General features: G+C 42.0%; 102 protein-coding genes, 7 tRNA genes, 1 rRNA gene and 1 riboswitch (1 of these 111 running past the window's edge). Of the genes, 42 read left to right on the forward strand and 68 right to left on the reverse strand.

Annotated features, from left to right (window positions below; all coding sequences use genetic code 11):
• Nucleotides 1-596, reverse strand: a 16S ribosomal RNA gene (locus FTT98_RS05000); the annotation flags it as partial.
• A gap of 523 nt (nucleotides 597-1,119) precedes the next feature.
• Here FTT98_RS05000 and FTT98_RS05005 point away from each other — a divergent pair.
• The 3 genes from FTT98_RS05005 to FTT98_RS05015 are packed head-to-tail and all read left to right on the forward strand — an operon-like array spanning nucleotide 1,120 to nucleotide 3,321.
• Nucleotides 1,120-1,620 (forward strand): YfiR family protein, encoded by a 501-nt coding sequence (locus FTT98_RS05005; protein WP_180022391.1) that lies wholly within the window; start codon nucleotides 1,120-1,122, stop codon nucleotides 1,618-1,620.
• A complete protein-coding gene (locus FTT98_RS05010; RefSeq protein WP_180040638.1) occupies nucleotides 1,617-2,861 on the forward strand; it encodes a diguanylate cyclase domain-containing protein in 1,245 nt (414 codons plus the stop codon). The genes FTT98_RS05005 and FTT98_RS05010 overlap by 4 nt, the downstream gene beginning before the upstream one ends.
• Entirely contained in the window at nucleotides 2,842-3,321 is a 480-nt protein-coding gene (locus tag FTT98_RS05015; protein ID WP_078191210.1) for an OmpA family protein, read from the forward strand. The genes FTT98_RS05010 and FTT98_RS05015 overlap by 20 nt, the downstream gene beginning before the upstream one ends.
• Before the next feature lie 114 nt (nucleotides 3,322-3,435).
• Here the strand turns inward: FTT98_RS05015 and FTT98_RS05020 are convergent.
• The 10 genes from FTT98_RS05020 to secA form a co-directional block, all read right to left on the reverse strand.
• A tRNA-Pro gene (locus FTT98_RS05020) sits at nucleotides 3,436-3,512 on the reverse strand.
• A gap of 17 nt (nucleotides 3,513-3,529) precedes the next feature.
• A tRNA-His gene (locus FTT98_RS05025) sits at nucleotides 3,530-3,605 on the reverse strand.
• 105 nt (nucleotides 3,606-3,710) lie between these two features.
• Nucleotides 3,711-3,787 (reverse strand) — tRNA-Pro (locus FTT98_RS05030).
• 3 nt (nucleotides 3,788-3,790) lie between these two features.
• Nucleotides 3,791-3,866 (reverse strand) — tRNA-His (locus FTT98_RS05035).
• Between the two features lie 44 nt (nucleotides 3,867-3,910).
• Nucleotides 3,911-3,987, reverse strand: a tRNA-Arg gene (locus FTT98_RS05040).
• Between the two features lie 45 nt (nucleotides 3,988-4,032).
• Nucleotides 4,033-4,109, reverse strand: a tRNA-Pro gene (locus FTT98_RS05045).
• A gap of 154 nt (nucleotides 4,110-4,263) precedes the next feature.
• Nucleotides 4,264-5,331: a quinolinate synthase NadA gene (gene nadA, locus FTT98_RS05050; RefSeq protein WP_180040639.1), complete on the reverse strand. Its 1,068-nt coding sequence runs from the start codon at nucleotides 5,329-5,331 to the stop codon at nucleotides 4,264-4,266.
• A 153-nt stretch (nucleotides 5,332-5,484) separates the two neighbouring features.
• Nucleotides 5,485-6,705 (reverse strand): bifunctional glutamate N-acetyltransferase/amino-acid acetyltransferase ArgJ, encoded by a 1,221-nt coding sequence (gene argJ, locus FTT98_RS05055; protein WP_180005408.1) that lies wholly within the window; start codon nucleotides 6,703-6,705, stop codon nucleotides 5,485-5,487.
• Nucleotides 6,706-6,865: 160 nt separating this feature from the next.
• Complete coding sequence (locus FTT98_RS05060) at nucleotides 6,866-7,222, reverse strand: hypothetical protein (RefSeq protein WP_078191213.1); 357 nt, start codon at nucleotides 7,220-7,222, stop codon at nucleotides 6,866-6,868.
• A gap of 144 nt (nucleotides 7,223-7,366) precedes the next feature.
• A complete protein-coding gene (gene secA, locus FTT98_RS05065) occupies nucleotides 7,367-10,090 on the reverse strand; it encodes a preprotein translocase subunit SecA (protein ID WP_180040641.1) in 2,724 nt (907 codons plus the stop codon).
• Nucleotides 10,091-10,427: 337 nt separating this feature from the next.
• Between secA and FTT98_RS05070 the strand changes: the two genes are divergently transcribed.
• The 3 genes from FTT98_RS05070 to FTT98_RS05080 all read left to right on the forward strand — a co-directional run bounded on the left by FTT98_RS05070 (nucleotide 10,428) and on the right by FTT98_RS05080 (nucleotide 12,767).
• Nucleotides 10,428-11,063 (forward strand): peroxiredoxin, encoded by a 636-nt coding sequence (locus tag FTT98_RS05070; protein WP_078194127.1) that lies wholly within the window; start codon nucleotides 10,428-10,430, stop codon nucleotides 11,061-11,063.
• 293 nt (nucleotides 11,064-11,356) lie between these two features.
• A complete protein-coding gene (locus FTT98_RS05075) occupies nucleotides 11,357-12,184 on the forward strand; it encodes an MBL fold metallo-hydrolase (RefSeq protein ID WP_180040643.1) in 828 nt (275 codons plus the stop codon).
• Nucleotides 12,174-12,767, forward strand: coding sequence for a dual specificity protein phosphatase family protein (locus FTT98_RS05080; protein ID WP_180040645.1), 594 nt, complete (start codon nucleotides 12,174-12,176; stop codon nucleotides 12,765-12,767). Before FTT98_RS05075 ends, FTT98_RS05080 begins: the two co-directional genes overlap by 11 nt.
• 20 nt (nucleotides 12,768-12,787) lie before the next feature.
• Here FTT98_RS05080 and FTT98_RS05085 read toward each other — a convergent pair whose 3' ends face one another.
• Genes FTT98_RS05085 through trpA form a run of 4 tightly spaced genes read right to left on the reverse strand, consistent with a single transcriptional unit; the run spans nucleotide 12,788 to nucleotide 16,774 of the window.
• Nucleotides 12,788-13,807, reverse strand: a complete 1,020-nt coding sequence (locus tag FTT98_RS05085; protein ID WP_373683938.1) for an SPOR domain-containing protein — start codon at nucleotides 13,805-13,807, stop codon at nucleotides 12,788-12,790.
• Nucleotides 13,798-15,081 carry a bifunctional tetrahydrofolate synthase/dihydrofolate synthase gene (gene folC, locus FTT98_RS05090; protein ID WP_180040647.1) on the reverse strand — a complete coding sequence of 428 codons (1,284 nt, stop codon included), beginning with the start codon at nucleotides 15,079-15,081 and terminating at the stop codon, nucleotides 13,798-13,800. Before folC ends, FTT98_RS05085 begins: the two co-directional genes overlap by 10 nt.
• On the reverse strand, nucleotides 15,078-15,974 hold the full coding sequence (gene accD / locus FTT98_RS05095; protein ID WP_180040648.1) for an acetyl-CoA carboxylase, carboxyltransferase subunit beta: 897 nt from the start codon (nucleotides 15,972-15,974) through the stop codon (nucleotides 15,078-15,080). Before accD ends, folC begins: the two co-directional genes overlap by 4 nt.
• Complete coding sequence (trpA, locus tag FTT98_RS05100) at nucleotides 15,971-16,774, reverse strand: tryptophan synthase subunit alpha (protein WP_078191221.1); 804 nt, start codon at nucleotides 16,772-16,774, stop codon at nucleotides 15,971-15,973. The genes accD and trpA overlap by 4 nt, the downstream gene beginning before the upstream one ends.
• A gap of 363 nt (nucleotides 16,775-17,137) precedes the next feature.
• Between trpA and FTT98_RS05105 the strand changes: the two genes are divergently transcribed.
• Entirely contained in the window at nucleotides 17,138-18,472 is a 1,335-nt protein-coding gene (locus FTT98_RS05105) for a Na+/H+ antiporter NhaC family protein (RefSeq protein WP_180177079.1), read from the forward strand.
• 84 nt (nucleotides 18,473-18,556) lie between these two features.
• On the opposite strand, the gene FTT98_RS05110 is transcribed toward FTT98_RS05105, so the two are convergent.
• Complete coding sequence (locus FTT98_RS05110; RefSeq protein WP_180177080.1) at nucleotides 18,557-19,585, reverse strand: AraC family transcriptional regulator; 1,029 nt, start codon at nucleotides 19,583-19,585, stop codon at nucleotides 18,557-18,559.
• 145 nt (nucleotides 19,586-19,730) lie between these two features.
• Here FTT98_RS05110 and FTT98_RS05115 point away from each other — a divergent pair, with 145 nt between their 5' ends.
• The gene (locus FTT98_RS05115) at nucleotides 19,731-20,606 is read left to right on the forward strand and encodes a metal-dependent hydrolase (protein ID WP_180177081.1); all 876 of its coding nucleotides are present in this window, start codon (nucleotides 19,731-19,733) and stop codon (nucleotides 20,604-20,606) included.
• Nucleotides 20,607-20,657: 51 nt separating this feature from the next.
• On the opposite strand, the gene FTT98_RS05120 is transcribed toward FTT98_RS05115, so the two are convergent.
• The 5 genes from FTT98_RS05120 to FTT98_RS05140 all read right to left on the reverse strand — a co-directional run bounded on the left by FTT98_RS05120 (nucleotide 20,658) and on the right by FTT98_RS05140 (nucleotide 25,121).
• Nucleotides 20,658-21,650 (reverse strand): DUF2804 domain-containing protein, encoded by a 993-nt coding sequence (locus FTT98_RS05120; RefSeq protein WP_180157566.1) that lies wholly within the window; start codon nucleotides 21,648-21,650, stop codon nucleotides 20,658-20,660.
• Nucleotides 21,651-21,789: 139 nt separating this feature from the next.
• Entirely contained in the window at nucleotides 21,790-22,314 is a 525-nt protein-coding gene (locus FTT98_RS05125; RefSeq protein WP_180177082.1) for a DUF1543 domain-containing protein, read from the reverse strand.
• 21 nt (nucleotides 22,315-22,335) lie between these two features.
• A complete protein-coding gene (locus tag FTT98_RS05130) occupies nucleotides 22,336-23,061 on the reverse strand; it encodes a CPBP family intramembrane glutamic endopeptidase (protein ID WP_180177083.1) in 726 nt (241 codons plus the stop codon).
• 208 nt (nucleotides 23,062-23,269) lie between these two features.
• Nucleotides 23,270-24,496, reverse strand: coding sequence for a tryptophan synthase subunit beta (trpB, locus tag FTT98_RS05135; RefSeq protein WP_180024528.1), 1,227 nt, complete (start codon nucleotides 24,494-24,496; stop codon nucleotides 23,270-23,272).
• Entirely contained in the window at nucleotides 24,480-25,121 is a 642-nt protein-coding gene (locus tag FTT98_RS05140) for a phosphoribosylanthranilate isomerase (RefSeq protein WP_180177084.1), read from the reverse strand. Before FTT98_RS05140 ends, trpB begins: the two co-directional genes overlap by 17 nt.
• 146 nt (nucleotides 25,122-25,267) lie before the next feature.
• Nucleotides 25,268-25,488: riboswitch (cobalamin riboswitch) on the forward strand.
• Between the two features lie 35 nt (nucleotides 25,489-25,523).
• On the opposite strand from FTT98_RS05140, the gene FTT98_RS05145 reads away from it, so the two are divergent.
• From FTT98_RS05145 to FTT98_RS05155, 3 genes are all read left to right on the forward strand, one after another.
• Complete coding sequence (locus FTT98_RS05145) at nucleotides 25,524-27,401, forward strand: TonB-dependent siderophore receptor (RefSeq protein ID WP_180163254.1); 1,878 nt, start codon at nucleotides 25,524-25,526, stop codon at nucleotides 27,399-27,401.
• Nucleotides 27,402-27,518: 117 nt separating this feature from the next.
• Nucleotides 27,519-28,103 carry a cob(I)yrinic acid a,c-diamide adenosyltransferase gene (locus FTT98_RS05150; RefSeq protein WP_180074270.1) on the forward strand — a complete coding sequence of 195 codons (585 nt, stop codon included), beginning with the start codon at nucleotides 27,519-27,521 and terminating at the stop codon, nucleotides 28,101-28,103.
• 185 nt (nucleotides 28,104-28,288) lie between these two features.
• Nucleotides 28,289-29,002, forward strand: coding sequence for a glycerophosphodiester phosphodiesterase (locus tag FTT98_RS05155; RefSeq protein ID WP_180177085.1), 714 nt, complete (start codon nucleotides 28,289-28,291; stop codon nucleotides 29,000-29,002).
• 66 nt (nucleotides 29,003-29,068) lie between these two features.
• On the opposite strand, the gene FTT98_RS05160 is transcribed toward FTT98_RS05155, so the two are convergent.
• Entirely contained in the window at nucleotides 29,069-29,602 is a 534-nt protein-coding gene (locus FTT98_RS05160) for an META domain-containing protein (protein ID WP_180177086.1), read from the reverse strand.
• A 190-nt stretch (nucleotides 29,603-29,792) separates the two neighbouring features.
• On the opposite strand from FTT98_RS05160, the gene FTT98_RS05165 reads away from it, so the two are divergent.
• The 5 genes from FTT98_RS05165 to FTT98_RS05185 all read left to right on the forward strand — a co-directional run bounded on the left by FTT98_RS05165 (nucleotide 29,793) and on the right by FTT98_RS05185 (nucleotide 34,532).
• The gene (locus FTT98_RS05165) at nucleotides 29,793-30,953 is read left to right on the forward strand and encodes an acyl-CoA desaturase (RefSeq protein WP_180109986.1); all 1,161 of its coding nucleotides are present in this window, start codon (nucleotides 29,793-29,795) and stop codon (nucleotides 30,951-30,953) included.
• 120 nt (nucleotides 30,954-31,073) lie between these two features.
• Nucleotides 31,074-32,519, forward strand: a complete 1,446-nt coding sequence (locus FTT98_RS05170; protein WP_180177087.1) for a YdiU family protein — start codon at nucleotides 31,074-31,076, stop codon at nucleotides 32,517-32,519.
• A gap of 111 nt (nucleotides 32,520-32,630) precedes the next feature.
• Entirely contained in the window at nucleotides 32,631-33,236 is a 606-nt protein-coding gene (locus FTT98_RS05175) for a murein L,D-transpeptidase family protein (protein WP_180177088.1), read from the forward strand.
• A gap of 36 nt (nucleotides 33,237-33,272) precedes the next feature.
• Entirely contained in the window at nucleotides 33,273-33,644 is a 372-nt protein-coding gene (locus FTT98_RS05180) for an MmcQ/YjbR family DNA-binding protein (protein ID WP_218954595.1), read from the forward strand.
• 132 nt (nucleotides 33,645-33,776) lie between these two features.
• Nucleotides 33,777-34,532, forward strand: coding sequence for a hypothetical protein (locus tag FTT98_RS05185; RefSeq protein ID WP_180177089.1), 756 nt, complete (start codon nucleotides 33,777-33,779; stop codon nucleotides 34,530-34,532).
• A 197-nt stretch (nucleotides 34,533-34,729) separates the two neighbouring features.
• Here FTT98_RS05185 and FTT98_RS05190 read toward each other — a convergent pair whose 3' ends face one another.
• From FTT98_RS05190 to baeS, 6 genes are all read right to left on the reverse strand, one after another.
• Complete coding sequence (locus FTT98_RS05190; protein ID WP_180177090.1) at nucleotides 34,730-36,085, reverse strand: amino acid permease; 1,356 nt, start codon at nucleotides 36,083-36,085, stop codon at nucleotides 34,730-34,732.
• A gap of 353 nt (nucleotides 36,086-36,438) precedes the next feature.
• Nucleotides 36,439-38,136, reverse strand: coding sequence for a carboxypeptidase regulatory-like domain-containing protein (locus FTT98_RS05195; protein WP_180177091.1), 1,698 nt, complete (start codon nucleotides 38,134-38,136; stop codon nucleotides 36,439-36,441).
• A 437-nt stretch (nucleotides 38,137-38,573) separates the two neighbouring features.
• Complete coding sequence (locus FTT98_RS05200; RefSeq protein ID WP_257230188.1) at nucleotides 38,574-39,665, reverse strand: hypothetical protein; 1,092 nt, start codon at nucleotides 39,663-39,665, stop codon at nucleotides 38,574-38,576.
• 26 nt (nucleotides 39,666-39,691) lie between these two features.
• Complete coding sequence (locus FTT98_RS05205) at nucleotides 39,692-41,098, reverse strand: hypothetical protein (RefSeq protein ID WP_218946169.1); 1,407 nt, start codon at nucleotides 41,096-41,098, stop codon at nucleotides 39,692-39,694.
• 86 nt (nucleotides 41,099-41,184) lie between these two features.
• Nucleotides 41,185-41,871, reverse strand: coding sequence for a response regulator (locus FTT98_RS05210; protein WP_111885370.1), 687 nt, complete (start codon nucleotides 41,869-41,871; stop codon nucleotides 41,185-41,187).
• 12 nt (nucleotides 41,872-41,883) lie between these two features.
• On the reverse strand, nucleotides 41,884-43,566 hold the full coding sequence (gene baeS / locus FTT98_RS05215) for a sensor histidine kinase efflux regulator BaeS (RefSeq protein ID WP_180177092.1): 1,683 nt from the start codon (nucleotides 43,564-43,566) through the stop codon (nucleotides 41,884-41,886).
• A 135-nt stretch (nucleotides 43,567-43,701) separates the two neighbouring features.
• On the opposite strand from baeS, the gene FTT98_RS05220 reads away from it, so the two are divergent.
• The 3 genes from FTT98_RS05220 to FTT98_RS05230 all read left to right on the forward strand — a co-directional run bounded on the left by FTT98_RS05220 (nucleotide 43,702) and on the right by FTT98_RS05230 (nucleotide 48,427).
• Nucleotides 43,702-44,331 (forward strand): hypothetical protein, encoded by a 630-nt coding sequence (locus FTT98_RS05220; protein ID WP_180177093.1) that lies wholly within the window; start codon nucleotides 43,702-43,704, stop codon nucleotides 44,329-44,331.
• A 318-nt stretch (nucleotides 44,332-44,649) separates the two neighbouring features.
• Nucleotides 44,650-46,452 carry an acyl-CoA dehydrogenase C-terminal domain-containing protein gene (locus tag FTT98_RS05225; protein ID WP_180022419.1) on the forward strand — a complete coding sequence of 601 codons (1,803 nt, stop codon included), beginning with the start codon at nucleotides 44,650-44,652 and terminating at the stop codon, nucleotides 46,450-46,452.
• A 193-nt stretch (nucleotides 46,453-46,645) separates the two neighbouring features.
• A complete protein-coding gene (locus FTT98_RS05230) occupies nucleotides 46,646-48,427 on the forward strand; it encodes an acyl-CoA dehydrogenase C-terminal domain-containing protein (protein WP_078194153.1) in 1,782 nt (593 codons plus the stop codon).
• A 44-nt stretch (nucleotides 48,428-48,471) separates the two neighbouring features.
• Here the strand turns inward: FTT98_RS05230 and FTT98_RS05235 are convergent, their stop codons facing one another.
• Complete coding sequence (locus FTT98_RS05235) at nucleotides 48,472-49,107, reverse strand: FMN-binding negative transcriptional regulator (RefSeq protein ID WP_180022436.1); 636 nt, start codon at nucleotides 49,105-49,107, stop codon at nucleotides 48,472-48,474.
• A gap of 170 nt (nucleotides 49,108-49,277) precedes the next feature.
• Between FTT98_RS05235 and FTT98_RS05240 the strand changes: the two genes are divergently transcribed.
• The gene (locus FTT98_RS05240; protein ID WP_180177094.1) at nucleotides 49,278-49,775 is read left to right on the forward strand and encodes a phosphate-starvation-inducible protein PsiE; all 498 of its coding nucleotides are present in this window, start codon (nucleotides 49,278-49,280) and stop codon (nucleotides 49,773-49,775) included.
• 47 nt (nucleotides 49,776-49,822) lie between these two features.
• On the opposite strand, the gene FTT98_RS05245 is transcribed toward FTT98_RS05240, so the two are convergent.
• The gene (locus tag FTT98_RS05245) at nucleotides 49,823-50,287 is read right to left on the reverse strand and encodes an RcnB family protein (RefSeq protein ID WP_373685127.1); all 465 of its coding nucleotides are present in this window, start codon (nucleotides 50,285-50,287) and stop codon (nucleotides 49,823-49,825) included.
• A gap of 183 nt (nucleotides 50,288-50,470) precedes the next feature.
• Between FTT98_RS05245 and FTT98_RS05250 the strand changes: the two genes are divergently transcribed.
• Nucleotides 50,471-50,929 carry a hypothetical protein gene (locus FTT98_RS05250; protein ID WP_180005494.1) on the forward strand — a complete coding sequence of 153 codons (459 nt, stop codon included), beginning with the start codon at nucleotides 50,471-50,473 and terminating at the stop codon, nucleotides 50,927-50,929.
• 89 nt (nucleotides 50,930-51,018) lie between these two features.
• Here FTT98_RS05250 and FTT98_RS05255 read toward each other — a convergent pair whose 3' ends face one another.
• Together FTT98_RS05255 and znuD are read right to left on the reverse strand one after the other, a co-directional pair.
• Nucleotides 51,019-52,485 (reverse strand): phospholipase D family protein, encoded by a 1,467-nt coding sequence (locus FTT98_RS05255; RefSeq protein ID WP_180177095.1) that lies wholly within the window; start codon nucleotides 52,483-52,485, stop codon nucleotides 51,019-51,021.
• Between the two features lie 109 nt (nucleotides 52,486-52,594).
• On the reverse strand, nucleotides 52,595-54,679 hold the full coding sequence (gene znuD / locus FTT98_RS05260) for a zinc piracy TonB-dependent receptor ZnuD (protein WP_180177096.1): 2,085 nt from the start codon (nucleotides 54,677-54,679) through the stop codon (nucleotides 52,595-52,597).
• Between the two features lie 147 nt (nucleotides 54,680-54,826).
• Between znuD and FTT98_RS05265 the strand changes: the two genes are divergently transcribed.
• The 4 genes from FTT98_RS05265 (at nucleotide 54,827) to FTT98_RS05280 (ending at nucleotide 59,083) form a co-directional block, all read left to right on the forward strand.
• Entirely contained in the window at nucleotides 54,827-55,606 is a 780-nt protein-coding gene (locus tag FTT98_RS05265) for a DUF4184 family protein (RefSeq protein ID WP_180177097.1), read from the forward strand.
• A gap of 160 nt (nucleotides 55,607-55,766) precedes the next feature.
• A complete protein-coding gene (aspS, locus tag FTT98_RS05270; RefSeq protein WP_180078748.1) occupies nucleotides 55,767-57,551 on the forward strand; it encodes an aspartate--tRNA ligase in 1,785 nt (594 codons plus the stop codon).
• Between the two features lie 315 nt (nucleotides 57,552-57,866).
• On the forward strand, nucleotides 57,867-58,733 hold the full coding sequence (locus tag FTT98_RS05275; RefSeq protein ID WP_180177098.1) for a lysophospholipid acyltransferase family protein: 867 nt from the start codon (nucleotides 57,867-57,869) through the stop codon (nucleotides 58,731-58,733).
• Between the two features lie 125 nt (nucleotides 58,734-58,858).
• Nucleotides 58,859-59,083: a hypothetical protein gene (locus FTT98_RS05280; protein WP_067767767.1), complete on the forward strand. Its 225-nt coding sequence runs from the start codon at nucleotides 58,859-58,861 to the stop codon at nucleotides 59,081-59,083.
• Here the strand turns inward: FTT98_RS05280 and FTT98_RS05285 are convergent.
• Nucleotides 59,080-60,042, reverse strand: a complete 963-nt coding sequence (locus tag FTT98_RS05285; RefSeq protein WP_180177099.1) for a hypothetical protein — start codon at nucleotides 60,040-60,042, stop codon at nucleotides 59,080-59,082. The two genes, FTT98_RS05280 and FTT98_RS05285, sit on opposite strands and share 4 nt — an antisense overlap.
• A 124-nt stretch (nucleotides 60,043-60,166) precedes the next feature.
• Here FTT98_RS05285 and FTT98_RS05290 point away from each other — a divergent pair, with 124 nt between their 5' ends.
• Complete coding sequence (locus FTT98_RS05290; RefSeq protein ID WP_180039884.1) at nucleotides 60,167-61,210, forward strand: polysaccharide pyruvyl transferase family protein; 1,044 nt, start codon at nucleotides 60,167-60,169, stop codon at nucleotides 61,208-61,210.
• Between the two features lie 30 nt (nucleotides 61,211-61,240).
• Here FTT98_RS05290 and FTT98_RS05295 read toward each other — a convergent pair whose 3' ends face one another.
• Complete coding sequence (locus tag FTT98_RS05295) at nucleotides 61,241-61,909, reverse strand: GDSL-type esterase/lipase family protein (RefSeq protein WP_180039882.1); 669 nt, start codon at nucleotides 61,907-61,909, stop codon at nucleotides 61,241-61,243.
• A gap of 102 nt (nucleotides 61,910-62,011) precedes the next feature.
• On the opposite strand from FTT98_RS05295, the gene FTT98_RS05300 reads away from it, so the two are divergent.
• Nucleotides 62,012-62,683, forward strand: a complete 672-nt coding sequence (locus FTT98_RS05300) for a hypothetical protein (RefSeq protein ID WP_180039880.1) — start codon at nucleotides 62,012-62,014, stop codon at nucleotides 62,681-62,683.
• Here the strand turns inward: FTT98_RS05300 and FTT98_RS05305 are convergent.
• The 7 genes from FTT98_RS05305 to FTT98_RS05335 form a co-directional block, all read right to left on the reverse strand.
• Nucleotides 62,680-63,672, reverse strand: a complete 993-nt coding sequence (locus tag FTT98_RS05305; protein ID WP_180039878.1) for a glycosyltransferase — start codon at nucleotides 63,670-63,672, stop codon at nucleotides 62,680-62,682. The genes FTT98_RS05300 and FTT98_RS05305 overlap by 4 nt on opposite strands.
• Before the next feature lie 2 nt (nucleotides 63,673-63,674).
• Nucleotides 63,675-64,484 (reverse strand): polysaccharide deacetylase family protein, encoded by an 810-nt coding sequence (locus FTT98_RS05310; RefSeq protein ID WP_078194168.1) that lies wholly within the window; start codon nucleotides 64,482-64,484, stop codon nucleotides 63,675-63,677.
• A gap of 138 nt (nucleotides 64,485-64,622) precedes the next feature.
• The gene (locus FTT98_RS05315) at nucleotides 64,623-66,092 is read right to left on the reverse strand and encodes a phosphoethanolamine transferase (protein WP_180177100.1); all 1,470 of its coding nucleotides are present in this window, start codon (nucleotides 66,090-66,092) and stop codon (nucleotides 64,623-64,625) included.
• Nucleotides 66,093-66,180: 88 nt separating this feature from the next.
• Complete coding sequence (locus FTT98_RS05320) at nucleotides 66,181-67,074, reverse strand: mitochondrial fission ELM1 family protein (protein WP_180177101.1); 894 nt, start codon at nucleotides 67,072-67,074, stop codon at nucleotides 66,181-66,183.
• Nucleotides 67,075-67,158: 84 nt separating this feature from the next.
• Nucleotides 67,159-68,085, reverse strand: coding sequence for a branched-chain amino acid transaminase (locus tag FTT98_RS05325; RefSeq protein WP_078191262.1), 927 nt, complete (start codon nucleotides 68,083-68,085; stop codon nucleotides 67,159-67,161).
• A gap of 18 nt (nucleotides 68,086-68,103) precedes the next feature.
• Nucleotides 68,104-70,863, reverse strand: coding sequence for a bifunctional [glutamate--ammonia ligase]-adenylyl-L-tyrosine phosphorylase/[glutamate--ammonia-ligase] adenylyltransferase (gene glnE, locus FTT98_RS05330; RefSeq protein WP_180177102.1), 2,760 nt, complete (start codon nucleotides 70,861-70,863; stop codon nucleotides 68,104-68,106).
• Between the two features lie 92 nt (nucleotides 70,864-70,955).
• A complete protein-coding gene (locus tag FTT98_RS05335) occupies nucleotides 70,956-72,257 on the reverse strand; it encodes a sensor histidine kinase KdpD (protein ID WP_180177103.1) in 1,302 nt (433 codons plus the stop codon).
• A 1,122-nt stretch (nucleotides 72,258-73,379) separates the two neighbouring features.
• On the opposite strand from FTT98_RS05335, the gene FTT98_RS05340 reads away from it, so the two are divergent.
• The gene (locus FTT98_RS05340; RefSeq protein ID WP_180004594.1) at nucleotides 73,380-75,614 is read left to right on the forward strand and encodes an NADP-dependent isocitrate dehydrogenase; all 2,235 of its coding nucleotides are present in this window, start codon (nucleotides 73,380-73,382) and stop codon (nucleotides 75,612-75,614) included.
• A gap of 191 nt (nucleotides 75,615-75,805) precedes the next feature.
• Complete coding sequence (locus FTT98_RS05345) at nucleotides 75,806-76,105, forward strand: HNH endonuclease (RefSeq protein ID WP_180164886.1); 300 nt, start codon at nucleotides 75,806-75,808, stop codon at nucleotides 76,103-76,105.
• 258 nt (nucleotides 76,106-76,363) lie between these two features.
• On the opposite strand, the gene FTT98_RS05350 is transcribed toward FTT98_RS05345, so the two are convergent.
• A tRNA-Leu gene (locus tag FTT98_RS05350) sits at nucleotides 76,364-76,450 on the reverse strand.
• A gap of 178 nt (nucleotides 76,451-76,628) precedes the next feature.
• On the opposite strand from FTT98_RS05350, the gene queA reads away from it, so the two are divergent.
• The 8 genes from queA (at nucleotide 76,629) to secF (ending at nucleotide 84,890) form a co-directional block, all read left to right on the forward strand.
• The gene (queA, locus tag FTT98_RS05355; RefSeq protein ID WP_180173448.1) at nucleotides 76,629-77,669 is read left to right on the forward strand and encodes a tRNA preQ1(34) S-adenosylmethionine ribosyltransferase-isomerase QueA; all 1,041 of its coding nucleotides are present in this window, start codon (nucleotides 76,629-76,631) and stop codon (nucleotides 77,667-77,669) included.
• A 21-nt stretch (nucleotides 77,670-77,690) separates the two neighbouring features.
• Nucleotides 77,691-78,719, forward strand: coding sequence for a hypothetical protein (locus FTT98_RS05360; RefSeq protein ID WP_180177104.1), 1,029 nt, complete (start codon nucleotides 77,691-77,693; stop codon nucleotides 78,717-78,719).
• A 54-nt stretch (nucleotides 78,720-78,773) separates the two neighbouring features.
• The gene (locus FTT98_RS05365) at nucleotides 78,774-79,340 is read left to right on the forward strand and encodes a LemA family protein (protein ID WP_078191268.1); all 567 of its coding nucleotides are present in this window, start codon (nucleotides 78,774-78,776) and stop codon (nucleotides 79,338-79,340) included.
• Between the two features lie 81 nt (nucleotides 79,341-79,421).
• Nucleotides 79,422-80,294 (forward strand): DUF4303 domain-containing protein, encoded by an 873-nt coding sequence (locus FTT98_RS05370; protein ID WP_180177105.1) that lies wholly within the window; start codon nucleotides 79,422-79,424, stop codon nucleotides 80,292-80,294.
• A gap of 103 nt (nucleotides 80,295-80,397) precedes the next feature.
• Complete coding sequence (gene tgt / locus FTT98_RS05375) at nucleotides 80,398-81,528, forward strand: tRNA guanosine(34) transglycosylase Tgt (protein WP_078194179.1); 1,131 nt, start codon at nucleotides 80,398-80,400, stop codon at nucleotides 81,526-81,528.
• 106 nt (nucleotides 81,529-81,634) lie between these two features.
• Entirely contained in the window at nucleotides 81,635-81,964 is a 330-nt protein-coding gene (gene yajC, locus FTT98_RS05380; protein WP_078191271.1) for a preprotein translocase subunit YajC, read from the forward strand.
• 54 nt (nucleotides 81,965-82,018) lie between these two features.
• Nucleotides 82,019-83,917 (forward strand): protein translocase subunit SecD, encoded by a 1,899-nt coding sequence (secD, locus tag FTT98_RS05385; RefSeq protein WP_111885819.1) that lies wholly within the window; start codon nucleotides 82,019-82,021, stop codon nucleotides 83,915-83,917.
• 10 nt (nucleotides 83,918-83,927) lie between these two features.
• Nucleotides 83,928-84,890, forward strand: a complete 963-nt coding sequence (gene secF, locus FTT98_RS05390; RefSeq protein ID WP_180177106.1) for a protein translocase subunit SecF — start codon at nucleotides 83,928-83,930, stop codon at nucleotides 84,888-84,890.
• A 425-nt stretch (nucleotides 84,891-85,315) separates the two neighbouring features.
• On the opposite strand, the gene FTT98_RS18085 is transcribed toward secF, so the two are convergent.
• From FTT98_RS18085 to cysM, 24 genes are all read right to left on the reverse strand, one after another.
• Nucleotides 85,316-85,495: a hypothetical protein gene (locus FTT98_RS18085; protein ID WP_233944990.1), complete on the reverse strand. Its 180-nt coding sequence runs from the start codon at nucleotides 85,493-85,495 to the stop codon at nucleotides 85,316-85,318.
• Nucleotides 85,496-85,700: 205 nt separating this feature from the next.
• Nucleotides 85,701-86,135 (reverse strand): excinuclease, encoded by a 435-nt coding sequence (locus FTT98_RS05400; RefSeq protein ID WP_180177107.1) that lies wholly within the window; start codon nucleotides 86,133-86,135, stop codon nucleotides 85,701-85,703.
• Between the two features lie 21 nt (nucleotides 86,136-86,156).
• Nucleotides 86,157-87,377: a beta-ketoacyl-ACP synthase gene (locus FTT98_RS05405; protein ID WP_180177108.1), complete on the reverse strand. Its 1,221-nt coding sequence runs from the start codon at nucleotides 87,375-87,377 to the stop codon at nucleotides 86,157-86,159.
• Complete coding sequence (locus FTT98_RS05410; RefSeq protein ID WP_180177109.1) at nucleotides 87,377-88,102, reverse strand: 3-ketoacyl-ACP reductase FabG2; 726 nt, start codon at nucleotides 88,100-88,102, stop codon at nucleotides 87,377-87,379. The genes FTT98_RS05405 and FTT98_RS05410 overlap by 1 nt, the downstream gene beginning before the upstream one ends.
• A 2-nt stretch (nucleotides 88,103-88,104) precedes the next feature.
• Complete coding sequence (locus tag FTT98_RS05415) at nucleotides 88,105-88,536, reverse strand: 3-hydroxylacyl-ACP dehydratase (RefSeq protein ID WP_180177110.1); 432 nt, start codon at nucleotides 88,534-88,536, stop codon at nucleotides 88,105-88,107.
• Nucleotides 88,533-89,714, reverse strand: a complete 1,182-nt coding sequence (locus FTT98_RS05420; protein ID WP_373685128.1) for a beta-ketoacyl-[acyl-carrier-protein] synthase family protein — start codon at nucleotides 89,712-89,714, stop codon at nucleotides 88,533-88,535. The genes FTT98_RS05415 and FTT98_RS05420 overlap by 4 nt, the downstream gene beginning before the upstream one ends.
• A 7-nt stretch (nucleotides 89,715-89,721) precedes the next feature.
• Nucleotides 89,722-90,291 (reverse strand): DUF3261 domain-containing protein, encoded by a 570-nt coding sequence (locus FTT98_RS05425; RefSeq protein WP_180177112.1) that lies wholly within the window; start codon nucleotides 90,289-90,291, stop codon nucleotides 89,722-89,724.
• Complete coding sequence (locus tag FTT98_RS05430; RefSeq protein ID WP_180177113.1) at nucleotides 90,281-91,579, reverse strand: NAD(P)/FAD-dependent oxidoreductase; 1,299 nt, start codon at nucleotides 91,577-91,579, stop codon at nucleotides 90,281-90,283. The genes FTT98_RS05425 and FTT98_RS05430 overlap by 11 nt, the downstream gene beginning before the upstream one ends.
• Nucleotides 91,576-93,921, reverse strand: a complete 2,346-nt coding sequence (locus FTT98_RS05435) for an MMPL family transporter (protein ID WP_180177114.1) — start codon at nucleotides 93,919-93,921, stop codon at nucleotides 91,576-91,578. Before FTT98_RS05435 ends, FTT98_RS05430 begins: the two co-directional genes overlap by 4 nt.
• Complete coding sequence (locus FTT98_RS05440) at nucleotides 93,896-94,474, reverse strand: outer membrane lipoprotein carrier protein LolA (RefSeq protein ID WP_233945415.1); 579 nt, start codon at nucleotides 94,472-94,474, stop codon at nucleotides 93,896-93,898. The genes FTT98_RS05435 and FTT98_RS05440 overlap by 26 nt, the downstream gene beginning before the upstream one ends.
• Before the next feature lie 70 nt (nucleotides 94,475-94,544).
• Nucleotides 94,545-94,964 (reverse strand): thioesterase family protein, encoded by a 420-nt coding sequence (locus FTT98_RS05445; RefSeq protein ID WP_180134499.1) that lies wholly within the window; start codon nucleotides 94,962-94,964, stop codon nucleotides 94,545-94,547.
• 15 nt (nucleotides 94,965-94,979) lie between these two features.
• The gene (gene hutH, locus FTT98_RS05450) at nucleotides 94,980-96,503 is read right to left on the reverse strand and encodes a histidine ammonia-lyase (protein WP_180177116.1); all 1,524 of its coding nucleotides are present in this window, start codon (nucleotides 96,501-96,503) and stop codon (nucleotides 94,980-94,982) included.
• A 5-nt stretch (nucleotides 96,504-96,508) separates the two neighbouring features.
• Nucleotides 96,509-97,387, reverse strand: a complete 879-nt coding sequence (locus tag FTT98_RS05455; RefSeq protein WP_218954599.1) for an acyltransferase — start codon at nucleotides 97,385-97,387, stop codon at nucleotides 96,509-96,511.
• A gap of 68 nt (nucleotides 97,388-97,455) precedes the next feature.
• The gene (locus FTT98_RS05460; protein ID WP_180177118.1) at nucleotides 97,456-98,190 is read right to left on the reverse strand and encodes a glycosyltransferase family 2 protein; all 735 of its coding nucleotides are present in this window, start codon (nucleotides 98,188-98,190) and stop codon (nucleotides 97,456-97,458) included.
• A gap of 15 nt (nucleotides 98,191-98,205) precedes the next feature.
• On the reverse strand, nucleotides 98,206-99,873 hold the full coding sequence (locus FTT98_RS05465; protein WP_180177119.1) for an AMP-binding protein: 1,668 nt from the start codon (nucleotides 99,871-99,873) through the stop codon (nucleotides 98,206-98,208).
• Nucleotides 99,874-99,927: 54 nt separating this feature from the next.
• On the reverse strand, nucleotides 99,928-100,482 hold the full coding sequence (locus FTT98_RS05470) for a septation protein IspZ (RefSeq protein ID WP_180177120.1): 555 nt from the start codon (nucleotides 100,480-100,482) through the stop codon (nucleotides 99,928-99,930).
• Nucleotides 100,479-100,727, reverse strand: coding sequence for an acyl carrier protein (locus tag FTT98_RS05475; RefSeq protein WP_111885456.1), 249 nt, complete (start codon nucleotides 100,725-100,727; stop codon nucleotides 100,479-100,481). The genes FTT98_RS05470 and FTT98_RS05475 overlap by 4 nt, the downstream gene beginning before the upstream one ends.
• Nucleotides 100,728-100,736: 9 nt before the next feature.
• Entirely contained in the window at nucleotides 100,737-100,997 is a 261-nt protein-coding gene (locus tag FTT98_RS05480) for a phosphopantetheine-binding protein (RefSeq protein ID WP_086178413.1), read from the reverse strand.
• Nucleotides 100,981-101,793 (reverse strand): 1-acyl-sn-glycerol-3-phosphate acyltransferase, encoded by an 813-nt coding sequence (locus FTT98_RS05485; protein WP_180177121.1) that lies wholly within the window; start codon nucleotides 101,791-101,793, stop codon nucleotides 100,981-100,983. The genes FTT98_RS05480 and FTT98_RS05485 overlap by 17 nt, the downstream gene beginning before the upstream one ends.
• Nucleotides 101,787-102,410: a beta-ketoacyl synthase chain length factor gene (locus tag FTT98_RS05490; protein ID WP_111885454.1), complete on the reverse strand. Its 624-nt coding sequence runs from the start codon at nucleotides 102,408-102,410 to the stop codon at nucleotides 101,787-101,789. The genes FTT98_RS05485 and FTT98_RS05490 overlap by 7 nt, the downstream gene beginning before the upstream one ends.
• A 194-nt stretch (nucleotides 102,411-102,604) precedes the next feature.
• Nucleotides 102,605-104,911: a bifunctional (p)ppGpp synthetase/guanosine-3',5'-bis(diphosphate) 3'-pyrophosphohydrolase gene (locus FTT98_RS05495; RefSeq protein ID WP_078194183.1), complete on the reverse strand. Its 2,307-nt coding sequence runs from the start codon at nucleotides 104,909-104,911 to the stop codon at nucleotides 102,605-102,607.
• 24 nt (nucleotides 104,912-104,935) lie between these two features.
• On the reverse strand, nucleotides 104,936-106,333 hold the full coding sequence (gene rlmD / locus FTT98_RS05500) for a 23S rRNA (uracil(1939)-C(5))-methyltransferase RlmD (RefSeq protein WP_180177122.1): 1,398 nt from the start codon (nucleotides 106,331-106,333) through the stop codon (nucleotides 104,936-104,938).
• A 6-nt stretch (nucleotides 106,334-106,339) separates the two neighbouring features.
• Entirely contained in the window at nucleotides 106,340-107,158 is an 819-nt protein-coding gene (locus FTT98_RS05505; RefSeq protein WP_180177123.1) for a 3'-5' exonuclease, read from the reverse strand.
• A 32-nt stretch (nucleotides 107,159-107,190) separates the two neighbouring features.
• Nucleotides 107,191-108,111 (reverse strand): cysteine synthase CysM, encoded by a 921-nt coding sequence (gene cysM, locus FTT98_RS05510; protein ID WP_180177124.1) that lies wholly within the window; start codon nucleotides 108,109-108,111, stop codon nucleotides 107,191-107,193.
• Nucleotides 108,112-108,264: 153 nt separating this feature from the next.
• Between cysM and FTT98_RS05515 the strand changes: the two genes are divergently transcribed.
• From FTT98_RS05515 to rsfS, 5 genes are all read left to right on the forward strand, one after another.
• Nucleotides 108,265-111,072, forward strand: coding sequence for an ATP-binding protein (locus tag FTT98_RS05515; RefSeq protein ID WP_180177125.1), 2,808 nt, complete (start codon nucleotides 108,265-108,267; stop codon nucleotides 111,070-111,072).
• 111 nt (nucleotides 111,073-111,183) lie between these two features.
• Nucleotides 111,184-111,972 (forward strand): crotonase/enoyl-CoA hydratase family protein, encoded by a 789-nt coding sequence (locus tag FTT98_RS05520; RefSeq protein ID WP_168378725.1) that lies wholly within the window; start codon nucleotides 111,184-111,186, stop codon nucleotides 111,970-111,972.
• 32 nt (nucleotides 111,973-112,004) lie between these two features.
• Nucleotides 112,005-112,874: an NAD(P)-dependent oxidoreductase gene (locus FTT98_RS05525; protein WP_180177126.1), complete on the forward strand. Its 870-nt coding sequence runs from the start codon at nucleotides 112,005-112,007 to the stop codon at nucleotides 112,872-112,874.
• A gap of 42 nt (nucleotides 112,875-112,916) precedes the next feature.
• Nucleotides 112,917-113,714, forward strand: a complete 798-nt coding sequence (locus FTT98_RS05530) for a hydroxypyruvate isomerase family protein (RefSeq protein ID WP_078191282.1) — start codon at nucleotides 112,917-112,919, stop codon at nucleotides 113,712-113,714.
• 73 nt (nucleotides 113,715-113,787) lie between these two features.
• Nucleotides 113,788-114,189 carry a ribosome silencing factor gene (gene rsfS / locus FTT98_RS05535; RefSeq protein ID WP_078191283.1) on the forward strand — a complete coding sequence of 134 codons (402 nt, stop codon included), beginning with the start codon at nucleotides 113,788-113,790 and terminating at the stop codon, nucleotides 114,187-114,189.
• A gap of 94 nt (nucleotides 114,190-114,283) precedes the next feature.
• Here the strand turns inward: rsfS and FTT98_RS05540 are convergent, their stop codons facing one another.
• Both FTT98_RS05540 and FTT98_RS05545 read right to left on the reverse strand, forming a co-directional pair.
• Nucleotides 114,284-114,901 (reverse strand): hypothetical protein, encoded by a 618-nt coding sequence (locus FTT98_RS05540; RefSeq protein ID WP_180177127.1) that lies wholly within the window; start codon nucleotides 114,899-114,901, stop codon nucleotides 114,284-114,286.
• A gap of 13 nt (nucleotides 114,902-114,914) precedes the next feature.
• On the reverse strand, nucleotides 114,915-115,343 hold the 3' end of the coding sequence (locus FTT98_RS05545) for an ammonium transporter (protein WP_180163292.1). The gene runs 903 nt beyond the window's last position; only the last 429 of its 1,332 coding nucleotides appear in the window; the start codon falls outside the window, past its right edge — the gene reads right to left on this strand; its stop codon occupies nucleotides 114,915-114,917.

Below are 115,343 nucleotides of genomic sequence, written 5' to 3' on the forward strand. Positions count from 1 at the left end.
CGACTTAAAAAGCCGCCTACGCACGCTTTACGCCCAGTAAATCCGATTAACGCTCGCACCCTCTGTATTACCGCGGCTGCTGGCACAGAGTTAGCCGGTGCTTATTCTGCGAGTAACGTCCACTATCTTTAGGTATTAACCAAAGTAGCCTCCTCCTCGCTTAAAGTGCTTTACAACCAAAAGGCCTTCTTCACACACGCGGCATGGCTGGATCAGGGTTCCCCCCATTGTCCAATATTCCCCACTGCTGCCTCCCGTAGGAGTCTGGGCCGTGTCTCAGTCCCAGTGTGGCGGATCATCCTCTCAGACCCGCTACAGATCGTCGCCTTGGTAGGCCTTTACCCCACCAACTAGCTAATCCGACTTAGGCTCATCTATTAGCGCAAGGTCCGAAGATCCCCTGCTTTCTCCCGTAGGACGTATGCGGTATTAGCATCCCTTTCGAAATGTTGTCCCCCACTAATAGGCAGATTCCTAAGCATTACTCACCCGTCCGCCGCTAGAAATCGGTAGCAAGCTACCTATTCCCGCTCGACTTGCATGTGTTAAGCCTGCCGCCAGCGTTCAATCTGAGCCATGATCAAACTCTTCAGTTTAAAATCAATAGTACATATAGTGTACCAATCTTGGCTCATCAATTACTGACAAAAATTTGCTCAAATAAACTTCGAGTAATTTCTACCATCAATCAATGAAAATAATTTCGATCAATCAATCAGTAAAAATCCACACAAGTTGTTCTTCATAATCTCTTAATGATCTTCTTGCTGGTTCGTCACCAACAAGCTAGGTCGGCTATATTACTCTTTATTTCTAAAGAGTCAACCGGTAATTCAAATTATTTTTAAACTTTTTTTCTAAAACCCAACTTAATCAATTCAACCAAGTCATTGTTTTATCAGAAGTTTTAATCTTCATCACCGCCGATGGATGTGCATTCTACAGCATTTCACATTCGTTGCAACACCCTTTTTATGATTTATTTTACGCATGTCGCTTTTTTAAACACATAAACATTCTTTTGTATTATTATTGGGCTATATACGCCCTATTTCATATAATAAAACGTATATGCACCCAATTTTCATTCCATTTAATTTAAGACATTTTTGATTTCGTATGGTTGTTTTTAAAAAAACTGCCTATTTAATAATGGCGTGCTCCATTTCACCCTTATTATATGCAGCTCCCACAGCAAATATTTTCACAACCACTTTCTCTATTTTGAGTTATGCCAAGTGGGAAACCACTTCACCAAAATTTTGCGTGATTAATAATTCAAGTTTAGTCAATGATTTTAAAAAACTTGCGCCAACCCACAGCACTTATAAAATTACAGCCATCAATGTGAATGACATCAAATCCAGTCATTGCCAAGTTTTATTTTTTTCCAACCTAACAGCAAAAGAAGAACAAAACATTTTAAACAGCCATGTCAATTTCCCCGCCCTCTCTCTAAGCAGTAACAATAGTGAGTGTGAGTCCGGCAGTGCATTCTGTTTGTATAAAAAAAATCAGAGTTATTCGTTTAAAATTAATATGGAAAGTCTAACGCAGTCACAAATACATATTGATCCACGCGTTTTATTACTGGCGAAGTCATCGGAGTCAGCTGAATGAAACAACTCTATAACCCAATTACATTACACCAATTATTTACACGTTCGCAGCTCACCATCTTTGCTTTAACTTTTACGATTTGTTCTGCGATTTTTTTGGTGATTTCCACCTATACCATGCATACATATGCAAAAAACAGCTTAACGATTTTATCGAACGCGATAAACGAACGCGTTCAACCTGCTGTGGTCTTTAATGACCAAACAACGATGCGTCAAATTTTAAATGAATACACCCAACTGTATCCTATTCGCTCTATTGAAATTACAAACCATCAAAATGCATCGCTTGCTCATGCCGAGCAACAAGAAATTTCAACATTTTCCAGCCAAGCGATTTTGGATTATTTCTTTTTTAGCCAACCGATTCGTTTAGATATCCATCATGATCAGAAAAGTTATGGCGAACTGATCGTATATGGAAACTCTTCAGATTTAGTTAGTTTCTTCCATAAAATTTTGCTGGGTTTATTTTTAGGTTTTATTCTTTTATTGGCTACTGTGTTTTGGTCGGTGAACTCTGTTTATCAATACTTAATGCAATCCGTTCGCTCTATTGTTGAATCAGCTCAAACCATTAGTATTAAGAAAGATTATAAAATGCGGGTTTCAAACTCTGATATTCAAGAATTACACGCACTCAGTACCGCCTTTAATGGTTTACTTAGTGAAATTGAACAGTCAAATAAAAACTTAATTTCAGAAAATGACAAGCTAATTCATCTAGCACGTCATGATGCATTAACCCAATTACCAAATCGCAATTATTTTTATGAAAAGCTGTTTGAGCTATTTGACTTACAAGCGAACGCTGCTGTGTTCTTTGTCGATATTGAAAACTTTAAACATGTGAATGACCAATATGGTCACTTAGCTGGGGATGCAGTACTGCGTGCCTCATCATATTGTTTAAAACAAGCACTGCCAGATAATGCTTTCGTTGCGCGACTCGGTGGTGATGAATTTGCAATTATTATCAATCGTTTAAATTTCCTGACAGAACTCGAAGTCTTTTGTCACAAAATACATGAATGCTATGGTTCCACATTTGTTTATGAGCAACATAATATTGCATTACAAGCTAATATTGGTGTGGCACTGATCCAAAATGCGAAATCGCCAGAAGATCTAATCGCAGATGCGGATCGCGCCATGTATGATGCTAAACTTTCGAATAATCATTGGTGCATTGCACCACAACGCCCAACTCATAGGATTTGCTATGTTAAAGAACGCATTTAAAGTTTTATTTATACTTGCATTCACGGCCACTATGACAGCCTGCATGAGTTTAGGTAACTTAAGCTATAAACAAGCACGTATGCTTAAAAAAGAAGGTTTTGTCTTGACCAATGATGGTTGGACACTTGCCCTACCAGAACGACTTTTATTTGGTTTTGATGATTATCAAATACAACCTCACCAACAAGGCAAGTTAAATACACTCGCCACTCAACTGATTAAATATGACCTAAATAAAATTAAGTTTATTGGTCATACGGATAATGTTGGACAAGCCAATTACAACCAACAACTGTCAGAAAAACGTGCGCAAAGCGTCGCAAACGTCTTTTTAAAGCAAGGTTATAACAGTTCAAATATTCAAATTATTGGCCGTGGTGCTGAACAGCCGATGGTTTCCAATGACACCGAAACAAATCGTGCCATCAACCGTCGTGTAAATGTCACCATCATCCCCTAAATAGCGGAATTTGGAAAAGCCACCTTCAGGTGGCTTTTTTATTTTTTATAAATTTCAGGCATAAAAAAACCGCTAAATGCGGCATCTTTTTCATAGTATTGCTTTTGAGATAAATGGTCGGAGCAGTAGGATTCGAACCTACGACCCCCTGGTCCCAAACCAGGTGCACTACCAGGCTGTGCTATGCTCCGCTTTCAACTTTAAAAGTTGGGGTGAATGATGGGATTCGAACCCACGACAACCGGAATCACAATCCGGGGCTCTACCAACTGAGCTACATCCACCATCATGTTCTTGCTTGTGAATAACCAATATAACGCATTTTAAATTACAGGCATAAAAAAACCGCTGTATGCGGTATCTTTTATCGACCGTTTTCTTTGAGAAAATGGTCGGAGCAGTAGGATTCGAACCTACGACCCCCTGGTCCCAAACCAGGTGCACTACCAGGCTGTGCTATGCTCCGAATTGGGGTGAATGATGGGATTCGAACCCACGACAACCGGAATCACAATCCGGGGCTCTACCAACTGAGCTACATCCACCATCACAACAAGTTTCAGATTCTAGTATCAGAACACCATTATAATGGCGCGCCTGACAGGATTCGAACCTGTGACCATCCGCTTAGAAGGCGGATGCTCTATCCAACTGAGCTACAGGCGCATTACCGATGACATAGACTATCACGCGATTTTTGCCTTGAGAAATTGGTCGGAGCAGTAGGATTCGAACCTACGACCCCCTGGTCCCAAACCAGGTGCACTACCAGGCTGTGCTATGCTCCGTTTCATCTCAGCTTTCGCTGTATCGCATATCGTGCGGTACGGTGTGCATTCTAGGCGTGACGTTGATTAACGTCAACACCTATCTTCAAAAAAACATAAAAAATCATTTCAAGCGATTATTTATCAAGCACTTTAATCATTTTTCAAGCAAAAATTAACGTTTTAAACTGGCACTGAAATTCAACATCCGATCTAAAGGCAATTTAGCACGCTCAGCCAATGCCGGATCTACAAAAATTTCCTGATCGCCTTTTTGTAAAACTTCCAGAATGCCATCCAATTCATTCATCGCCATCCAAGGGCAATGCGCACATGAACGACAAGTCGCTCCCTCACCTGCCGTCGGTGCTTCGATGAGAATTTTATTTGGTACAGCTTGCTGCATTTTATAAAAAATACCACGATCTGTTGCCACGATTAAACGTTCGTGTGGCAAGGTTTGTGCAGCCTTGATCAATTGCGAGGTGCTACCGACGGCATCTGCAATATCCACCACAGATTCTGGTGACTCTGGATGCACCAAAACTGCTGCATCAGGATACAACGCTTTCATATTGGCAATACCACGCGCACGGAATTCTTCATGAACAATACATGCCCCATCCCATAGCAACATGTCTGCACCGGTTTTCTTTTGAATATAACGACCGAGATGCTGATCGGGTGCCCAAATAATTTTTTCACCTAAACTATCTAAATGCTCAACAATTTCAACTGCACAGCTCGAGGTGACCACCCAATCTGCACGCGCTTTCACTGCTGCCGAGGTATTGGCATATACTACAACTGTATAATCCGGATGTGCATCGCAAAATTTAGTAAATTCATCGACCGGACAGCCCAAATCAAGTGAGCATGTTGCCTCTAGAGTAGGCATCAGTACGGTTTTTTCAGGAGATAAAATCTTCGAGGTCTCCCCCATGAATTTCACCCCTGCAACCACCAACGTCGTTGCTTCATGATCCCGACCAAAACGTGCCATTTCAAGTGAATCCGAAACGCACCCACCTGTCAGTTCTGCTAGTTCCTGCACTTCAGGATCACAGTAATAGTGTGCAACAAGGACAGCGTTACGTTTTTTGAGTTCCGCTTTAATTAATTCAAACTTTTCAAGCTTTGCAGCTTCCGTTAAGTGATGCTCTTTAACATCGCCCAAACGATCCAAATGCGCTTGTACAATTGATTTTGCTTCATTTGCAATTAAGTTGTTTGCATTATTCATCACAACGTCTTCTCTACCCTTAATGCCTGCTACTACACAGGTGCTTCACAACTGACCCATAAATATGGCACTTGGCTATTTTTTACCGGTCATTAAAAAGTTCCACTTATAAAAAAGCCTCACAACGGAGGCTTTTCAAAAACATCAAATATCTTATGAACGATAATCTGCATTAATCTTGACATAGTCATACGACAGATCACAGGTATACACAGTATCTTGAGCACTGCCACGCCCTAAATCTACACGGATCGTGATTTCAGATTTTTCCATCTCCGCAGCCCCTGCTGCTTCGGTATAATCTGCTGCTGCGCCACCATCTTTACAGATTTGAACATCACCCAACCAGACCTGAATTTTTTCAACATCTAAGTTTGGCACACCGGCATAACCAATTGCTGCCAAAATACGACCCCAGTTTGGATCTGATGCGAAGATTGCAGTTTTAACCAACGGTGAATGTGCAATGCTATAAGCAATATCACAACATTCTTGAGTATCTGCACCGCCTTCTACCGCCACAGTAATAAACTTCGTCGCACCTTCACCATCACGAACAATGAGCTGTGCAAGACGTTTCATCACACGTGTTAACACGTCTAAAACAGCAGCATAACGTGAATCTGTTTCTGAAGTAATTTCTACGCCACCAGCTTGACCCGTTGCAATCAAAATACATGAGTCATTCGTTGAGGTATCACCATCCACCGTAATACGGTTAAACGACAGGTTAACTGTGGTTTTCAAAAGTTGTTGCACTAACTCACGACTAATGGGTGCATCAGTTGCTACATAACTCAACATGGTCGCCATATTTGGACGAATCATGCCTGCACCTTTAGAAATACCAGTCATGGTATACAGAACCCCATCTAGCTCAAACTGCTCAGATGCACCTTTAGGTGTGGTATCTGTGGTCATAATGCCTGTTGCCGCATCCAACCAAGCATCTTCTTGTAAACTATCTAATGCGGGTTGCAAGCCTTGAACCAAACGATCAATAGGTAATTGCTCGCCAATTACACCCGTTGAAAAAGGAAGGACTTCTGTATTTTGAACACCTGCCAGTTCCGCCAGTTTCGCACATGTCGCTTCAGCATTTGCCATACCGATTTTGCCAGTACCTGCATTGGCATTTCCGGTGTTAATCACTAAATAACGTGGATTACCTGCTAATAAGTGCGCTTTCGAAATATGAACCGGCGCTGCACAAAATGCATTTTGAGTAAAAACGCCTGCAACATTAGAACCTTCAGCAAATTCAAAAATGACAAGGTCACGTCGGTTCTGATAGCGCACATACGCTTCAGCCGAACCGATTTTTACACCTTTCACCACATGCATCTGTGGCATAGATACGTCACCAACTGCCATTTTTCAACGTCCAACTATATGAGTTATAAAAAATACAGCTTAGTGCAAAAACTATAAAAAATCGAGCAGAAGCACGGTTTTGCTGTAATTTTATTGTGGATTTCTTTTGCACATAAAAAAACCAGTCTTCCGACTGGTCTTTACCACTGTTCGTCGTAAATTAGTTACGCGCCAGCTGAGTTGCTTCATCAAGAAGCACTTGTTTCGCTTTTTGTTGACTCGCAGCAGAAAGTGCTGGGTTTTCAGCCACAATACGGTCAGCATTCGCCGCATTGGCTGCTGCAATTTTCGCAGTTTGCAATACGATCGGACGATTTGGATTGGCAAAGGTATAGCGAATACCCGTACGCGGGCTTGCTACAGTCACTTGACCGTCAGTACCAACCTGTACTTGAGTTGTTGTTGGACCAACTGCTTGTTGAACTTTCTCGACAGAAGTCGTCTGAGGAGCGTTTGCAAAGGCAAAAGTTGGCAAAGCCAAAGCAGCAATCATGAACGGTTTTAGTACTTTTTTCATTGTCTTTTCCGTCTTACGGTTATTGATAGAAACTAAATAACATTTAATCTGCTGAACTGCAAATACTATTCAGGTCAGATCAGCAGTGTAAATTAAAAATCAGAGCGCGAAGGCTCTGATTTATTTGAAATTAAGCAATGTCGTTTAGATTTTACCGTGACACTGTTTATATTTCAGACCTGAACCACATGGGCACGGTGAGTTACGGCTTTCCGGTGGCACAATCACTTGCTCTGCAGGTGTATATTGCGCATCGATAATGTCATCACCATTAGCTTCAGCCAATAAATTATCAAAGTCATTGTGTGACAATTGAAGATTCATTGATTCTGCTTGAGCCTGTTTTTGAGCTTCCATTTCTGCAAGTTCTTCGGCTGTTGGTACATGAATACGAGATAAATCTGTCACGACATCTGACTTAATCACCGCAAGCATGTTTACAAATAAGTTAAAGGCTTCTTTTTTGTATTCTTGCTCAGGATTTTTCTGCGCATAACCACGTAAATGAATCCCTTGACGTAAGTAATCCATCGCTGCCAAATGCTCTTTCCAATGGCGGTCCAATGAATTCAGCATAAAGTGACGTTCTAGCATTGCAGCTGTTTCGTCACCCATTTGCGTACGACGTGAGCGGTAGTGCTGAAGAACTTCATCAGTAATACGTTCAACCAAAGCTTCTTCATCTAAACGACGATCTTGCTCTAGCCACTGTGAAATTGGCAGTTCAATCGATAGATCTTCACGAAGTGCTTTTTCAAGACCTTCAATATCCCACTGATCGTGAATAGACTCGGGTGGAATATATACTTCGATCATGCCTTTAGTCACATCGTGAATCATCGTTTCGATGTAATCTTGCAATGATGCTTCTTCAAGAATTTCATCACGTTGAGAGTAAATAATCTTACGTTGTTCGTTGTTTACGTCATCGTATTTCAATAGATTTTTACGAATATCGAAGTTACGTGCTTCAACTTTACGTTGTGCATTTTCAATCGAGCGTGACACCATTTTATGCTCAATGGCTTCATCTTCTTTCAGACCCATGGCACGCATCATTGCAACTACGCGATCACCCGCGAAGATACGCATCAAGTCATCTTCAAGCGACAAGTAGAAACGTGATACACCTGGGTCACCTTGACGGCCCGCACGACCACGTAACTGGTTATCGATACGACGAGATTCATGACGTTCTGAACCAATGATGTGTAAACCACCAGAGTTCAGCACCATTTCATGATTTTGTTCCCACTCTGCTTTCAAACGTGCTTCATCTGCTTCAGTCGGCTCTTCAATCTTCGCCAGCAACGCTTTCCAGTTACCACCTAACAGAATATCAGTACCACGACCAGCCATGTTAGTCGCAATGGTTACTGCACGAGGTGAACCCGCTTGCGCAATAATATCCGCTTCACGCTCATGTTGTTTCGCATTGAGTACTTCATGTTGAATACCAGCTTCTTTCAGCTTATCTGATAAAATTTCAGAGGCTTCAATGGTTGCTGTACCAATCAGGATCGGTGCAACACCCGCTTCATGAACACGTTGAATTTCTTGAATGATGGCGTTGTATTTACCTTCACGATTTAAATAAATTAAATCGTTTTGGTCATTACGAATCATCGGGCGATGGGTTGGAATAAGTACAACATCCAAGCCATAAATTTCTTTCATCTCTGCAGCTTCAGTATCTGCAGTACCCGTCATCCCTGATAATTTTTTGTATAGACGGAAATAGTTCTGGAATGTTGTAGTTGCTAAAGTTTGGTTTTCAGGTTGAATTTCCAAACCTTCTTTTGCTTCCACTGCTTGATGCAAACCTTCTGACCAACGGCGACCCGGCATGGTACGACCAGTGTTTTCATCGACAATGATCACTTCACCTTCGTGGATGATGTAATGCACGTTGCGTTGGTATAGGTAATGCGCACGAATGGCCGCAGAAACATGGTGTACCAAGTTTAAATTAGCAGATGAATATAAACTTTCACCTTCAGCAAGCAAGCCCATTTGAATCAATTCAGCTTCAACAGTTTCATAACCGACTTCGGTCATTTCTACAGAGCGCTGTTTTTCGTCAATCCAGAAGTGACCACCATCTGGTACCTTCTCTTCTTTTTGTGCATGAAGTTTTGGTGGGATGCTGTTAATTGCAGCATACAACTGAGATGAGTCTTCTGATTGACCAGAAATGATCAACGGTGTACGCGCTTCATCAATCAGGATCGAATCGACCTCATCGATGATGGCATAGGTTAAGCTGCGCTGTTTTTTCTCAGCAGCAGAAAACACCATGTTGTCACGCAAGTAATCGAAACCGAATTCGTTGTTGGTACCGTAAGTAATGTCAGCTCGATACGCTTGAGCTTTTTCAGTTGGGTCTTGCATTGAGTAAATAATCCCAATGCTTAAACCTAAAAATTCGAATAATGGACGGTTTAATTCAGCATCACGCTGTGCGAGATAGTCGTTCACCGTAATCACGTGAACACCTTCACCACTAATCGCATTGAGGTAACAAGCAAGCGTTCCCATGAGGGTTTTACCTTCACCGGTACGCATCTCTGCGATCTTACCTTCATGTAAAGTAATACCACCAATCAGCTGTACGTCATAATGACGCATGCCCATGACACGCTTTGCAGCTTCACGACAAACAGCAAACGCTTCAGGTAATAATTTATCAAGGCTGTCGCCTTTTTTATAACGTTCTTTGAATTCTTCAGTTTTTGCAGATAAGTCTGCATCGCTTAGAACAGATATCGTCGGCTCGAGCGCATTTATCTTCTCTACGATTTTACGCATGCGTTTGAGTTCGCGCTCATTTTTGGTACCGAAGATTCCTCCGATCAGACTTGCCAACATGAATAGACTCTCTAAATCTTGCTTGTCAAATGAATATATTTTCTTAGTCGTTATTATGGTGCTAGAAATTCGAAGTACAAGGGTTTTGCACAAAAATCCCCTTAAATATTCTGCGCTCGGGTTCTAGCCCCGGAGACTTAAGGCAAGCTAATGTAACAAATTTTCTGCAGACAACATAGTGACTCTGTCGTGAGATATTTCGCATTTATCCCCCAATAAAACTGTTTTATATGAAATATATTCATAAAGAAATGAAAAAACACTATTTTTAATCATAAAAAAAATCCTTCATATTTATTTTTGAGTTAAACAAATTCAATAAATACGGGGATATTCCATGACGATTCGTTTAGGTGATACTGCACCAGACTTTACTCAAGACTCAAGCGAAGGCAGCATTCATTTTTATGACTTTTTAGGTGACAGTTGGGGCATTTTATTTTCGCATCCAGCCGATTACACCCCAGTCTGCACCACAGAACTTGGATTTACCGCAAAACTAAAAGATGAATTTAGCAAACGTGGTGTCAAGGCCATTGCCCTGTCTGTTGATGATGTTGAGTCGCATCATGGTTGGATTAATGACATTAATAATACTCAAAATACCACGGTGAACTTCCCGATCATTGCAGACAAAGACCGTAAAGTGTCCACCCTCTATGATTTCATTCACCCCAATGCCAGCGAAACATTAACTGTTCGCTCTTTGGTGATCATCGATCCAAATAAAAAAGTCCGTTTAATCATTACTTATCCTGCATCTACAGGGCGTAACTTCCATGAAATTTTACGTGTCATTGATTCTTTGCAACTGACAGACAACCATAAAGTTGCAACACCGGCCAACTGGCAACAAGGTGAAGATGTGGTGATTGTGCCGTCATTAAAAGATGAAGAGGAAATCAAACAACGCTTTCCTCAAGGATATAACGCAGTTACGCCTTACCTTCGTTTAACGCCTCAACCTAAGTGAGGATAAAACGGAGCATTACGCTGTCCGAGCGCAAGATAAGAAGCTCTGCTGTGAGTGACCAAAGCGAAGGTACAAATTTAACTATTTTTAAGTGCAGCACCTGACCCAACTCAGAATCATAACCATAGTTAATATAGTTTTCCCCTCAGAACGAATGATGAGCCCGTTCTGGCATTCTCCAACCTGCTCATCTTCGGATGAGCTTTTTTTTGATTACAAATTCCTCTCTGGGATTAGATTGGTTAAACATCACAATTCCGTTATAACTAAGAAAAACTTGAAAACAACAAACCGTGATTCATCAAATTCATCATTTACATTGTGGTAGTTTTTGTCCAACGTGTGCCCCTTTATTTGGACAGAAAGGCTTTCGCGCACATTTGGTCTGTCATTGCCTGCTCATTGAAACAGATAAAGGGCTCGTCTTAGTCGATACAGGACTGGGCTTACAAGATTATATACATCCACAAAATCGTTTAGGTCGGTTTATTTCACGCACAGCGCAGATCAAATTTAATCCGCAACTAAGTGCGATTCATCAAATTCAAAAATTAGGCTATAGGGCTCAAGATGTTCAACACATTTTGTTGTCACACCTAGATTTTGATCATGCTGGCGGGATATCAGATTTTCCGCAGGCGACCGTGCATGTCTTAGCCAGTGAATATAACGCCACTCAAAATCTTCACAACCTTAAATCACGACTGCGCTATCGACCACAGCAGTTCCAACAGCATCGTTATTGGAACTTTATCGAAAACATCGGGACGCAAGCATGGTTTAACTTAGAGCACACTACGGGACTATCTATTTTTCAAGAGGATATTTTAATGCTCCCACTTTTGGGACATACCGCGGGTCATGCCGGTATTGCGATTAAAAATAACCAGCGCTGGTTGTTATATTGTGGCGATGCTTATTACTCACAGCATCAATTAAATCCAAATTTTCATTCGCGGGCCTTAAATCAGCTTGAGCATTTATTTGCCACCGACAATACACAGCGACTGCACACACTTCATAAGATTCAGCAGTTAGCGCAGCATCCGGACATCGATCTCATCTGCGCACATGACCCTTTCGAACTCGCTCGATATCAGAACACAAACTATGACCGCTAAAATCCTGCCAATGATCCTACTCAGTGCTAGCTTCACGGGTTGCATGACATCAAATCCATTACCGTTAAATGAACGTCCTCAGCATTGGGGGAAAGTCGTTCATCAACAGCATAATTTTTATCAAATCAGCCCAACGCTATTTCGCAGTGAACAACCTGATACAGATCTCGCCCCTGTTCTACGAGAACAGCAAATCGGTGTGATCATAAATTTACGTTCACGGCACCATGACCCAGAACGCTTAAAAAATGCTATTGATATGCAAAAGATTAATTTTGTACATATTCCGATACACACGTGGCAAATCGATCGTGAAGATTTACTGGCGGTGATGAAAACTATAAAAGTGGCTAAACAACAGCAGCAAAAAGTGTTAATCCATTGCTACCACGGCTCAGACCTTACAGGCGCGAGTGTGGCAATGTACCGTATTATTTTTCAGCATTGGTCCATTGAGGAAGCAAAGCGTGAAATGAAACAAGGTGGCTATGGCTTCCACCCTATTTGGAAAAATATAGACCGATTATTCAGCCCTGAAAATGTAAAATGGATTCAGCAGCAACTACTGAATCCATCTTATTAAAGGTCATTTCTCAAATAAACTTAGCGTTTATCGAGAGGTACCCAATCAATCACCCAAGCCGATTTCATATTCAAACTTGCATCTGAATTGATCTTTTTACGTGTTGCGTCCGCAGCATCACGGTCCTTCGAAGGGCCAACCATAATACGAATGCCTTTAGATGTAGGACTCTTCGTCACTTTATAGCCTTTTGCACGTAATTTTGCAGCGACGGCATCTGCATTGGCTTCATTGGCAGCTAGAGCAACTTGTACCATCCATTGCTTATCGCCATTTTCCAACAGATCACGTGCTTTTTCAGCTTCAGCTTTTTTCTTGGCTTCGGCTTTACGCTTTTCTTCTGCCTTGTGTTTTTCTTCGGCTTTACGCTTTTCTTCTGCCTTGTGTTTTTCTTCGGCTTTACGCTTTTCTTCAGCTTGTTGCTTCGCTTCGGCTGCTTTCTTATCTGCTGCTTTTTTCTCAGCTTCAGCATGTGCTTTACGTTCAGCTTCTTTTTGAGCATCCGCTTTACGTTTTGCTTCGGCTTTTTGTTTATCTGCTGCGATACGTGCCTGATCAGCCTTTTGCTGCGCCGACTGAGTCTCTAACTTTTTTTGAGCCGCCAACTTATCCTCAGCTAAACGCTTTTGCTTGGCTTTTTCATCTTCAACCAATTCGGGCGGAATATTATCCGAACTTTGTTGAGCTGAACGATGTGCGTTTAAAGCTGCATATTCTTCTGCTGCTTTACGTGCTGCATCCGCTTCCGCTTGTTGTTGCATCGCTAAAAATTCTGCTGCACGTGCTTCTTGCTCCGCAACCGATTTTTCACGGGTACGTCGTTGTTCTTCGAGCAAACGCTTTTCAGTTTCAACATCAACAGTCAATGATGACATTTTACCCGCACCCTGACCTTGTTGCTCAACTTGAGCCATTTCAGGGGTTTGGCTTTGATTTTGATGTATTTCTTCTTTGCCTTTAAGTAAAAGTGCAGCCAGCAGTACACCACCACCTAATAAAACAACACCACCCATCCAGCGTTGTTTGTTATTCATTGACATTCTTCCAGATACTCCCATACCGCTTCTAAGGTATGAAATGAACCACATACCAGAATCAGCTGATTATTCTTTGTTTCTTCCAGCGCGGACTTAAAAGCTAATTGCACATTGTCATAATGTTCTACGACTTGATGCTGCAGTGCGCTATCCAATTGTGTGATAGATGCCGCACGTGGCACATTTAATTGTGCAATTTTCCACATTCTTACCGTATCTTTCAATAAGTTAACGACAGAATTTATGTCTTTATCAGTCAGCATGGAGAAAACGCTGATCACTTCTGTGTATTGTTTATTGTACTGGAGGAAATTTCGCAATTGCTTTAACAAAAATTCAACACCATGCGGGTTATGTCCCGCATCGAAAATCACCGTTTTTCCTGCAATTTCTCTAACTTCAAAACGACCTTGTAACTTGGCATTGATAATCCCCTGAGCGATCGACTGCTGAGAGACCACCAAACCACTGGCCAATATTGCTGCTACAGCCGTAGAGATATTTTCGAGTGCCAAAGAACCCACGGGGAGTTTTAAGGTTGAACCTGATGAGGCAAACATCCAAGATTGTCCGTCATCACTGTACTGATAAAAATAATCACGATTGAGTACATGTAAAGCGGCTTGGCAATCTTCTGCTTTTTGACGAATGGCTTCAGGCAAAACTTGCTGCCCACCAAAAATTACGGGAATATTCGGACGAATAATCCCTGCTTTCTCAAAAGCAATTTTTTCAATGGTGTCGCCCAACCAATCGGTATGGTCTAAACCAATATTGGTAATCACTGCAACATCTGGATCGACAACATTGACCACATCAAGTCGACCACCTAGGCCTACTTCAAGTACCCATACATCGCAATGTTGCTGTTTAAAAATAACAAAAGCGGCCAAAGTGGTCGCTTCAAAAAAAGATAAACTTAATTCACATTCACGACGCGCCTGATCAACGGCTACAAAAGCATCAATCAGGATTTGGTCGGCCACTTCAACACCTTGAAGCTTTACACGTTCATTGAATCGATAGATATGCGGTGATTGGTATAGCCCCACGTTATACCCTTGGGCATTTAAAATCGCAGCCAAAGTGGTCGTGGTTGAACCTTTACCGTTTGTTCCCGCGACCGTCAGCACTTTCGCATCAGGCTGGGTTACACCGAGTCGTTCCGCAACAGGAATCACCCGTTCCAGACCCAAATCAATACCCGTAACATGAACATGGCTCCAATAATCGAGCCATGTACTTAAAGAATCAGATGCAAATGGTGCTGTGTTCAAGGCAAGTTCATCAATTTCGCTACAATACGATAAACTGTATCACGTAATGCATGACGGTGGACAATTTGATCGACTACACCATGATCAAGCAAGTATTCTGCACGTTGGAACGGTTCTTCCAATTTTTCACGCACAGTTTGCTCAATAACGCGTTTACCTGCGAAACCAATCATTGCTTTTGGTTCAGCCAAATGCACATCACCTAACATTGCAAGAGATGCCGTTACACCGCCGTAAACTGGATGTGTCAATACCACTAGATAAGGCAAGCCTGCATCTTTCATTTTTTGGATGGCAGCAGAAGTACGCGCCATTTGCATGAGTGACAACATGCCTTCTTGCATACGCGCACCACCAGAGGCAGCGAAGCAAATAAGTGGTTGTTTGAATTTAATTGCAAGTTCAGCCGCTTGAACAAAACGGTCACCAACCACAGTGCCCATTGAACCGCCCATGAAATCAAATTCGAAAGCGGTCGCAATCATTGGAATGCCTTTCAGCGTTCCTTGCATCACCACTAAAGCTTCTGTTTCACCGGTTTTTTTCTGCGCTTCAGACATACGGTCTGGATACGCTTTGCTATCTACAAATTTAAGTGGATCTTTGGCTTTAAATTCTTGACCCAATTCTTTTTGTACTTGGTCAAAGAACCAGTTCAAACGATCACGCGCTTTCATTCGCAAGTGTTCATCACACTGCGGACAAACGTAGGCATTAAATGACATTGCAGTACGAGTCACAAGTGCATGACACTCAGGACATTCAATCGTCGGCTCAGTAAATGTCGCCTTTAATGCTTGCTGTTCATCAGGTACATGAATACCTGGTACCGCACGCTCTGTCCATGGCGTAGATGCACTCAGAATTTTGCCTGTTTTTGCGTCTTGACTCATACTAACTCATCGAGCGCAGCTCGAAGCTCCTTCACTTTATTCACTGTTTCGATTACAGCTTGTTCTGGCGCTAAGTTTGCAAATTGTTTAACAAAAGCACTACCTACAATCACCGCATCCGCAGCAACACCCATGGCTTTCGCCGATGCTGCATCACTGATACCAAAGCCAACGCCGACAGGTACCTGAGTATACGATTTGATTTTTTGAATACGTGCCGCAGCTTCAGCAACGTCTAAAGTCGCTGCACCTGTCACACCTTTCAAAGAAACATAGTAGATAAATCCACTAGCTTGTTTCACCACATGCTGAATACGTTCGTCAGTGGATGTTGGCGCAAGTAAGAAGATTTGATCCATGTCGTATTTTTTCAATACTGCATCTAGATCTTTTGCTTCTTCTGGTGGAAGGTCCACCAAGAGCACGCCATCTACACCGCATTCATGTGCATAGGCAACAAACTTTTCATAGCCGATTACTTCAACAGGGTTTAAATAGCCCATCAGTACTACTGGTGTTTCTGTATCGTTTTTACGGAACTCTTTCACCATGTTCAAGGCATCTAGAGTATTGGTTCCTGCAGCAAGCGCACGCTCAGCGGCAAGTGCAATAACAGGACCATCCGCCATTGGGTCTGAAAATGGAAGACCCAATTCGATCACATCTACACCTGCCTCAACCATTTGATGTAACAAAGGTACCGTTACTTGTGGATGAGGGTCACCAGCCATAACATAAGAAACCAAGGCCTTACGCTGTTGAGATTTAAGCGTTCCAAATCGAGTGGCTAAACGTGACATAGGGTTATACTTTCCTTGAATGAATCAAAACTATGATGTGGGTTTTGTCGAAATACAAGACATCGCATTGTAACGCTATTTTTTACCCATTGAACAGGGTATACAATCCTCCGTCGGCATTTCTCATGCAAACATAATTTTCCAGAACAACCCGAAAGCATCATTTACCGATATTTCAGTTTTTTTCACAATGATCAAAGATGCCTAATTTTAGGATCTGGCAAAATTATAAGGTTTTAGATTAACTTAATTTTATCATCAAAAAAATGTTAAAAATAACAGGCTTAGCATTTACATTTTAATTTTCCTTAAATTGCAAAACCTGCTTTATACTAGCCGCATACTTTTATTTTTTTATCTCCTATGTCCTCCGATTCACAAGTGAAAGTGCCTGCTCGGGCATTTGCACTGCTCCCGCTTATTGTTTTTCTGACCATTTTTTTGGGCAGTGGTATTTACCATTCCATCATTGGAACTGAGTTTGCGTTCTATCAAGTGAAAGCCCCAGTCGCTGCTCTTCCTGCAATTGTATTGGCAATTTTGCTCTATCGCGGCAAGATCAATGACGCGATTGATACCTTTATGAAAGGTGCTAGCCACCCGAATTTGATCTTAATGTTCATGGTCTTTATGCTCGCTGGTGCTTTTGCCAGTGTCAGCAGTGCCATCGGTAGTGTCGATGCAACAGTGCAGTTGGGACTATCGATGATTGCGCCTGAGTTCGTGCTGCCCATGCTGTTTATTATTGCGGCCTTTATTGCCACAGCGATGGGAACCTCCATGGGCACTATTGCAGCCTGTGCACCAATTGCCTTTGGTTTTGCTCAAGTCACCGAAATTGAAGCGGTGTATGCCATTGGTGCTGTGGTCGGTGGTGCTATGTTTGGTGATAATCTGTCGATGATTTCAGATACCACTATTGCTGCAACGAACAGTCAAAAAGTTCAGCTTCGCGATAAATTTAAGGTCAATGTCTGGATTGCTGTTCCTGCATCGATCGTCAGCATTTGTATTTATTTATTCATGAGTCAAGGCTCACAAGCGATTGAACACAAAGCCTATAATGCGTGGCTGATCTTGCCGTATTTAGCCGTATTTATTTTGGCCTTTTCACGTTTGCACGTGCTTGCTGTACTGACCATTGGTGTCTTACTGTCTGGCTTGATTGGTTTGGTGATTCAACCTGAATTTAATTTCTTAAGCTTAAATAATTCTATTTATGACGGCTTTACCGGCATGTTTGAAGTTGCCCTGCTTTCTATTTTCTTGGGTGGTATTTCTGCCATTATGCAAAAAGAAGGCGGTTTAGAATGGCTAATTCAACGCATTTACAGCATGACACGCTACTTTAAAGTTGGTGCTGAACGCGCAGGTGAAATTGGTATCAGTTTCTTGGTGATTTTCTCCAACCTATTTGTGGCAAACAACACTGTCGCAATTATTTTATCTGGTGACATGGCACGTGAAGTCGCGAAAGAATATGGTGTAGACCCTAAACGTACTGCTGCGCTCTTGGACATTTTCTCTTGCGTAGTCCAAGGTCTCATTCCTTATGGTGCACAGCTGTTACTGGCTTGTTCGATCGCAAAACTTTCGCCTGTAGAACTGATTGGTAGTGTGTATTACTGTTGGGTCTTGGCAATCTTTGCCATCCTGGCCATTTTACTTCGTTATCCAAGATTAAAAGCTGCGGCATAAGCTTGGCTTAAAAGAAAAGCGGTCGTTTGACCGCTTTTTTTAATGTTGTTTGAAAGGCTTTTCTTAACGAGCAATCTGCAAGTTTTATTCTAATCTCAAGGCTTTTTTTCGCGCTAATAATGTCTCTCCGCTATATGCCTTAAAAGCACGTGCCAAAGCAGACTGATCTGAATATCCTAACTGCAACGCGATATCCGTCAAATGGGTTTGTTGTGAAAGTAAATATTCACAGCGTTTCATCCGTTCAATCTCCAAAAGTCGTTTAAACGAGGTGTCTTTCTCCTGTAGCTGTCGTTGCAGGGTTCTCACTGACAGATGTAACTCTTCTGCTAACCACTCTATTTTAGGGGCTTGCTGTTGTAATTTGAGATAATCTGCGATGCATTGTTGCATCTGTAGAATTGGATCTGAATGTTGCGAACGAGCAGCGATCGCCTCTTCGGCTTGACGTAATAACAATTGCATCAGTGACGGATCAGCAAGTTCTGACTTTAAATCCAAACTATCGGCATGAATCACAAATGAATATTTAAGGGTCGAAAATTCCATTTGGCAGCCATAAAACTTTTCATAGTGATAACGTGCCATCCGCGGCGCATGGGCAAAATGAATGCGGAGTAACTTTAAAGAATCTGGAAAAATTTGCTTGGCCAAATGTGCCATACAGGCCATGGTCAATTCATTGACCAACGCATACCCATCATCATGCTGAGGCCAAGACAGTATAATTTGATGATCTTGATGGCTCATATTCATCGGCACAATTTGCGCGCCATCAATCACCAAACGACTAAATCGCATCACATATTGCAAAGCATCTGCAACACTATTACTCAGTGTCGCCATATAGCCTAACACCCCAAAATGCTCCGCACGAATATACTTGGCCATTTCAAAAACCAATTGCGGGCAATCCAGATGCTGCTGAGTCAGTTGCATGATGGTATTAAAAAAAGAATTCGGCGATTGAGAGTCGATCGGCAAAGACAGCACATGCTGAATTTGCGCAGCATATGGCGCAATCCATTCGAGCTGTGTATAGTTTAATTCACGCTCAATTAAGACCATATTCCATAGTTGGAAGTAACCATTTGGGATCTGAATTTCAGCCATCTCGCCCCTCTTTCTGACCTGCCAATTCTGACATTTTATATTTTCATCATGGCGTAAAATGTATAAAAATTGGCAATATCTGTCAAAACAAAGTGCAATTTCTCCGACATACTGCAATCAATACGACTCGCACAGAAAAAATATCATGAATGCTATCGTCAAATATCAAGTCGAACCCATTGTTCGCACAAAGCTAAATTTTAAGTTAGAAGAAATCCCGCGCTATTGGTTTGGCGGAGACCCTTTTTTAACACGTATGTTTGATGCCTTGAGCCTGACCTTTCCTGATGGCGAGCGCTATTTCATTGAATCTGTTCGTCTGTTCCGCAGTCAAATTCAAGACCCTGATTTACAGCAACGTGTCGCTGACTTTATTCGTCAAGAAGCGCAGCATGGTATGGCGCATGACAAAATGAATATGTTGATGAAACAACAAGGCATGCCTGTCGATGCGTTCATTAAACGTCTGAATAAAATTTTTAAATTTGAACTGAGCAAACGCTCACCTGAATACAACATTGCCATGACGGCTTCAGCCGAGCACTTGACTGCGCTGATGGCTGAAACCTTTTGTAGCCAAAAGTCCGTCTTAGAATCTGCGCATCCTTATGTCCGTGCATTATTTATTTGGCATGCGATAGAAGAAATGGAACATCGCGATGTGGCTTTTGATGTGATGAAAGATGTCGCTAAGGTCAATGAAAATCTAAAGAAATTTACTTTGGTCTGGACCAGTGGATTGATGCTCGGCTTTACCTTATACCGTGCCAATGTGATGCTGAAACATGACGGCTTCAGTTTCACTGAACGTTTAAAATTAAATATGAAAGGCTTACCGTGGTTCTTTGGTAAAAATGGCACCCTCACCCGAATGAGCAAGCCATATCGAGATTGGTTTAAAAAAGACTTCCATCCGAGTCAGCATCCCATTGTGCAAAATTATGATCTTTGGTTAAAAACTTATGAAGAAACCAATGATCCAATTCAAGCTGCAGAAGTGTTTTGGCAAGCTGCAAAATAAAAATTGAATAAAAAAAGCCGCATCGATTGCGGCTTTTTTATAGGCTTAGACTTACCATTTGGCATAGTGCTGCTCAAGTAAACCATATTCATTTAAGAATACTATTTCTTCGCCATCACGTTGAATTGTACCGCTAATTTTTGCCTGCCATTGACTGAACTGACTACCGACCAATCTTAAATTCAGGTTTTCATAGCGCCGCCAACCTGTGGTGACGATCAAATTTAAGCTGTTGTCTAAAGAACTAATATTCCATTGATTATCGCCTTGTTGCTGAAACAGCACATCAGACATGGGATACAAATGTCCATTGACCCACAGACAATTTTCATTGCCAAAGCTTTCATTTACACCAGAGGCAAGATTGATCCCAACGCGTCGATTTTGACTGTCCCAAAAGTTACACGATAACCAAAACCATGCGGTTTCAGGACGAAGAAAACCACAGGTATCATCTAAAGACACCAATGTCCGGTCATGGAATTGAATGGTCTTGCCTTGCTTATTGATAAAAAAACCTTCACACCCTAACGTCGTCAATTTTTGAGTATAGGTCCAACCATTAATCCCTGTGGGGCTACACATACTCAGCGGATCAGTCCCCGCACAAAACACTCGAGCGCTCAATTTGAGTTCGCCATGTTTTGACATTTGAATGTATCGCACACCATTGGCATGCTGAATATCCAGTTGAATCCCTGACTTAATAAAATGACTTTGATTAAATAAAGGTTGTTCATCTAAAACGGTATTACGTGACAGGAAATTAATCGAATTCCATTCCAACACTTCATTCGTAATATGATCATACACATAGACAAAACCGTGCCCCGCCCACGCGATATCGGCAATTGCTAGACCAATCGTATAATGTTCATGCTGAATACAACAAAATTTAAATTTTTTATATTTTAAACGCTTACGCCAACCTTCAAGTCGTTTTCCATACGGTGTCTTATATTCATACTTACTTAAATCGATACGATTGGGAAGTTCACTAAAACGCCCATAATGCGGCTGTCCATTCGGCCGTATTAAATCCATATACGCCATTCCATTGAGGTTTAAGGTCTAAATCCTGAATGTTATTATGCCTATTATTTAACGCCTGAAAAGACAATCCATCTGATTTCAGGCGAATATCACAAAAAAATATAAAAGCTGACATTTCAGCTCTTAATCATCACAAATGTTCATTTATTAAGATGTAATCATTTTTCCATGAATTTTGCTGGCTATGCGGGGTTTCAACCAATTCGATATAGCGCCCATAGACATGATCAATCGCAATACAATCATCAACATCTAGGGTTCGGTCGGTATGTTGTTTTTGCCAATGTGACTCAAAAAAAGCTTTGCCCCGTTGTTTTGCAACGCTGGCATTTTGTCCTGTCACCAAAACATAACGATGTAATTCACCAAATTCGCGAGCATCATATCCCCCGAGATTAATCAGCCATAATTTTTCATCTTCAGCTCGGGCCGCGGCATCACAAAATTGGATACGATAATGCCGATTTTCAGTGCTGACTGTATGTACCTGTGCCCAAGCATCAATATGTAAGCCTTTTTGCTCACCAAACCATGCCGTTCTCAGTTGTGGATAAACCTCTTCTAATGCGTTACCCACTGCAAGAATGACATCATGCACTTCGATATTTGCTCTTGGATGGCGTCCGCCGAGCATCACCATAAATAAACTGGACACAATCTCCCCCTATTTTTGACTTCAACTGCCCACATAGGGCTGAAGTAATTTCAACAAAATCACGCCGCCTAAAGATAGTACCGCATTGTTAACGAAATGAATGAGTAAGACATGCCAAATGTTACGCGTCCACAAATAGATCAGGTTGAGAAATAGGCCTGCCGCCATAAAACTGATGGTCGCAATCAAATCACCATCAAAATTATGATAATGAATCAAGCCAAATAAGATTGAGTTCAGCAAGACCAAGATCACTCGCCACGGCCACGGCTGTACAAATAGCTTTTGTAGCAAGGTATAGCGGAAAATAATATCTTCGAGCAAAGCGGTAAATAATGGCCCAAGACTGATGATCAGCAAACTAAAAAAGGCAATCGTATTGGGATCAATGGTCGATTCTTTTTCAATGCTCTCACCCACTGGCAAAAGACTGCGTGTAAAAGAAATCACCACTTGTAAAGCGACTGCACCAACAACCACCAACAGGCTTGAACGCCAAAAAGCCTGTTTATACTTTTGCCAGTGTGTATACAGCATCGTTTTATAGAGCCAACATACGGCAATAAATAAAATACCGCGAAAGATCGAATCACCCAAAGCAACCTGAGCCGAAACACCAAAAAACTGGTCTAGGATATAACTGTTGAGCAAGATCAACGGAAGAATGCACAGCGCAAAAGTATCACGCCATTGCCAATAAATATGGGTGGGAAAGGATTCAGCACGAACCAACTGGGTAAATGTCATTGTTATAAAGTCTTTCTAAAGTCATAAAATTTGCACAGTATTGTGATTTATTTCACAGTTTTATTCTGCATCTGTTTTTGTAGTGATTTGCCTCAATAAAATTTTCAGCCAAAAAAAAATCGCGCGGAATTGCTTCTGCGCGATTTGATATTTCAGAATATATAACCTCTCCCAAACCCTCTCCTTAAAGGAGAGGGCTTAAAGGAATTTACATCTCAACCATTTCCACACCATCAATGCGGGCAACGGTCATTAAGTCTTTATCACCACGGCCTGAAACTGTCGCAATAATGATTTGGTCTTTGTCCATCGTCGGTGCAAGTTTCGTCACATAAGCCATGGCATGTGAGCTTTCTAACGCAGGGATAATACCTTCAATTTGGGTTAAATCACGGAAACCTTGCAGCGCTTCAGTATCATTGATTGGCACATAGTTCACACGATGCATATCTTTGAGGAAGCTATGCTCAGGGCCTACACCTGGGTAGTCCAGGCCTGCAGAGATTGAATGTGTTTCAATGATTTGACCTTGATCATCCGACATTAAATAAGTACGGTTGCCATGAAGCACACCGACATGACCTGCATTCAATGGTGCAGAGTGTTTGCCCGTTTCAATGCCGTAGCCTGCCGCTTCAACACCGTACATTTTCACATCTTCATCATTTAAAAATGGATAGAACAAGCCCATCGCATTTGAACCGCCACCCACACATGCAACAAGAGCATCTGGCAGACGGCCTGCTTGCTCTTGAATCTGTTTACGCGCTTCACGGCCAATGATCGATTGGAAATCACGTACCAATTGCGGATATGGATGTGGACCTGCAACTGTACCAATCACGTAATAAGTTGAATCAACATTGGTTACCCAGTCACGCATCGCTTCGTTCATGGCATCTTTCAATGTTTTTGAACCGCTTTCCACAGGTACGACCGTTGCGCCAAGCAAACGCATACGGTATACGTTCATGGCTTGACGTTTTACGTCTTCTGCACCCATAAACACCACACATTCAAGGCCTAAACGCGCTGCAATCGTTGCCGTTGCTACGCCGTGCTGACCTGCGCCTGTTTCCGCAATAATACGTTTTTTACCTGAAAGTTTAGCCAGCAAAGCCTGACCAATCGTGTTATTCACTTTATGTGAACCTGTATGGTTCAGGTCTTCACGTTTTAAATAAATTTGCGCACCACCCAACTCTTTCGACCATCGCTCAGCATAATACAAAGGACTAGGACGACCGACGTAATACGCCAAGTCACGGTCGAATTCTGCCAAAAACTGAGCATCATCTTTCATGCGGAAATAGAGTTTTTCTAAGTCCTTAAGTGCTGCCATTAGAGTTTCTGACACAAAACGCCCGCCATGAATACCGAAATGCCCTTGTGCGTCAGGGAATTGGGTATAGTCAATCTTATTTTGCTGATCCACGATGGACTCCTTGCATAAAGCGTTCTATGAGTTGTTGGTCTTTAATACCTTTTGCCGATTCTACACCACCACTCACATCTACGGCGTAAGCACCAGTGATTTGAATCGCTTCTTCAATATTTTCGGGCTTTAAACCGCCCGCCAAAATTAAAGGAATATCGAGTTTTGGGAACTGTGCCCAGTCAAAGCTATGCCCTGTACCTCCTTTCAGCTCAGGATGCCATGCATCTAACAGTACGGCGCTTGCCCCTGCTTCTTGAAAGGCTTGAATCTCGCTAATCACGTCCAAATCTGGCTTAACCTGAATGGCTTTATACCAGCGGCGACCAACGGACTGCGCAATTGTTTGGCACTGTTCAGGGCTTTCATCGCCATGAAACTGCAGGATGTCTACAGGTGAAATTTTTAAAATATCCTGTATGTCTGCAGCCGATGCATTCACGAATAAACCCACGGTCTGCACATACGGCGGCACATGCTGAATCAGTTCAGCGGCCTGCACTGCCGTTACACTGCGCGGACTTGGTGGAAAAAATACAAATCCAATGGCATCAGCCCCTGCATGAACAACGGACTGGATATCATCAATACGTGTGATTCCGCAAATTTTGGCACGGGTTCGCATATTATTGTGGCTCTAACTCCGCCCTATTCATAGCCTATCTATGAATATGAAGGCGAATCATTGTAATGCAATTTTTAGACCTTGCGTAAAGTTCATCCTGAATATTTATTTACATCCGTTGTTTAAGACTCATACAAACTTTATACTGCGCTCAACTTGCTGCAAGTTGAGCTTAGGCTTAGGGAAGCTGGTGAGAATCCAGCACTGCCCCCGCAACGGTAAAATGAACCTCATATCTTTATAAACACCTTCAATTCATGAAGGAGTTTACACCACTGCATTGTTACGGGAAGGTGGATATGCCAATATTGTTTTAATCAATATTTATATTTAAGTCCGGATACCTGCTTGCTGCGTTCTTCAACTCAATCATTCACGTGGGGTGAATGTATGGAGCAAAGTATGTCTACTCTTTTTCAGCCTACAGCATTAGTGGGCGCAATCGCTATTGCAATGGGTTTTTCAACAAATACTGTGGCTGCTGACGCAGTTGAAAATAAAGCTTCCACAACTTTAGATACCATCGTCGTTACCGCTTCACGCAGTGAAGAAAATATTAATGATGTCCCTGCACGTATTTCAATTATCGAACCTAAAATTGTTGAGCAATCACCAATTGCGGAACTACCACACTTATTGATGAGTGATGCCGCGATTAACATGGTTCAAAGTGGTGGTTATGGTCAAGTTTCATCTATTTTCTTACGTGGTACAAACTCAAACCAAACTTTAGTGTTACGTGATGGTGTTCGTTTAAATACAGCGACAACAGGTGCGCCATCTTTAGCATTTATCGATACCACTGATATTAAACAAATTGAAGTCCTCAAAGGACCTGCTTCTGTGCTTTATGGTACAGATGCGATTGGTGGTGTGATTCAACTTGTTTCAAAAACACCTGAAAAAACCAGTGCTTTTGTGACTGGCGAGATGGGTGAAAATGGCACCTACAAAACCATCGCTGGAGCAGATGTTGCAGAAGATGGTTTCTATGCTCAAATTCGTGGTCAACGTTTAGAAACTGACGGCACACAAGTCACTGACTGGAAAAATAGCAAAGTTAAAACTGCTGATTATGATCAAAAAGGTTTTAGTGCCAAAGTTGGTGTGGAAAAAGAAGACTATGCGCTTTCTGTAGATTATCAACAAAATAAAGGCTCTACAGGTTATATCGACTGTAGTGCTTATGATGCGAACTATAACTGTTCAGGCTTAAAAAATCTTTCTCAAGATTTTAAAAATGAAATCGTGAATGTTAAAGGTCGTGTCAATATCACCTCTGATATTTCTGTGAATGCACGTTTATCACAATTTAAAGATGATATTGATCAAAATGATGTGAACTATGATGGGTCATACGATTTTATTCATAGTAAAACTCAAGAAGCTGAATTGTATGGTAAATGGCAATTCACCCCACATCAAAATATCTTGTTAGGCACAACCTACCAAACTATTAAAGGCGATGTGATTTCCTTTACAGCTCCTTACAAAGGGGACGTGGATTCACAAGGTTATTATATTCAACATCAGTATAAAAATAATGGCTTAGATACCCAAGTTGGCTTACGTGTTGAAGACAACGAAAAATATGGAACACATACAGTAGGTCAAGCTGCTGTTCGTTACAAAATCCTGCCATTAACCAGTGTTTATGCCAATATTGGTACGGCATTTAGATCGCCAACACTCAATGAATTGTATAGTTCTTATGGTAATGCTGATTTAAAACCTGAAGAAAGCATATCTTATGAAATTGGTGTAGATCAAAAATTAGCTTATGGCTTAAGTACTGGTTTATCTTTATATCGCACAGAAGTTGATGATTTAATTGACTACAATGCAGCGAATAAAAATAAATTTGGCAATGTAAAAGAAGCTAAATTCCAAGGTGGTGAAAGCTATTTGGCTTGGCAACAAGACCAATGGTTTGCAAAAGCAGCCTATAACTACGTGAAAGCTGAAAATGAAAAAACAGGCAAAGAGTTAAATCGTCGTCCTCGTCAAAGCTTTACATTAACCGCAGGACTTCAAAACGAAATTTATGGAATCAGCGGTGCTTTATCGTCTAAATCACATGCACAAGATTACCAACGTGAAAATCCTGGCTACGTGACTGTAGATTTCAATGCATATTGGAACGTGAATCCAAACGTAAAAGTCTTTACCAATATTGAAAATGTCGGTGATGTGAAATACAAAACTGCATCGTATGGTGGTGGTTACTACTATGTGAATGGTGGTCGTTTAGCTTCTGCAGGTGTGACATTTAAATACTGATTTTTAGTTAATCAGTTTCATCAATAGAAAGCAGAAAACTTTGAGGATAATGTCATGACTATGGCATTATCCTTTTTTATGACCGACCCGAAATTTTCATCATTTTAAGGACAAGACATGGGCCACCGTTTAAGCAAAATTTACACCCGCACAGGCGATTCAGGTACGACAGGTCTTGGCGACGGATCACGCGTAGCCAAAGATGATTTACGTATTGAAGCCTTAGGAGATGTCGATGAACTCAATTCAAGCATTGGTATTCTGCGTTCGCACATCGCACTTAGCAGTATTGAAGACAAAGCGACTTGGGATAAATCCCTCAGCCTGATTCAGCATTGGTTATTCGACCTTGGCGGTGAAGTCTGCATTCCAAACTTCAACTTGGTACAACCTGTGTCAATTGAGTTTTTGGAAAATGACATTGACCGTATGAATGAAGCGCTGCCAATGCTCAAAGACTTTATCCTGCCATCAGGAACGTTGGTGTGCAGCTTTGCCCATCAAGCTCGTGCAATTTGCCGACGTGCAGAACGCCGTTTAATGGCTGTACATAACCGCGACCAGAACATTCAAGCACCGTCATTGCAGCTTTTGAACCGCCTTTCAGACTGGTTATTTGTCGCATCGCGTACATTACAACGTGCTGAAGGTGGCTCTGAAGTGCTGTGGCAGAAAAATATTAACGACACGATTGATCAATAAGTTTTGGATTCAAAAATTGCTCAAATCCTTTGACCAATTAAAAGTCTATTTTACATTGAAATAAATCGAAACATTTCGTCCGATCATTCTTGTAATTCAAAATGATCGGCTCAAAATAATAGTGTCATCTCCCTGTCATGCTTACAGGACACTATGTTTTTATCTTTCAATTTTGCAGGCCCTTTATGCGCATAATCGGACACCGTGGCGCTCGTGGCGAAGCACCTGAAAACACCCTTGGTGGTTTTCAATATATTCAAGACTTAGGGATTCGTGCTGTCGAATTTGACGTTCGGCAACTTAAAGATCGTGCCCTAGTGATCATGCATGATGACCAATTTATGCGAACGACAGGTCAAGATAAACATCTATATGAATGTAGTTCACAAGAGTTAGAACCCTATAACCATGCTGTGACTTGGTCAGAATGGAATAAAGTTGAGCCGACGCCACTGCTCGAACAAACGCTCAAAATTATTCATAACTTCGATCATATTGAAGTCGAAGTGAAAGCAGTGAAGACACAGACTGAAGCTGAAGCGCTGACTGAAACCTTGGAACAACAGCTCCAAGGTTTCGAACATTCCGCGGTGATCACCAGTTTTGACCCTAAAATTCATCTTGCTTTGCAACAAAAAAAATCCGGCTTCAAACGCGGGCTTTTGGTTGAAACAGACGTAAAATTTAAAGCGATTGAACAAGCACTTGAATTAGGTTGTATCCAAATCGGTTGGATGAACCAACTCGCCAATTCAGACATTATTCAGGCCACGCAGCAGGCAAAATTAAATGTGAGCGTGTGGACTGTCAACGACGTTGATCGTGCTAAACAGCTTAAAGATTGGGGCATTAACGGCTTAATTACCGACTATCCTAAAATGATGATGCAGCATTTTTAATGCTGCTTTATTCCCCTAGTTTTATGTAATTCAGTCTTCGATCAACACGTGGCTTTTTCAACTGGCCTATTTTCGTTCTAAAACCAACACGGTTTGACCCCGACTGTTTTGCATCGTCATGTGTTTCCCTTTTATTTGGAATTGTGTTGCGGCTTGCAAGGCATCTGAAAGTTCAGCCTCTTGAGCCAAAGCCGAATCACAACTGAAATAGCCTGCTCGCGCATTCAAATCAATGCTGTGTTTTAAGGTATCAATCACATAAGTGCCACTGATGTTATTACATCCCGTATTGCCTTGAATTTGGCGAAATTGTGAACTGAACTGCAAATAAGGTTGATGATGAAAGAACTTGGCTTTTTGCCCAGCAATTTGCACAATCGTCCATGGAATATCTTGTATCCCATCATTCACGCGAATAACTTTTAATGGCTGCTCAATGCTGTTGCCATGTGGCTTCCCTTGTGACTTTGTAGTCACCTTCTGCGTCGGAGAACTTTGACAGGCCATGAGTCCCAGACAACTGATCAGAAAGCCGCCCCAGATACAGTGTTTGACCAAAAGCTGCGGATTATTTTGACGATTTTGCTGTTTTTTTAGCATCTTTTTTACCCCACAAAAAGTCAAATAACTTCAGTCGTATTATGTTACTGTTTAGAACAATACAACTGTACAATAACAGTGGTGAAAACGGGTTTTCCCGTGCTACTATTCTGTACGTTTAAAATCCCTTAAAAATTTAATGGGATTCGTCCTATCTATACCTCCCAAGGTTTCAGGAGTGCTGTTGGAGATGAATGCTCCCCTACCCAAAGCCCCAATGAACTGGATTGCTATTTTTGCATTGGTGTTTTTACCTATTGTCGCAGTTATTGCAATTCCGTTATATGCCATTAATCATGATTTTAGTGCCGCTGCTTGGATCAGTATGTTTGTTTTACTGGGTGTCAGCAGTTTAGGTATTACTGCGGGTTATCACCGCTTGTGGGCACACCGTGCTTATGAAGCAACCTTGCCTTTAAAAATCATTTTAATGCTCATGGGTACTTTTGCTGTTCAGAACAGTATTTTGTTCTGGGCTTCAGGTCACCGTACACATCACCGTCATGTAGACGATATTGACCAAGATCCATACTCGATTAATCGTGGTTTCTGGTATGCCCATATCGGGTGGATGCTTCGTGATTATCCAGCAGCAGAACCAAACTATAAAAACGCACCTGATCTGTTAAAAGATAAAGTCGTTTTGTTCCAAGATAAATACTACATTCCACTGGTAATTGCTGTTCATGCAGCGATTTTAGTACCAATCGGTTGGGCTGTAGGCGACATGTGGGGCGTTCTATTATTGGGTGGTTTAATGCGCCTAATCTTAAGCCATCATGTGACATTCTTTATTAACTCACTATGCCACATGTGGGGTAAACGTCCATATACTGACGAAAATACCGCGCGTGATAACTTCTGGTTAGCTATTGCAACTTGGGGTGAGGGTTATCATAACTATCACCACATTTTCCAATACGACTACCGTAATGGTGTGAAATGGTGGCAATACGATCCAACAAAATGGTTAATTTGGAGCTGCTCTAAATTAGGTCTTGCTAAAAATTTACGCCGTATTCCTAGCTTTAATATTAAAAAAGCTGAGTTGGCTATGAAGTTCAAGTATGCGGAACAAGACCTTGCGATCTATGGTCTCAACATGACCGATGATATTGCGACAGCTAAACAACGTATTTCTCAAGAATATGATGCGTTTTCGCAAACTTTGAATGACTGGGCGAAATTAAAAGAGCAGGAAATTCAAGCGAAGAAAACTGCAGTTGCTGAAAAAATTCATCAAATGGATGACAAACTCAAACTTGAATTCCAGCAAGTTGAACAACGCCTATCTCAGCACCGTGAAACACTGAATCAATTAATGCGTAATTTGAAAAAGAGAACCGCTTAATTGTTTTAAGCTTCTCAAATGATATAGCCTCCCTTGTGGAGGCTTTATCATTTTAAGCTACAGTTTTTCTATCTGGTCTTTGCTATAGTTTCTACATAATTTTAATTTTTAAAGATCATTATGCTGTTCAATGCCCGATATAACACCCTGCCACCTCGCCTGTACCATCATCAGCAGCCTGTACCCTTAAAAGGCTCAAAAGCAGGACATTTCAATGCTGCTTTGGCTGAACAGTTACAATGGTCGGATGAAGATAAAGCTCAATGGGTAGAGATTTGCAGCGGGCAAAAAATATTTGAGGAATTTGAGCCGCTAGCGATGGTCTATGCTGGTCATCAGTTTGGTCAATGGGCCGGCCAATTAGGCGATGGACGCGGCTTATTGATTGCGCAAATCATCGATAAACATGGGCAAACCATTGACCTGCACCTTAAAGGTGCCGGCTCTACGCCTTATTCACGCATGGGCGACGGACGCGCGGTGCTGCGCTCGACCATTCGTGAATATTTGGCAGGACATGCGCTTAACAGCTTAGGCGTTGCATCCAGCAATGCGGTGGGTTTTACCAGCTCCGAGCAAGGTGTGCAGCGTGAAAAATTAGAGTTAGGCGCAATGGTACTGCGTACATCTGACTGCCATATCCGTTTGGGGCATTTTGAATGGATCAATCAATATCAGGGTGATTTGCTACCTGAATTCACGCAAAAATGTATTGAGTGGCACTACCCTGAATGCTTAGATGCCGAACAACCTATTTTAGCTTTTGCCACTCAAGTCATTCAGCGTACCGCAGTGATGATTGCCAAATGGCAGCTGATTGGCTTTGCGCATGGCGTGATGAATACCGACAACCTGAATATTACCGGTTCAACATTGGACTTCGGCCCTTATGGCTTTATGGAGCGCTTCCGTCCAAATTGGATTAACAACCATTCGGACTACCAAGGCCGCTATACCTATCAACAGCAGCCAAGTATCGGGCATTGGAATTTATGGCAATGGCTGAATAATCTCGTTCCGCTCTGCCCTTCAGATTATGACAAAGAACAGTGGAAAGAAGATTTAGCTAAGTGCTTAGAGCATTTTGAACTGACCTTCTTGGAACATTATAAATTGGGCTTAGCTCAGAAAATGGGTTTGCCAAGTTTTCATAAAGACAGCTTTGACTGCGCCATGGCCTTTTTGCGTATTCTGCAAAGTGAGCAACTGGATTACTCGCAAAGCTTTATTCGTCTGCAAAATCATGAATATGAAGCCATTAAAGACGACTGCTTAGACCGCCGCGCCTTTGAAGGTTTCTTGGCACAATATGAAAGTATCCGTGAGCATCAGGACACCGATGCTTTAGATGCGGAAATGGCACAGGCCAATCCGCAATATATCTTGCGTAACCATATGGCGCAAAAAGCAATTGAGCTTGCTGAACGCAATGATTTTTCAGAAGTACAGCGTTTGTTTACATTGCTGAGCCAGCCATTTATTAAACAGCCTGAACTGGAAACAACAGAAGATTTAGGACCTTTACCTAGTGATGTGCCTGAAGTGATGGTCAGCTGCTCGTCTTAAAAAAATATCCACAAATCCACATTTCACTCGAATCAAAATTGTGGATAATTTAGACATTATCCACAATACCGAAATGGATGGACTGTAATGCCGTCCATCCTCTAAAAAATAATGACAAGAAAACGTATCACTATTTTTAGTTTCGCTACCCTCTTCTGTATTGTGGCGGCCTACCTTGCCTATCAAAAATTTGAAAAATATCTACCTACACCTGCCAATGCACTGGCCATTCCACCTGAATTAAGCGATTTGCAAATTCAAAAAATTCGCACAGAAACGCCGATCGACAGTATTCAAGTACATAAAGCTGAGCGTTATTTAGAGTTAAAACATCAGGATCAGGTCATTCGGCGTTACCCGATGCGTCTGGGTTTTCAACCGCTTGGACATAAAGTTCAAGAAGGTGATGGCAAGACGCCAGAAGGAACTTATCATATAGATTGGCGCAATCCGCAAAGCGCATTTTATAAATCTTTGCATATCTCTTACCCCAATGCGGCCGATAAACAGAAGGCTAAAAATCTAGGGGTTTCTGCAGGTGGTGACATTATGATTCATGGTTCGGCGACCAGTTTACAAATGAAAGCTGCACCACAACTGATGACGTATTTCCCACAAAAAGATTGGACTTGGGGCTGTATTGCAGTGCGTAATATTGATATGGATGAAATTTGGCAATTGGTAAATAATGATACCGTTGTTCATATTCATCCTTAGGCTTTAACGTTCAAGCTTATTTTTAGGTTATCCCCTATGATTGCATTACACGCTGTAGCTGCTAAGACGGCCTTAGCCCTGCCTGAAACTACATGCAGCCAGCCTTTTGGTGAAGGCTGTGATGTGTTTAAGGTGATGGAGAAGGTCTTTATGCTGAGTTTTCATTTGGAAGGCAAAGCGGCCATCAACTTAAAGGTGCTGCCAGACAATGGCTCAATGCTCAGAGATATTTATCCCTTTATTCGTGCGGGCTGGCATATGAATAAGCAGCATTGGATTTCTGTTTTTACAGATGAAGAATTAGAAGAAGAACTTCTGCAAGATTTGGTGCTGAACTCTTATGAATTGGTGGTATCGAAGTTAAACAAAGGACAGCGGCAGAGGATTGAATTGCTGAGGAGTGTTTAGATAACACTTCCCTTACCATCAGATTGTTACGAATTTCGTCTAATCGCCTTTATGTTAATTAGATAGTGAGTCTATGATATTAAATATTTTTTTAAATATAATTACTATTATTTCTATTAGCGTAATATGAATATGGAATACTTATTAGCTGAGAAAGACCGTTTTATAATTGAGCATGCCGTCGGAAGACTAAGTAATACGCTTCGGATATTTGGCGAAGAACATATGCGTTTCCACAGATTAGCAGATGTTGATCAAGAGGAGGCTATTAATAATTATGATCGTGGCTTTGAATTAATTTTAGAAAGTTTCCATACCCTGTATGACGTATCAAAAAAGTATTTTAATTTTTTTGAATTTGCAGAGAGCACATTGTTAATTCTGCTACGTAATGCCATTCATCATCGTGATCATAACTTGTTTAAAAGTTGGAATGCTCAAATGGCTTTAAATGATGGTTATAAAAAATTTTATGGAGCTAGCTTTCTTTTATGCTCTTATAAACCAATCGATGATGGTTCTCACGTGATGCAATATTACTATAAGCTTGAAGATATTTTAGATCGTCTTGATAGCACACGTAATTCACCTTATCTTGATACTTTTCTCAATCAAAAAAATAGAATAGCCCAATTAATATTATTGAATGAACAATTAAATTTTTCAAAAATAATAGCGTATTCTAAACAAGAGCGTTATCCATTGAGTCATATCTATATCAATATACTTCCGATATTGAATGGAGCTCTGAAAAGAGTATTCGAAAGATTGCTTCTGATAGGGATTAAATCGAATGGATTGGATGATGCAGTATATTTAAAACATTTCACTACAGTAGGTTTTTTTGATTTTGATGAAATATTATTCAGAAATGTAAAAATTATCTAAAACCAACTTTATACACGTTATATGAAATAATTTATTTAATCTAACATAAATCAATATCTTACAACAATCCGCTCTAGAATCCAGTGCTAGAGCGGTCTTTATATGAATGTTCTCTCAATTTTCGTACTTTGTTAGAACTTTTCAAAATCATTCTTTAGTAACAGTGAACAAAGGCTCGTCCCTAAGCCTTCATGGTATTAAATCTTCTTCGCTTGCATCACTTTAAACAGCACATACAGCAGTAAAATCCATACGGGCTGCATCAGCACCGACAGCATAAAGCCCTGATTCCACATGATGTATAAAATAATCAGCATGAACACCAAAACAAAATAGTTGGTGAACGGTGCAAATAATGCAGGAAACTTGGTCAGTATGCCCTGCTGATGCATCGCTTTTCTAAACTTCAGGTGAATCAAGCTGATCAGCATCCAATTCAGCACCGCAGCGCTCACCACGATATAAATCAAATAACTCAATGCTTTTTCAGGCAAGAAATAATTCAGCAGTACACAGCCAAAAATCAGCAAAGCAGAAAATAAAACCGCGGCAATCGGCGTACCGTGTTTATTCACCTGCTTAAATGCTTTTGGCGCATTGCCTTGTTCTGCCAAGCCCAGCAGCATGCGGCTATTGGCATACATGCCGCTATTACAGACCGAAACGGATGCAGTCAAAATAATAAAGTTCAGCAAATGTGCCGCCCAATCAATCCCCATCTGATTAAAAATCATCACAAAAGGACTATGATCCAAACCGCCAAGTTTCAACTGATTCCACGGCACCAGCGACAGCAGTACCGCCAAGGAACAGATATAAAATAAGAACACGCGGATCACGGTCTGATTCACCGCTTTGGGAATATTTTGATCAGGATTTTCAGTTTCAGCCGCCGCCATGCTGATCAATTCAATGCCGCCAAAAGCAAACATCATAAAGGCTAGCATGTAGAATAAGCCTTCAAAACCGTGCGGGAAGAAGCCGCCATGTACCCATAAATTACTAATCGAAGCGGTAGAGTCTGCGCCTGCTGTAAGTAGCAGGTATATACCAAAAATAATCATGGCAACAATCGCCACAACTTTAATCATCGACAGCCAAAATTCAGATTCTGCATACAGTTTGACATTGGCTAAATTGGCTAGCGTAATCACAGCAAAAAACACCAGAACTGAAACCCAAGCAGGCACATGCGGCCACCAGTAATTGATATATTTGCCTATCGCAGTCAGCTCGGTCATCACCACTAAAATGTAGAGAATCCAGTAGTTCCAGCCCGTTAAAAAGCCAGCAAACTTGCCCCAATATTTAAAAGCAAAATGACTGAATGAACCTGTGACTGGCTCTTGTACAACCATCTCGCCCAACTGGCGCATAATCAGAAAAGCAACCAAGCCACCAATCAAATAGCCCAGAATTATCGATGGTCCAGCCGACTCAATAATATACGCAGAGCCTAAAAATAGCCCTGTCCCGATTGCGCCACCCATTGCAATCAGCTGAATATGACGGTTCTTTAATCGGCGCTGCAGTTGAGGCATTTCGCTGCTCACAACACGTCTCATCTTATAAAAAAGTGGATTGTAGCCTGTGCAGCTCTTTGCAGCCAAATATTCGCAGTTTATTTCTGTATGAATCATTATGGAATACAGCGTGTGAGCTGCATTACTCCATAGCACTTGGTAATTTATAGGCTTGACAATACAGGCCATATGATTCCATTACAACATCCGAAATCTTTAGCCGCCAGTGTGCTGAAGTGGCTGAATATATTGCCCTTTCAAATATAAACAGCTCTCAATTGAGAGCTGTTTTTAGCATTCACCACGCTTGATGGTTGATTGATCGCGAATGCAGTACGCCTAAACCTATTCTAACCATTCATACTGCGGTGTCATGTAAATCTTTATTTACGCTGTGGCACTTCAGCCCAGCGTGCATAACTCTTCGTGCTTTTCAGCACAGTGCCCGCTTGTTTTGCAGCGACGCCACTATAGTCCTGAGAGAAACTATCTGAATTTTCATCAAAACTCGCACCATCAAATAATGGGAAAGTTCCGGCTTTTTTCTGAATCACCACATCATCAATCATCCAGCCGCGGAAACCGTTATAAAGTTCATCGACTGTTCTGAATTGGAATTTCAGTTGGACATTGGCCTTGCCTGCATATTCATCTAATGAAATTGCTTCTTGCTGAACAGCAGCCGGCGCGAGGTTAAAACCTAAATTACTGTATGGAATCGGCGCGCGCTCATATGCAGAGGACGGATCTGCCAGCGGGTTTAATCGAGCCAAGGTCTTAAAGCTGTTGCCACCGTCGGTAGAAACTAAAATATTCATCAAATCGAACCCTTGATTATTTGGATTGACCGACTCAATTTCCCACCATGTTTTAAAGCTTAAACTCAAAGGCGCATGATATTGGCTTAGATTAATAACAGGTGAAATCAATTCTCCCCTATTGTCATACTGCGAGGTGCCGCCATCAAACTCTAGAGCCGTGGATGAATCACTTAAAGCGCCAATAAAATTACCATTTACTTTGTCACCATACCAATATGCTGTATTGCCTTGCAGTGGCTCAGGTACCTTGCCTTGACTTTGGTCATTCGGCGCTAAGCGCACACGCTGATTTACTTGATTATTACGAATGTTGTGACCTTTGTTTAGCAACTGCCAATCGACATTAGCCACACTTGGTTGCGACCTTGTCCATGCATTGCGGGTTGCAGAGTCCACTTCAAAAGTTTCACGCCATACCACATCTGCAGATGCTGTTTCAGGCAGCACTTCAAATTGATAGCCCGATGCAGAAGAAGCAATGACCGTAACTTTTTTCGTAATAGTGTTAATTCCTGCACCGTTAATGGTGAGCGTGGCATTTTTCAATGCTTCAAGCAGATCATTGCTCACATTAAATGAAAGCGTGAAATATCCATTGGCATCAGTCAAAGCACTAACAAATGCGCCATTGGTCGCTGTACCGCCAGACAATGACACTTGCGCATTCGCCAAAGGTTTCCCTTTAAAAATCACTTGACCAGAGAATGTTCCGACCACTGCATCATTGACTGGTGCATCACTTAGTGTCTGACAGTCTTGGTCTAAGCAGTTGAGAACCACATTCAACACAATGCTCTTATTGGTATTTTTAGGATGGATCAAGAATGCCGAAACTGTAGACTGTCCATTTTTAGTGACCAAAACATAATATGTGCCTGCAGCCAATTTAGGCAGTTTAACGATGCCTTGAGCATTGGCAAGATAACTTTGACCTTTAAAATGAGTTGCTGTCGGTAAACTATTAATCGGTGGAAAGAACTGCTCAGAATCATCCGCTATAATTGTATTCGTTGCTATTTTCAGACTGCCTGCTTGTACTTTTTGCCATTCTTCATCACTTAAAATCTGAATCGACGCAGCATTTAATGCAAGATTATTTACATCCAACAGCGTCAGCTCTTCTACACTTTTTTGTACCATGGCATCGGCAACTGGCTCTGACGGTACGCTTCCTGTCTCATCACGATCACTACCACCACATGCCGTTAAACCCAAGACACCCGTGACCATTATTATTTTTGCAAATGCTATATTTTTCATCTGTTCTGCCCTCTAATTTTCCATTTTTAAAATTGTTATCTCTACATTGAACTCTGCCAGCCCAAACATACTGGTGAATATTCCAGCAAAATAATAACCAATTTTCATTAAATGCGCAAATTTCGCGTTTTTATGTGATTTTTATCATTCATCCAATTGCCATTGTTTTGCTGTAAAGGGATGCCCATTCCTTCAAAAATGGAATACTAATAAATATCTAATACTAATAAAAACTTTAAAAAATAAAAAATTTACGATATAAATAAAAATCGGTTATAGATAAATTCAAACTTATTCATAACCGAACAATTTAAATTCCATTATGACAATGCAAAGTTTTTTTTAATACATATCAATACGGTTAAATAAAACAACTGCTTAAAACTTTACACATTCTAAAGAAGCTAATCTGTTTACAGTCGCTGGTCCAACAGCACTTACCATAGATATTGCGCATATATTTGCGCGCCCATACGTTTTGCTTGGTTGGTATTGAATGAATCTGCTATGTATTTAAAACCAAAGTTTTCATGTTTGACGGAAAGGCCAAACGAATTGGTTTGGGGTTCAAAATGGATTCCCCACATTAGCCCTGTATTCCAATATGCATTGAGCTGCCAAAGACTTATATACTCATTTGAGATTGAACTGAGTCCTAAACTCCAAGCCTGCTCTGAGTCATAATTTAAATCTGTATAAATTTTAAATGGCAGCTTTTGCGCATAGGTCTTATCTTTATCAAACTCTCCCTGAATATCAAACCGTGGACGCTTATCTTGATCATAGCTGATGTTATATCGTGTGTATGGAGCATCTTGCCAATATAAATATGCCAATGCATCCTGAATATTAATTTTTAAATTCCAATTTTTTGCAATAGCACCTCTTAAAGTTGCATCTAGGGCATAGCCATACCCGCTATGCGCCTGCTCATTCCAGCCCATTTTATCTTCTTTCAAAGCAGGATGATCATAACTGTAATCTATGCTCCCATTCAGCCATTTGACGCGGTCCATAAGCTCTTGCTGATCTGTCGTTACCCCTAGCGCATTAATATGACCATCAATATAATGACGCCCAATTAACGCGGTTATACCCGTTTCTAAATTCCAATTCGAACTAATGGGCCATGTATAGGCAGCCCGAGACCCAACAGTATCAATATGCTGTGCTTCAAGCCTCAAGTCATACGTTGAGTTTGCATCGATAGGCAGTTCATTCTGTATTTGATAATAAAGCTTTGCTGTATCCTCACTGAAATTGAGCGCATAGTCATATCGCCAGATCCAGCTAAAATCCCAATTACCCTGCTTTACGCCCAATTGCATTAAACCATGAGCAAATGCATTTTTTCCTGATTTAAACTTAGAATCATCCCAATCATCTGTAAATGCATGAATCGCTAACGGTTCACTATAAACATCTGCTTGCACTTGATAATAGATAGCCTCTTGTGCATAGCTATAAAACGGGAGCGATAATCCCAATAATACTAATTTTTTTTTCAACATAGAAAAAAGGGGGAACATCGTTACCCCCTCTCCTTAATTCATTATTATGGTGCAATCATTAGCACAGTGTTATCGGTAAATTTCGCAGAATAAATGCTATTCGATACTCTATTGATCGTACCGTAGCTAACAGTACCGACTTTAATATCAGCAGAACTGAATTGATCTAAATCTGGAATTTCTACAAATGCACCATTCGCATGAGATACTCTTGACCAGATAATTGGAGATTGCGCGATCAGATTGTCAGTTTTTACATCTATATTTAATGTATTTTGATCAACTGTAACTTTAAGATTTGCTATCCCTTTTTGGTAATCATTCCTTTTAGCGTTAAGCAGTAAACTGAATGGCTTCACAGCAGCCCCCCCACCTTTTACGTTACCAGAGAGATTAACTGTCAAATCTGCATTAATAAATGCAGCCGCAGATTCGCCTTGGGTAATATCAAAGGTTTTAGTCAGATCATTTTTTAGCTTAATATTTGCATCTAAGCCTAAGTTTTCTGCTCCGCTTAAAGCTTCACCTTTCAAAATAATTTCATATGGAATAATTTGATTAAATGTTTCAGTACCATTTTTGAATTTAACTCGAGCAGCTTTGCTTGAAAGTTCAGTTAAATTCAGCTTCGCGTTTTGAGTTGTTAACAAAACATTTAAAAATTTAAATTGTGCCGTAACCGGAGCATTTTCACTTTCTGAGTCTTCCAGCTTGATAGCTGTATCATAAACAACTTGAGCGGTACTGTTGCTATTAAACCCTAAGCTTGATTCTAATCCATCCGCATTTTTAGCTGTGATTTTACCGCCTGAAACTATTTTAAAATCATGCTGTTTTGCAGATGCTGTGAATGGCGCATCCAACTTTAAATTGCTTACAGTAATCAAAACCGCATCGCTAAAAACATCTTTTCCAGTAAAAGTACTGCTATCCCAAATATAGTCCATCCAATATTTAGCCGATACACTTCCATTAACAGAAACTGAAGTCGGTGTTACGCTGATTTTAAGACCATTTTTGCTCAAAATATAATCTGGATAATATATCCCCCCATAGGTCGCATCATCCTCTAAAAGTGCCTCTAATTCTGCAGCGGTATAGTCTTTTGTGGAACCTTGAGCATCTTTCTGCGCCAATGAAGCTAAAGTAATGATGAGATCAGAAGCATTACTAATATCATTTCCTGCATTACTTACAGCATCAAATGCAGGCTCATACTGAGACTGCAAACCTTTAAAACTGTCAAAATAGGCAATAATATTGTTCGTAGTTTTGATTAATACTTTAGCTTTCTCTAAATCTGTTGCTGGATTTGATGGGTTAGCTGTTTCCCCATTTGAACCGCCATTATCTGAAGTCCCACCGCTACTAGAAGACCCGCCGCCACCACCGCCACATGCAGTTAAAATTACAGAACAGCTTATTGCTAATAAGGTTTTTTTTAAAATCATTATGTTTTTCCCTCTTAAAAATACAAATAAAAAAGCCTTTAAAAATTAAAGGCTTTTAAAAAAAGATTCAAGAACAAAAAGTAACATTAATCCTCTGGATATTCAAAACGGTAGCCAACGCCATACACAGCTTGAATCCACTCATGGCGGTTGCCAGTTTCAGCAGCATCCGAAATTTTACGGCGCAGGTTTTTAATGTGACTGTCAATGACACGGTCAGCCACCTCAAAACTGTCTGGGTTGATATGATCTAGCAATTGCGCACGTGAATATACCTGCCCCACATGCTCCAAGAACAACTCTAGTAAACGGAACTCCGTTGGCGTTAAGCTCAGCGCTTTTTGTTGATACCAAATGCGCTGCTGTGCTTTGTCCATACGGAATAAATCATTGACTTCGGGTTCTGCTTTTCGTTCTAAACGGCGTAATACCGCTTGCACACGTGCCACCAACTCTTTCGGACTAAACGGTTTGCAGACATAATCGTCAGCACCCATATTGAGCCCCAATACACGGTCAATTTCTTCAGTACGTGCAGTCACCATAATAATTGGCAAATCAGACTGCTCACGCACCTTGCGGCAAATGGTTAAGCCATCCATACGAGGCACCATCAGGTCTAAAATCATCAGACTCGGTTTACGTTGTGTGAAGCTTTCATAGGCTTCTTGCCCATCATGAAACATGCTGACTTCAAAGCCTGCAGCCTCTAGATAATCACGCACTAGCTGTGCAAGTTCCACTTCATCTTCAACCAACATGATATGTTTCATGCATGCTTCCTTTTAATGTTTCATCTGTTTGGGAAATGTCAATTTGCAACGCAAACCGCCCAATGGAGAATGATCAAAACTCAATTCTCCGCCCAATGCTCTAGCTATTTTTACGGATAACGCCAATCCTAATCCTGTACCACCGGTTGCACGCGTGCGCGAATCATCCACGCGATAGAAACGCTCACCTAAACGTGCCAACTGTTCATCAGTTAAACCAAATGGGCTGTCATCGACATACACGGTCCACTGGGTTTCATCCTGCTCAGTATGTACATGCACTTCACCACCAGCTTCCGTATAACGAATACTGTTGCCCAATAAGTTGACCATAATCTGTTTAAAACGGTCTATATCTAATTGTAATGAAGTCCCTTCGCCCGTTGCGGTAATTTTCAAATCTGCTTGCTCAAACTTCGGCTTAAAGCTTTCAACTTCTTGCATCACTACATCACACGGATTGAGCGTGGTCAAATAACAATTCAACTGCTGTGCATCGGCTTGCGCCAAATCCGCCAAATCTTTGGTCAATTTTTTCAAACTACTCACTTGATTGAGCATTGAGGCAAAATGCTCTGGCGTTGGCTTACGAATACCGTCCTGCATCGCCTCAATTTGAGCCTGCAACACCGCCAATGGCGTTTTTAATTCATGTGAAGTATCGGCAACCCATTGACGACGTGACGTTTCATGCTGATCGAGAATCACGGCCAACTGGTTCAATTCATTTGATAAATCGCCGAGTTCATCATTACGGTTCACCGCGACTTGATGTTGATAATTGCACTTGGTTAACTCACGTGTCCCCATTAACAAACGCTGAATCGGTTTTTTAAAGTAGGTCGCCAATAACAGTGCAGCAATTAAACTCGCAATAAAACTAAGCACATAAACCAATAATAAATAACGTTTTTGCTTACTAAAAAAGTTAATACTGATCGCATCATCTTGCTCGAGTACAGGTTTGAGTCCTAGATACCCCACGATTTGATTATTCACCATAATCGGACGATAAGAAATCTGTTCATCTGTCGGTTCACCCACGACAAATTGGCGCTGTGCATCATATAAAGATAAACGCGAACTCAAGCCCAAGCGGTCAGGCATTTGGATAAACTGTTTTTTACCACCATTGTTGGTATTGTTTTGAGATGATTGACCTGTATCTTTATCTTTATCTTTTTCATCCGCGTTCGCTTCTTTGGGGCGGAACACATTTTGATTCGCGCTTAAAGGAAATTTTAAACCTTCAAAGGGTTGAAACTCAGACGGTAAATTTTGTTCCAGCCATTTCAGCTCTTCAGTTTTTTGTTCCGCCGTTTGCTGCGGTGTCGCCAACATCGACGTTGCATTCAAACTATGATCTTGGAAATAGCGCTGCTGCAATGCAATGTCATATTGACGACGTAGCCACCACCGAGAGAGACGATCATAGTCATCGGGTGCTGCCTGCCCTTCAATTTGCAAAATCTGCGCCTGAATCGCATTGCCCCAATCATGATAAACCGTATACACATCGGCTAAATTTTCAATGACATGGTCAAGCTTTTGCATCTCGACATCGGCTACATATTTAGTGAAATTACGCTGCATATTCCAATGCAACACGCCAAGACTTACCGTTGTGATGACGAGCGTCGTCAACAGCACAGTCAGAAACAAGCGTAGGGCAATCGGGATACGACGTATTTTCAAAAGAGAACTCTCATTTTTCTTCTATATTCATTATTGTAGCGAACACGCAACTAAAAAACTCTCCATTGTTTCTACATCTTTATTATTTAATCTTTAACCATCGAAAAAAATATCTAATCTGGTGGGGTATAGACTATGAAACAAATGACCAAAATGGCTTTAATCGGTGCAAGCGTATTGAGCATGGGTGCATTGACGGCTTGTCAATCAACAACCGCACCAAAAGATAACGATCATGGCCGTATGATGAAACAACATCATAGTGATCAAGATCGTCGTATGTCACCTGAGCAACGTGAACATTTCAAACAAATGCGTGCAGAGCAACGTCAAGTGTTTGCAGAGATGCAAAAAGCCTGTGATGGCAAGACTACAGGTTTAACAGTTCAAGTAAAAGCTGGCGATAAAAGCATTGATGGTACATGTACCATGGTGTTCAACGCAGACCGTCAAGACATGAAAAAAGCACGTGGTGAACACAAACCAATGCGCGGTGAACATCGTCCAATGCATGGCGACATGCGTGGTCAGATGCAACGCGGTGAGCCACTGACTGATGCAAAACGTGCAGAGCTGACTAAACAATTTGATCAGCGTTTAGCAGAACGCCAAGCGAAGCAACAAGCGATTATGAAAGCATGCCAAGGCAAGACTGATGGTAGCACGGTTGCGATTAAAGTTGGCGAACAGCAAATCAATGGTAAATGTGAAGTTCGCTTCCAACCTAAAGCCCCTGTTGCCCCGACGCCAGCACCAGTAAAATAAGTCAAAGTTAGCTCGCAATATCATTGAGTATAAAAAGGCACTCCCATGAGTGCCTTTTTTATTGGACATATCTTTTTACGCTTTTTGACTATTTGTGTCATTCATTTTCAGCCAAAAGTGTTTACACTCAATGCACTTAGCATTTTCAAGGGATATTTCTTTGACTTTACAGTCACCAACAAATCGCCCTGAAATGCTTGTACCCAATAAGAAGATGTTGCACGATTAGAACCATTCCAATACGTGTCATTGAAGACACGTTCAAATGTTTATTTAGGATTACTAACGCTGGTAGAAACCAGTATTGAGGAAAACGATATGCCACAATACAAAGCGCCCTTACGTGATATGCAATTTGTTCTGCATGAACTTTTAAAAGCAGAAGATCACTATGCACAATTGCCTGCATTTTCTGATACCGTAAGCCGTGAGTTGGTTGACCAATATCTAGAAGCTGCTGCTGACTTCTGTGAAAATGAACTTTCTCCTCTTAACCAAGTCGGCGACCGTGAAGGTTGTACTTGGAATGATGGCGTTGTAACAACACCAACTGGTTTTAAAGAAGCGTATCAAAAATATATCGAACTCGGTTTCCCATCTTTGTCTGCTGAAGAACAGTATGGCGGTCAAGGTCTACCTGTTTCACTAGGTAACATCATTTCAGAAATGGTGGGTACATCGAACTGGGCTTGGGGTATGTATCCAGGTCTATCTCATGGTGCTGTACGTACTTTAGAACATCACGGTTCTCAAGAACAAAAAGACACTTACCTGCCTAAACTTGTTTCAGGTGAATGGACAGGTACGATGTGCTTAACAGAATCTCATGCAGGTTCTGACTTAGGTATTATCCGTTCTAAAGCTGAACCACAAGCAGACGGTAGCTACGCAATCTCTGGCGAGAAAATCTTTATCTCTGCTGGTGAACACGACATGGCTGAAAACATCATCCATATCGTCCTTGCTCGTCTACCAGGTGCACCAAAAGGCACGAAAGGTATTTCATTATTCATCGTACCTAAATTCAATGTAAATGCTGATGGCTCAATTGGTGAGCGCAATGCTGTACGTTGTGGTTCGATTGAACACAAAATGGGTATCCATGGTAACGCGACTTGTGTCATCAACTTTGATAACGCAAAAGGTTTCTTGATTGGCCCTGAAAACCGCGGTCTAAACTGCATGTTCACATTCATGAACACTGCACGTATCGGTACTGCTGTACAAGGTCTTTCAGCTTCTGAAGGGGCTTTCCAAGGTGCGCTTGCTTATGCAAAAGACCGTTTGGCAATGCGTTCACTTTCAGGCCCTAAAGCTCCTGAAAAAGAAGCAGATCCAATTATCGTTCACCCTGCTGTACGCAACATGCTGATGACGCAAAAATCATTTGCTGAAGCTGGCCGTGCTTTGGTTTACTTATTGTCTTTCCATGCCGATATCGTGGAACAAGGTGCAACTGAAGAAGAACGTAAATTCTCTGACAACATCTTGTCTCTATTAACACCAATTGCTAAAGCATTCTTAACTGAAACAGGTTCTGAATCTGCGAAGCACGGTGTTCAAGTATTCGGCGGCCACGGCTTCATTTCTGAACATGGTATGGAACAAATTGTACGTGATACACGTATTTCATGCTTGTACGAAGGTACGACTGAAATTCAAGCAATTGACTTGTTAGGCCGTAAAGTATTGGGTACTCAAGGTGCAATGTTGAAAGACTTCACCAAGATCATCCATAAATTTGTTGAAGCTAACAAAGACAACGCTGCCATGAAAGAATTTGTTGAGCCGCTTGCTGCGCTAAACAAAGAATGGGGCGACTTAACCATGCAGATTGGTATGAAAGCAATGCAAAACCCTGAAGAAGTAGGTGCTGCTGCAGTCGATTACCTCTACTTCTCTGGTTATGTAACGCTTGCTTATTTATGGGCTCGCATGGCACTAGTTGCACAAGAAACTTTAGCTGCAGGAACAACAGATGTTGATTTCTACAATGCAAAAGTAACGACTGCTCGCTTCTACTTCAAGAAAATCTTACCACGCGTTCGCTCTCATGTAGAAGTGATTGCAGGTGGCCTAGATCCTCTTATGGCATTGGATGCAGAACACTTTGCATTCTAATGTGAATATCTAAAACATATTCAAAAAATTGTACTCGTGAGTGCAGAAATAGAGAAAGGACGGTCATAGCATTGGCAGTCCTTTTTCTTTATAAATAGTCCCATAATTTTACTTTGGTCAATTTTCTCCACGCTTTGTGTCGATACAAATTGCCCCAAGTCCATAGATTCAAACAATAAACAGGTGAACGAACATGCCAATTTATAATGCGCCGCTTGCAGATATGAAATTCATCTTAAATGATGTTTTTAAAGCAGAACAATTCTGGCAAAACAACGAAAATCTTGCTCACGTTGATGCTGCTACTGCAGAAGCCATTCTTGAAGAAATGGCAAAATTTGCGCAAAACGTCACTCATCCATTAAACCGCACAGGTGATGAAGAAGGCGCAACCTATAGCAATGGCAATGTCACGACTCCTGCTGGTTTCAAAGAAGCATTTAAACAATATGCTGAAGGCGGCTGGATTGGTCTAGGCGCAGATGAAGAATGGGGCGGTCAAGGCATGCCAAAAATGCTGACTGTTCTGTCTGATGAAATGCTGTTTGCAACCAACCCATCATTCATGCTCTACCCGCTTCTTTCTGTTGGTGCAGGCATGGCGTTAAACAGCTATGCATCACAAGAGCAAAAAGAAACTTATTTGCCAAAAATGTATACAGGCGAATGGTCAGGCACCATGTGCTTAACTGAACCGCATGCAGGTACAGATTTAGGTATTATCAAAACTAAAGCCGAACGTAATGAAGACGGTACTTATAACATTACAGGTACGAAAATCTTCATCACTGGCGGTGACCACGACCTTTCTGAAAATATCATCCACTTAGTTTTAGCGAAAACGCCTGATGCGCCTGCGGGCTCACGCGGAATTTCACTATTCATCGTACCTAAATTCTTGGTGAATGCAGATGGTTCATTGGGTGAGCGTAATGCTGTAGGCCCTGGTTCTATTGAACATAAAATGGGGATCAAAGCGTCTGCAACATGTGTGATGAACTTTGATGGCGCGAAAGGCTACCTGGTTGGTAAAGAAAATGAAGGCCTTGCAGCGATGTTCGTCATGATGAACTACGAACGTCTGTCTATGGGTATTCAAGGCCTAGGTGCTTCTGAATTTGCTTATCAAAATGCAGCGCAATATGCGACTGATCGTTTACAAGGCCGTAGCGCTTCTGGCGTTCAATCGCCTGCAAAACCTGCAGACAGCATCTTAGTTCATGGTGATGTACGTCGTATGTTGCTGAACGCACGTGCCAACAATGAAGCGTCTCGTGCATTTGCGGTTTATGTTGGTCAACAACTGGACATTACCAAGTTCTCTACTGACCCAGAAGCAGTCAAAGCAGCCAATAACCGTGTTGCGCTATTAACACCGATTGCGAAAGCGTATTTAACTGATACAGCTTTCCAAGCAACACTCGATGCGCAAATGGTCTTCGGTGGTCATGGCTTTATTCGTGAATGGGGTATGGAACAATGTATCCGTGACCTCCGTATTGCACAGATTTACGAAGGGACCAACGGTGTTCAATCGCAAGACTTAATTGGTCGAAAAACCATTAAGTGCAATGGTGAATTCATTGCTGAATATATCCAAGAAATCCGTGATTTTGCCAATAATTTAGATGCCAGCTTGAACTACATCAAAGATGCAACATTAGATGCAGCAGCTGAAGTTGAAGCTGTGACTCAATATGTACTTGAAGCTGCTCGTGAAAACATTGAATTCCCGAACTCAGCAGCAGTTGATTACTTACATGCTGTAGGCCTACTCAGCTTTGCCTATATGTTTGCCCGCATTGCAGATGCAGCAAAAGACAAAGATGGCGAGTTTTACCAAAACAAACTTGCACTAACTCTTTACTTCACGCAGCGTATTTTGCCTGAATTGGCTTTACGCATTGCTAAAGTGAAAGCAGGTTCTGAAGTGATCATGAACTTCTCTGAAGATTACTTTACCAACCAAGCTTAATTAGTCGCACAAAATCAAAAATGCCCGATTTATCGGGCATTTTTTTATTCATTGTAGTGATAATATTTCCTGACTGACCTAGCCATTTCAGAATTCGCATTTTCCAAAGCTTTTGCCACATTCATCGCATCTACAGCACTTCGGTTTTGACTGACTTTAAATTTCCCGATCATCGACTGGATATCGACTTCAATCGCCACAATTTTCTCTAACTGTTCAGCAATAAAATCATTAGGCGCATCGCCCATTTTCCACGGCACGGGTTGGCTAGCTTCATGTTGTCGAGTCAACCGAGCCAGAACCCCTCGTAAATATTTTTCATCGTCAACTTTACGAATTGTGCCTTTGACATGCACCACACGGTAATTCCATGTCGGTACAACGCGATGATGCTCCTGTTTTCCTTCATACCAGCTAGGCGAAATATATGCATCATCGGCATGAAAAATCACATAGGCGTGCGCTGACTGATTTAGCAATTCAAACATTGGATTGGTCTTGGCAATATGACCGCGCAATATACCCAATTCGCCTGACTCAGTGTCATATTCTAGTGGTAAATGATTCACTTCCAACTCACCATTGGGTGCCGTCAGTATTACTGTCGCCAAAGCATGCTTACGCATAAGATCAATCAGATCAAGGAGTTCATTCTGTTTAAAATGCGTTGGTTGATACATCGTCGCTTCATTCTTATAGGACAAAATTTAAGCTCAAACTTAACATTAAAGACTTTATTTAACCTAAAAAATATTTTTGTCATATGCGCTTCATGTGCATGAAATTTGCTTGGTATTTAATGACTTGTTCTTGATTGAATATTCACGCAATTTACACAGGAGGAAGATATATGAAACACCGTGATCCTAAAGTAGAAAAAATTGAAGCCCTCCTCGACCGACTTGGCAATCTTGCTGTAGAAGGTTTTCATTATCTTGCGCTGTTTGTCATCGGCTGTATGATTTTATGGTCTGCGGGTCATACCATTTTTGAAATTATTACAGTTAAGCAATTCGCCACGATTGACGATATTTTATTATTGTTTATTTACCTCGAACTCGGTGCCATGGTTGGTATTTATTTTAAAACCAACCACATGCCTGTTCGCTTCCTGATTTATATTGCTATTACTGCCCTGACCCGCTTGCTCATTGCGGATATTCAGCATGACCATAAAGCGGATATGGGCTTGGTCATTACTACAGGTTCGATCCTCATCCTTGCTGTGGCCATTTTGATTGTGCGCTATGCCTCTTGGACATATCCTTCGGTTATTCGAGATAAGCATTCCGAGAAGCCACTGCCTGAAGGAAAAACCCCACGTCCGCAAGATGATGAGTTAGCTTAGTCTTATTAAAGCCCCTCTTTTTTAAGGAGGGGTTTGGGGAGATTAAATTACCGATTCGGCACTAATACATAGCGACCATTTTCAAAGATCCAATACATGCCACTTGGGGGTGCTGGTAAACCAATCCGTTTCCAATCGCTGATAAAGGTATAGGTCGAACTGGAAATACTGGCACTCGCAGGATCGCCATTGACCCAACTATAGCTTTGTGAATTTTGAGTAATCGTGGTCGGTGCCTTGTATTGAATGCTAATGCCACTCTGAGGATACTGCGGATAAGGTCGATTTGGATATTGCGGATAAACCGGCGGACGACTTGGATACTGAGGATAATGTTGAGGATAATTCGGCGCATGCTGCGGATAGCCAGGCCGATTCATCGACGGTGGACGGTGTTGTGGTTTTGATGTATCTACACCTTGGTAATTTGCCCATTTGTTTTCCGCAAAAGTACTGGCTGAAGCACTGATCAGCATCACACCTGCAATCGCATAGAATAATGTGGTTTTCACTTAAGCTCTCCTCGACGGTTTATACGCTCAGTATAAATTCCATTGTAGGAGAAAAAATGGATAAAAATCCATCAAGTGCAAGAATTTGTTAATTTTCCGACCAAGCTGATCGCACCTTCAGGCTAGCCTGTTTTTCATTGGATTATGCTAAGATTGATTTTATTTCGTAGTGGATCAAATGCTGTGTCTGAATTAAGTTTTGACCGACTTCATCAATTTTTTTCTAAAGTTCCAAGTATTCAAGAACAACTGATTGACTCGTACGGAACCGATGGTAAAACTGCTTGGTGGTTTAAATTTCAAATTAATGTAGATCACCCTTTAGCATGGCAAACTGTTCAAGAATTGGGCCATGTATTGAACTATATTTCTAAAAATGAACGCTTACCGACTCAATTTTTACCGGTTTCTCCGCCACCATATATGAATGGCGAAGCAAGACAATTCTTGTCTTGGGTGATTCAATGTAACCATGCCGATTTTCCACCAGATGTCATCTGTGACTGGTTAGAAGCTCGTTTGCCACAACCGGTAGATGATGCAGATAAATGGAAAATCAAAACCGATATTAAAGAATTGGATCAAATGACGGATAAAGATTTAGATCAAATCGTTCCGCCGAATCCTGTACCGAAGAATTAATAATTGCTAAATACACCTCTCCCTAACCCTCTCCTGAAATGAGAGGGAATTCCTTCCCCCTTTGGGGGAAGGTTAGGATGAGGGGAAAATTAAAAAGTAGATATTCCGCTCCATTCCATAAAGCGATACAACACATATTTCAACTTAGATTCATCGGCATACGTATCGTAATCCACACTCATCTGCTTACCATCACGGTTTGACCAAGCCGTATTAAAATACTGATTTGCCTCTTTAAAGACTTGAGCGTCTTTCAAACCGATCACTCTTAAATCCGTTTCTAAATTATAATTTTTCAGGTTACGCGCTGTGAAATTGGCAGAACCTAAAATCATATCTGCCTGATAGGCTGTTCGTTTTAAAATCATCTTGCTATGGCACTGCTCACCTTGGGTATTACACCAACGCACATCAATACCAGCATCATGCAATTCAGAAGCAACAGGACGGTTTGGAATACCATTTTTGGTACGACCAAAAGCATCTTTATTCGGATCGAGTAATACCCGAACTTTCACGCCACGTTCATGCGCAGCAATGAGTGCTTTGATAATTTTACGTTCTGACAAGTAGAACATCGCGATATCAATTTCAGTTCCAGCTTTCTTCGCGCTATCAATTAAGTCGAATGTGGCATCATAAATTGCTTTTTCAGTTAGCACTTGAACCTGTGGCTGAGTTTTCGCCGCTTCAACATCCTTAATCACCACAAATGGAATATTGGCTTTGGACATCATTCCAACGGCTTGCTCGGTCTTTAACAGATCAATCGCGGTCATGCCTTTGACGGTTAAGGCCACATTAGAATGTCGTGAGCTACCATCATGCGGATTCATAGAGGTGACCAAACCTTTCCAACCGTCAACGGTATCGACCACCAAGGTTTTACGATGATTGGCTTTAAAGTTGAAAAGATCCATATAACTGCGGATCGTCACCTTTTCGGTTCCCAATGGGTTCGGTAACCAGCCTTTTTCAGGATTATTTCCAATATCTTGACAGCAGATATACCAAAAGCCAGACCATGCTGGATTGGAAGCACGAAGCGGTACCAAATTGGTTTCCATCAACTCAATGCCCCCTTGCCGTAATTGACGATAATGTTCAGGTTGAATGCCGTCATATACCGAATTGACCGGGTCAGTAATCACAAAAATTTCCACTTGAGGAGATAGACGACGCTTCAAAATCAGCGCATCGGTCAGCTCCTGTGTTAATTGTTCGTGTTTTAATTGAGAGTCGCCAACTTGCGGATTAAAGAGAAACATATCCAACACAATGGTCGACTGTGCTTCTTCGATCATTTTTAGCATTTCTTTAAAAATGCGATGTTTCTGTTGCTGCTTTCCTTGCACATCGATATAGGTTTCATCCACTAAAAAGTTCACTTCAGCATGGCGAAGTTTTCCCGTGTAGTTCAGCCCTTCAGGGAGTGGTTTTAGCGTGTGATAGGTTGCCGATGCCAAATAACCTAAAACCAATAAACCAATGACCACACCCACATAGCGACGACGTGACCAATTGAGCTTGTGATGTATTCGTTGAATGATGCGCATAAGAAAAAACCTAGTCTAATGCGCTCAGACTAGGTTTTATTCATTGATTTTTCAAGAGGATTTCTGTGACTTTACCTAGACTTACTTAGAAAAGTCTGTGCAAATTCAATTAGAAACCAAATTCAAGACCAACCGTAAAATTACGACCGGCTTGTGGAATATTGGCAAGGAATGACGTATGAGAGTAAACATCTTCATCCAATAAATTATTGGCTTTGAAATAGACTCGATAATCATTTTGATCTTTCAATTGACCACTATAGGCCACACCCAAATTCACCATGTTGTAGCCATCTGTTTCACGCTCAAATGCAGTGATTTTGTCTTGTTTGAATACATGTGAATATTCTGCAAGACCTGACCAACCATCGGCAAAGTCAACATCGACCTTGGTTCCTAAGCGCCCTGCAGGCACACGTGGCGCATTTTCACCATCAATTTTGCCGCGTACATAATCACCAAAGACACTGAGTTTATACATATCATTAATGGCATAACCCACTTGAGCTTCCGCGCCATAGAACTTGGCTTTGTCTTGGGTGTAATCAACTAAGCGGAAGTTTTCAAAATTATCTTTGGTTGCAGCATAAATGTAGTTGTCATACCAGTTGTGGTAAACATGAACGTGATAATCCAACTGATCTTTTTCGTAATGGAAACCCAGTTCTAGATTATTGGATTTTTCCACATCCAGATTTTCATTTCCGCGTTCATAGGTATTGGTCGCAAAGTGCTTACCGTTGGCATAAAGCTCTTGTGCCAATGGTAAGCGTTCTTGATGAGAACCCACCAAGGATAATTTATAATTGGGTGCAAACGCCCAGTTCACAGCACCTGAATAAGAGATGCCATAATCATCATAATCTTTTTGTGCAGAATCGATTTGAATTTTCTGCTGATCGACACGGGCGCCCAGCTCGACATGAAAATCACCAAATTGTTTATGCTCTAAACCAAACACACTCCATTTTTGGGTTTTATTTGGGTTCATCAATGATTCTTCACCACTGATATTGAGCTTTTGCTGATTGTATTGTGCGCCAATCACACCTTCCCAATCCGCAATCGGGTTATGCACTAACTCTAAACGACCATCGTAACCTTTACTTTTAAAGGTCGTTGCCGCTGTATCGCCTTCAATTTCGTCATGTTGATAATCGGTATAACTTGCATGTGCACGGAGTTTTTGGAAGCCCGCAAACGGATTCGCAAGTTCGGCACGGAAATCATAACGTTCTGACTTTAAGTCGACCCATGGGCCTGCGGCATCATGATCGTGATCATGTTCGTCATGGGCTGAATGATCATGCTCATCGGTATGCCCATGGTTGTCATGACCATCACAATGTAAATGGTCATCATGTGGATGACAGCTTTCATATTCATGACTATGCCCCGGCAAGCCATATTGGTCTTGACGGTTGCTATAAGACAGTCCAGCAAAACCTCGATCATGAATCCATGACGCACCTACACTGACATTTTGCCCTTCTGCAAAGGTGTTGCCGACACGGCGTTCTTTTTCTAATTCGCCATCATGATCATGAAAATAATTGGGTGCAATATAGTCATTGGCTTTACGTTTCGAGCCTTCTACACGGATGGCAAATTGCTCACCTAAAGCAGCCGTCACACCGGCACTCGCCAATTTTTCATCACTGCCTGAGTTATAACGAACCCCAACTTGCCCTTCATAACCTTTATCAGGAATAGAGGTAGGAATCTTTTGATCCGTCACGTTGACCAAACCGCCGACTGTTCCTGCCGCATATAACAGTGTTGATGGTCCACGGATCACTTCAATTTGTTTGGCCAAAATCGGATCTACCGTAACCGCATGGTCAGGAGATAAGGTCGAAACATCAGCAGTCTCTGAGGCATGTTCTAAGACTTTGACACGAGGGCCATCTTGACCACGCAGCACAGGACGACTTGAACCTGCACCAAACTGATTTGAATATACACCGGGCTGTCCGGCTAACGCATCACCAATTGTGACGCCACCTTGTGCAAGGGCTTTATGTTGAATGACATTATCGGCAACAGCAAAATCTGCCGCACTTTGGTTTAAAGGATGGACCTGAACATTAATAGCTTCGAGCTTTTGTACCTGTTGTTCTGGATCATCGGCATAAAGGTTGGGTGCAATCACTGCAAAAATCGAAACAGTTATTAAATTCTTATGAAAAGACATGTTGGAGAGACTCAAATCAGGCTATTTTTGAATAATGTTATAATATAACATTTCATTCATTTTGCAATAAAAAACATTCTAATCTGCCCAAATCATATACACTCACCGATACAACATTGTATTTATTCATATATTTATTTTAGTTCAATGCCTTTTACCATATCCCATGCTGTACTCGCACCGCCCATTTCCCAATTAAGCGGAAATCGCCTGCCTATTGCAGCACTCGCAATTGGCAGCATGGTGCCAGATTTATTCCGTTTATTTACCAATGCCAATTATGATGGATCACATCAATGGTCGGGGCTCATTGTGCCCAATCTTCTCTTGGGCTTAATGTTTTGCTTGCTGTGGTATGCATTTTACCGACCGATGCTGTTTGCTTTTTTTGGTCTACATAAACCTCTCAATCTACACGGCCTCAATCAATGCTGTGGTTTTATTCTAAGCCTCATCATTGCCATTATTATCGGCACATCCACACACATCCTTTGGGATGGTCTAACCCATGTCGACTTTCGCACCTTTGCCTTTAAAAATATTTTACTGCAGCCTATTCAGCTCTTTGGTCACAGCTATCCGCTACACCGTGTTTTACAAATTGGCTTGTCTATATTAGCACTACCTGTTTTAGCATGGATGATTTACCGCCATCACCTAAACCACCGTAGTACCGTAATCGTCAATCAATGGACTAAAGTTTATGTCTATACTCTAGGGCTACTGTCCTTGCTTGCAGGCTTTCTCAGCTATCTATATTTTGCAGAAAGCGTCTATTCTGATGCGTTTGTTCATGATCTCTATACTTATATTGGTAAATCGATTAATTATTTTTTTCGCGCATTTTTAGCTGTGTTTACCATCGGTAGCCTTATTTTTGTCATCCTTAAATCGGCAACAAATATTTTTAAGCCCTCAGTTGAATAAGCACGATTTAAAATGATCAATGCAGGGAAATTTTACGGTTTTAAAGCCAAGCCCTTGTGACAAAATGGTCAAAAAGAGGCATAATCGCTGTTTCGAATAAAAGCGGTACGCTGTTTACGTATTCGCTGACCTTAACCCATATAGTTGGATTTCTAACGCTATGATGCGAACTCATTACTGCGGTTCTTTAACCGAAGCTCAAATTGACCAAACCGTTACATTATGCGGTTGGGTTCACCGTCGCCGTGACCACGGTGGTGTAATCTTCCTTGACATGCGTGACCGTGATGGTCTTGTTCAAGTGGTTATTGACCCTGATACTCCTGAAGCTTTCGCAACTGCGGACAAAGCACGTTCAGAATTCGTATTAAAAATTACAGGCCGTGTACGTCGTCGTTACGCAGGTACTGAAAACGCGAATATGACTAGCGGTCAAATCGAAGTTCTTGGTAAAGAAATCGAAGTGCTTGCTGGTTCAGAAACTCCGCCATTCCCATTGAATGACGACAACACAAATATTTCTGAAGAAGTACGTTTGAAATATCGTTTCTTGGATATCCGTCGTCCAGAAATGTTAGATCGTCTTCGTTTCCGTTCTAAATTGACTAACCTAATTCGTAACTACTTCGAAGAAAATGGTTTCTTAGACGTGGAAACACCGATTTTGACTCGTGCGACTCCTGAAGGTGCGCGTGACTATTTAGTACCAAGTCGTGTTTCTAACGGTAGCTTCTACGCACTTCCACAATCTCCACAATTGTTCAAACAGTTGTTAATGGTTGGCGGTATCGATCGTTACTACCAAATTGCTAAATGTTTCCGTGATGAAGACTTACGTGCTGACCGTCAACCTGAATTCACACAAATCGACGTTGAAACATCGTTCATGAGTGACGATGACATCATGGATTTAATGGAACGTTTAACGGTTAAGATGTTCAAAGAACTTCTAAACGTTCAGTTCGACAAGTTCCCACGTATGACGTATGCAGATGCAATGCGTGACTATGCATCTGATAAACCTGACTTACGTATTCCTTTGAAACTTGTTGATGTTGCAGACATGATGCAAGACGTTGAGTTCAAAGTATTCGCAGGTCCTGCAAAAGATCCTAAAGGCCGTATTGTTGCGCTTCGCGTACCAGGTGCTGGCGCGCTTCCACGTAGCCAAATCGACGAATACACTAAATTCGTTGGCATTTATGGCGCGAAAGGCTTGGCTTACATCAAAGTCAACGAACTTGAAAAAGGTATTGAAGGTCTTCAATCTCCAATCGTTAAATTCATCGAGCCAATCGTGCTTGATCTATTGAAACGTGTTGGCGCTGAAAATGGCGATATCGTATTCTTCGGTGCAGATAAAGCGAAAATCGTAAACGATGCGATGGGTGCTTTACGTATCAAAGTCGGTCACGACATGAAACTTGCAACTTGCGAGTGGGCGCCACTTTGGGTTGTTGACTTCCCAATGTTCGAAGAAACTGATGACGGTAAATGGACGTCTGTTCACCACCCATTCACGCTGCCAAAATCAAGCGTTGAAGAAGTGAAGAACAACCCAGGTGCTGCACTTTCTGTTGCTTACGATATGGTATTGAACGGTACTGAAATCGGTGGTGGTTCATTACGTATCTTCAATCTAGAAATGCAAAAAGCGATCTTTGAAGCGCTTGGTATTTCTGAAGAAGAAGCAGAAGAGAAATTCAGCTTCTTGCTTAACGCCTTGAAATTCGGTGCGCCTCCTCATGGTGGTTTGGCATTCGGTCTTGACCGTTTAGTGATGTTGATGACTGGTGCATCTTCTATCCGTGACGTGATTGCATTCCCGAAAACTAAGACTGCGGAATGTCCTTTAACTCAAGCGCCTGCGCCAGTTGAAGCGAACCAATTACGTGACTTAGGTATTCGCTTACGTGAAAAACCAAAAGCTGAAGAATCTAAATAATCTTACATTTTAAGATTTAGATTTTAAGGTTCAAAAAACCCTGCGCTATGCAGGGTTTTTTTATTTCAACCTACAAAAGGTGGTCGAAAACCTACAAAACATAAATTAAAGATTTGATTTACTTTGCTAATATCAAAACGCTTCAAGTACGTTATGATGTTGCACTACATCCTTTGAGCAATGGATAGCTCAATTTTCCACTTCCGATTATTTTGTTTTTAGATTCAGATCTTTTTGTACTTTTCACTGAATAAGTCCGGTCTCTTGGCAAAATTTATTTTATCCCATGCTGTCAATTTTGAGACCTTGTGATTCATGTACTTTATATTCAAAATCATCGCGCTATTGCCACTTTGGCTGTTACAAAACTTGGCCTTGATGATCGCGTTTATTCTTAACCTGTTTAACTCATCAATCAAACGTATCACTAGCATCAATATTCAACTGGCCTACCCAGATATGTCAGCGACAGCGAAGAGACAGCTCGTCAGTCAAAGTATCCGCAGCCAATGCTTGACCTATATTGAATTTATTAAATGTTGGGGTATGCCACCAAGTTATAGCCTGAGCTTACTGAAAAATATTTATGGTGAAAATATCCTCACGGAAGCACTTGCGAATAAAAAAGGTGTGATCGTTGTGATTCCGCATTTTGGCTGTTGGGAACTACTCAATGCATGGCTGAACTTGTATACAGAACCGATGATTATGTATAAACCGAATAAAAATAAAGGGATTAATCGGTATCTATTAGAAGCACGAGAGAAGTTTAATGCAACCTTAGTCCCGACAGATGAAACTGGGATCCGTGCCATATTTAAACATTTGAAACAAGGCGGCTTAACAGTGATTTTACCTGATCATTTACCGAAGCCTTCAGGCGGTATTTATTCCAATTTTTTTGGGCAAAATACTTTATCGATCACACTTGTTTCAAAACTTGCTGCAAAAACCCAATGTAATGTCATTGGCTTAAGTTGTATCCGACAACCTAACCTACAGTACTTTGATGTGCATTGCCAAACCTTAGCAGACGAGATTTTATCTAAAGACTTACAATGTTCTGTCGACACGCTCAACATTGCCATGCAAGACATCATTGACCAAGCACCAGAACAGTATATCTGGTCTTATAAACGCTTTCGGGTCTGCTTTGGCAATATCAATATGTACCGCAAATAAAGGTGATCTAAGAACATCTCAACCTTTAGAGTTGTGTTCCGCAGGCTTGAATTAATCTTATTCAATTGAGATCGATTATCGACAGTGGCATAATAGCCTCAATTTCCACTTTAAGTGATTCTCCTATGGCTATGCGTCCTGAAGTCCGTCGTCGTGCAATCGTGTTGATTGTTTTTTCTGTCGTACAATGGTTGTTCATGCGCTACATTTTAGCCAACGAATTATTTAACTTAACCACCTATAACCGTATTGTTTTATTCTGTGTCAGCAGCCTTGCAGGTGCCTTATTAATCTTTGTCGGTTTGATTTATATGGTGTTGAAAGGCAACGCAGATCGCACTGAAGATTAATTCAGTGCTCTCTCAGTTGTTTCCAAACTGATCACGTGCTGTGCTGTATTCCAGATTTCATTGCATTCTTGCCATTTTGCATGACTTACAAAGTGCGACTCATCTAAGCGTATAAATGTCCCTGCTGTACCATAAAGCTGTGTCAGGGTGTCGATAGCAGTCGAACGTATCGAATAATAGCGCTCAAAACACCAGCCCTGCTCATACTGAAAAAGCTCTAAAATCGTATCATATTTCAAAATTTCATAGCCCATGCTTTCAATCGCTTGAACGGTACTTTCACTTAGGTATCGATGTGGCGCATAGTATAAATGCCGATCCGCCAGTTGCTGTTTAAGCGATTTTAAAATACTTAAATATTCTGCTTCCGACTTAAGATAAGTTCCCACAAGATTCGAACCAATGACTAAATCGCAACCATTTTTTGTCTCTAGCGCACGAGCGTTTTGTTTAAAGATCCGATAATCATTGATCGTCACCGGATGTGTAGTTTTTAAATCTTCATACAAGGTAAATAATTGAATTTTTTTTAAAACTTCAGGTTTTTGTTTAATCCCGAACAACCCTTGCGATCGATCTTTTGTGTAGTAAGTGCCCTGATTTAGATGATCCACAATCATCCGAGTTTCATTGCCATCATCGATTAACCAATAATTTTTTGCATTTAAAGTATTCATGAGATGCAGTGGAATATGCTGAATCATCCCTGTAAAAATATCGTCATATTGACTATGATCTGGAAAATACTTTTTCAACTGAAATGCATAAAACTTCTTTTTCCACCCCATAAAAGGTTGATATACAATACGATCCCAGCCCTGAAGTGTCTGTAACATCTGTTGCATCATGCGATGGTCTCGCAGTGAACCATAAACCACTAACAGTTCATTTTGCGTATCGGCTTGATGAAACCGTTGCATTGCCTCAAAGGCATTAAATAACTGTAATGGGGTCCGCACAATAAACAATCGTTTTATCATCACTATTACACTATATTAAGGGATGAGGCAGAATGATTTGCCCACCAAAATTAAACGTTATGATTTCCAATGCCATTTTGATCTTGAACAATAGGTAACCTTTTTGAAACACTTTTTTATTCTCAATGATACCCGTACCAACCTACACCATGGTTGCGAAGTCGTAATGAATAATCTGTACAGTCTAATACAGAAAAATCATCCTGATGCGAAGTTTTCTCAACTTTGTACGGGGCAAACGATTTCTGAAGAAAAATGGCTTGAGTTATTAAAAGATATCGATATTGTCCTGATCAATGGAGAAGGTACACTGCATGATGCAGCGCCTTTTGGTGAGTTTCTCCTCAAACTTGGATCTATCGCCAAACAACAAGGTAAACCTGTATTTCTGCTGAATAGCACTTGGGAAAATAACCCAACGTCTTGGAATGAACTGATTCAAGATTTTGATGGGCTCTATGTACGCGATAAAAAAAGTTTAGCAACGTTGCAGCCACAGCATCCACATTGTGAATATGCCGCCGATTTAACCTTTTATTCGAGTCATCAGTTTAATCCAGCTCATACAACAGAATCAGCATCTGCACGTCCTGCTCAAGTCATTGTGAATGATTCGGTGTATAGCCATGTCAGTGATGCCCTATTTGCCTATGCTGAAAAGCAACGCTTTAACTATCATCCAATCACCAAAAACTTGCCCTTAGATGCGCATACCATTGGCTACAATCCCAAAAAAATGAAGAAATTAAAACAATATAATCTTCTTTCTAAACTCACCTTTGGGCTATATAAGCCGCGTCGTTATTATCAAGACTTTAATTATTGTATTGACGACACACAGGCTTTTAAGCAAAAAATGCTCGAAAGTGATTTAGTGATCACTGGTCGTTATCACTGCTTATGTTTTTGTTTACAGATGCAAATTCCAGTGTTGATCGTTGCATCAAACACCTCTAAAACGCATAACTTGCTCAATGATGCACAGGTTACAGATCGCCATATTCGTTTGGAAGACTTAAAACAACTGAGTCTTGAACAACTTTATGCAAAGGCTAAATTTAGCGATGAAGAAAAGCTCAGACTTCAGTGTTTTGATCAGCAAACCAAGTTAAAACATGAACAGATTTTTAGCCAAATTTGTGCCTAAAAAAAAGCCGCTCAATGAGCGGCTTTTCTTTTAATGTGATTCAGCTTGTCGAATTGCAGCTAATACTGCCTCCGTTACAACTTGCTGACCTTGAGAGGATAAATGTGTTGAATCATCATAATAAAAATCTAAATTTTGTTTTAATTCATCATAATACGAGATATGTAAAACACGCTTACCATCAGCCAAATCATGCAAAGCTTGATTATAAATCACAGTTTGTGGTTCACGACTCATATCTTTATTTGGGGCAATATCCAACAATAAAATATATTTCGCCTGAGTCTGCTCAATCATATAAGCAATATTCTTCTTATACTCTTGAACAGGAACTACATTAGCCTGCCCAACCAAACTATGCCAATGAATTTTTCGCGCATATTTTTTAATTTTTTTCACTATTTTACGTAATAATCTACGCCATGGTGAATCCGGATAATACAAGACAAAAGGTGAACCTTTGAATGTCAGCCAGCTGTCAACTAATCCATATTGAATACTCAAAATATCTGTATTAGCCACGTCTTTTAAATTAAAAAACTGTAACCCTTCACGAGTAGTACTCATAGTATAGCCATAGTTTTCCAAAGCCCAATCTTGTTGTAAAGCAACACGTTCTGGATAAGCATTACCCATATTGCTTATTTCTCCGACCGTATTACAATCTCCTAAAGCAACGTAACGAATTGGTTTGCCCATGTAACCTATTCCAAAGACAGTGATGCGGCATTATACGCTACAAAATATGTCATGTTACACTATCGTGAATCGTTCAAATTTATTTCATTAATGTGAGTCCACATGCAAGCAGATTTCGGCCTATCTTCAGAAGCTTATCATGTTCATCCAGAAAGCTTAATCACTTTATCGCAGCGTGATTTTTCTTTTCAAGGTGATCATTTAGGTTGTGATGCGGTTGTTCTTTTAGCGTGTGAAGCAAACCAGCATCAAGATTGTATTATCTATTTAAAGTCAGTGACTTCATTGGAGCAAGATCGTGTACGTACTCGATTTGCATTCCAAACCGAAGGTTTTTTATTTAACTTTTTTGGTTCTTTTATTAAAAAAATTCGCTCTCGTCGCCAAAATTTTGGTTCTCATAGCTATCGTATTTTACTCAGTGACATTACAGAAAATGCGTTAGAACGGAATATTAAAACGCCTGAAACGGCATACAACTGGACGAGCCGGCGTTGGAAGCTGGATGAAGATAAACGTCAGGAACGCTACAGTAAACTGGAAAAATCTTTTAAAGATTCGGGTTATGACTTTAACTTTCCAATGCACATCATGTTATGCCGTTCTATGGGCGTAAAAGATAAGCTGAATCAAGGACATCATCGTATTATGTTCTGTAAAATTTACGGCATTACAGAAGTAAGCACCAAATTTATTAGTTCAGCCTACATGCCACCAGTATTTCAGCCTTTCTTTAAAAAGTTCATCGAAGTCACTAACTATAAACAAGTTTAAGCAGTCTGACTCGCAATCGCCTGCCTATATACATGTTCTGTGTTCAAGAGCATGTGCTCGATTGTTAAATGCTGCTGTGCCAAGTTAAATGCATCTTGAAAAACAGACTCAGGATGCTCCAAAGCGCAATAGCGTTTGATCAGTTGTTGTAAAGCATCGGCATCGCTCGTTTCACATAACCACGTTTCGGAAATAAACTCAGGCATCATCCCAACACAGGTTCCAAAAACAGGTCGGTTTAATAATAAAGCTTCACCCAAAGTGTAAGGACCACCTTCACGTAAAGACGAGACGATAAGTGCTTCATGCTCACTGATCTGCTGTTGTATGTCTTCACAAAATCCGATGAGCTGAACCCGATCGGATAAATCTAAATCTTGAATAAGCTGCTCTAATAACGGACGCTGTTCCCCTTCGCCTGCAATCGTCAACCGATGAGGAATATCTTGCCAAGCTTGAAGTAAAACGTCGAAACCTTTCACCTCATTTAAGCGACCAACTGCAATGAACTTACGATTCTTTTGAAATTCTTGACGAACGATCTTCAGTTCAACGCCGTTATATACCACTGATGTTTTGGATGGATTTTCCAATTGATGTTTTAGCTGTTCACTCACCACAATAATATGATCAAATGATTGATTCATTTGATTCTTTTTCTTTTGACCATGAACCGTTACGACACAGGGGAAAGCAAATGATTTAACCATTCCATGCACAAATTGGGCTGTTTTTGCTGCATGTACATGTAATACATCTGGCTGAGTTTCAATAATTTTCTTTTTTAACTGATACTTTGTCCAAGGATTATGCCGACTTCCGCTCAAATCCATTTTTACAACATTCACTTTTGCATCGAGTAAATGAGCAAAACGCTCATGCGCAATCAAGCTGACCTGATTGTTTTGGCTTAACCCATTCGCCAATTCAATCACATGCTTTTCTAGACCACCATCTTCAGCACTGGCCATGACTAATGTAATACGCATGCTCAACCCTCTCGCTTACCTAATTTAAGTCTTAACTTCACTGCAAACATCGAGTCTTTACCACTAATTTTAATACGACGTAATTGCATAAAATCAGGACTGAAGTCATCAATGCCTTCTATGGTGGTCACAGCATTGGTATAGCCAGCTTGTTTTGCGAGTACGACATCACGTTCCGAATATATTCCAAATGGATAAGCAAAACTATGTACTGGTTTTCCTGTCATTTCTTCTAATTGCTGCTTCGATTGAGTTAACTCAGAAAGACACGCTTCATCACTCAATTTATCTAAATTTGCATGCGTCATGGTATGTGAGCCAATTTCGACTAAACCACTGGCTGCCAACTGTTTGACTTGCTCATCATTCAACTTAGGCTCACGTGCTAACTCACCACTGTTATGATGGGCTTTCTTATAGGTTGACCAATCCCGGTCATGTCGATCTACCACCACGTAAATCGTGGCTTTCGCTTGATATTTTTCTAAAATCGGAAAGGCATGTTCTAAATTATCTAGATATCCATCATCAAAGGTAATCGCAACGGTTTTTTCTGGGTGTTTTCCCCAGTCGTCTTGTAGTTCTTGCATGGTCACAAAATGAAAACCTTCGGACTTCATCCACGCCACTTGCTTTTCAAACTCTTCAGGATTCACTCGCAGCTTATTAAATTTTGCACCATCAATATGCTGACGAACCATGTGATACATCAATACACGCGGTTTCTTCCAATCGACTGCAGGTTTCCACCAAGCATATTTGTAGCTGAACGCAATCACCAATAACAGAAGAATAAGAACAATATAAATCACAGGGATAAGCCTTTAAGCACACTCAGGCTATGTTGCCACACGCTCTGAAGCTTTAAAAGTACACGCCTATAATTTCCTTGATTGTGAAAGATTTCGTTAGCAGTATTTAACCCCATATAAATAAGCTTGAGTCGATTACTACAGACCTTTTAAAGACTGATATGGCACATAATCATCCCAATCAAAAACGGTGACATTTTGATTATCTTCGATATTCGCCAACGATTTTTTAGGATCTAATAATGGTGTTTTCACCCCCAATAAATCTGCATAAATATGCATATAATCATAGGCACTCACAGTCTTGTTATAGTAGTTTTTGGCCTGCGCATCGCTACGTAATACAAAAAATGGAACCTGATAATTATCTTTAAAATCATTATCTACATGATATGAATCTTCATCCACGGTCATACCATGATCAGAAAAATACGTCACACTGAAATTACGCTGATCAGCCTTCAAAGTGGTATATATCTGTTCTATAAAGTGATCCAACTTATTGATCGAAGATAAATAACAATTAATCGTTTCAGGTTTATTCGCATACATACGTGGTGCATTAAACAGACGTTCACAGGCATCCGGATGTGAACCCATCATATGAATAAAAATCACATTTTTTTGATTGGCATATTTTTTTAACTGGGCCTGTAATATTTCGACCATTTTGTCATCATCAATATTACTCGACATATAGTTACCACTTTTCAGGAAGAACTGATGATCGGCATGAATGGCAATTTTAGAAATCGCCGTATCATTTTTCCCCATAAATCCCTGATTTGAAATCCATATGGTGTTATAGCCCGCTTGTTTTGCTAGCGTCACAACATTTTTTGCAATCTGCGGTTCACGATTTTGATCAACCAAAGTCAGCGTTCGAGTCAGACTAGTTACCGTATTCGGTGCAGTTGCGATGTAATGATCTACAACATCCAGTGGCATCTCATTTAAAAAAGGTGTGGTATCGTCTTTCGAACCGTAGAGTGATAAATGATCTCGCTGAACACTCTCACCAATGATAATCACTTGATTGTCATAGCTAGCATTCACCTGCTGAATTTCCCAATCGATATCTTGCACATTATCCTCAAGGAGTTTGGCCTCTTCTTGTTTATATTTAACCGTCGCTATTGCAGTTTGAATACCAAACACACTAACGCCGTTAGCAATAAAGATAAGAGCCAAAATCAGCTTGCGATAATTGCTCTGACGGGTTGGATTGAAAAATAAAATATAAAAACAGAGACTTAAAAAAATAATAAAGGCAAAGAGAATATATTTTGGATCGACTACAGATAAAAATTCAAAGGCTTCATTGGTATTACTTTGAAACATCGATGCCACGATACCCAAAGACATGTGTCCTTGTAAGAACCCCGTCCCACTTGCAATATACATGCTAATGACAAAAAATAGCGCAAGGAAAATGTACTTAAAAATAGAACTATGTAGTTGTTTTACTGCAATGAAAAAAAACGTACTCGAAAGAACCAAAACAAAGAATAAAGGAGCATCTTTGATTTCAGATAAATAGTCCCAAAAACCTAAGCCAACGCAAAACCCAATTGAAAGCAAAAATGGAAACAAATAGGTTTTTAGCATTGACCGGACAACCCTGTAATATTATTCAAACATTTCCAAGATAGACTGAAATGTTGGTAGAAATTTTTCGTCGGGTATTATCTATACTTTAGGGACCGAGTACAATCTTTTTGGCGATACGGTCAGTTTCTTTAAATTCGCTAGCGAGATTCAAGTCAGTTAAAGTCGTCTGTAATGACACCAAACCTTGTCTTAAAATTTCATCTACAGACTTGGTAATCCGATCTTCCTTCAACCGATCCACTTCAATCACCCCGACTTTACAACCCGCGGTGAGAGCCTCGTAAATCATTGAAACACTATCTTCAGTTACCCAAACCGCTTCAGCTTTTTGCATTTCTTCGAAAATCCAACCTTGCGGAGTGACTTCAACTGGGAAAATCTGTACTTTTTCAATATTCTTTAACTGTTTTAATTCTGCTAAAAACGCTTGTGGTGTGCGCCGTGAAGTGGTCAAAATGATTTGTGAATTTGGATTCTGCTCGACTATTTGTTCAATCGCTTGGAGTACTTTAGCCGCATTCCACTGATGGCGTTTTGACGAGCCACCCAAAGCGATCAGGATTCGACCATGCTGATGTCGCTCCTCATTCACAATAGGATTTAACGCACCCTGTGTGGTCAGTACTTTATTTGATGCCTGAATACCATCGTGCTGTGGAATTACTGCATAATCAAACCATGCAAACGGCAAGCTTGGCTTCATTAAAATAATGGTTTTGGCTTTGTTATACACTTTGCCCAACAGCCATACTCGAAAATGTGTATGGCTGCCGACGCCAAAAATATAGGTTGGCTCGTGTTCAACAGTATGAAGCTGATGGCTAAATAGCGCAGAAATAAGTGTCACTATAGGCAAATCATCAATTGAAATTTCTTGAAATGTGACTGCTTCCTGAGATTGGCGCTGCATGGCCTTAAATAAACCTAGAGCCTGTGAGCGATGTCCTGCTTTACCATCACTGACATAAACAATATGCATAGTCTCGTTCCAAAAAAATTCAATATCTTCAAGCCAATAAAAAAGGCGAAACTTAGTTTCGCCTTTTCATCTTAACCGATCAGCTTATTTTACGTAAGTTAACCAGTGCGCATATTTAGGGTCTTTACCCTGAACCGCATTAAAGAATGCAGTTTGGATTTGCTCAGTGATTGGACCACGACAACCTTCACCAATTTGACGGTCATCATATTCACGGATTGGCGTCACTTCAGCAGCAGTACCTGTGAAGAATGCTTCATCAGCGATATAGAATTCGTCACGTGTAATACGACGTTCAACCACTTCAAAACCAAGGTCTTTCGCAATCGTAATAATGGTTTGACGGGTAATACCATCAAGTGCACCACCCGCGATGTCAGGAGTATGAATCACGCCATCACGAACTAAGAATACGTTTTCGCCTGAACCTTGACATACATAACCTTGTGGGTCGAGTAACATTGCTTCGTCATAGCCAGCATGTGCCACTTCTTGGTGGGCAAGAATTGACAAAGTATAGTTACCAGATGCTTTTGCTTTACACATGGTCACGTTTGGATGATGGTGCGTAAATGAAGACGTTTTAACACGAATACCCTTCGCCATCGCTTCATCACCAAGGTAAGCACCCCAGCTCCATGCAGCAACAACGGCATGAATTGTATTGTCAGTTGCTGCAATACCTAATTTTTCTGAACCAATAAAAATAATTGGGCGTAAATAGCAAGAAGCCAATTTATTTTCACGAACCACATCAATTTGAGCTTGTTCTAATGCTGCATGATCAAATGGGACTTTCATTTGATAAATTTTTGCAGAATTTAATAAACGCTTAGTGTGTTCTTTTAAACGGAAAATAGCCGTTCCATTCGGAGTTTCATAAGCACGGACGCCTTCAAACACACCCATGCTGTAATGCAATGTATGTGTTAATACGTGAGTTTTCGCCTCACGCCAGTCAACTAATTGTCCATCTTGCCAAATAAAACCATCACGATCAGCCAAGTTCATGGCACACACTCCAAATTTTTATACACAGTCATTTTTATCCAATGCAAACGTTGCAGTTGGATCAATTAATCTTTGCCATAGCTTGCAAACGACCACTCGGGTATCGTGCCAATCGTCAGCTGAAACTTGCATGGATTGATTCGCAAGTGCTAAACGGTGGCTCTCGGCTCGTTCACGGAGATAAGCTTGAATCAATGCTGTCGCGTCGGCGCTGGATAAGCAATCCGTTCTTGCGGCATCCTCAAGGATTCGTACGTTGTCAGAGTAATGGGCGAGATCGGGATTCGACCCACTCCATGCTAATACTGCATACTGTGCCATAAATTCGATGTCAACGATACCACCTGCATCTTGTTTTAAATGAAAAATTCCATCTTTTTGCTGCTCTTTAGAAGAACCTAGATGGTCTTTCATTTTTTGGCGCATTTTTAGCACTTCTGCACGAACATTGTTCTCATCGCGTGGCTGAGTCAAAATATTACAGCGCAAGTTTTCAATTTCAATCCGTAAACTGTGCTCACCTGCAATCGTTCTGGCACGTACTAAAGCTTGATGCTCCCAGACCCAAGCATTTTTATGTTGATATTGCTCAAAGGCTTTTAAGCTGGTCACCAATAACCCCGCCTCTCCCGAAGGTCGTAAACGTGTATCCACCTCATACACTCGACCATCTAGGGTTTGCGTGGTCATTAAGGACATAAATTTTTGTGCAACCCGCATGGCAAATTCAAAGCCACTAATTGGTTTCTGTCCATCGGTATCGGCTTGTTCATCCATATAGTGAATAAACACCAAATCCAAGTCCGAACCATAACCCAGCTCGATGCCACCCACCTTGCCATAGCCAATTACCGCGAAAGCCGTGTGATCAATCGAACAACGCTGCCCTTCTGCATCAATTGGATAGCCATGTTTTTTGGCAACAATTTGATATGCCAAATGCAAGGTTGCATTCACCGACACTTCAGCAATATCGGTCAATGCATCCGACACTTTCATCAACGGACTTTCTGCCAAAACATCACTAGCAGCTACTGCTAAGACATTGGATTTTTTAAATAATCGAAGAACACGCATTTGGTCTTCGACTTGATCAATTTCAATTCGAAGCAGTTGTTGACGTAGAGAGTCTTCTAAATCTTTACGCTTTGGCAGCTCAAAATCCATCGACAAAAACTCGTCCAACAGCACGGGATAATGCGTCAATTCTTCGCAGATCCAAGGACTCACTGTTGCCATTTTCACTAATCGTTGTAATGCCCCTTTGCTCTCAATCAGCATCACCAAATAGACCGTACGGCGCAGCACCGACTCCACCAAAGGCATGAGACGTAGTAAGGCCACCTGAGGTTTATCTGACTGTAATATCGCCTCAATGAGATGTGGCCAAAAGGTTTTTAAGCGCTGTACAGCTTTGGCAGGTAATTTTTTCAGCGCATGTCCATACCAAAATTCGTGAATTAAATTTTTGGCATCATCATCTAGAACATCGTTCAACTGGGCTTCTAAATGACTAAAACTTTCCAATAACGGATCGGGTTCTTTTTCTTTAATAAGATGCTCAAATTGGTAAATGACTTTGGCACGCTTCTGATTGAGTACATTCAAAAAGTCATCCCAAGATGCAAAACCTAAAGTATCTAAAATACGTTGGCGTGGTTCAGGCTCATGGGGCAACGATTGGGTTTGCTGATCATTGAGCGCTTGTATCGCATGTTCAATACGACGTAAAAATAAATACGCATCTTCTAAATCAGCAACCGCGGTATTTTCTAATAATCCAACTTCACCTAAATGATGCAGACTCACCAAACACTGACGATCTTGCAGCTCGAGTTTTGAACCGCCATAGATGAGCTGAAAGACTTGAACAATAAACTCAACTTCACGAATTCCGCCTGCACCGAGTTTAATATCCTCTTCGATATTACGACGTAGCACTTCACGTTCGATCATGGCTTTCATGTCACGCATAGCTTCGAAAGCGGTGTAATCGACATATTTGCGGAAGACGAAAGGTCGGGTCATTTCCAGTAACTCGGCGCCTTCTTTACCGCCCGTGACGATCCGTGCCTTAATCCAGGCATAGCGTTCCCATTCGCGTCCATGCTGGCTTAAATATTTTTCTAATGCCGCATGACTGATTGCCAAGGCAGAACCATCACCCCATGGGCGAAGGCGCATATCTACACGGAAGACAAAACCATCTGCGGTAATATGGTCAAGCAAGTAAATTAATTTCTGGCCCCATAAAATACAGAACTGCTGCACATCAATACATTTTCGACCGTTGGTTTCACCCTGTTCATCAAAGGCAAAAATAAGATCAATATCACTTGAAAGATTAAGTTCCTGCGCACCCAGTTTTCCCATGGCAACCACAATCAGGTCTTGAACTTTCCCCTTATAGCTTAGCGGTTCGCCATATTTCGCAATCAACGGCTTTAGTGCAAAATCTTTTGCCGCACAGATGGACGCATCGGCAAAGTCTGAAAGCTCTCGAGTTAAGGTGACGACATCGGTGAGTTGATTGGCATCTTGCCAAATCCAACGAAACATGAGACGTGCGCGCAGCACACGAATTGCACGCATCCAACTATTTTCATCTTGGATATCGGCAAGGCTGCTTGCGACAAAATGTTGAATTTGTGCTGTACTGAGCGAGGTTTGAAACTGATCAATTGCATAGTCTTGTTCTAAACTGGCCTGATGGATTCCGAGCACCTGTTCAGCATATTGACTGGCACGTAATGTTTTCTGCAATTGCTCCGCATTCATTTCACAAACCCTAGCGTGATTTTTTTCTAGTTATAACAGTTGATAACGCTTAGGGAAAAGTATTTTTAGGCTTTTATACCAATAGATGCGCATTAAAGTTCACTTAAGGTCGCATCTTTTAAGGTCTCATCTTTCTGTGCACTGCTGCTCTCGGTACTTAGGGTTTGATGCAGGCTCGTCGCCTGTGGCAACCAGACTTTAAATTGTGTGCCTTCACCTTCTTTCGAGTTCACCACAATTTCACCCTGATTTAAGTCCACAAAACGTTTACAAAGGACTAAACCCAACCCCGTACCACGTTCTCCTGCCGTACCTTTAATACTAACCGTCAGTTTTTGCTGAAATAAATCATCAATCTGAGCTTGGGTCATCCCCAATCCAGTATCTTGAATAGTGAATACAACCCGTTCTCCATCTCGATCGGCTGAAATCGTCACCACACCTCTACCATCGGTATGGGTAAATTTCAATGCGTTTGACACCAAGTTTTGCATCACTGATGTGATCATATTGATATCTGCATTGACTTTAATGCCTTCAGGCACGGCATTGATCAGTCGAATATTTTTCTTCACAGCCAAGCTATTTAAGACATCACTGACGATTTTTGCAGACTGATGTAAATCAAAATTAATCGGGTGATAAACAAAGCGACCACCTTCTGCCATAGCCCAGTTCAACAGGCTTTCTAAGAGGTTATACGTCGACTGTGTGGTGTCATATAAATAGTCTGCAATATTTTGCACACTCGAATCATCTAAGGTATGACGCTCCTGTGCCAAAACTTCAGAAAATCCAAGTAGACCATGAAAAGGTGCTCTTAAATCATGCGCAATAATTTGGAAAAATTTAGTCTTACTAAAATTAAGTGCCGACTGCTGTTCATAGGCTTCTTTTAATTCAGCATTTTCAACGCGAAGCTGAATAATATTGACTAGACTTTGTACAAATTCTTCAACGATCTTTAATTGTTTGGCTTCAAATGCAGTGACTTGATCATCAAACAAAATCACTTTACCAATAGAGTCTTGATCATATTTTAAATCGAAAGCGACTAGACGCTGATGCCCTAAACCCAGTTCCTGCATATAGTCGCAGTAAGCTTGGTAATTTTCAGTGTCGCGATCTATACGGGAATGTTCAGCAAAAAACTGATCTAGACGATCATCATCAGCTTCGGCCATAAAGGCCTTAAATATGTGCTCTGACGCATACCATATATAAGGTTCATTTTTAAATGCGAGGACAGCATTATCGACTTGCACAATACCACGCGCGAACTTTAAAAATTCTGCAATGCGGTTGTCGTCCGTATAAACCCCCATCAATAAAGACAAACGACAGGAAGTTAATAATTCGGTTTGTGTACCAATATCCAGTAAACGTAAAGCCATCCCGTTGCTCTCCTCAGGGTTTATCTTAAAGATAAAAACCAACTGTTATGTTCAAGATTAATAGCAAAAATAGCCCAAACACTCAATAACAAAACCCAACAAAAAGACAAACATCATTTACAAATGCGCTATTTAATCGAACTTTCATCCAATTAGAAAATAAAAATATCTATAAAGAACATAACATTAAAGGTAAAACAAAAATTAAAACAATAAAATTAGAAACTTAAATTAATTTAAATTTTATTAACTGTTTATTTTAAATCGTACTTTTCGCGTTTTATTCAAACTAAAAACATGACCAAAAGAAATATTCACTTACATAAGACCTAAAAAACTGGGTTTAATTTTCTTTAACTACATCACAAAAAATAGTGAGTTTTATGATTATTCTACGACCAGATTGCTCATCAGGATGCTCGTTTCAGTCAGCTACACTAAATGAATCTATTTTTAAGTTTTTCCATTAGACTAATTTATTAGTTTTTATCAGTTGTGTGTGTCATTTGAGCGTTAAACCATACCTGCTCGCTTTTACTTTATTAAACTGAGCTAAAGATTCGTTTCATGCTTCTACTGTACATGAACTCATTCACCCAAATGACTGAAGCTGAAAAAGTGCCATGCCTTATTCATCAGATATATAAGTTATCGCATAAACATTCCGCGAACGTTCAAAGTCAAACGGAGCATCAAACTCACGTCGTTCTTTAATAAAGTCCTCAATCCTGACTAATTTTCGAACTTCCGCACCAAATCTACACCTAAAAGTTAAGGCATTCGGTTTGACCTATCAAACGCTTTGCTTTACAAATAAAACTTGAACGAGCCATAAAGAACAGATCAGCCCAAAAAAAATGATTTAAATTTAATTGTTCAATAGCTTTAAGCTATGAATAACAAGCTTTCAATATTTCCCTTTTCGGTTTTGCGCTAAAATTGGGCGTTAAACTGCACTTCTTTTGTATCATTTTTCTACGAAATGACCACATCACAGGATCTTGCGTTGACTGAAAAGCAATGAACCCCGATACTTTCATAGTTTTATTTAAGCAAATCGGTTCATAGAGGCGAGCCACAAGCTCGGACCTCAAAGACACAATCTAAAGCAAGGGGCTATATATGGCTGGTGGAAAGTCAACTATCATCTACACACTGACCGACGAGGCGCCATTATTGGCGACTTACTCTCTGCTGCCGATCATTGAAACCTTTACTAAACCTGCTGGCGTTGAAATCGTTAAACGCGATATCTCAGTTGCAGCACGTGTACTCGCTGAATTTTCAGACTACCTAAGCGAAGAACAAAAGGTGCCAAATAACTTGGCAGAGCTTGGACAATTAACCCAAGATCCAAGCACAAACATTATCAAACTTCCGAACATCAGTGCTTCAGTTGGCCAATTAACTGCTTGCATTAAAGAATTACAGTCTAAAGGTTTTGCAATTCCGAACTACCCAGAAAACCCAGCGACTGAGGAAGAAAAAGAAATCAAGGCACGTTATAGCAAATGCCTAGGTTCTGCTGTAAATCCTGTACTTCGTGAAGGTAACTCTGACCGTCGTGCGCCTACTGCAGTAAAAAATTACGCGAAGAAACATCCGCACTCTATGAGCGAATGGAAACAGTGGTCACAAACTCACGTTTCTCACATGGACGAAGGTGACTTCTACCACGGCGAAAAGTCTATGACTTTAGACCGCGCTCGCAATGTAAAAATGGAATTGATCACTAAGTCTGGTGAAACTATTGTTCTTAAGCCTAAAGTTGCGCTTCAAGACGGCGAAATCATCGACTCAATGTTCATGAGCAAAAAAGCACTTTGCGACTTCTATGAAAAAGAATTAGATGATTGTAAAGAAGCAGGCATTTTGTTCTCTCTACACGTAAAAGCGACTATGATGAAGGTGTCTCACCCAATCGTTTTCGGTCACTGTGTGAAGATTTACTACAAAGATGCATTCGAAAAACACGGCAAATTGTTTGATGAGTTAGGTATTAACATCAACAACGGTATGTCTGGTCTTTACGAAAAAATTGAAACTCTTCCGACTTCTCTTCGTGAAGAAATCATTGCTGACTTACATGCTTGCCAAGAACACCGTCCTGCACTTGCAATGGTTGATTCTGCAAAAGGCATCACTAACTTCCACTCACCTAATGACGTAATTGTAGATGCATCTATGCCAGCAATGATCCGTGGTGGCGGTAAAATGTGGGGTGCTGACGGCAAACAGTACGACTGTAAAGCTGTAATGCCTGAATCTACTTTCGCGCGTATCTACCAAGAAATGATCAATTTCTGTAAATGGAATGGTAACTTTGACCCACGCACTATGGGTACTGTACCTAACGTTGGTTTGATGGCGCAAAAAGCTGAAGAATACGGCTCACACGACAAAACTTTCGAAATCGCTGAAGCGGGTGTTGCAAACATCACCGACCTAGAAACTGGTGAAGTGTTGATGTCACAAAACGTGGAAGAAGGCGATATCTGGCGTATGTGCCAAGTGAAAGACGCTCCAATCCGTGACTGGGTGAAACTTGCTGTGACTCGTGCACGCAACTCAGGAATGCCTGCGATCTTCTGGCTTGACCCGTACCGTCCACACGAAAACGAACTCATCAAGAAAGTTCAAACTTACTTGAAAGAGCACGACACTACTGGTTTAGACATTCAAATCATGTCTCAAGTACGTGCTATGCGTTATACACTTGAACGTGTTGCTCGTGGCCTAGATACAATTTCTGTAACTGGTAACATCCTACGTGACTACCTAACAGACTTATTCCCGATTATGGAATTGGGTACTTCTGCGAAAATGCTTTCTATCGTGCCTCTAATGGCTGGTGGCGGCATGTACGAAACTGGTGCGGGTGGTTCTGCGCCTAAACACGTACAACAACTTGTAGAAGAAAACCACTTACGTTGGGATTCTTTAGGCGAGTTCTTGGCGCTTGCTGTTTCTCTTGAAGAAATGGGCATCAAAGAAGACAACGCGAAAGCTAAACTTCTTGCAAATACGCTTGATGCTGCGACTGGTAAATTGCTTGACAATGACAAGTCTCCATCACGTCGTACTGGCGAACTAGACAACCGTGGCAGCCACTTCTACCTTGCTAAATACTGGGCTGAAGAACTTGCTGCGCAAGACGAAGATGCAGATCTTAAAGCGAAATTCGCTCCTCTTGCTCAAGCTCTTGCTGACAACGAAGAAAAAATCGTTGCAGAACTTGCTGAAGTTCAAGGTAAAGCTGCGGACATCGGTGGTTACTACGCTGTAGATACAGCGAAAGTAAATGCTGTAATGCGTCCAAGCGCAACTTTGAATGCTGCTCTTGATGCTGCTCAATAAGTTGATGCAAAACTAACTTAAGTTAGTGATGTAAAAAACCAGCGCTTCGGCGCTGGTTTTTTTATACCCTCATTTATATAGTGTTATGACAACTCTTTCATTTAATACTTTGCTCTAAATTTTATGAATGTGATTTATCAAAGGTTAGGATTTTTCATTCAACTACAGCCCTAAAATAAGGAAAACCTAAAATGGCAAATTCATGGGGAATACCAAAGCACATAGAAGATGCGGTCTCGGAGCGAGACCTGTGCTGTGTATATTGCGGCAAAAAGTTTGGCACTGAAAGAGCCAACAAGAAGTCTTGGGAACACATTATCAACGATATAAGAATTACAACCTTAACCAATATTGCATTGTGCTGTGTTGGCTGCAATGCATCTAAAGGCAATAAAGACTTAGCAACTTGGTTCCACTCTGAGAATGCTCGAAAAAGAGGTGTCAACACTGAGACAATTGCAGATGTCCTCAAAGTAGCTTTAGATAGTTAATAAATCTTTTAAATACTACAAGCCCTATAATACACCCGATCAATCACATTTGATTATTGTATTGATCTAATAATTTAAGCTTAGCATCTGATTCCACCATGAGTACCCAAACAAAATTCAGGTACTCATTTTACGAAGTGACCACCTGAAACGTGGCTAGTGAAATCATTGGAAATTTTCTAGGAATTTTATATAATTCATTACTTTTAGACATAAAAAACCCCAAGTCTTAATAAGCTTGGGGGTTTTTTAGAATTTTGGTCCCGAGGGTCGGACTCGAACCGACACATCATCTCTGATAGTGGATTTTGAATCCACCGCGTCTACCAATTTCACCACCTCGGGAAGGTGTTGAAACGTATAATAAACTGTTTCAAAAACTTGTCAACGCATGATGTTCTCATTTGATTAAAAATAAACCGTATAAGAATTTTTAGATGGATAATCCATCAATTTCAGCGTTAAAACCTAAAAAAGCTTATACTAAGCCAAATTTCATTATCCCCTTTTCAGATTTCTTAACATGCAACTTTCTGACTTTAACTTCAATCTCCCTGACGAACTCATTGCCCGCTATCCGCTTGAAACACGTAGTGCATCACGCCTGCTCCATCTCGATCTGAATGGCGAATATCACGACTATCATTTCACTGACATTTTAGACTTGCTCAATGAAGGTGACTTATTGGTACTGAACGATACCAAAGTAATGAAAGCCCGCTTGAAAGGCAAACGAGCAACTGGCGGTGCAGTTGAAGTCTTGGTTGAACGTATTCTTGACCCAAAAACCGCACATTGCCACATTAAAGCCAGCAATACGCCTAAAGAAGGTGCGGAATTATTTATTGGTCCAGACGAAGTTAAAGTGACCGTTCAAGGCCGTCATGAAAACTTATTTGTTGTGGAATTTTCACAGCCTATTTTACAAGTTTTAGATTTATACGGTGCTTTACCGATTCCGCCTTACTTTAACCGTGAAGCAGAAGCGATTGATACCGAACGTTATCAAACCGTGTTTAACGACCCAACCAAATTGGCGTCTGTCGCAGCACCAACAGCAAGCTTACATTTTGATGAAGCGCTACTCAAAAAATTGGCGGACAAAGGCGTAAATAAAACCTTTGTTACCTTGCATGTGGGTGCTGGTACATTCTTACCCGTGCGCACCAATGACATTGAAAATCACATCATGCACAGTGAGTGGTGTGACGTGTCAGAAGAATCTATGGCTTTAATCCGTGAAACAAAAGCACGTGGCAATAAAGTCATTGCTGTTGGCACCACCGCGACTCGTGCGACTGAAAGTGCCGCTCAAGCCAATGGCGGCGAACTCAAGGGTTGGACTGGTGATACACAAATCTTTATCTACCCAGGTTATGAGTTCAAAGTAGTCGATCGTTTAATTACCAACTTCCATTTACCTGAATCTACCTTGCTCATGTTAGTGTCAGCGTTGTCCAGTCGAGATAATATTTTGAATGCCTATCACCATGCCGTCGAAAGCCAATATCGATTCTTTAGTTATGGTGATGCGATGTTAATTGATAATATTAACCACAAATAAAATTACGCCGAAATCATCCCTATGCCGATAGATTCTGTAAAGCACTCCATCCATATTCGTCGAAAAAAGAATGCTGTGGTTTTTCAGAATATCGCTCGGCTCTGGGATATAGGCCGAAACGCCAAAACACACCAAGAGCTCCTCGATGGACTGCATCCATGGAATGCTCCCATTACACTCAAATTTGAAAATTTACTCCCCCTAGCTTTAGCCGCACTGGGTATCGGCTTCATGCTGTTTATTGTGATTCAGCCCGATCATGGCTGGGCACAGCTCTGCTTTGCTGTGGGGTTGGCCATGGTGTTCTGGGCCTATATCAGCTATGAAAAAGATGACCCGCTCGAAGATGTTATTGCGTTTTTAGAAACCGAATGCATCGCAAAAAAATACCAATTGGCTTTTAACCGACAGCCTCAATACATTTCGATGCCACTGAATAATCTACAATTTATTGGCAATCTTAAACGTATGTTCCCCGTGTTTAAACAAGGCAGCCTTTCGAATGATATTCAGACCTTCGCGAGCACCGTTTGGGAAGACGAAAATCAGCAACAGCATCAAGTCATGGTCTTTCATTATCACTATGTGAATGAACTGAAAGTACGTGACAAAGACGGTGATGAAGTCACGGTGAAAGAAATTCATAAAGACCTGTGGGGCGTATTTGTTTTTGATATTGGCATCCATGGACTAGCCGTATCTGCAACAGGTAAAAACTTTAGCTATCCCTATAGTTTTCCTTGGCATAGCAGCGACATTCAAACCAATCAAAAATTAAAGTTTTATGGCGATAACCAAATGGAAATGGCTAAATTACTCAGCCCGGGATTTGTCCTCCGACTGGCGGATTTTTTTCAAAACCGTGAAGGTGATCTGCTATTTCATCCGAGCCACCGAATAATGTGCTATCTTGGCTCTACAGATTTATTTAAAGTCAGTAGTAAAGCAAAACGAATTCAGGATGTTTCGACATTGCGTGGACATCTCAGAACCTTTAAATTAAATGCTTTAGAAAATTTGAAAAACGATTTAACGCAGTTTTTAAAATAGATTTCATACAATAATGTTTTAACTTACGACCTTTTATCTTGAGGATAAAATTTTATGGGGCTTTTGATCTTTGTTTTAATCATCATTGCATTGGTGATTGGTGCAATCATGATTCGCAACAATATTGTCCGACATCACAATGCAACCATTCGTGCATGGTCAGATGTAGCTAGCTATGAACGTCAAAAAATCAAAATTTTAGATGGATTACAGCCTTTGGTTGAGCAATATTCCAATTTTGAACAAGGGACTTTGGCAAAAGTCACTGAACTCCGTCAAAACATTATGAATTTGAACGTAAACAGTACCGATGTCAGCCAATTACAGCGTATTGAAGCCTTAAATCAAGATCTAATGCGCAGCCTGAATGTTGTGGTTGAAAACTATCCAGAGCTCAAAGCCAATGATATTTATCTGAAAATGATGAATGAAATTGAAGAACAAAACGAAAATGTCGGTGCGGCGATTACTATTTTTAACCGCAACGTTGAGTTGTTCAACAACCACATTCAAGTGTTTCCTAACAATATTATTAATACGCTATTGCTGAGTAAAAAAGCGGTTCGCCCTTTCCGCGATCAAGCTGCCAGCCAAAATTTTGATTATCGTCCGAACTTTTAAGTTCGGGCTTTAATGCACAAAAGTAAAAAAAATAATGATGAGGTGCTCAAGTACCTCCAAAACTAGAAAGAAAAATAAAATATGCAAAATCAAATTAATGCACTGAAAAATGTGCTGATTCAGGCGTTTTTCAAACTCTATGAGCAGCACCAAGACGACCATATTTACGCATGTACGTTGGTGTTCAATCCCTATTTTTCCATGGACTATATCGCAGTCTCTACGCAGCGTAGTATTTTTGTCGAAGATGAAGATTCTGCTCAATATCTTGCAGCGCATGATCGATGGAATGTGTCGAAATGGCGCTCTCGTAGTGCCCTTTCCCTCGACCAAGACTTGGCGCAGTTTAAACTAACATCTGTAAATGAAGTGGGTCTTTTAGACCTTGATCCATCTTCGATCGAAAGCTCAATGAAGTCTGAATCGGCTAACCATCTTTCAATCTTGCTCAATGCCATACAACAAACAAAATTCGACTTGGTTCAGTCCTACGGCATAGAACTAGACAATATTCTGTTTTTTATCACGGTGCCGACACAGCCCGAAATAGAGATTTATTCAGCTCAGCTTTTAAATACTCCAAGTACACAACTTGACGATTTTCTCAAATCCAAACAACCCCTCAAGCTCGACAGCTTACCCAAGCGTATGAAGCTGTCTCAGTATGATAAAGACCTGCTGATTGATTTGGCCCAAATCGTTGAAATACAACCTTATAACTATTTACATGTTGCCAATGAAGTCTATCTCTTAAGCTTAGAAAAAAGTTATGCAACCACGAACCCCTATATTCAAAAGCTCATTGACAGCATCGTAGCCATGACATCGGACCCGAAAGGTACGTTTGAGATGGATAAAGAAGAAATTTTGCAGCGAATTAACCAGTTTTATTTTAATGCCAAGAGTTCAGATGAAGCCCTGTCACAAGATGCGATTTATAAATTACAGACTTAACACCCGACAAAGCTAGCGTTTAACCGCAGAATCAAGGAAAATAGAGCACTTTTAGCACTCTTACCATCAGCGAACTGTTTTTTCGCCTTGATCTGGACCTTGTATGAAGTTTGAAAAATTGGCGCAATCGGGCCGTGCTCGTCGCGGCCGTTTAACCCTTGAACATGGTGTCGTTGAAACACCTATGTTTATGCCTGTCGGTACTTACGGTACTGTAAAAGGCATGCTCCCACGTGACATTAAAGAAATTAAATCCCAAGTTATTTTGGGCAATACCTTCCATTTATATCTACGTCCAGGCCTAGATGTTATTCGTGAACATGGTGGCTTACACCAATTCATGAAATGGAATAACCCGATTTTGACAGATTCAGGCGGTTTCCAAGTCTTCAGCCTTGGCGCTATGCGCAAAATTAAAGAAGAGGGCGTGACTTTCCGCTCTCCAATTGACGGCTCTAAAGTCTTTTTATCTCCTGAAATTTCGATGGATATTCAGCACACACTGAATTCAGACATCGTGATGATTTTTGATGAATGTACGCCTTATCCTGCGACACATGAAGAAGCGCAAAAATCATTGCAGCTTTCATTGCGTTGGGCGAAACGTTGTAAGACTCAACATCATGACGTGCTGAAAAACCGTAATGCACTATTTGGTATTATCCAAGGCGGCATGTATGAAGATTTACGTGATGAATCTTTAAATGGTCTGAAAGAAATTGATTTTGATGGTTATGCCATTGGCGGCTTGTCTGTTGGCGAACCTAAAGAAGAAATGATCAAAGTATTGGATTATCTTCCAGAGAAAATGCCTGCGGATAAACCACGTTACTTGATGGGTGTCGGTAAACCAGAAGATATCGTAGAAGCAGTTCGTCGCGGTGTCGATATGTTTGACTGTGTGATGCCAACTCGAAATGCACGTAATGGTCATTATTTTGTGACTGATGGTTTAGTGCGTATTCGTAATGCCAAATATCGTCATGATCAAAGTCCGCTTGACCCACATTGCGACTGCTATACCTGTACAAATTTCACCAAATCTTATCTCTTCCATCTTGAGAAATGCGGCGAAATGCTCGGTTCGATGCTCGGTACTATTCATAACTTACGTTATTACCTACGTCTGACTGAAGCGATGCGTGATGCTCTCGATCATGGCACTTTTGATGAGTTTGTTGAAGACTTTTATCGTCGTCGCGGCATGGAAGTGCCACCTTGTCCTCAAGATTAATTCTTTCAGCATTTGCGCTGAAGAAAAAGACAAGGTAAATTGCTGAACAAGTCCAATTTATTTATCAAAGTATTGATAACCAGTTTTTTTAGTTTAGGAAAATGAAATGAGCCTTTTTATTTCTACTGCTCACGCGGCAGGTGAAGCTGCACAGCAACCAAGCATGATGGCAAACCTGTTGATGATTGCGGTATTTGTCGCAATCTTCTACTTCTTGATCTGGCGCCCTCAATCAAAACGTGCAAAAGAACATCGTGCACTAATTGAAAGCCTAGGTGTTGGTAGTGAAGTTGTTTTTGCGGGCGGTTTAATGGGTAAAATCACAAAAATCGAAGGTGATTTTGCAGTTGTTGAACTGAACCGTGGCGTAGAAGTAAAAGTACAACGCGCAAGTGTGATTTCAGTTCTGCCTGAAGGCACTCTAAATAACCTTTAATCAAAAAATAAGTCGTGCACCCGCACGGCTTTTTTCATTTTAAGAAGAAAACGAATGCGTTACCCAGCATGGAAATATCTACTGATTCTAGTGGTACTAGTCATCAGTACATTATATGCCCTGCCAAGTTTGTATCCTGATGAACCTGCTGTTCAAATTTCAGGTGCCAAAGCCGGTACCCAGATTGACCAAAGCATCGTACAAAAAGCAGAGCAGATTTTAAAATCTGAAAATATTGCCAGCCATGACAATAGCTTCACCAATAATGCCGCTTTATTACGTGTTGATTCGAGCGAACAACAATTAAAAGCGAAAGAAGCACTACGTCGTGGGCTCGGTGAAAATTATGTCGTCGCACTGAACCTTGCGCCTACTACGCCAGAATGGCTACAAAAAATTGGTGCTAAACCAATGAAGCTAGGTCTGGATTTACGTGGTGGTGTACATTTCCTACTTGAAGTGGATATGGATAAAGCCATTTCACAACGTATGGAAACGTCTGCGGCTGACTTACGTCGCCAACTTCGCGACAATAAATTAAAATTCAATAGCTTATCTTTGAACAACAACACCATTACGATGCAATTTGCAAATAATGATGATCGTTCTGCAGCTATGGATTTCCTTCGTCGTAACGGCAATGAATATACTCAACAAGCGGTTGCAACAACTGAAGGTTCAACACTACGTTTAAGCTACACGGATACACGTAAACAAGAAATTCAGTCTTATGCTGTCAACCAAAACTTAACAACTTTACGTAACCGTATTAACGAGTTAGGTGTAGCGGAAGCATTAGTACAAACTCAAGGTAGCAATCGTATTGTGGTTGAATTACCGGGTGTGCAAGATACTGCTGAAGCAAAACGTGTACTTGGTCGTACTGCGAACCTTGAGTTCCGCTTAGTTTCTGATTTAAACGATCAATATATCGATCCTTACACAGGTCAAGCAAAAGGCTCATTACCGCCAGGTACAGAAGCATTTGCTTATGAATCTTTGGACAGCGGTCGTCAATTATTGCTTAACCGTAACCGTATCTTAACAGGTGAACGTGTACAAAATGCGTCATCAGGCTTTAGCCAAGATACAGGTGGTGCTGAAGTAAATATTACTTTGGATACTGCGGGCGGTAAGTTGATGTCTGAAGCCACTCGTAATGCTGTAGGCAAACGAATGGCTGTTCTGTTCATCGAGAACAAACAAAAAATTAGTTATGTTGCTGATCCTGCAACAGGTACACAAACTGAAGTTCGTACACCTTATACCGAATCTGTGGTCATCAATGCGGCAACGATTCAAGCCGTATTGGGTTCCCAGTTCCGTATTACTGGTCTAGATTCACCTCAAGAAGCGTCTGAACTTGCATTGATGTTACGTGCAGGTGCATTAGCAGCGCCAATGTACTTCGTTGAAGAACGTGTGATTGGTCCGAGTCTCGGTCAAGAAAACATCGACAAAGGCGTATTATCAACTCAAATCGGTTTCTTATTGGTTGCGATTTGGATGGTGGTCTTCTTCCGTGTGTTCGGCTTGATTGCCAACTTTGCACTCGTGGTTAACCTTGCCATGATTTTAACCATCATGTCTTGGATTGGCGCGTCCCTCACCCTTCCGGGTATTGCAGGTATCGTAATTACCATTGGTATGGCGGTCGATGCCAACGTACTGATCTGTGAGCGGATACGAGAGGAAATTAAATGGGGTGCCTCGCCGAAACAGGCGATTGTTGCGGGTTATGATCGTGCGTATAACACCATCTTTGACTCCAACTTAACCACATTCTTGGTTGCTTTCATTCTGTTCGCAATTGGTACAGGCCCAATTAAAGGCTTCGCGGTTACCCTAATGATTGGTATTGTCTGCTCAATGTTCACAGCAATTACTGTGACACGTGCAATCGTACAAATCATTTATGGTAAAAAACGTAACCTGAAGAAGTTGAGCATTTAGGAGATCTAAGATGACTGAAAATACTCAACCGAAACAATACGGCCGTCCTGACAACGAGCGCATTATTCCGTTTATGAAGATTGCCAAACCGGCAGCCTTGATATCGATTATTTTAACGCTCTCAAGTATCTTTTTTATTTGCACCAAAGGTCTAAACCTCGGTTTGGACTTTACTGGCGGTGTGGCAGCAGAGTTGAACTATAGTCAACCAGTAAAATCTACCGATGTGAGCTCAGCGCTGACAAAAGCTGGTTTTAAAGACCCTGTGGTACAAACCTTAGGATCTGACCGCGACCTGATGGTTCGTATGCCAGTTCAAAAAGACATTGAAGCTGAAGACCTAACCAAAGCCATTACGACTGCTGCTCAATTGCCGGGCAATAAAGCAGAAGTACATAAAGTTGATGTGGTTGGCGGTCAAGTCGGTAATGAACTCTACGTGCGTTCTGCTGGCGCTGTAGGTCTTGCCCTACTGCTCATGCTGGTTTATGTCACTATTCGCTTTGAATTCAAACTTGCGATGGGTGCTGTACTGTCTTTATTCCACGATATCGTGGTGACCATTGGTATCTTTGCCATGATGCAGTGGCCGTTTGACTTAACAGTTTTGGCTGCACTACTCGCGATTATCGGTTTCTCGCTCAACGATAACATCGTTGTATCTGACCGTATTCGTGAAAACTTCCGTAAGATTCGTGGTGCTGAGCCTCTCGAAGTTGTCAACAGTGCATTAACTGAAACACTTCGCCGTACCATTCATACCTCAATGACACTATTACTGGTTGTTGTAGCGATGATGGTACTGGGCGGTGATGGTCTGAAATGGTTCTCTGTTGCAATGTTTGTTGGTGTATTTGTGGGTACATATTCATCAATCTACATTGGTACAGCCTTCGCGCTATGGCGTGGTCTAAACCGTCAAGACTTCATTGTACAAGTGAAGCCTGAATTTGAAGAAGAAGAGATTCCTTAAGGTTTTCAACTTTGATTTCAGTTCAAAACCCATCTTCGGATGGGTTTTTTTATGGCGAATTACAATATGCAGCGAATAAGCAACTCTAAATTTATGCTTTATGCAGAATTCTATTCATGCTAAAAAATTTGAATTTCAGGAAATGTAAACTATTTGTAAGACTACTTTGATCGCCATGATTCGGTCAACATCATGTTCGGGAACAATAGTATTAATAAGCAAATGAACCTATTTTCGCATGACAGTATATCTCGCCATTGTGCGAAGGATACGCCTGCGTATCAAACACATTTAAACTCATGCGGATACCTAGTCCACAAGCGCTTAGTACAGCTCCCATGATCGTCCACACTTTAAACCAGTATTCATCAGGAGTCTGCCTGCCCCAAGTTCACCAACTCATTGGGATGAAAGTCATGACAAGTCTATGCCTCGAAACACACTTTGCGCGCTAAGTCTTCCACGTCTACGCCTATATCATGATTATGACTGCTGATTGCCAAAGCATAATGCTGCTGGCTATCCGAATGATTAAAGGCGAGCGCTGCTGTTTGGGCTAAATAAGGTTTACCAAATTCAGTCTTTAAAAAATCTGTGTCTTGCATGGGCCGCTGCATGGCGTCTGAAAGATGTAAATTGCGCTGCTGATAAATTTGCTGTTTTTTTATAGGCCTGATAAGCGCGCATATCAGAAAATTCATCGCGCGTTAAAGGCGCAAGTTGAGCAATGGCATTTGTAGCACTTGAATGGTTCTTGGCTTATTCATGCCCTGCTCAGCTTGATGTTTATGTTTAAAATACAGCAATCACTTAAAATTTAACGATATCACCTTTCAGCGCTACGCCTGCAATCGCAGTTCCTTTCGCGCATTGATATGTGGAGGTGCTGCGAGTTTCATTTGACTTGTAGAAACTCACCAAGTTAGTTACTGCATTCGCGCCTTTGGCTTTAGCGGTATTTTGGAATTGAATCAATGCAGAACGCAGTACATGATCACATGAGCTTTCTGCAGATTTGGCAAAACCGTTGGTTTTTTTATTGGTGACTAAACCTTTTTCAATGACTTTACCGCCAGATTTTGTCCCTGCCAGATAAAATTTCACAGAACCATCTAGCGTACCGTCAGCAACTGCACGATCAACAGCTTCTTTGAAATTAAAATCATGCATGGCATCTGCTGCATGCACAACGGTCATTGCCCCTGCCATCAATACAGCTGCAGCACAGATATTTTTCAATATCATTATTTTTCCCTCTTTTTTAAATTAAACCTGTTTAAATATCAAGGAGGTATTAATCCCTCCAAATGCAAAATTGTTGCTCATCAGCATGTGCGTTTCTGCTGAACGCATTTCATTGACTATATAATCCAAATCGCCGCAGGCACTGTCAAGCTGTTCTAAATTTAAAGTCGGCACCAGCTGTTTACGTTGCATCATTTCAATACTCAGCCAGGCTTCAATCGCGCCGCAAGCACCTAGCGTATGCCCAAAATAACTCTTTAATGAGCTGATCGGCTTCTTGCCTAATATGCGGGCTGTCGCTTGAGTTTCAGCGACATCACCTTGATCGGTCGATGTACCATGCGCGTTCACATAGTCAATTTCCGAGACATCTACCTGCGCATCTTTCAGTGCAAGCTGCATGCAGCGTCCCATCATCTCAGAATCTGGACGTGTTACATGCTGACCATCGGTATTGGTTCCATAACCAATAATTTCTGCATAAATGTTCGCTCCGCGCGCTTTGGCATGTTCATATTCTTCTAAAATCAGACAGCCTGCACCCTCGCCCACCACCAAGCCATCACGCTTTGCATCAAAGGGACGCGGTGTTTTTTCTGGGCTGTCATTTTGCGTACTGGTCGCCAGCAGCACATCAAACACCGCAGAACCTGCAGCGCTCAACTCTTCTGCTCCGCCTGCAATCATCACTGTCTGCTTACCGTATTTAATGGCTTCGTATGCCTGACCAATCGCCATGGAACCTGAAGTACAGGCGCTGGACGTTGGAAATGTTTGGCCTTTCAAACCAAAATATACCGTCATGTTGACCGCGCTGGTATGTGACATCATCCGGATATAGGTCGTCGCATTCAGCTTGTTCATATTATTGTCCAGCAGCATGGCGCCAAACTCACCGACCGCATCAACACTGCCGGCAGATGAACCAAAGGCCACGCCAGCTTCACCGCTTTGCAGAATCTTATGGTTGAGCAGGCCAGCATCTTCCAGCGCTTTTTCTGCGCAGACTACAGACATTAATGCTACACGGCCCATGCCACGGGTCACCTTACGGTTAAAATGCTTGGGAACGGTAAAGCTCTCTACAGGACCGCCCAGCTTGCTGCGCAGATCACCATAGACTTCCCAATCGGGCATGTAGCGGATGCCGCTTTTACCTGCTGCAAATTGTTCAAAAATTTGATCTGCGGTTTCACCCAATGAAGTGATGCCTGACATGCCTGTAACGACTACACGTTTCATCAAATCAGTCCTCCATTTACCGAAATCACTTGGCGGGTAATATAGCTGGCATCATCACTACATAAAAACTTAACCGTTTTTGCCACTTCATCCACTTGCCCCATGCGCTGCATTGGAATCATTTTTAGCGCATGTTCTTTGACTTCATCTGTCACCATTTCGGTTTCAATTAAACCGGGCGCCACGCAGTTAACGGTAATTTTCCGTTTTGCTAATTCCAGCGCCAGCGCTTTGGTTGCACCAATTAAGCCTGCTTTGGCAGCACTGTAATTGACTTGTCCGCGGTTGCCCATCACACCAGAAACTGAGGATAATGTGACAATACGCCCGCCTTTTTTCAATCGGATCATCGGCATCATCAATGGCTTAAGCACATTGTAAAAACCATTCAGTGAGGTCGATACCACCTCATCCCAATCATCATCGGTCAAGGCTGGAAAAGCGCCATCACGGGTTAAGCCTGCATTCAGCACTACACCATAAAACGCGCCATACTCAGCCATATCCTGTTCTAAAATTGAGGCTATATTTTCACGGTCGTTTACATCAAACATCAGCACATGACTGCTTTGTCCCATAGTCTGAATTTCTTGCGCTACCTGCTCCGCTTCCTGCTGACGAGAACGCGCATGCACAGTGATATCAAAACCAGCTTTTGCCAATTCTAAAGCAATTGCCTTACCTATACCGCGGCTGGATCCTGTTACTAAAATTCTTCTGCTCACGTTCATTTCCCAATCGCGTCATTCATATTTTCTGGTTCAAATACACTCAGCATGGCGCTAAAGCGATGTTCTTGATATTCAATTTCACAATTAAACTGGCCTAGACCTTCGTGCAGATAACTCTGCTCAACTCGAATACGCACGGTACTGCCCAAAGCGAAATATGGACATGGCAACTGCATTTTACGCGTACCCAATAAAAAGCCGACTTTAGGCGGCAAGCCTTTAGTTTGCCCTTTATGCCCCGCATAGGCACTGATGGTTTGCGCCATTAATTCAATGCTGCTCCATGTCGGCAAACCTTCGGCTTCGCAAAACATCAGCTCAGGTCGAATCTGTAATTCCGCAATCGCAAACTGATCATTGGCTTGAATCAGATGATCCACAAAAACCATGGGTTTTTCATGCGGAATAAACTGTACGGCATCCATCATGGCAAAACGGTTCCTAAAATTAAACTGATATTGCTGCCGCCAAAAGCAAAGGAGTTGCTCATAACATAATGCATCGGCTGCGCTGCATGGCTGTCCAAAACATAATTCTGCTGGGCTAAAGCTGGATCTAATTCACCTGCGTGATGCAAAGGCAGCCAAGACTGATCTAACAGCACCTGCTGGCAAATAAAAGCTTCAATCGCGCCTGCCGCGCCTAGGCAGTGACCCGTTTTATGCTTGGTGCTGCTCAGTGCAACTGGATAATCTGCAAAAACAGTCTGCACCGCTTTAATTTCCATCGCATCATTTTGCGGAGTGGATGTACCGTGCAAGTTTAAATAGCCAATGTCGCTGGCTTTCAAGCCTGCACTATTCAAGGCTTTTTGCATAGCTTCTGCCGCACCTTGTCCTTCTGGATGCGGCGCAGAAATATGCCATGCATCCATAGATTCACCACTTGACAACAGCATCACTGGAGCCGAGTCTTTGGACAATAAAAATAACGCCGCCGCTTCACCAATATTGATGCCGTCACGCTGCGCACCACAAGGCTGGCATATACTGCTGGACAGGCTTTCTAGGCTATCAAAGCCATTTAAAGTTAACTTGCACAGTGTATCTACACCGCCAACCAATACAGCATCGGCCAAATCGGTATTTAGCAGGCGCTGCCCTGCAGCCATGGCTTTGGCTGCCGAAGAGCATGCTGTTGAAATAGTATATGCAGGGCCTTCCCAGCCCAAGTACTGCTGCAGTGATTTGGCTATGCAGCCCATTTCCTGTTTCTGATGCTGCACTGACTCATTAGACAATTGCTGAAAATGCACTTTCAACACAGTTTCATTATCTGCGATGCCTGACGTAGATGTCCCGACAATAACCGCAAGGCGCTGCTTTGCAAATTGCGCGGTATAGACGCGAATATCCGCCTCTATTTGCCGCAAAGCGGTTAAAGCAAATCGTAAATTACGCGAATCTGCAGGCTGTAAATATTCAGGTATGTTTTGTTCTAAGGATGCAGCAGAAGCCCCCACCCAAACCGTGCGCTCTGCAATTAAATCTTGACGCTGCGTTAATGTATTGTCTGCAGTGCACAGTGCATTTTTCAATTCACTGGCATTTTCCCCCAAAGCAGACAAAGCCGCGCTGAACTGTATCCCCACAGCAGAATGGCGCATGATATTGTTATTGGTCACTCTCGCCTCGATCATCTTCCAAAGTATTGCTCACCGCGCTGATTACCATTTGATACGGTACTTGCAGGTTATTCAGTTCAACCGCTCCTTCTAGCGGCTGAATGTTTAATACGGGCTGCTGATTGATATATACCACACCGTCTTTTTGCGTCACAGCCGTTTGCCCTGCATGTAATGCCATGAACTGTGGATAGGTTGCGTACAGAATATCCCGCACCACGTAGTCAAAGGACAAGTATTTCATGGCATCTATACGCTGTTCCACACGAACCTGCTGCCCATCAAAACTAAGTTTAAACAGCTGCTGCCCAGTCAGGCTCAGCGCCAGCATGTCCAGCTGCTGACCGCTTTGCTGCTGATACAGCAAAAAACTGAAGCCATGTTCTTTCCATTGCACTTCAATTTGATCTTGGCGCTGATAGCTTTGCGCGGTCCATTGCGGCGCAGACAAGCCTTGCGCCTTAGGCAGAATTTTAGGCGCCAAGCTTTGACAGCCGCTGCACAAAACAGCGCCAGCCAAAACTAAAGCAGTGATTTTAGCATTTAAATTAAGTGCCATCTGTCATGGTTTCCCGCATTTGCGCTTCGCGGCAATATTCCGCCAATGTGCTCAAACGCTGCTTGGCATTACGGTGAATCGGATTTGTTTCATCCCACGCATAGCCTGCCAAAAGCGAGGCTATCATACGGCGGATTTTTTCATCTTGCTTCTTGGAAAATACCACATCTTGAAATTCGCCTGTATACCAAGATTCCACATAGGCGCGGAACACTTGAATACCTTTGCGCAGCGGTTTTTCATACTGCACCATCCAGTCCACAGACTGACCTTGCAATACTTTATCAACCAAAGGAATGGCCAAGCTAGAAGATTTCAGCGCAATAGTCACCCCTGAAGAGAATACAGGATCTAAAAACTCGCCCGCGTTGCCGAGCAATGCATAATTATGTGAAGCCAGCTGTTTAACATTGGCAGAATAGCCAACCAATGTACGGACTGGCGTATCATGCTTCGCATTGCGCAGCACCTTAGATAAACTCACATCATCCGCCAAAATGCGTTTTTGCAATGCCTCTAAATCATAATCGGGACTACCGTCATAACCGTATTTTTCAAAAAAGTCTTGTTCTGCAACTACACCAAACGATGAACGTCCATCGGCAAAAGGAATCAGCCAATACCATGCACGATGATCTTTTTCGTGCACCGCAATCAAGATTTTTTCACGGTCAAATTCTAGATCATCCAAAATACCGTCTTCAATATGCGTAAATACGGCGCGACGAACTGGGAAATCTGATGGGCTTTCTAAATCTAAAAATTTAGGCAAAATTCGGCCAAAGCCGCTGGCATCCAGAAGAAACTTGCCTTGAATTTGATAAGGCTGACCTTGTTCATCTTTCACCGTTAAAATAGGATGCGCGCTTTCTACATCTACAGCTGTCACTTCATGACCAAAGCGGATGTCTGCACCCATTTTGCCTGCCTGCTGCGCCAGCAAATGGTCAAAATTGGCACGGCGTACTTGCCAAGTAGTGCCCGGGCCTTCACTGAATTTTTGAGTAAAATCATAGAAACTGCGCTGCGGGCCTTTTAGGAAAGCTGCGCCGTTTTTAAATTGAAATGCATATTCTTCGACATGCTCACGCACCGTCTCCAGCAGGCCAGCTTCTTCTAGAAATACCATAGACTGCGGCAGTAGAGATTCCCCAATTGAAAAGCGCGGAAAATATTGTTTTTCGATCACCGTCACTTGATAGCCTTTTTGACGCAGTAAGGCTGCTGCCGAACTACCCGAAGGCCCTGCGCCAATAATTAAAACATCTGTGTGCTGTAGTGTGCTCATTGCACTATTACCTTTTTACTCAGCTTTGGCTGATATTGCTGAACCACAACATGCTCTGCATCGGAAGATGTAAACAATGTTGCATAAATAAATGAAAAAATGACCCCGAGCAGCACCGTCAAGCCAAAGCTGTGAATGGCATAGGTATGGCTAAAGGACAGAAGTCCAAACCCAAAGAAAGTCGACATCATGCATAGAAACAGCGCCATGCCGACCACTTGCGGATGGTCATGCCCATGACGATAGAAAATCGCATAGTCCACGCCAATGCCAATAATCAGGAAGGTGCCCATAATGCTGAACAAATTAATTTCTACGCCTAACCAAGCCTGTATGGCAAAGGTTGTCATCAACGCCATGGTCACGGGAAGCACCAGCGGCAGGATGGATTTTTTCCCATATAGCAGCCCTAAGCCAATGGCTAAAATTGCCAAAGCACTCAGCAGCAGCCACTGTGCTTGCATACGATGCTGCTGAAATAGCTCAGACAGCTGATTAACTGGCCGTAGCAGCTGCACGTTGTGATTGCTTAATTTTTGCAAAGCTGCCACATCATGCACATTTTGCAGCATGACTAAACGCTGGGTAGAACTCATCTGTAAAAAATGCAGCGGATGATCTTGAAACACAGCATCACTCAGCAGCGGCTGATGCTTCAAGTTTACCTGCCAATTCAAAACGTCAGACTCATTCAGTTGCAGCACCTGTGCATAATCACGCAATGCCTGCTTTGGAATGGCTTGAAGCATAGCTACATTCTGCTTTTGCTGCGCCAGAGGCGGCACCCACTGCCCCAGTGCCTGTAGCGCATCTAATTTTCCAGCCTGCTGCAACACAGACAGCTGATCCAGTAAGTACTGTTCATTGCGCTCTAATTCTGCAGATGTTTTGCCTTGTACTACAAAATAATCACTGCCCTGCTGCTGCATAAATCGTTCACGCACATACTGATCTTCCTGCTTTAAGCGTTGATCCATACTTTGCAAGTTACGGATATCATCATTGCTTTTTAAGAACAGTAAACTGCTGCCAGTCACTGCAACTATCAGCGCCATCAAGATATAGCGTAAGCGATTGCGCGCTTGAATGTAGTTGCGCGAATGGCCAATAAAACTCAGCACACGAATCGCAGGTTCGGCATTTAAAGCAGGCAAGCGCGGCAGCAGTAAAATACTGGTAATCCATGCGGCGCTTAGACCGACCATAGAGAACACAGCGATCTGCTTAAAGCCCGGAAATGGCGTAAAGCTCAGTACCACATAAGCCAGCAGCGTGGTCATCAGCCCCACAAACAAGCTCGGCAATAATGGCTTTAAGACGGCAAAACCATCAATTTGACGGTGCTGCGACTGCATGGCCATAAAGTAAAATGAAAAATCCACACAGACGCCAATCAAACTGGCACCAAAAACCAAAGTCATTAAATGAATTTCGCCAAAAATACTGTAGGTAACAGCAAATGCGACCAAGCTGCCTGTGCCCACCGCGACCATTTCTGTCAGCATGGGGCGGATAGAGCGGAAGCCAAACCACACCAAAAGCAGAATGCCGAGGGTTGAACCGACACCAATCGTCGAAATTTCTTCTTTTGCAGAGTTTGTACCAAATTGCGCAAACAGCAGTGTTCCTGTCCAATGCGGTTTAACCTGCAATTGGCGCAGATGCTGATTCATCTGCTGAATAAAAGCATCGGTCTGTTCTTGATAGGCAATGCTGTAAGGACTGTTCTTAAGCTGCAGCACCACCAATCTGGAAATGCCCTGTTCATCGCGCTTGGTGGCAAAGCCTTGTTCTAGGCTAATATCTGAATTGTTCTGTAACGCGCTAAGCCCCATCGCATAACGTGGAAACAGCAACAGCGGATCACTTTGCAGCATTTCCGCCGTGACCGGCATACCCGGACTCATCAATTGCAATAAGCCTTGCTCTGCTAAGGTGGCATAATCTTTGTGCTGCAGCAGTTCACGATCGCTCTGGGTTAATAGCCCTGCCTTGTGCTGATACAGCAGTTTGGCAAATTTGTCATAGTCCAGCTGAGGACGCATAGGCTGAAATAGTTGGCTTTGATTGGCCTGCGTTTTCAGTAGTTTTGTGGCTTGATCCAGCTGCTGATCATTTTGAGCATCCAGCACTACAAAGACTTTGTCATTCAGCTGATTGCTGACATAGTTTTGCGCACGCTCCAGATTCGCATCTTGATGTGTTTCTGGCAGCAAGGCAAAAATATTGGTCTGAATTTTAATGCCATTGTTCAGCCATGCCGCAGCTAAAACGACCGCAATGACACAGAGTATGACCAGCCAAATGGCTGTAAATTTATTTTGCCAATTGGAAAAGCGCATTTTCCGCAGCCGTTAAAGTTTGAGGTTGAGCGCTTTGCTGACTAAATCGGATGACCGTGCTGTTATTGGCCTGTTCCTGAATCACAATGCGGTTCACATAACGCTGACCTTGAGCATCAACACGGACAAACAGTTTTTTAAATAAACTGCTCTTTGGTGTCAGCACCACATTCCACTGTGCAGGAGTATAATTGGCTGAAACCACATTAAAGTTTTTCGCCAGTGCAGTTTCATTACCAGACATCAGCTGTAAAAACATAGTCGCAACAGAACCATAAGGCGTTTTATCAACTGCAATTTGGCTTGAAGTGCGCTGCGTTTTTTGCACCAGCTTACGCGGCGTCACGATTAGATCTGCTTTCACAGGACTTTGAATTTGCCAAAGCACGCCCTGATTTTTACTGAACAGCACTTCGCCTTTCGAAACATAGGTTTTATTCAGCGAAGCCAATTTTTTCTGCTGTTCAAAATTGGCGCGTACCACTGGCGTTGCCGCCAATTGCGAAAAGACCTGCTTCAATTCGGTATTCTGCGCATGACCTGCAGATGTCATCAGAGCAGAAGCTGTAATCAAACACAGCGGCAATACTGCTTTTAAAATAGGAGATCGAATATTCATCCTACTACTCCGCTTTAAATTCAGACCATACATTTAAACAGTCCAATAAAATTTGAGGCGACTGGTAACACATTTCACGTGTTGCAATCTTCACTGCCACTTGCGTGGTATAACCTTTAGTGAGGCGTCTGCCCGAAATTGCATCAAAAATCTGATACTCAATTTTCAGACGGTTTTCCCATTCTTTTAAAATTGCGCGTACACGGATTTTTTGTTCAAATTCGATGCCCTGCACGTAGCGCACATGGCTTTCAATTACAGGCCATACATAGCCTGAATCACGCATTTGCGTATAGTTATAATGAAACTGATCCAGCAGCTTACAGCGGGCAATTTCAAAATATTTTAAATAATGCCCATGCCAAACCACATTCATTGTGTCCACATCATGAAAAGGCACATCAATAATCACATCTGCATGCATCGCTTTATCCTTGGCTTATACAGCAATGCTGTTCAAAAGTTCTAAATTTTCAAAACGGTTGACCAGCGCCTGCAGCTCGTTTTGTAAAGGGCGATCTTCCTCCACATAGTTGAAGCTTTGAAGCACCCACTGTTGAAATGCTGTTAATACTGGACTGAGTTCTGTATCTAAACCTTTCAATTGAACCGCCTGCACAGCAGCACAGCTCAATGCCGCCATTACCTGTTCAGTCAGCGCAATCACACGACTCGCATCACGCGCTGCAATGGTTCCCATACTGACTTTATCTTGATTATGACATTCAGTTGAACGAGAAAAAATTGATGCTGACAAAGTCTGTTTCAGTGCTTCTGCTGTCCATGCCGACACCCCAATTTGCACGGCTTTAAATCCATGATTCAACGGCATGCGTTCTGGGCTTGAACCCGTCAAGTTGCGCGGCAGGCCGTTATTCATTTTGTAATCGACCAATTGCGCGAGCTGGCGGTCCATCAAGTCTGCAATATTGGCAATCATGATTTTTAAACTGTCCATGGCCTGCGCAATATGACCGCCATAGAAATGTCCGCCATGCAGTACACGCAAATTCACAGGATCAATCAATGGATTGTCATTGCTGGAATTTAATTCATTTTCAATAAACTGGCGCAGCCACACTTTTGAGTCTTCAAATACGCCAATAATATGCGGTGCACAGCGCAGTGAGTAACGGTCCTGCAGACGTGAACTTTGGTGCTCTGTCTGCACTTGGCTGTTCAGCCAAACACGCAGTTGCGCAGCAATCTGCTGCTGGCCTGGATGCGGCTTTTGCGCAAATAAGACCTCATCAAAATGGCTTGGATTACCTTCCAGCGCCAAGACATTCAATGCTGTCACCATGGTGCTGGTCAAGGCTATCTGTTCTGCTTTTTTATAATTCAAGCAGGCAATAGCCGTCATCACTGCCGTGCCATTCATCAACGCCAAACCTTCTTTAGGGCGCATCACTAAAGGCTGCATGCCTTTTTCAGCATATACCTCTGCAATGGGTACAATCTTGCCTTGATAATACACATCACGCTCACCGACCAAAGCACCCGCAATATAAGACAATGGGGTTAAATCACCGCTAGCGCCGACAGAACCTTCCGATGGAATGACGGGAATCACATCTTCATTCAGCATCCACGCCAAACGCTGCAGCAAGGCATGCGATACACCTGAATAGCCACGTGCCAGCGAACATAACCGTACGGCAACCACTGCACGCGCGGTGATTAAATCCAAATTTTGGCCCATACCGCAGCCATGAAAGCGTGACAAATGCAAAGGCAATTCATTCACTTGATGCGGTGGAATTTCCACAAGGCAAGAATCGCCATAGCCTGTGGTTACGCCATAAATAACGCCTTCATCCTGCAATAACTGATCGAGAAAATCTGCGCCGCGCTGAATCAATGCATTCCACTCATCTGAAGCAGGCAGTGCTACTTGATGTTCTTTACGCGCAACAGCCACAATATCTTCAATGCTGAGAGCGAATTCCCCAATCGTTAACACAAGACTTATCCTTTATTCCAAAAATTATAAAAATTAAACCATTGATACGGCGCACGCATGCAATGCTTTTCCAGCAGCTGCACATATTGCCGAGTGGTCTGCTGCATGGCTTGCATGCGCTCTTTACGCGGCCAGTTCAGCTGATCGGCCACTTTATGAATATGCACTTCAAAATGCGCTTGCACCCGATAGCAAAACACCGCCAAAACGGGCGCTTTCAATAAACTTGCCAAAATCCACGCGCCTTGCGGCCACAGCGCCTGTTCCCCTAAAAACTCAACAGGCTGGACACGGCCAGACTGCACAGGTACACGGTCGGCAGCCACAATCACCCACTCACCTTGATCCAGCTTATCTTGCAAAATCAATGCGGTTTCAATACCCAACTCATCTACCGAAACCAAATTCACATCGGCATGCTCATTCAGCTTCTTTAAAAATTCATTAAATTTTGTCGCGTGCTTTTGATAGACCAGCACATTAATTTTTTGCGGATGCTCAGATTTCACTGCTCGCAGCAGCTCGATATTGCCAAAATGCGACACCACAATCACTGCGCCTTTTTGGTAATGCGCACGGAAATGTTCATGCCCATGCAGCTGCAGTTCTTGCTCGGCCACATTGCCCAGCCAGCCTTCAATTTTATCTAAAATGCATTCGCCAAACTGCATGAGATGCGTATAGGTCTGCCCCATATGCGGCTCAGACGCAAAAGGTGATTGACTGCCTGCAAAATAATGCAGCTTTTTTAAATACAGTAAAGAAGCTTGGCGTGCTGTGTTTGAAAACAGCCAATACCACATAATCACAAAATACAGCACCAATCTGCACAGCCAGCGTCCACCCAATCGGTAAAAGCCGAGCATCAGCATCAGTGGCAACATGCCGCCACGCTCTTTGATGCTGCTCCATTTGGGAGTCTTTTGTTCTGACACGTTTTGCTCTGACACGCTTAGCCTTTCACTTTGTAATACAGCAATTTGGGTAAACGCAGCAGCATGCCGCCCAATAACCGGCTATGCGCGCGAGCCATCCCTAAATTATCTCGCCAAACATTAAAATGCGAAATACCGTCTTCAGGATAGATGACCCGCGTCGGCACATTCACAAAATGTACATTTTCCCATTTCAAGCGCACCAAAATTTCTGAGTCAAAGCCCATACGGGGCTGAAATTTAGCGCTATTCAGTACTTTTACTGTCTGCGCCAGCGGATAAACTCGAAAACCGCACATACTGTCTTTAATTTCAAAGGATAGGCTGTTAATCCACACCCAAATGTGCGTGGCATAACGGCCATATAAGCGTTTTTTCGGCACAGATTCATCAAATACAGGCAGACCAATCACCATCGCTTCTGGATGCTGCGTCGAGGCATCTAAAAAGTGCTGAATATCATTCCAGTCATGCTGACCATCCGAGTCTAATTGCAAGGCGTGACTATAGCCCTGCTTATATGCATGCTGCAGCCCCGTCATAACCGCCCCGCCCTTGCCTTGATTGACTTCATGCTCAACCAAATCCAGTAAAGGATTATCTGCAGCCAATGACCGCAGCACCGCTGTACATTCAGCATCACTGCCATCATTCACCATAATAATAGGCAACTGAAAAACGTTTAGATGCGTAGTTAAGGCCGCCAAATAATGCGGATGGTTGTAAACTGGAATTACAAAGCAATGCTGCATTCTTATACCCTCGGCTTATTCTTCCACCGCTGAAACAGCAAACAGCAGCCGCCCAGAAGCCAATGTTTTATCTTGTTGTTTCAGTTCAAAACTGACTTTGTGCGCCTTTCGCATCAAGGATAAATCCACACATTGATAAGGACGAATCAAGTCCTGAAATTTTAACTGCTCAAAACCATTGCACCATTGCAAATCCGCCCAATGCTGCTTTGCAAAATGCTGAATGAAGCCAATTTGACCAACGCCTGGATAAATTGGAAAATTCGGAAAATGTCCTTTAAAGCATTCTAACTCAGGACTGAATTCCAGCGCTAAATTAAGCTGCTCATCGTGTATCTGCTGTGTCAAAATTACAGGCAGCTGCATTGGCTGAAACAAAGACTTTAAATACTGCTTATTGAGTTTTGATTGTGCATTTTGCGGCATCAGGGACAAGAAGCGCCATTGCCGCGGAATGGCAATGCTTTCCAGCTTTTCACTTAATTGTTTTTTTAGCTGCGCTACGAATGCCGCTTTGCCCATTTCCTGCAGATGCTGACGCGCTTCATCCGTCAGCACAGCCACCGCGGCTAAAATTTGACGGTGCTCTTTTTCATACACCAAAACGTGGCATTGCTGTACAGCATTTAAATCTGCAATTTTCAGCTCAATGGCATCGAGGCTTAAACGCTTTTCTTCCAGTTTCACAATTCGGTCTAAACGGCCCAGCAATCGAAATGGGCTCTTAGGGTTCGCCATTTCTGTCAGTTCGACTTTATCACCCGTCAAAATCCAGTCTGTACTAAATGCATGATTGGTTTTGACTGCCAATTCTTGCTGTTCCTGAGCCTGAATATCAACATTGGCAAAAGGAGTCCATAAGGCATCATCCTGCTGACGATGCGCAATTCCGCCTGTTTCAGAACTGCCAAACACTTCTGTAATGGGACTGTTCAAATATGGGCGGACACCCGCATCCAGCTTGCCGCCAGAGGAATACACCGTAATACAGTCTTGCAACAGCACATCCTTGGTCCAGCGCTTGAGCAAGGCTGGGCTGGAAATCACATAGTTTGGCAGCTGTAAATGCGCAATTTTCTTTTGAATATCGGCCACATCTTCAGGAAAGGCCAATTGCTTTTGATAAAAGCTGCGCCCGCTCGCCAAAGGCCACAGCAGTTTAAATAGTAAGCCATATATATGCTGATGACTGACTGTTGCAATTGCGATGGCCTGTTCGGGCAAAGTAAAGCTAGCATCTAGGCCGCAAACTTCATTAAACAGCTGCTGTAAGGTGCGAGGAATTTTTTTCGGTTGGCCTGTAGAGCCTGATGTATAAAAATACACCTGCGCCTGATTTAAAAAGGCGTCATCAAATTCAAAAGTTTCTTGATGCTTTTTATCTGAGCTTTTACTACGTTTTAGAAAATAGATCTGCTCGGCAGCCAATTCTTTTTCTAAGTCACTGACACGGTTTGGCGGCAGCAATACCTGTTTTTTTGCCTGCAAAGCAGCAAATAGCAGCACCAAAAACTCATAGCTGTCTTGTTCCCACAGCGCCCAAACAGGTTCAGATGACATGCGGATCTGAGCTGCCTGCAGCGCAACATCCTGCCAAAAATCCTGAAATGAAATTTCACGTAGATCAGACTGAATACATAAAGTTCGGGATGAATGCAGATGGTGCTGAAAATGACAAGACATAAATGTTATTTCTAAACCGTGATTATTTTCTAAATTAAAAAAATGAAAATGACGCTATTTTTGCGCCTGATGCAATCGCTGCTGGCGTTTGCGCAGCAGGTACTCTCCGAGCAATAAAATACCCATCAACATATAGGAAATAAAACCGTTATACAGCACCCAAATCTTCATTGACACAAAATACACCGTCCATAATGCAATCAGCGCATTGATAGCAAAAAATCCGCACCACACTTTGGTGACTTGACGTGTCCAATGCACGCCTTCTGGCGGTAAGTCTGGCTCAGCTAACCGCGCAAAGCGCTCAATCATGGATGGCGGTTTGATTAAGGTCATACTGAAAATAATCAAAGCACCCACATTCATGCAGACTGGGTACAGTTTTAGCCACGCATGATCTTTAAGTATCAAGCTTAGCCCACCGCAGAGTATAGCAAAGCCGGTCAAAGGCCACAGCAAAGCATTGCCCTTGCTGAACATGCGCATCATGCCCAGTGCAATCAGCAGCACACTCACCCATGCATAGTGGCCTTTTGCCAAACCATAGCCGACAAAAAAAGGATAGAGAATCAATCCGATTACTGCTATCCCTTTAAAAACTGCATTCATTCAGCTGACATATTCTGAATGACGGCTACAACGTCCTGTACGGTGCGGACATTTTTAAAATCTTCCGGATTTACTTGCTTACCGGTTAATTCTTTAATCTTTACGACCAAATCAATCGCATCGATGCTGTCTACATCCAAATCTGTTGCCAGATTGGACTCAAGCTGTACATCTTCAGGCGCGATTTCAAACAATTCGTCCATCCATTCGCGCAATTTTTCTAAAACGGTTTCTTGTGCAAGCATAGCAACCTCTTATGCTGTTTTCTGAGCTTCAACTAAAGCCACTAAGCTTTGAATTGATTTAAAGTGTTCTTTGGTTTCTGCAGACTCTGCATTTAAATGAATGCCGTAACGCTTTTTCAATGCCAAGCCCAGCTCCAATGCATCAATTGAATCCAAACCCAGACCGTCGCCAAATAAAGGCGCTTCTGTTTCAATGTCTGCAATGGTGATGTCTTCTAGGGCAAGCACATCAATAATCATTTGCTTCAATTCATCAGCAAGATTGTTCATTTAAGGATAACTCTTGGTTAAAAAACCACTGTAATTGTTGATTTAATTGACGTACATTTTTTGGATTGACCGTTACATCATCCAATACGTCTTCCACTTGGATCGCATCCAAAACTTTCACGTGAATATGAAAAGGCTGTTCTGGGATGTGATACCACTTTTCATTTTTGGTCAGGGTCGAAGGTGTACATGTAATCAGTACTGGCCGAATCAGCACACCTGCGCGCAAGGCAATATTGGCAGCGCCGCGCTGAAAGTCATTCAGCTGCTTATCTTTTTCAGTCCGTGTCCCTTCTGGGAAAATCAGTAATGATGCCGCTTTATCCTGCTGCAGTTTGTTCACGCAATCCTGAATAAATTGTTCTGAACCTGCATTTAGAATATAGCCCGCACTCTGCACAGGGCCTTTGGTAAATGGGTTAGACCACAGCGTCTGTTTGACCACGCAATTTGCCTGTTCCATTAAACCAATTAATATCACAACGTCAATCAGTGTCGGATGATTGGCAATCACCAACTCCTGCTGACTGTGCTGCAGTTTTTCCAGCCCTTCAACTTCATAGGTCATAATGCCTAGCTTAACCATCATTTCAGTAAAGCCTTTAAAGCTGTGCTTAATGACTTTTTGCGTGCGCTGTATGCGTAAGGCTTCATCTTGGGTACTGAGTTTCACCAAAGGCGCAACAAGGCCACCTATCGCTGCTCCACCTGCTCCAAAGCTGGCAAAACTAAAGCCTGTCGCACCGACACGCCAGACATAATTGGCTTTTTTCTTGATATTTTTTAAGTTCAGCATTTTGTCCACGCAGCGCTTTCAAATTGACTGTCATCTTGCCAGAAATGATAAAATTGTAATGCCTGCTGAAAATACGTCTGTATGTCCGAATGGTGAGAAAGATCCAGCTTTAAATTTTCAGGTTGCAGTGAAACCAATGCGCTCATAGCAAAAGCAGTAAAGGGCTGATGTTCAGCATACAGTTCAGGTAAGGCTTCATCATAATACACCACCAACGCGCGGCTGGCTTCGGGCATCGTCTTGAGCCAAGCATAGGCTTCAATCAATGCATCATTCCAAGAACCAGCTAAACTGGTTGAAGGAGTAGCGTCTTTGCATAAGATCGAATACAGACCGGATACAGCGTTATGTACAGAAGTTGAAAACTGCGTCGGCGATGGTGTTTGCTCATGCAGCACATCTTCTAAAATTTTCAGGGTCTTGGTTTCATCACCATACTGCGAAACCCATACAATATAGTCAACGCGCTGTTTTGCCAAAACCTGCATAGCCGAGTTTAAAGCCAGCTTCGCCACCAATGACAAACGGCGACGCTGCATTGCAGGAATTTGCTCTAAGGCAGGAAATACCTCATCGGCCCGGCTCATCACCAGCCGAGACATATTCATAAGCACCATGCGCTGTATTTCCTTAGCCTTTAAAACATATATTTCAGAATGGTGCGGATTATAGCATTGACGATTTTTTTTTTACAGAATATATGTTGACCGTATGAAATATCATAGATTTAGTTATATTTCCCCATGAAATAATATAAATGCCAAAATATAAAAAACCCGCACGCAGCGGGTTTTTTTATACAGCTTTATTTTTAGCTACCTTGTACCAATCGACGTGCGCTAATAATGCCTGGTTGTTGCTCTAGACGTGCCAACAGTTTCGACAACTGCGCCAAGCCTTTCACTTCAATCAATAGCTTCATATTGGCAATACCATCACTCTCGGAAATGGTATTCACCTGACGAATATTGATTTGGTCTGAGAAAATCACTTGAGTCAGATCTTTAAGCAAACCACGACGGTCATAAGCTTCCACCACGATTTGCACACTTTGACCACGAGTTGGCTGCATTTCCCAATCCGCTTCAACCGCACGTTCAGGCTCTTGCCCAATCATACGGATATAATCCGGACATGCGACCTTATGGATACTTACGCCACGATTCAGGGTGATATAACCAGCAATCGATTCACCATGCACAGGCTGACAACACTGAGCAATGTGTAGTTCTACATTGTCCAAACCATCAATCAAAATACCATGCGCCGAAAGCGTATGACTTGCACGTGGGTTCAAGGTTGGTTTTAACACCAGTTCAGGCTCATCCTGATCGAGGTGCATATGACGGTTAACCTGATTGATTAAAGCATGCAAGCTAATGTCACCACTCACCAAGCCAATCAATATATCTTCACCCAATTTCACATTAAAATGATTGCAGTAATCATTCAAATCGATACTTTTCGGGTGAATCGCCAAACGTGATAATTCTTTATTCAGAATCTCACGTCCCACTTCCAAGTTTTTACTACGGTCTTGCTGACGGAACCAATGACGCAACTTATCACGTGCACGAGCCGTCTTGATATAACCCAGCGAGTTTACCAACCAATCTCGGTTAGGCTCACGATCTTTCTTGGTTAAAATCTCGACCTGTTCCCCAGTTTTGAGGGTATAGGTTAAAGGTACATAACGTTGGTTCACCCGTGCTGCATAGCACTTGTTGCCCACTTCAGTATGCACATGATAGGCAAAGTCAAGCACGGTCGAACCGCGTGGTAATTCTTTGATATCACCATCACGACTGAACACATAGATTTTCTCAAAATCTTCAAACTCTTGGATTTGTTCGAAGTTTTCAGAAGCCTCATCTTCTTTATGGGCGCTAGCATCATTTCGTTCTTGATAATGTTCAAGCACTGCACGTAAAGAATGTAAGCGATGATTAAATGAATAATCTGTGGTTTTAGAACCTTCTTTATAGTTAAAGTGCGAACACACCCCGAGTTCAGCTTCTTCGTGCATATTATGCGTACGAATTTGCACTTCTAAAGATTTGTTCTCTGCAATCACGGCCGTGTGCAGTGAGCGATAACCATTGGCTTTCGGGTTGGTAATATAATCATCGAACTGATGCGGAATATGACGCCAAATTTGATGAACGATCCCCAGTGTGTGATAACACTCAGGTACATTATCCACCAAAACACGAACCGCTCGAATGTCATAAAGCTGATCAAAGCTCAGGTTCTTACTCTTCATTTTTCGATAAATCGAATAAATGTGTTTCACCCGACCATTAATCTCGGCCTCAATGCCATGATCTAACAGTTCTTTACGCAACTTTTCTGTCACGAACTGAATATATTGCTCACGCTCTAAACGTTTTTCATTCAGTAAAGAGGCAATTTCTTTATAGCGTTCAGGTGCTAGATAACGGAAAGCAAGATCTTCAAGCTCCCACTTAAGCTGTGCAATCCCTAAACGGTGCGCGAGCGGCGAATAAATGGTTAAAATTTCTCGTGCGACACGCTCTTGTCGCTCTTTGGTTGAGTGCGCCAACTCACGTAATGCATAGGTACGTTCAGAAAGTTTGATTAATACAACACGAACATCTTCGGTCACAGAGATCAGCATTTTATAAATGCCGGTCAAATGTTCACGCTGATTATTATTAAAATGATCTTCTAGACGTTTATTTTGCTCAATCAGGTCAGACAACTTACCCATGGCAAGCGTGCCTTTGACCAAAGCATGAACTTGATCGCCAAATTTGCTTTGGACTTCTTCTAAACTGGTTACGCCTTCACGAACACTTCGATACAGCATGGCTGCTGATAACGTATCTTCATCCGCATACAGATGAGCAAGAATATCCGCCATTTCAATACCGGTATAGAAGGTATTCGAGCGATGGTTGACCGTTGTTTCAAGTTCATTCTGTAAGGTCAGATGTGCAACTTCTTCGAGTTGCTTTAGAGGAGCCCCGTCAAACATGCCACTCACACGCTCTAGCCATTCAGCCAAATCATGCTGTGCTTGCTCGGCATGTTCTACAGTCGTTTCCTGAGACAGCTCATTGAGACGTCCAGGTAATTGTTCACGTACTGTGACCATACCCTACTCCTAGTTTTCTACGCTTCATAACTTTTGATCGTTTATCTGATTTTCTTTTTCGAACAAAGCAATCGATTCGACATGCCCTGTATGGGTAAACATGTCCATGACACCCGCTTTTTTCAAACGGTAGCCTTGTTGTACCAGCATTCCAGCATCGCGTGCTAGTGTTGCAGGATTACATGACACATAAACGATTCTTTTTGCACCAAATTTGGGCACATAACGCATTATTTCTTCTGCACCAGAACGTGGTGGGTCTATCAATAATGCATCAAATCCTTGTTTTGCCCAAGAATGATGCGAAAAATCTTTTGTTAAATCTTGTGAATAAAATTTCAGTTGCGAAAGGCCATTGTTTTGTGCATTTTCTGCACCACGCTGAACCATTTCTTCACTCCCTTCAACTGCAACGACTTGACCCGTTGAACCCACACATTGAGCAAGTGGTAAAGAAAAGTTTCCTAAGCCACAAAACAGATCTAGAACTCGCTCACCCTGTTGTAACTGAAGCAATTCACATGCCAGTTTCACCATTTGCGGATTAATCGTGGAATTCACTTGCGTGAAGTCCTGAGGATTAAAGCCAAATTCCACACCAAAGTCACTTAGACCATAGTGCAGACGCATCGGTGTATCGGGATGATCCACACGATGTAAGCTGTCCGGTCCCTCAGGTTGTAAGTACAGTTGCCACTCTTTATGTAACGCAAATTTTACTAATTGGTTGACATCTTCCGCGCAAAGTTCCGCCGTATGACGAATCAGGAGAGCAATTTCTTGATCTCCCATGGCCAGTTCCATATGCCCAATATCTGCTTTACCTTGCAAACCTTGTAACAGTTGTTTGAGTGTGGTGATGGAGCCAAACTCACGATCCAACACCATACAACGGTCAATCGAAGTCAGTTTATTTGACTGGCTTTCACGAAAGCCGACCACGAGCTTATCTTTTGCAGGTAAGTAACGCACACCGATACGCGCTTTACGACGGTAATCTTCACGCAATGAACGTAAAGGAGCTAACCATTGATCAGGTTGTATCCCAGCAAAATGTTGCAAATGTGATTGTAAAACATCTTGTTTTAAACGAATTTGCTCGTCGGGATGGATATGTTGCATGCTACAACCACCGCAGACCCCATAATGTGGGCAGGCCGGTTTTACTCGTAGTGTAGACTCTTCACTCAGCAACTCCAGACTGTCTGCTTCTTCAAGGCGCTTAACGACATTGGTAATACGCGCACGCACGGTTTCACCCGGCAAGGCATAACGGATAAAGACTTTCTTACCGTGTTTTTCTGCAGGATGATCTGGATGCGTGCCAAAGTGCGCTATGCCTCGCCCCTCATGTGAAAGCGATTCAACCTGAAATGTATAAATGGGTTGTTGGGCTTTTTGGGGTTTGGCTTTGTGTTTCATGCGTACCTAATGTGTGGAAGATGGGAAATCAGATTGAGTGAATTCGGTACGCTGCGAGGTTTGCTGCCATACCAATAAAAAGTCAGCGTGTTGCGGCTGAGTTTGTAAATATTGAATCGTACTTTGAATCAGGTGCTGATGATCATTCAACAATAACTGTCCTTTCAGCAACAGCCAGCGTAAATAAATCAACCATGTATTGAGCACATCGCCTTCACAGTAGCTGGTCAGTTCCGTCCACTGTTGTTCACGTACATATTCAGGCACATGGTAGCCACCATCACCACGTTTACCGGGGAAACCAAGTAAATGTGCTGCATCGTCGAGCTTTTGAAAATGACGACCATGGAATATGGCCATGACATCCATCAAATCTACATGACGATGATGATAACGATTCTGGTAGTTATTATAGCGCTTTTGCGTATCAATCTCTCCCTGATCGAACAAACTTGGTGCAGATAGTCCGTGATACATGGCACGGAACAAAATTACAGGCAAATCAAACTGCGAACCGTTCCAACTGACCAAGGTCGGATGACGCTTTTCAAAAATAGAAACGAATTTTTTTAAAATTTCAGCTTCGCTATTGTCTTCACGGCTAAATGAAAACAACTTCATGCCCTTTTCATCAATCCATAGTCCAGAGATACAGACAATTTCATGCAAGGCCAAACGCTGAAAATCCGTGCCCGCCTCTTGGCGACGCAGTTTAGTCAGCGCAGCATCTAGATCCACCTCAGGCAGATCCAGTCCATACAAATGCGCACCTGACTTCAAATCTGTCAGTGTTTCGATATCAAAAATTAAAACAGGTAAACGCATAAGTACTCACCAGTGCCAATTGGCCACTGTAATTATTCAGGATCAACAACAGAGAATAGACCAGTAGACAAGTATCGGTCACCACGGTCACATACGATGCAAACAATCACGGCATTCGGATTTTCTTCAGCCAATTTAACTGAAGCCCATACCGCACCACCCGATGAGGTACCTGCACTGATACCTTCTGTACGTGCTAAACGACGAGCCGTTTTTTCCGCTTCAATTTGTGGAATATCCATAATACGATCGACACGTGAAGGATCAAAAATCGTAGGAAGATATTCTTGTGGCCAACGGCGAATACCAGCAATGTTTGAGCCTTCAGACGGTTGTAAACCAACAATTTGAATATCCGGATTTTGTTCTTTTAAATATTTCGAAATCCCCATAATGGTCCCGGTGGTTCCCATTGAGCTGACTAAATGTGTAATTTTACCGCCTGTTTGTTTCCAAATTTCAGGCCCAGTAGTAAGGTAATGTGCTTCCACATTGTCCGGGTTACCAAACTGGTTTAGGACTAAACCTTTGCCGTCTTTTTCCATTTGAAGGGCAAGATCACGTGCTTCTTCCATGTTTTCTGATTCGATCAGTTCAGCACCGTAGGCACGCATGGCATCTTTACGCTCTTGGCTAGAACTTGCAGGCATGATCAAGGTCATTTTATAGCCACGCATTGCTGCAACCATAGCTAAAGCAATCCCTGTGTTTCCGCTCGTCGCTTCAATCAACGTATCACCCGGTTTAATCTGACCACGCTTTTCCGCTTGCATAATCATGTTATATGCAGGGCGATCTTTGACCGAACCCGCTGGGTTATTGCCTTCTAACTTGGCTAATACTGTTGCTTGAGTATGACTTGCCAGACGCTGTAAACGCACTAACGGCGTGTTGCCGACGTAATGGTCTAATAAAAAATCGTCTGCTTGAAAATCAGGGGTTGTATTACTCATTATTCACACCTATATCGAGGTGCGCCTATTGTATGAAAAAATGCCTTTGCCTGCACCCATTTGCCTCGCTTTTTCGCGAAAGTGATTAAAGCGCAATCAGTTTTAAATAATCCATGCTAATATTCGGGGCATAAGGAATAAACTGCTTAAACCATGTCAAATATCAACAAAAAGCTTTTTAAACGCCTACACTTAAATCATGCCTATGGTCAGTTGATTGCACTTATTTTTGTGCCGATCACCATTTTGGCCTGTGTCGGTGCGATGTTGGTAATAACAGAAACCTCCAATGCAGCCAAAGCACAACAAAGACAAATGGCTGTTGCGATTCTGACGCGCTATCAACCGACATCAGAATCGGCTATAGAGTTGCTCAACCATTATCCGTGGCAGTTTGATCAAGCTCGCAACGCCATGCAAAGCATGTTGAACGAAAAACATTTGATTCGTGCCGCGATTTTAGATCTCAAAGGCAACAACCGCCTGAGCATTGGCTTTCAAGATCAAGATATTTGGCCTGCTTTTGACAGTAAAGCGTCTTTTATCGGACCGATTGCACATCAGGGCAACCATATTTATGCCCTGAAAATTTCAGACTCAACCCAGACCCCAGCATGGTTAAGCATTGAACTGGACAATCAACCGCTGCAAATTGCCCGCTATCGCGTGTTAATCGTGTTGATTGCAACAGGCTTATTGACGCTCCTATTACTTTTGCTGTGTTTGAATTTTTATTCACGTCGTTGGATCGCACCAATGTACGAAATTCGCATGCAGTTACAACGTTTAAATGCCGACACTCTAGATCAGCACATGATCATTAACAGTACTGGAGAACTCCGGTTATTACAGCGTGATATAGCTAACGTGGTTAAACGTTTACATTTCAGTTTCTTAGAGCTACGTGAACATACCGAACAAACGGAAGATGACTTAAGACGCACGCTTGATACTTTAGAAGTGCAAAATATTACCTACCGTCAAGCACGTGACCAAGCAATTCAAGCCAACCAATCAAAATCAGTGTTTTTGGCCAATATTTCCCATGAACTGCGCACACCGCTGAACAGTATTGATGGCTTTATTCATCTTTTACTGCGCCAAGGCAACCTCAGTAATGAACAAAATTTATATCTACAAACGATTCGTAAATCTTCTGCGCATTTATTGGCTTTAATTAATGACGTGCTTGATTTCTCCAAAATCGATGCAGGCAAACTAGAACTCGAAACTGCGCAATTCGACTTAGAAGAAGCCGTCTTTGATGTGATGGATATGTTGTCGCCATTGGCAGCACAAAAACACATCGATATGACCTTCTACTATGCGGACAATGTGCCGAAATTTGTGGTCGGTGATGCTCTACGCTTCAAGCAAATTTTGACCAACTTAATCTCAAATGCAATTAAATTCACTCCTGATGGTGAAATTATTGTCCGTGTCCGTATGGAGCACGATGACATCGGTCAATGTCTGCTGCACTTTAGTGTCCAAGACAGTGGTATCGGCCTAAGTGGTACTGACCGTAAGAAACTGTTTGAATCCTTCTCGCAAGGTGATGCATCTGTGACCCGCCAATTTGGTGGTACAGGTTTAGGCCTTGCCATTTCCAAGCAATTGGTCAGCCTAATGCATGGACAAATTGGTTTTGAAGATAACCAAGAACGTGCCCCAACAGAAAAAGGTTCAACCTTCTGGTTTACTGCGCGCTTTATGGTCGATGAAGAAATTGAAATTGTGCATCCACAATTTAGCAATCTACAAGTCGTTTCCTACTTAGCACATCCAGCAACCGCCAATGTCCTGCGTCATTACTTAGAAAATTATGATGTTGAACATATTGAAACGCAGTCGATCCTAGATTTATTTAGTCGACTCAATCAGCTAAAAACCAATGAAAATACTTGGTTAATTGTTGACCATAGCGGCGACTCTGAAGCTTTACTTAAAGAAATTCGTCATCGTTATAGCGGTAACTTAGCGGTTTATGGCTACCAAATGATGCTCGATCCAAACATGTTGAACGAGTACCGTGCCCGTCCATTACATCAACCGCTCAGCCGTACAGCGCTGATTCAGTTGTTGAGTAATGAGCCGTGGTTTGATCAAGAGCAACATGAAGAATTTAATGGTCAAGGTCTGCACATTTTGGCTGTCGACGACCATTTACCAAACCTGATTGTGCTTGAAGCCCTGCTCTCTGAGCTGAATGTGAAAACCACCAAGGCTTTGAGTGGACAAGAAGCCATTGAAATCATTCAAGCTCGCCAAGAGCAAGGTTTGGCAGCTTTTGACCTCATCTTTATGGATATTCAAATGCCAGTGATGTCAGGTGTCGATACCACGCGTGCTATTCGTTCACTTGAGTCAACCTTTGAAAATCATAAGCGCCTTCCTATCATCGCTTTGACGGCACATGCGCTCTCCGATGAAAAGCAAAAGCTTCTACAAAGCGGTATGGATGACTATGTCACCAAGCCCATTCAAATGGATCAAATTATTCAAATCTTGACCCAATGGACTACCGATAACTTTAAGAAAGTGCCGGTTTTAGAGCGCAGTTCAGTGATTGAAGCCCTAGAGCCGAGTATTTTAGATTGGCAGCAAAGCTTGCAGTTGGCCGCGAATAAAGAAGACCTTGCAGTCGATTTACTGAAAATGCTCGTCGATAGCTTTGAGCAAGAAATCCATGAAATGGCACAGCTCATCGAAGATGAAGATTTCCCACAATTAGAGCATGTGCTACATCGTCTTTATGGCGCAACCCGCTATGTGGGTGCTCCAACCCTCCAAGAGGTTTCAGGTCAATTTGAGCAATTTGTATCGACCTTACGTAAGGAACGCCGTAAAGCGGATGACGCTTTTGTCCAAGAAACCCTGAACCGTTTTGATGAGTTAAAAAATGTCATGGCACAAGTTGAACACGCGGCTCAACAAATCTTAGCCAAACAAAATAATTAAGCGCAGTCCGACTAAAGTCAGTGCCGTCCAGCTTCTGTTGTGACTGCACTGTCATGTATCCTGTCAGGGTGCATGCTATGCTCGGGCGCAGAAACAACAAGAGTAATTACCATGGCTTTATTACGTGTAGAAAAAAATAATGGCATTGCAACGGTTTACTTAAACCGTCCAGAAAAACGTAATGCAATGAGCTTTGCATTGCTCAAAGAATTGGTCAGCACCGCTGAAAAATTAAAAAAAGATCGTAGCTTACGCTGTGTCATTTTAACGGGTGAAGCCAATGTATTTAGTGCTGGCATTGATTTGGCTGACCTGAATGATCCGAAAAATCGTGCCTACGCCGCGTGGGAACTGTTAAAGCCCGGTCAAAGTTTATTTCAAAAAGCCTTTCTGATTTGGCAACAACTTCCTGTGCCGGTGATTGCCGCACTTGAAGGCTTTTGTTTTGGTGCAGGCATGCAACTTGCCTTGGCTGCCGATATCCGTATTGCCCACCCGAAAACGCAAATGTCGATTATGGAAAGTCGTTGGGGTTTAGTCCCTGATATGGGCTTAACTCGCTCGCTCAAAGGTGTGATTGGACTGGATTTAGCCAAAGAATTAACCTTAACAGCACGTATTTTTGACGCAGAATATGCCAAGGATATTGGCTTAGTGACGCATTTAAATGAACAGCCTTTGCTTCAAGCGCAGCAGTTAGCCGAAGAATTATCACAACGTTCACCAGATGCCTTGGCAGCAGCAAAACAAGTGCTAGATGCCATGGAACATAGTCCAAAACGATCTTTACGTTTAGAAAAAATCTGGCAATTTAAATTACTGCTCGGCAAAAACAGCCAATTGGCACGTAAAAAAGACAAGAACCCAGAGGTTCAGTTTTTACCACGCCAATATAAGTAAAATAGTCACACAGGATAGATTGAGTACAGCACATGGCGTTTGATCGTAATACAAAAATTGCATTTCTAGGTATGGGGCTGATGGGTAGCCGCATGGCCACGCGCCTCATTCAGGCAGGATTTGAAGTTGCGGTGTGGAACAGAACTGCCGCTGCGTGTGATGAGTTGATTGCGATTGGCGCGACAGCGCTTCAATTGGAGAATATTGCCCATTATCCTGTGGTTTTATCTTGTCTCGCAGATGATGCTGTTGTTGCCGCGGTGTATGCAAGCATCGAAAATCATTTAGCGGCAGGACAAATTATTGTCGACTTCTCGAGTCTTTCTGTGAATCAAACTCATCAATTGGCTCATGCTGCAACGTTGAAACAAGTCACTTGGATTGACTCTCCTGTTTCGGGGGGCACAGCAGGCGCTGAGCAAGGCACTTTGGTCATCTTTGCCGGTGGTGATGCTCAAACGATTCAAGATTTGAGTCTGATCTACAATGTTTTATCACAACGTGTTACCCGCATGGGCGACTCAGGTACAGGTCAAGCCACCAAAATTTGTAATCAGCTGATCGTCGCTGCCAATAGCACGTTAATCGCAGAAGCCGTCGCATTAGCCGAGAAATCAGGTGTAGACACCACGTTATTAGCACCAGCACTTGCTGGTGGATTTGCAGACTCAAAGCCTTTTCAGATTTTAACTCCACGTATGGCAACGCATCAGTTCGAGCCCGTGCAATGGAAAGTTCAAACTTTATCTAAAGACCTGAATAATGCAGTCCAACTGGCTGCCCAGTTTGAATTAAGCATCCCTGTTGCCAGCCTTGCTTTATCGCAACTCAAAGCCCATCAGGACAATGGTTTTGCAGAAAAAGATTTAGCCACCATCATTCAACATGTCGAACAAAACTAACGACTTTCACTTTAGAAGTAAATTGCTTCAAGGACGATATACATGACTCAGCTCGCGGTTAATTTATCCATGATTTTTACCGAAGTGCCGTTGTTAGAGCGTTTTGCTTTGGCTCGTGAACATGGTTTTAAGCATGTAGAAATTCAGTTTCCGTATGAGCTGAGTATTGAGCAAATCCAAACCCAGCTCACTATCAATGATTTAAGCCTGTGTTTAATTAATGTCCCTGCGGGTGATTTGATGCAAGGCGGCGATGGTCTTGCGGGAGTTCCGGGGCGTGAAAATCAATTTCATCAGGCCTTAGAGCAATGTATTCGCTATGCCACTGCGTTAAATGTACCGAGTGTCAATATTTTAGCCGGCAAACAGCCCCAAGATGCAGACTTACTCCCATGTTTAAATACCTTGTCAAGCAACCTTAAACTGGCATGCCACATGTTGTCCGAACATCATATTCAACCGGTATTTGAAATGATTAATGGCACTGATATGCCGCGCTTTTTGGTCCAAAATATTGCCCAAGCTCAGGAAATGCTTGAAGCTGTACAACACTCTACTTTGAAGATGCAATATGACTGCTACCACATGGCGATGATGGGTGAAGATATTCTCAGTACTTTGGCAGAAAATATTCAGGATATCGGTCACATACAGTTTGCTGACTGTCCGGGGCGACATGAACCTGACTCAGCGCAGATTCCATTTGCAGAGATTTTTAAATGGTTAGATCAAAGCCAATATACAGGTTACATCGCGGCTGAATACCGACCACGAAGCAACTCATCACATTCTTTTGCGTGGAAAGACAAATACTTCCCTCATTTAGCCAATGGCCAATGACGTGTTGATTTGAAATTCAGCAACAAAACCGCTATATTAGACCATGTAAAATTGTCAGGAAATCATACCCTCTATGAATTTAGAACCATCGCCCAGCGCTTCTAATTCTCTCGATCTCGCAAAATCAACGCAAATCAAAGACGTACAAGCTTGCTTAGCTGTTGTACGTGAAGCACTTGAAGATGTAAAAGCCAAAGATATTATTGAACTTGATATCAGCACTATCAGCAACGTAGCAGATGCGATTGTTATTGCGAGCGGTACTTCAACTCGTCACATTAAGTCTCTTGCAGACAACGTGGCAGAAGAAGCACGTAAAGCTGGATTCCGCCCTATCGGTGTTGAAGGCGAACGTGATGCAGAATGGATCCTGATTGATCTCGGTTTTGTAGTGGTACATGTGATGTTACCTACAGCACGTAAATTCTATGATTTAGAAAGCTTATGGCGTACAGCTCCAGAAACTGTAGCTTAAGCTTCCAGAAAAAAGCGACCTAATTAGGTCGCTTTTTTTATCCCTTGATTTTATACACCAAGGACTATCAGCTTCATGGTGTTTCCCCCCGGCACTAAACCAGTTGATGTAAATCCACCTCAGGATAATTGGCTTTAATTTTCAGCTTGGTTTGTGCATAAACTTGGTCTGCACGCATCGGGCCATAAAAGTCACAATACACTTCATAAATGCTCGTTAAAACTTTGGCATAACTGGTCAAGGGCAAAAACTCGACAAAACTCGCCGTATTTATTTGTGCATTTGCCGCAATTGCCAGCCCGATTTCTTCTAATTGCTCAATCACATCTTGGGTGAAATCAGCCTGATCTGTAGATTTCACCGTCAGCATGACTGACTCGATAAAGCCTAAAAAAGCGTCGCTAATGGTCTCTGCAATGGGCTCGTCGTCTTGCTCCTGCTCCTGCGGTTTTTCACCCCTTAACAGTTCCTGCTTTTCCAAGGTAGATAACTCATACAAAACTTGCTTCAGCATATCTTTACGATAAAAGCGAAGCTCCTCTGTGGTACAGATATCATTTAAGAAGCGATTCAATACAAATGATGGTTTCATGCTGTACTGCTGCTCCCAGTGCCGTAGCGCACTGTCGAGTAACGTCCCATGAATAAAATGTTGTAAGCCTTTTTCTAAAGCTTCGCGGCGTTGTGCCAAATTTAACAGTTCGGTGCTCATTGCTTTACTCTTGTTAATGACGTTTAGTCATATCATCCGTTTCAAAAGTCACATCTTTTTGAAACTCGGGATAAGACAATTCAGCATGCTCGGTATAGTCCAAACCCCGTTGTTCATGTTGCTTACTCACCCGTAAGCCACCCAACAATTGATCCAAGACCTTAAATACAATGAACGCAACGCCAAAGCCCCATAAAAAGGCTGCAATCACCCCAAGCCCTTGTATCGCGATGACATCGCCATTAAACATATTATTTTCAAGGAAGATCCCTGCTGCCAATGTTCCCCATGCACCACAGAAACCATGTACCGTCACCGCATCCACCACATCATCCAGTTTCATTTTTTCCATGAGCATTGGCAGGAAGGTCACCATAACACCTGCACATAAACCGGTGATGACTGCATAGAGTGGAGACATCGTTGCACAGCCTGCCGTAAT

Source organism: Acinetobacter sp. YH12039, assembly GCF_013420015.1.
In the GTDB taxonomy this organism is placed as follows: domain Bacteria; phylum Pseudomonadota; class Gammaproteobacteria; order Pseudomonadales; family Moraxellaceae; genus Acinetobacter; species Acinetobacter amyesii.

Excerpts from the sequence above, each read along its gene's own strand:
- FTT98_RS05480 (WP_086178413.1), bottom strand. The coding sequence starts at position 100,997 with ATGAACAATCTTGCTGATGAATTGAAGCAAATGATTATTGATGTGCTT.
- FTT98_RS05235 (WP_180022436.1), bottom strand. The coding sequence starts at position 49,107 with ATGTATCAACCAACGCATTTTAAACAGAATGAACTCCTTGATCTGATT.
- secF (WP_180177106.1), top strand. The coding sequence starts at position 83,928 with ATGACTGAAAATACTCAACCGAAACAATACGGCCGTCCTGACAACGAG.
- FTT98_RS05540 (WP_180177127.1), bottom strand. The coding sequence starts at position 114,901 with ATGAGCACCGAACTGTTAAATTTGGCACAACGCCGCGAAGCTTTAGAA.
- cysM (WP_180177124.1), bottom strand. The coding sequence starts at position 108,111 with ATGAGTAATACAACCCCTGATTTTCAAGCAGACGATTTTTTATTAGAC.
- FTT98_RS05280 (WP_067767767.1), top strand. The coding sequence starts at position 58,859 with ATGGCTATGCGTCCTGAAGTCCGTCGTCGTGCAATCGTGTTGATTGTT.
- FTT98_RS05300 (WP_180039880.1), top strand. The coding sequence starts at position 62,012 with ATGCAAGCAGATTTCGGCCTATCTTCAGAAGCTTATCATGTTCATCCA.
- nadA (WP_180040639.1), bottom strand. The coding sequence starts at position 5,331 with ATGAATAATGCAAACAACTTAATTGCAAATGAAGCAAAATCAATTGTA.
- FTT98_RS05465 (WP_180177119.1), bottom strand. The coding sequence starts at position 99,873 with ATGTCTTGTCATTTTCAGCACCATCTGCATTCATCCCGAACTTTATGT.
- FTT98_RS05495 (WP_078194183.1), bottom strand. The coding sequence starts at position 104,911 with ATGGTCACAGTACGTGAACAATTACCTGGACGTCTCAATGAGCTGTCT.
- FTT98_RS05325 (WP_078191262.1), bottom strand. The coding sequence starts at position 68,085 with ATGAACTTGGCTGATCGTGATGGTTTTATTTGGCAAGATGGACAATTA.
- FTT98_RS05200 (WP_257230188.1), bottom strand. The coding sequence starts at position 39,665 with ATGTTCCCCCTTTTTTCTATGTTGAAAAAAAAATTAGTATTATTGGGA.
- FTT98_RS05225 (WP_180022419.1), top strand. The coding sequence starts at position 44,650 with ATGCCACAATACAAAGCGCCCTTACGTGATATGCAATTTGTTCTGCAT.
- FTT98_RS05345 (WP_180164886.1), top strand. The coding sequence starts at position 75,806 with ATGGCAAATTCATGGGGAATACCAAAGCACATAGAAGATGCGGTCTCG.
- FTT98_RS05470 (WP_180177120.1), bottom strand. The coding sequence starts at position 100,482 with ATGAATGCAGTTTTTAAAGGGATAGCAGTAATCGGATTGATTCTCTAT.
- FTT98_RS05005 (WP_180022391.1), top strand. The coding sequence starts at position 1,120 with ATGGTTGTTTTTAAAAAAACTGCCTATTTAATAATGGCGTGCTCCATT.
- FTT98_RS05150 (WP_180074270.1), top strand. The coding sequence starts at position 27,519 with ATGGGCCACCGTTTAAGCAAAATTTACACCCGCACAGGCGATTCAGGT.
- rsfS (WP_078191283.1), top strand. The coding sequence starts at position 113,788 with ATGAATTTAGAACCATCGCCCAGCGCTTCTAATTCTCTCGATCTCGCA.
- FTT98_RS05505 (WP_180177123.1), bottom strand. The coding sequence starts at position 107,158 with ATGCGTTTACCTGTTTTAATTTTTGATATCGAAACACTGACAGATTTG.
- FTT98_RS05430 (WP_180177113.1), bottom strand. The coding sequence starts at position 91,579 with ATGAGCACACTACAGCACACAGATGTTTTAATTATTGGCGCAGGGCCT.
- rlmD (WP_180177122.1), bottom strand. The coding sequence starts at position 106,333 with ATGAAACACAAAGCCAAACCCCAAAAAGCCCAACAACCCATTTATACA.
- aspS (WP_180078748.1), top strand. The coding sequence starts at position 55,767 with ATGATGCGAACTCATTACTGCGGTTCTTTAACCGAAGCTCAAATTGAC.
- FTT98_RS05015 (WP_078191210.1), top strand. The coding sequence starts at position 2,842 with ATGTTAAAGAACGCATTTAAAGTTTTATTTATACTTGCATTCACGGCC.
- accD (WP_180040648.1), bottom strand. The coding sequence starts at position 15,974 with ATGAGTCAAGACGCAAAAACAGGCAAAATTCTGAGTGCATCTACGCCA.
- FTT98_RS05170 (WP_180177087.1), top strand. The coding sequence starts at position 31,074 with ATGCTGTTCAATGCCCGATATAACACCCTGCCACCTCGCCTGTACCAT.
- argJ (WP_180005408.1), bottom strand. The coding sequence starts at position 6,705 with ATGGCAGTTGGTGACGTATCTATGCCACAGATGCATGTGGTGAAAGGT.
- FTT98_RS05085 (WP_373683938.1), bottom strand. The coding sequence starts at position 13,807 with ATGTCAATGAATAACAAACAACGCTGGATGGGTGGTGTTGTTTTATTA.
- FTT98_RS05530 (WP_078191282.1), top strand. The coding sequence starts at position 112,917 with ATGACTCAGCTCGCGGTTAATTTATCCATGATTTTTACCGAAGTGCCG.
- FTT98_RS05420 (WP_373685128.1), bottom strand. The coding sequence starts at position 89,714 with ATGCGCCATTCTGCTGTGGGGATACAGTTCAGCGCGGCTTTGTCTGCT.
- FTT98_RS05370 (WP_180177105.1), top strand. The coding sequence starts at position 79,422 with ATGCAAAATCAAATTAATGCACTGAAAAATGTGCTGATTCAGGCGTTT.
- FTT98_RS05405 (WP_180177108.1), bottom strand. The coding sequence starts at position 87,377 with ATGAAACGTGTAGTCGTTACAGGCATGTCAGGCATCACTTCATTGGGT.
- FTT98_RS05195 (WP_180177091.1), bottom strand. The coding sequence starts at position 38,136 with ATGAAAAATATAGCATTTGCAAAAATAATAATGGTCACGGGTGTCTTG.
- FTT98_RS05105 (WP_180177079.1), top strand. The coding sequence starts at position 17,138 with ATGTCCTCCGATTCACAAGTGAAAGTGCCTGCTCGGGCATTTGCACTG.
- FTT98_RS05460 (WP_180177118.1), bottom strand. The coding sequence starts at position 98,190 with ATGCAGCATTGCTTTGTAATTCCAGTTTACAACCATCCGCATTATTTG.
- FTT98_RS05220 (WP_180177093.1), top strand. The coding sequence starts at position 43,702 with ATGAAACAAATGACCAAAATGGCTTTAATCGGTGCAAGCGTATTGAGC.
- FTT98_RS05305 (WP_180039878.1), bottom strand. The coding sequence starts at position 63,672 with ATGCGTATTACATTAGTCATGGCCAGTGCTGAAGATGGTGGTCTAGAA.
- FTT98_RS05525 (WP_180177126.1), top strand. The coding sequence starts at position 112,005 with ATGGCGTTTGATCGTAATACAAAAATTGCATTTCTAGGTATGGGGCTG.
- FTT98_RS05295 (WP_180039882.1), bottom strand. The coding sequence starts at position 61,909 with ATGGGCAAACCAATTCGTTACGTTGCTTTAGGAGATTGTAATACGGTC.
- FTT98_RS05400 (WP_180177107.1), bottom strand. The coding sequence starts at position 86,135 with ATGATATTGAAAAATATCTGTGCTGCAGCTGTATTGATGGCAGGGGCA.
- FTT98_RS05160 (WP_180177086.1), bottom strand. The coding sequence starts at position 29,602 with ATGCTAAAAAAACAGCAAAATCGTCAAAATAATCCGCAGCTTTTGGTC.
- FTT98_RS05455 (WP_218954599.1), bottom strand. The coding sequence starts at position 97,387 with ATGTTGCCACTGATGCTGATGCTCGGCTTTTACCGATTGGGTGGACGC.
- glnE (WP_180177102.1), bottom strand. The coding sequence starts at position 70,863 with ATGAATGCGGAGCAATTGCAGAAAACATTACGTGCCAGTCAATATGCT.
- secD (WP_111885819.1), top strand. The coding sequence starts at position 82,019 with ATGCGTTACCCAGCATGGAAATATCTACTGATTCTAGTGGTACTAGTC.
- FTT98_RS05155 (WP_180177085.1), top strand. The coding sequence starts at position 28,289 with ATGCGCATAATCGGACACCGTGGCGCTCGTGGCGAAGCACCTGAAAAC.
- FTT98_RS05515 (WP_180177125.1), top strand. The coding sequence starts at position 108,265 with ATGTCAAATATCAACAAAAAGCTTTTTAAACGCCTACACTTAAATCAT.
- FTT98_RS05425 (WP_180177112.1), bottom strand. The coding sequence starts at position 90,291 with ATGGCACTTAATTTAAATGCTAAAATCACTGCTTTAGTTTTGGCTGGC.
- FTT98_RS05140 (WP_180177084.1), bottom strand. The coding sequence starts at position 25,121 with ATGCGAACCCGTGCCAAAATTTGCGGAATCACACGTATTGATGATATC.
- znuD (WP_180177096.1), bottom strand. The coding sequence starts at position 54,679 with ATGTCTTTTCATAAGAATTTAATAACTGTTTCGATTTTTGCAGTGATT.
- FTT98_RS05110 (WP_180177080.1), bottom strand. The coding sequence starts at position 19,585 with ATGGCTGAAATTCAGATCCCAAATGGTTACTTCCAACTATGGAATATG.
- FTT98_RS05165 (WP_180109986.1), top strand. The coding sequence starts at position 29,793 with ATGAATGCTCCCCTACCCAAAGCCCCAATGAACTGGATTGCTATTTTT.
- trpA (WP_078191221.1), bottom strand. The coding sequence starts at position 16,774 with ATGTCACGTTTAGCCACTCGATTTGGAACGCTTAAATCTCAACAGCGT.
- FTT98_RS18085 (WP_233944990.1), bottom strand. The coding sequence starts at position 85,495 with ATGCAAGACACAGATTTTTTAAAGACTGAATTTGGTAAACCTTATTTA.
- tgt (WP_078194179.1), top strand. The coding sequence starts at position 80,398 with ATGAAGTTTGAAAAATTGGCGCAATCGGGCCGTGCTCGTCGCGGCCGT.
- FTT98_RS05120 (WP_180157566.1), bottom strand. The coding sequence starts at position 21,650 with ATGGATTTAATACGGCCGAATGGACAGCCGCATTATGGGCGTTTTAGT.
- FTT98_RS05130 (WP_180177083.1), bottom strand. The coding sequence starts at position 23,061 with ATGACATTTACCCAGTTGGTTCGTGCTGAATCCTTTCCCACCCATATT.
- FTT98_RS05360 (WP_180177104.1), top strand. The coding sequence starts at position 77,691 with ATGCCGATAGATTCTGTAAAGCACTCCATCCATATTCGTCGAAAAAAG.
- FTT98_RS05520 (WP_168378725.1), top strand. The coding sequence starts at position 111,184 with ATGGCTTTATTACGTGTAGAAAAAAATAATGGCATTGCAACGGTTTAC.
- FTT98_RS05185 (WP_180177089.1), top strand. The coding sequence starts at position 33,777 with ATGGAATACTTATTAGCTGAGAAAGACCGTTTTATAATTGAGCATGCC.
- FTT98_RS05435 (WP_180177114.1), bottom strand. The coding sequence starts at position 93,921 with ATGCGCTTTTCCAATTGGCAAAATAAATTTACAGCCATTTGGCTGGTC.
- secA (WP_180040641.1), bottom strand. The coding sequence starts at position 10,090 with ATGTTGGCAAGTCTGATCGGAGGAATCTTCGGTACCAAAAATGAGCGC.
- FTT98_RS05365 (WP_078191268.1), top strand. The coding sequence starts at position 78,774 with ATGGGGCTTTTGATCTTTGTTTTAATCATCATTGCATTGGTGATTGGT.
- FTT98_RS05340 (WP_180004594.1), top strand. The coding sequence starts at position 73,380 with ATGGCTGGTGGAAAGTCAACTATCATCTACACACTGACCGACGAGGCG.
- FTT98_RS05210 (WP_111885370.1), bottom strand. The coding sequence starts at position 41,871 with ATGAAACATATCATGTTGGTTGAAGATGAAGTGGAACTTGCACAGCTA.
- FTT98_RS05240 (WP_180177094.1), top strand. The coding sequence starts at position 49,278 with ATGAAACACCGTGATCCTAAAGTAGAAAAAATTGAAGCCCTCCTCGAC.
- FTT98_RS05490 (WP_111885454.1), bottom strand. The coding sequence starts at position 102,410 with ATGGTGCTTATGAATATGTCTCGGCTGGTGATGAGCCGGGCCGATGAG.
- FTT98_RS05205 (WP_218946169.1), bottom strand. The coding sequence starts at position 41,098 with ATGATTTTAAAAAAAACCTTATTAGCAATAAGCTGTTCTGTAATTTTA.
- FTT98_RS05415 (WP_180177110.1), bottom strand. The coding sequence starts at position 88,536 with ATGATGGATGCCGTACAGTTTATTCCGCATGAAAAACCCATGGTTTTT.
- FTT98_RS05315 (WP_180177100.1), bottom strand. The coding sequence starts at position 66,092 with ATGCTAAAAACCTATTTGTTTCCATTTTTGCTTTCAATTGGGTTTTGC.
- FTT98_RS05070 (WP_078194127.1), top strand. The coding sequence starts at position 10,428 with ATGACGATTCGTTTAGGTGATACTGCACCAGACTTTACTCAAGACTCA.
- FTT98_RS05275 (WP_180177098.1), top strand. The coding sequence starts at position 57,867 with ATGTACTTTATATTCAAAATCATCGCGCTATTGCCACTTTGGCTGTTA.
- FTT98_RS05080 (WP_180040645.1), top strand. The coding sequence starts at position 12,174 with ATGACCGCTAAAATCCTGCCAATGATCCTACTCAGTGCTAGCTTCACG.
- FTT98_RS05485 (WP_180177121.1), bottom strand. The coding sequence starts at position 101,793 with ATGCTGAACTTAAAAAATATCAAGAAAAAAGCCAATTATGTCTGGCGT.
- FTT98_RS05180 (WP_218954595.1), top strand. The coding sequence starts at position 33,273 with ATGATTGCATTACACGCTGTAGCTGCTAAGACGGCCTTAGCCCTGCCT.
- FTT98_RS05475 (WP_111885456.1), bottom strand. The coding sequence starts at position 100,727 with ATGCTTGCACAAGAAACCGTTTTAGAAAAATTGCGCGAATGGATGGAC.
- queA (WP_180173448.1), top strand. The coding sequence starts at position 76,629 with ATGCAACTTTCTGACTTTAACTTCAATCTCCCTGACGAACTCATTGCC.
- FTT98_RS05445 (WP_180134499.1), bottom strand. The coding sequence starts at position 94,964 with ATGCATGCAGATGTGATTATTGATGTGCCTTTTCATGATGTGGACACA.
- FTT98_RS05145 (WP_180163254.1), top strand. The coding sequence starts at position 25,524 with ATGTCTACTCTTTTTCAGCCTACAGCATTAGTGGGCGCAATCGCTATT.
- FTT98_RS05230 (WP_078194153.1), top strand. The coding sequence starts at position 46,646 with ATGCCAATTTATAATGCGCCGCTTGCAGATATGAAATTCATCTTAAAT.
- FTT98_RS05060 (WP_078191213.1), bottom strand. The coding sequence starts at position 7,222 with ATGAAAAAAGTACTAAAACCGTTCATGATTGCTGCTTTGGCTTTGCCA.
- FTT98_RS05320 (WP_180177101.1), bottom strand. The coding sequence starts at position 67,074 with ATGCATATTGTTTATGTCAGTGATGGTAAAGCAGGACATCGCTCACAG.
- yajC (WP_078191271.1), top strand. The coding sequence starts at position 81,635 with ATGAGCCTTTTTATTTCTACTGCTCACGCGGCAGGTGAAGCTGCACAG.
- FTT98_RS05265 (WP_180177097.1), top strand. The coding sequence starts at position 54,827 with ATGCCTTTTACCATATCCCATGCTGTACTCGCACCGCCCATTTCCCAA.
- FTT98_RS05255 (WP_180177095.1), bottom strand. The coding sequence starts at position 52,485 with ATGCGCATCATTCAACGAATACATCACAAGCTCAATTGGTCACGTCGT.
- FTT98_RS05115 (WP_180177081.1), top strand. The coding sequence starts at position 19,731 with ATGAATGCTATCGTCAAATATCAAGTCGAACCCATTGTTCGCACAAAG.
- FTT98_RS05335 (WP_180177103.1), bottom strand. The coding sequence starts at position 72,257 with ATGGCTTTACGTTTACTGGATATTGGTACACAAACCGAATTATTAACT.
- FTT98_RS05440 (WP_233945415.1), bottom strand. The coding sequence starts at position 94,474 with ATGACATCTGCAGGTCATGCGCAGAATACCGAATTGAAGCAGGTCTTT.
- FTT98_RS05175 (WP_180177088.1), top strand. The coding sequence starts at position 32,631 with ATGACAAGAAAACGTATCACTATTTTTAGTTTCGCTACCCTCTTCTGT.
- FTT98_RS05010 (WP_180040638.1), top strand. The coding sequence starts at position 1,617 with ATGAAACAACTCTATAACCCAATTACATTACACCAATTATTTACACGT.